Source organism: Streptomyces sp. NPDC053432, from assembly GCF_055585365.1.
Genome location: NZ_JBVJKF010000003.1, coordinates 1 through 115,343 on the forward strand (window position 1 = coordinate 1; position 115,343 = coordinate 115,343).

Annotated in this window: 90 protein-coding genes, 1 pseudogene and 1 riboswitch (1 of these 92 running past the window's edge); of the genes and pseudogenes, 41 read left to right on the forward strand and 50 right to left on the reverse strand. The window is 73.6% G+C overall.

What is annotated here, in order from left to right:
- The 11 genes from ACZ6Y1_RS06195 to ACZ6Y1_RS06245 form a co-directional block, all read right to left on the reverse strand.
- A partial coding sequence (locus tag ACZ6Y1_RS06195) for an aliphatic sulfonate ABC transporter substrate-binding protein (RefSeq protein WP_469623746.1) occupies positions 1-1,085 on the reverse strand: 1,085 nt, incomplete at its 3' end.
- Between the two features lie 215 nt (positions 1,086-1,300).
- Positions 1,301-2,650: a sulfate adenylyltransferase subunit 1 gene (locus ACZ6Y1_RS06200; RefSeq protein ID WP_469623749.1), complete on the reverse strand. Its 1,350-nt coding sequence runs from the start codon at positions 2,648-2,650 to the stop codon at positions 1,301-1,303.
- A gap of 2 nt (positions 2,651-2,652) precedes the next feature.
- Positions 2,653-3,594, reverse strand: coding sequence for a sulfate adenylyltransferase subunit CysD (gene cysD, locus ACZ6Y1_RS06205; RefSeq protein WP_469623752.1), 942 nt, complete (start codon positions 3,592-3,594; stop codon positions 2,653-2,655).
- Complete coding sequence (cysC, locus tag ACZ6Y1_RS06210) at positions 3,591-4,136, reverse strand: adenylyl-sulfate kinase (RefSeq protein ID WP_469623756.1); 546 nt, start codon at positions 4,134-4,136, stop codon at positions 3,591-3,593. Before cysC ends, cysD begins: the two co-directional genes overlap by 4 nt.
- Before the next feature lie 35 nt (positions 4,137-4,171).
- Positions 4,172-4,900: a phosphoadenylyl-sulfate reductase gene (locus tag ACZ6Y1_RS06215; RefSeq protein ID WP_469623759.1), complete on the reverse strand. Its 729-nt coding sequence runs from the start codon at positions 4,898-4,900 to the stop codon at positions 4,172-4,174.
- Positions 4,897-5,076, reverse strand: coding sequence for a hypothetical protein (locus tag ACZ6Y1_RS06220; protein WP_030155436.1), 180 nt, complete (start codon positions 5,074-5,076; stop codon positions 4,897-4,899). The genes ACZ6Y1_RS06215 and ACZ6Y1_RS06220 overlap by 4 nt, the downstream gene beginning before the upstream one ends.
- Entirely contained in the window at positions 5,073-6,782 is a 1,710-nt protein-coding gene (locus tag ACZ6Y1_RS06225) for a nitrite/sulfite reductase (RefSeq protein ID WP_469623763.1), read from the reverse strand. The genes ACZ6Y1_RS06220 and ACZ6Y1_RS06225 overlap by 4 nt, the downstream gene beginning before the upstream one ends.
- Before the next feature lie 238 nt (positions 6,783-7,020).
- A complete protein-coding gene (locus ACZ6Y1_RS06230; protein WP_312847410.1) occupies positions 7,021-7,104 on the reverse strand; it encodes a putative leader peptide in 84 nt (27 codons plus the stop codon).
- A 215-nt stretch (positions 7,105-7,319) separates the two neighbouring features.
- Entirely contained in the window at positions 7,320-7,883 is a 564-nt protein-coding gene (locus ACZ6Y1_RS06235) for a GNAT family N-acetyltransferase (RefSeq protein ID WP_469623767.1), read from the reverse strand.
- Positions 7,884-7,896: 13 nt separating this feature from the next.
- Positions 7,897-9,177 carry a helix-turn-helix domain-containing protein gene (locus ACZ6Y1_RS06240; protein WP_469624845.1) on the reverse strand — a complete coding sequence of 427 codons (1,281 nt, stop codon included), beginning with the start codon at positions 9,175-9,177 and terminating at the stop codon, positions 7,897-7,899.
- Positions 9,178-9,531: 354 nt separating this feature from the next.
- The gene (locus ACZ6Y1_RS06245; RefSeq protein WP_469623771.1) at positions 9,532-11,175 is read right to left on the reverse strand and encodes an acyl-CoA dehydrogenase family protein; all 1,644 of its coding nucleotides are present in this window, start codon (positions 11,173-11,175) and stop codon (positions 9,532-9,534) included.
- A gap of 17 nt (positions 11,176-11,192) precedes the next feature.
- Here ACZ6Y1_RS06245 and ACZ6Y1_RS06250 point away from each other — a divergent pair, with 17 nt between their 5' ends.
- Entirely contained in the window at positions 11,193-12,320 is a 1,128-nt protein-coding gene (locus tag ACZ6Y1_RS06250; protein WP_469623774.1) for a YihY/virulence factor BrkB family protein, read from the forward strand.
- Between the two features lie 57 nt (positions 12,321-12,377).
- On the opposite strand, the gene ACZ6Y1_RS06255 is transcribed toward ACZ6Y1_RS06250, so the two are convergent.
- Positions 12,378-13,277, reverse strand: a complete 900-nt coding sequence (locus ACZ6Y1_RS06255) for a hypothetical protein (RefSeq protein WP_469623777.1) — start codon at positions 13,275-13,277, stop codon at positions 12,378-12,380.
- A 398-nt stretch (positions 13,278-13,675) separates the two neighbouring features.
- Here ACZ6Y1_RS06255 and ACZ6Y1_RS06260 point away from each other — a divergent pair, with 398 nt between their 5' ends.
- Positions 13,676-13,933: a hypothetical protein gene (locus ACZ6Y1_RS06260; RefSeq protein WP_469624847.1), complete on the forward strand. Its 258-nt coding sequence runs from the start codon at positions 13,676-13,678 to the stop codon at positions 13,931-13,933.
- Here ACZ6Y1_RS06260 and ACZ6Y1_RS06265 read toward each other — a convergent pair.
- Entirely contained in the window at positions 13,867-14,265 is a 399-nt protein-coding gene (locus tag ACZ6Y1_RS06265) for a VOC family protein (protein ID WP_469623781.1), read from the reverse strand. The two genes, ACZ6Y1_RS06260 and ACZ6Y1_RS06265, sit on opposite strands and share 67 nt — an antisense overlap.
- Before the next feature lie 226 nt (positions 14,266-14,491).
- Between ACZ6Y1_RS06265 and ACZ6Y1_RS06270 the strand changes: the two genes are divergently transcribed.
- Positions 14,492-15,709 (forward strand): cytochrome P450, encoded by a 1,218-nt coding sequence (locus tag ACZ6Y1_RS06270; RefSeq protein ID WP_469623784.1) that lies wholly within the window; start codon positions 14,492-14,494, stop codon positions 15,707-15,709.
- Here the strand turns inward: ACZ6Y1_RS06270 and ACZ6Y1_RS06275 are convergent.
- Positions 15,681-16,202, reverse strand: a complete 522-nt coding sequence (locus tag ACZ6Y1_RS06275) for a hypothetical protein (protein WP_469623788.1) — start codon at positions 16,200-16,202, stop codon at positions 15,681-15,683. The two genes, ACZ6Y1_RS06270 and ACZ6Y1_RS06275, sit on opposite strands and share 29 nt — an antisense overlap.
- Positions 16,203-16,383: 181 nt before the next feature.
- Between ACZ6Y1_RS06275 and ACZ6Y1_RS06280 the strand changes: the two genes are divergently transcribed.
- From ACZ6Y1_RS06280 to rsgA, 4 genes are all read left to right on the forward strand, one after another.
- Positions 16,384-17,634, forward strand: coding sequence for a sensor histidine kinase (locus ACZ6Y1_RS06280; protein WP_469623791.1), 1,251 nt, complete (start codon positions 16,384-16,386; stop codon positions 17,632-17,634).
- On the forward strand, positions 17,622-18,278 hold the full coding sequence (locus ACZ6Y1_RS06285) for a response regulator transcription factor (protein ID WP_469623795.1): 657 nt from the start codon (positions 17,622-17,624) through the stop codon (positions 18,276-18,278). Before ACZ6Y1_RS06280 ends, ACZ6Y1_RS06285 begins: the two co-directional genes overlap by 13 nt.
- Entirely contained in the window at positions 18,275-19,126 is an 852-nt protein-coding gene (locus tag ACZ6Y1_RS06290) for a DUF4097 family beta strand repeat-containing protein (protein WP_469623798.1), read from the forward strand. Before ACZ6Y1_RS06285 ends, ACZ6Y1_RS06290 begins: the two co-directional genes overlap by 4 nt.
- 282 nt (positions 19,127-19,408) lie before the next feature.
- The gene (gene rsgA / locus ACZ6Y1_RS06295; RefSeq protein ID WP_469623801.1) at positions 19,409-20,521 is read left to right on the forward strand and encodes a ribosome small subunit-dependent GTPase A; all 1,113 of its coding nucleotides are present in this window, start codon (positions 19,409-19,411) and stop codon (positions 20,519-20,521) included.
- Positions 20,522-20,931: 410 nt separating this feature from the next.
- On the opposite strand, the gene ACZ6Y1_RS06300 is transcribed toward rsgA, so the two are convergent.
- Both ACZ6Y1_RS06300 and ACZ6Y1_RS06305 read right to left on the reverse strand, forming a co-directional pair.
- Entirely contained in the window at positions 20,932-21,303 is a 372-nt protein-coding gene (locus tag ACZ6Y1_RS06300; protein ID WP_469623807.1) for a PPOX class F420-dependent oxidoreductase, read from the reverse strand.
- A gap of 12 nt (positions 21,304-21,315) precedes the next feature.
- The gene (locus ACZ6Y1_RS06305; protein ID WP_469623817.1) at positions 21,316-21,750 is read right to left on the reverse strand and encodes a DUF4345 domain-containing protein; all 435 of its coding nucleotides are present in this window, start codon (positions 21,748-21,750) and stop codon (positions 21,316-21,318) included.
- A gap of 94 nt (positions 21,751-21,844) precedes the next feature.
- Between ACZ6Y1_RS06305 and ACZ6Y1_RS06310 the strand changes: the two genes are divergently transcribed.
- Positions 21,845-22,450 (forward strand): TetR/AcrR family transcriptional regulator, encoded by a 606-nt coding sequence (locus ACZ6Y1_RS06310; RefSeq protein ID WP_469623820.1) that lies wholly within the window; start codon positions 21,845-21,847, stop codon positions 22,448-22,450.
- 9 nt (positions 22,451-22,459) lie between these two features.
- On the opposite strand, the gene ACZ6Y1_RS06315 is transcribed toward ACZ6Y1_RS06310, so the two are convergent.
- Both ACZ6Y1_RS06315 and ACZ6Y1_RS06320 read right to left on the reverse strand, forming a co-directional pair.
- Complete coding sequence (locus ACZ6Y1_RS06315; RefSeq protein ID WP_469623822.1) at positions 22,460-22,942, reverse strand: DUF456 domain-containing protein; 483 nt, start codon at positions 22,940-22,942, stop codon at positions 22,460-22,462.
- A gap of 25 nt (positions 22,943-22,967) precedes the next feature.
- Positions 22,968-23,945, reverse strand: coding sequence for a helix-turn-helix domain-containing protein (locus ACZ6Y1_RS06320; protein ID WP_469623825.1), 978 nt, complete (start codon positions 23,943-23,945; stop codon positions 22,968-22,970).
- A gap of 196 nt (positions 23,946-24,141) precedes the next feature.
- Between ACZ6Y1_RS06320 and ACZ6Y1_RS06325 the strand changes: the two genes are divergently transcribed.
- The 4 genes from ACZ6Y1_RS06325 (at position 24,142) to ACZ6Y1_RS06340 (ending at position 32,244) form a co-directional block, all read left to right on the forward strand.
- Positions 24,142-27,918 carry a S8 family peptidase gene (locus ACZ6Y1_RS06325; protein WP_469623828.1) on the forward strand — a complete coding sequence of 1,259 codons (3,777 nt, stop codon included), beginning with the start codon at positions 24,142-24,144 and terminating at the stop codon, positions 27,916-27,918.
- 738 nt (positions 27,919-28,656) lie between these two features.
- Positions 28,657-29,769, forward strand: coding sequence for a protein phosphatase 2C domain-containing protein (locus tag ACZ6Y1_RS06330; RefSeq protein WP_469623831.1), 1,113 nt, complete (start codon positions 28,657-28,659; stop codon positions 29,767-29,769).
- Between the two features lie 138 nt (positions 29,770-29,907).
- The gene (locus tag ACZ6Y1_RS06335) at positions 29,908-31,650 is read left to right on the forward strand and encodes a pyruvate dehydrogenase (protein ID WP_469623833.1); all 1,743 of its coding nucleotides are present in this window, start codon (positions 29,908-29,910) and stop codon (positions 31,648-31,650) included.
- A 186-nt stretch (positions 31,651-31,836) separates the two neighbouring features.
- On the forward strand, positions 31,837-32,244 hold the full coding sequence (locus tag ACZ6Y1_RS06340) for an ATP-binding protein (RefSeq protein ID WP_469624849.1): 408 nt from the start codon (positions 31,837-31,839) through the stop codon (positions 32,242-32,244).
- Between the two features lie 47 nt (positions 32,245-32,291).
- Here ACZ6Y1_RS06340 and ACZ6Y1_RS06345 read toward each other — a convergent pair whose 3' ends face one another.
- Both ACZ6Y1_RS06345 and ACZ6Y1_RS06350 read right to left on the reverse strand, forming a co-directional pair.
- Entirely contained in the window at positions 32,292-33,350 is a 1,059-nt protein-coding gene (locus ACZ6Y1_RS06345; protein ID WP_469623835.1) for a DUF2637 domain-containing protein, read from the reverse strand.
- 198 nt (positions 33,351-33,548) lie between these two features.
- Complete coding sequence (locus ACZ6Y1_RS06350; RefSeq protein ID WP_469623837.1) at positions 33,549-34,394, reverse strand: (2Fe-2S)-binding protein; 846 nt, start codon at positions 34,392-34,394, stop codon at positions 33,549-33,551.
- Positions 34,395-34,520: 126 nt separating this feature from the next.
- On the opposite strand from ACZ6Y1_RS06350, the gene ACZ6Y1_RS06355 reads away from it, so the two are divergent.
- Entirely contained in the window at positions 34,521-35,198 is a 678-nt protein-coding gene (locus tag ACZ6Y1_RS06355) for a GntR family transcriptional regulator (RefSeq protein ID WP_469623838.1), read from the forward strand.
- A gap of 795 nt (positions 35,199-35,993) precedes the next feature.
- On the opposite strand, the gene ACZ6Y1_RS06360 is transcribed toward ACZ6Y1_RS06355, so the two are convergent.
- On the reverse strand, positions 35,994-36,797 hold the full coding sequence (locus ACZ6Y1_RS06360; protein WP_469623841.1) for a hypothetical protein: 804 nt from the start codon (positions 36,795-36,797) through the stop codon (positions 35,994-35,996).
- Between the two features lie 187 nt (positions 36,798-36,984).
- On the reverse strand, positions 36,985-38,664 hold the full coding sequence (locus ACZ6Y1_RS06365; protein ID WP_469623844.1) for a PucR family transcriptional regulator: 1,680 nt from the start codon (positions 38,662-38,664) through the stop codon (positions 36,985-36,987).
- A gap of 551 nt (positions 38,665-39,215) precedes the next feature.
- Here ACZ6Y1_RS06365 and ACZ6Y1_RS06370 point away from each other — a divergent pair.
- The 4 genes from ACZ6Y1_RS06370 to ACZ6Y1_RS06385 all read left to right on the forward strand — a co-directional run bounded on the left by ACZ6Y1_RS06370 (position 39,216) and on the right by ACZ6Y1_RS06385 (position 44,682).
- A complete protein-coding gene (locus ACZ6Y1_RS06370; RefSeq protein WP_469623847.1) occupies positions 39,216-40,679 on the forward strand; it encodes an NCS2 family permease in 1,464 nt (487 codons plus the stop codon).
- Between the two features lie 73 nt (positions 40,680-40,752).
- Complete coding sequence (locus ACZ6Y1_RS06375) at positions 40,753-41,946, forward strand: XdhC family protein (RefSeq protein ID WP_469623850.1); 1,194 nt, start codon at positions 40,753-40,755, stop codon at positions 41,944-41,946.
- Between the two features lie 129 nt (positions 41,947-42,075).
- Positions 42,076-43,341 carry a YncE family protein gene (locus tag ACZ6Y1_RS06380; protein ID WP_469623854.1) on the forward strand — a complete coding sequence of 422 codons (1,266 nt, stop codon included), beginning with the start codon at positions 42,076-42,078 and terminating at the stop codon, positions 43,339-43,341.
- A 102-nt stretch (positions 43,342-43,443) separates the two neighbouring features.
- Positions 43,444-44,682 carry a GNAT family N-acetyltransferase gene (locus ACZ6Y1_RS06385; RefSeq protein WP_469623857.1) on the forward strand — a complete coding sequence of 413 codons (1,239 nt, stop codon included), beginning with the start codon at positions 43,444-43,446 and terminating at the stop codon, positions 44,680-44,682.
- A 15-nt stretch (positions 44,683-44,697) separates the two neighbouring features.
- Here the strand turns inward: ACZ6Y1_RS06385 and ACZ6Y1_RS06390 are convergent, their stop codons facing one another.
- Complete coding sequence (locus ACZ6Y1_RS06390) at positions 44,698-46,914, reverse strand: terpene synthase family protein (protein WP_469623860.1); 2,217 nt, start codon at positions 46,912-46,914, stop codon at positions 44,698-44,700.
- 112 nt (positions 46,915-47,026) lie between these two features.
- Positions 47,027-49,018, reverse strand: a complete 1,992-nt coding sequence (locus tag ACZ6Y1_RS06395; RefSeq protein ID WP_469623863.1) for an ABC transporter ATP-binding protein — start codon at positions 49,016-49,018, stop codon at positions 47,027-47,029.
- Between the two features lie 374 nt (positions 49,019-49,392).
- On the opposite strand from ACZ6Y1_RS06395, the gene ACZ6Y1_RS06400 reads away from it, so the two are divergent.
- Positions 49,393-49,614 carry a hypothetical protein gene (locus ACZ6Y1_RS06400; RefSeq protein ID WP_469623866.1) on the forward strand — a complete coding sequence of 74 codons (222 nt, stop codon included), beginning with the start codon at positions 49,393-49,395 and terminating at the stop codon, positions 49,612-49,614.
- Positions 49,615-49,731: 117 nt separating this feature from the next.
- Here ACZ6Y1_RS06400 and cobN read toward each other — a convergent pair whose 3' ends face one another.
- Complete coding sequence (cobN, locus tag ACZ6Y1_RS06405; RefSeq protein WP_469623869.1) at positions 49,732-53,391, reverse strand: cobaltochelatase subunit CobN; 3,660 nt, start codon at positions 53,389-53,391, stop codon at positions 49,732-49,734.
- A 40-nt stretch (positions 53,392-53,431) separates the two neighbouring features.
- Positions 53,432-53,558, reverse strand: a riboswitch (cobalamin riboswitch).
- 425 nt (positions 53,559-53,983) lie between these two features.
- Here cobN and ACZ6Y1_RS06410 point away from each other — a divergent pair.
- From ACZ6Y1_RS06410 to ACZ6Y1_RS06420, 3 genes are read left to right on the forward strand one after another with little or no spacing between them, the layout of a single operon-like run.
- Positions 53,984-55,228 carry a cobalamin biosynthesis protein CobG gene (locus ACZ6Y1_RS06410; protein WP_469623872.1) on the forward strand — a complete coding sequence of 415 codons (1,245 nt, stop codon included), beginning with the start codon at positions 53,984-53,986 and terminating at the stop codon, positions 55,226-55,228.
- Positions 55,225-55,872: a precorrin-8X methylmutase gene (locus tag ACZ6Y1_RS06415; protein WP_384752824.1), complete on the forward strand. Its 648-nt coding sequence runs from the start codon at positions 55,225-55,227 to the stop codon at positions 55,870-55,872. The genes ACZ6Y1_RS06410 and ACZ6Y1_RS06415 overlap by 4 nt, the downstream gene beginning before the upstream one ends.
- A complete protein-coding gene (locus ACZ6Y1_RS06420) occupies positions 55,869-57,362 on the forward strand; it encodes a precorrin-2 C(20)-methyltransferase (protein ID WP_469623876.1) in 1,494 nt (497 codons plus the stop codon). Before ACZ6Y1_RS06415 ends, ACZ6Y1_RS06420 begins: the two co-directional genes overlap by 4 nt.
- 60 nt (positions 57,363-57,422) lie before the next feature.
- On the opposite strand, the gene ACZ6Y1_RS06425 is transcribed toward ACZ6Y1_RS06420, so the two are convergent.
- The 3 genes from ACZ6Y1_RS06425 to cbiE form a co-directional block, all read right to left on the reverse strand.
- Positions 57,423-58,145: a cobalt-precorrin-6A reductase gene (locus ACZ6Y1_RS06425; RefSeq protein ID WP_469624851.1), complete on the reverse strand. Its 723-nt coding sequence runs from the start codon at positions 58,143-58,145 to the stop codon at positions 57,423-57,425.
- A 421-nt stretch (positions 58,146-58,566) separates the two neighbouring features.
- Entirely contained in the window at positions 58,567-59,316 is a 750-nt protein-coding gene (gene cobM, locus ACZ6Y1_RS06430) for a precorrin-4 C(11)-methyltransferase (protein ID WP_469623879.1), read from the reverse strand.
- Positions 59,313-60,566: a precorrin-6y C5,15-methyltransferase (decarboxylating) subunit CbiE gene (gene cbiE, locus ACZ6Y1_RS06435; RefSeq protein WP_469623882.1), complete on the reverse strand. Its 1,254-nt coding sequence runs from the start codon at positions 60,564-60,566 to the stop codon at positions 59,313-59,315. Before cbiE ends, cobM begins: the two co-directional genes overlap by 4 nt.
- Before the next feature lie 212 nt (positions 60,567-60,778).
- On the opposite strand from cbiE, the gene ACZ6Y1_RS06440 reads away from it, so the two are divergent.
- Both ACZ6Y1_RS06440 and ACZ6Y1_RS06445 read left to right on the forward strand, forming a co-directional pair.
- Positions 60,779-61,711 carry an oxidoreductase gene (locus ACZ6Y1_RS06440; protein ID WP_469623884.1) on the forward strand — a complete coding sequence of 311 codons (933 nt, stop codon included), beginning with the start codon at positions 60,779-60,781 and terminating at the stop codon, positions 61,709-61,711.
- A 155-nt stretch (positions 61,712-61,866) separates the two neighbouring features.
- Complete coding sequence (locus tag ACZ6Y1_RS06445; protein WP_469623887.1) at positions 61,867-63,288, forward strand: FAD-dependent oxidoreductase; 1,422 nt, start codon at positions 61,867-61,869, stop codon at positions 63,286-63,288.
- Here ACZ6Y1_RS06445 and ACZ6Y1_RS06450 read toward each other — a convergent pair.
- Together ACZ6Y1_RS06450 and ACZ6Y1_RS06455 are read right to left on the reverse strand one after the other, a co-directional pair.
- On the reverse strand, positions 63,273-63,512 hold the full coding sequence (locus tag ACZ6Y1_RS06450) for a hypothetical protein (RefSeq protein ID WP_469623890.1): 240 nt from the start codon (positions 63,510-63,512) through the stop codon (positions 63,273-63,275). The two genes, ACZ6Y1_RS06445 and ACZ6Y1_RS06450, sit on opposite strands and share 16 nt — an antisense overlap.
- 832 nt (positions 63,513-64,344) lie before the next feature.
- On the reverse strand, positions 64,345-65,286 hold the full coding sequence (locus ACZ6Y1_RS06455; RefSeq protein ID WP_469623892.1) for a trypsin-like serine peptidase: 942 nt from the start codon (positions 65,284-65,286) through the stop codon (positions 64,345-64,347).
- A 210-nt stretch (positions 65,287-65,496) separates the two neighbouring features.
- On the opposite strand from ACZ6Y1_RS06455, the gene ACZ6Y1_RS06460 reads away from it, so the two are divergent.
- The 4 genes from ACZ6Y1_RS06460 (at position 65,497) to ACZ6Y1_RS06475 (ending at position 73,808) form a co-directional block, all read left to right on the forward strand.
- The gene (locus ACZ6Y1_RS06460; protein WP_469623895.1) at positions 65,497-66,843 is read left to right on the forward strand and encodes a hypothetical protein; all 1,347 of its coding nucleotides are present in this window, start codon (positions 65,497-65,499) and stop codon (positions 66,841-66,843) included.
- Positions 66,840-68,960, forward strand: a complete 2,121-nt coding sequence (locus tag ACZ6Y1_RS06465; protein ID WP_469623898.1) for a VMAP-C domain-containing protein — start codon at positions 66,840-66,842, stop codon at positions 68,958-68,960. The genes ACZ6Y1_RS06460 and ACZ6Y1_RS06465 overlap by 4 nt, the downstream gene beginning before the upstream one ends.
- A 103-nt stretch (positions 68,961-69,063) precedes the next feature.
- Positions 69,064-70,131: an AAA family ATPase gene (locus ACZ6Y1_RS06470; RefSeq protein WP_469623901.1), complete on the forward strand. Its 1,068-nt coding sequence runs from the start codon at positions 69,064-69,066 to the stop codon at positions 70,129-70,131.
- Entirely contained in the window at positions 70,128-73,808 is a 3,681-nt protein-coding gene (locus ACZ6Y1_RS06475) for an SAV_2336 N-terminal domain-related protein (protein ID WP_469623904.1), read from the forward strand. The genes ACZ6Y1_RS06470 and ACZ6Y1_RS06475 overlap by 4 nt, the downstream gene beginning before the upstream one ends.
- Here the strand turns inward: ACZ6Y1_RS06475 and ACZ6Y1_RS06480 are convergent.
- The 4 genes from ACZ6Y1_RS06480 to ACZ6Y1_RS06495 all read right to left on the reverse strand — a co-directional run bounded on the left by ACZ6Y1_RS06480 (position 73,791) and on the right by ACZ6Y1_RS06495 (position 77,856).
- On the reverse strand, positions 73,791-74,699 hold the full coding sequence (locus ACZ6Y1_RS06480; RefSeq protein ID WP_469623911.1) for an ion transporter: 909 nt from the start codon (positions 74,697-74,699) through the stop codon (positions 73,791-73,793). The two genes, ACZ6Y1_RS06475 and ACZ6Y1_RS06480, sit on opposite strands and share 18 nt — an antisense overlap.
- Positions 74,700-74,838: 139 nt before the next feature.
- Positions 74,839-75,678: an ABC transporter ATP-binding protein gene (locus tag ACZ6Y1_RS06485; RefSeq protein WP_469623914.1), complete on the reverse strand. Its 840-nt coding sequence runs from the start codon at positions 75,676-75,678 to the stop codon at positions 74,839-74,841.
- 1 nt (position 75,679) lies between these two features.
- The gene (locus ACZ6Y1_RS06490) at positions 75,680-76,795 is read right to left on the reverse strand and encodes a FecCD family ABC transporter permease (protein ID WP_469623917.1); all 1,116 of its coding nucleotides are present in this window, start codon (positions 76,793-76,795) and stop codon (positions 75,680-75,682) included.
- Positions 76,792-77,856, reverse strand: a complete 1,065-nt coding sequence (locus tag ACZ6Y1_RS06495; RefSeq protein WP_469623920.1) for a FecCD family ABC transporter permease — start codon at positions 77,854-77,856, stop codon at positions 76,792-76,794. Before ACZ6Y1_RS06495 ends, ACZ6Y1_RS06490 begins: the two co-directional genes overlap by 4 nt.
- 145 nt (positions 77,857-78,001) lie before the next feature.
- Here ACZ6Y1_RS06495 and ACZ6Y1_RS06500 point away from each other — a divergent pair, with 145 nt between their 5' ends.
- On the forward strand, positions 78,002-79,024 hold the full coding sequence (locus ACZ6Y1_RS06500) for an ABC transporter substrate-binding protein (RefSeq protein WP_469623924.1): 1,023 nt from the start codon (positions 78,002-78,004) through the stop codon (positions 79,022-79,024).
- 95 nt (positions 79,025-79,119) lie between these two features.
- On the opposite strand, the gene ACZ6Y1_RS06505 is transcribed toward ACZ6Y1_RS06500, so the two are convergent.
- Positions 79,120-80,064, reverse strand: coding sequence for a (2Fe-2S)-binding protein (locus ACZ6Y1_RS06505; protein ID WP_469623928.1), 945 nt, complete (start codon positions 80,062-80,064; stop codon positions 79,120-79,122).
- A 274-nt stretch (positions 80,065-80,338) separates the two neighbouring features.
- Between ACZ6Y1_RS06505 and ACZ6Y1_RS06510 the strand changes: the two genes are divergently transcribed.
- From ACZ6Y1_RS06510 to ACZ6Y1_RS06545, 8 genes are all read left to right on the forward strand, one after another.
- Positions 80,339-81,535, forward strand: coding sequence for an ATP-grasp domain-containing protein (locus ACZ6Y1_RS06510; protein ID WP_469623931.1), 1,197 nt, complete (start codon positions 80,339-80,341; stop codon positions 81,533-81,535).
- A 74-nt stretch (positions 81,536-81,609) separates the two neighbouring features.
- Positions 81,610-83,340, forward strand: coding sequence for an IucA/IucC family protein (locus tag ACZ6Y1_RS06515; RefSeq protein WP_469624853.1), 1,731 nt, complete (start codon positions 81,610-81,612; stop codon positions 83,338-83,340).
- Entirely contained in the window at positions 83,337-84,767 is a 1,431-nt protein-coding gene (locus ACZ6Y1_RS06520; protein ID WP_469623935.1) for an MFS transporter, read from the forward strand. The genes ACZ6Y1_RS06515 and ACZ6Y1_RS06520 overlap by 4 nt, the downstream gene beginning before the upstream one ends.
- On the forward strand, positions 84,767-86,677 hold the full coding sequence (locus ACZ6Y1_RS06525) for an IucA/IucC family protein (RefSeq protein WP_469623938.1): 1,911 nt from the start codon (positions 84,767-84,769) through the stop codon (positions 86,675-86,677). Before ACZ6Y1_RS06520 ends, ACZ6Y1_RS06525 begins: the two co-directional genes overlap by 1 nt.
- Complete coding sequence (locus tag ACZ6Y1_RS06530) at positions 86,674-87,933, forward strand: type III PLP-dependent enzyme (protein WP_469623941.1); 1,260 nt, start codon at positions 86,674-86,676, stop codon at positions 87,931-87,933. The genes ACZ6Y1_RS06525 and ACZ6Y1_RS06530 overlap by 4 nt, the downstream gene beginning before the upstream one ends.
- 109 nt (positions 87,934-88,042) lie before the next feature.
- The gene (metG, locus tag ACZ6Y1_RS06535; protein WP_469623944.1) at positions 88,043-89,659 is read left to right on the forward strand and encodes a methionine--tRNA ligase; all 1,617 of its coding nucleotides are present in this window, start codon (positions 88,043-88,045) and stop codon (positions 89,657-89,659) included.
- 227 nt (positions 89,660-89,886) lie between these two features.
- Positions 89,887-94,530: a HEAT repeat domain-containing protein gene (locus ACZ6Y1_RS06540; protein WP_469623947.1), complete on the forward strand. Its 4,644-nt coding sequence runs from the start codon at positions 89,887-89,889 to the stop codon at positions 94,528-94,530.
- A gap of 140 nt (positions 94,531-94,670) precedes the next feature.
- Entirely contained in the window at positions 94,671-97,517 is a 2,847-nt protein-coding gene (locus tag ACZ6Y1_RS06545; protein WP_469624856.1) for an aminotransferase, read from the forward strand.
- An 8-nt stretch (positions 97,518-97,525) separates the two neighbouring features.
- Here ACZ6Y1_RS06545 and ACZ6Y1_RS06550 read toward each other — a convergent pair whose 3' ends face one another.
- The 3 genes from ACZ6Y1_RS06550 to ACZ6Y1_RS06560 form a co-directional block, all read right to left on the reverse strand.
- Entirely contained in the window at positions 97,526-98,197 is a 672-nt protein-coding gene (locus tag ACZ6Y1_RS06550; RefSeq protein ID WP_469623950.1) for a hypothetical protein, read from the reverse strand.
- A 159-nt stretch (positions 98,198-98,356) separates the two neighbouring features.
- Positions 98,357-99,634 carry an MFS transporter gene (locus tag ACZ6Y1_RS06555; protein ID WP_469623953.1) on the reverse strand — a complete coding sequence of 426 codons (1,278 nt, stop codon included), beginning with the start codon at positions 99,632-99,634 and terminating at the stop codon, positions 98,357-98,359.
- Positions 99,631-100,902, reverse strand: coding sequence for an ATP-grasp domain-containing protein (locus ACZ6Y1_RS06560; RefSeq protein ID WP_469623956.1), 1,272 nt, complete (start codon positions 100,900-100,902; stop codon positions 99,631-99,633). Before ACZ6Y1_RS06560 ends, ACZ6Y1_RS06555 begins: the two co-directional genes overlap by 4 nt.
- Positions 100,903-101,059: 157 nt before the next feature.
- Between ACZ6Y1_RS06560 and pdxR the strand changes: the two genes are divergently transcribed.
- On the forward strand, positions 101,060-102,523 hold the full coding sequence (gene pdxR, locus ACZ6Y1_RS06565; protein WP_469623959.1) for a MocR-like pyridoxine biosynthesis transcription factor PdxR: 1,464 nt from the start codon (positions 101,060-101,062) through the stop codon (positions 102,521-102,523).
- Here the strand turns inward: pdxR and ACZ6Y1_RS06570 are convergent.
- The 3 genes from ACZ6Y1_RS06570 to ACZ6Y1_RS06580 form a co-directional block, all read right to left on the reverse strand.
- Complete coding sequence (locus ACZ6Y1_RS06570) at positions 102,477-103,823, reverse strand: hypothetical protein (RefSeq protein WP_469623961.1); 1,347 nt, start codon at positions 103,821-103,823, stop codon at positions 102,477-102,479. The genes pdxR and ACZ6Y1_RS06570 overlap by 47 nt on opposite strands.
- A gap of 72 nt (positions 103,824-103,895) precedes the next feature.
- Entirely contained in the window at positions 103,896-104,609 is a 714-nt protein-coding gene (locus ACZ6Y1_RS06575; RefSeq protein ID WP_469623964.1) for a hypothetical protein, read from the reverse strand.
- On the reverse strand, positions 104,606-105,250 hold the full coding sequence (locus tag ACZ6Y1_RS06580; RefSeq protein WP_469623969.1) for a phenylalanine--tRNA ligase beta subunit-related protein: 645 nt from the start codon (positions 105,248-105,250) through the stop codon (positions 104,606-104,608). The genes ACZ6Y1_RS06575 and ACZ6Y1_RS06580 overlap by 4 nt, the downstream gene beginning before the upstream one ends.
- A 368-nt stretch (positions 105,251-105,618) precedes the next feature.
- Between ACZ6Y1_RS06580 and ACZ6Y1_RS06585 the strand changes: the two genes are divergently transcribed.
- Positions 105,619-106,635 carry a glycoside hydrolase family 43 protein gene (locus ACZ6Y1_RS06585; protein ID WP_469623975.1) on the forward strand — a complete coding sequence of 339 codons (1,017 nt, stop codon included), beginning with the start codon at positions 105,619-105,621 and terminating at the stop codon, positions 106,633-106,635.
- A 98-nt stretch (positions 106,636-106,733) separates the two neighbouring features.
- Complete coding sequence (locus ACZ6Y1_RS06590) at positions 106,734-106,868, forward strand: hypothetical protein (RefSeq protein WP_469623978.1); 135 nt, start codon at positions 106,734-106,736, stop codon at positions 106,866-106,868.
- Positions 106,869-106,920: 52 nt separating this feature from the next.
- Here ACZ6Y1_RS06590 and ACZ6Y1_RS06595 read toward each other — a convergent pair whose 3' ends face one another.
- Together ACZ6Y1_RS06595 and ACZ6Y1_RS06600 are read right to left on the reverse strand one after the other, a co-directional pair.
- Positions 106,921-107,307, reverse strand: a complete 387-nt coding sequence (locus tag ACZ6Y1_RS06595; protein ID WP_469624858.1) for an RICIN domain-containing protein — start codon at positions 107,305-107,307, stop codon at positions 106,921-106,923.
- Positions 107,308-107,568: 261 nt separating this feature from the next.
- Positions 107,569-107,808: pseudogene (locus tag ACZ6Y1_RS06600) on the reverse strand (helix-turn-helix domain-containing protein); the annotation flags it as partial.
- A gap of 371 nt (positions 107,809-108,179) precedes the next feature.
- On the opposite strand from ACZ6Y1_RS06600, the gene ACZ6Y1_RS06605 reads away from it, so the two are divergent.
- Positions 108,180-108,815 carry an NlpC/P60 family protein gene (locus ACZ6Y1_RS06605; protein ID WP_469623981.1) on the forward strand — a complete coding sequence of 212 codons (636 nt, stop codon included), beginning with the start codon at positions 108,180-108,182 and terminating at the stop codon, positions 108,813-108,815.
- A 100-nt stretch (positions 108,816-108,915) separates the two neighbouring features.
- A complete protein-coding gene (locus ACZ6Y1_RS06610; protein ID WP_469623984.1) occupies positions 108,916-109,413 on the forward strand; it encodes an RICIN domain-containing protein in 498 nt (165 codons plus the stop codon).
- A 215-nt stretch (positions 109,414-109,628) separates the two neighbouring features.
- Here ACZ6Y1_RS06610 and ACZ6Y1_RS06615 read toward each other — a convergent pair whose 3' ends face one another.
- From ACZ6Y1_RS06615 to ACZ6Y1_RS06645, 7 genes are all read right to left on the reverse strand, one after another.
- Entirely contained in the window at positions 109,629-110,414 is a 786-nt protein-coding gene (locus ACZ6Y1_RS06615; protein WP_469623987.1) for an enoyl-CoA hydratase/isomerase family protein, read from the reverse strand.
- Positions 110,411-111,658, reverse strand: coding sequence for a cytochrome P450 (locus ACZ6Y1_RS06620; RefSeq protein WP_469623989.1), 1,248 nt, complete (start codon positions 111,656-111,658; stop codon positions 110,411-110,413). Before ACZ6Y1_RS06620 ends, ACZ6Y1_RS06615 begins: the two co-directional genes overlap by 4 nt.
- Before the next feature lie 104 nt (positions 111,659-111,762).
- Positions 111,763-113,139 (reverse strand): cytochrome P450 family protein, encoded by a 1,377-nt coding sequence (locus ACZ6Y1_RS06625; protein WP_469623992.1) that lies wholly within the window; start codon positions 113,137-113,139, stop codon positions 111,763-111,765.
- A 10-nt stretch (positions 113,140-113,149) separates the two neighbouring features.
- Positions 113,150-113,710: a GTP-binding protein gene (locus ACZ6Y1_RS06630; RefSeq protein WP_030237619.1), complete on the reverse strand. Its 561-nt coding sequence runs from the start codon at positions 113,708-113,710 to the stop codon at positions 113,150-113,152.
- A 4-nt stretch (positions 113,711-113,714) separates the two neighbouring features.
- Positions 113,715-114,110, reverse strand: a complete 396-nt coding sequence (locus tag ACZ6Y1_RS06635) for a DUF742 domain-containing protein (RefSeq protein WP_469623994.1) — start codon at positions 114,108-114,110, stop codon at positions 113,715-113,717.
- Positions 114,103-114,945: a roadblock/LC7 domain-containing protein gene (locus ACZ6Y1_RS06640; protein WP_469623996.1), complete on the reverse strand. Its 843-nt coding sequence runs from the start codon at positions 114,943-114,945 to the stop codon at positions 114,103-114,105. Before ACZ6Y1_RS06640 ends, ACZ6Y1_RS06635 begins: the two co-directional genes overlap by 8 nt.
- Positions 114,942-115,343: the final stretch of an ATP-binding protein gene (locus ACZ6Y1_RS06645; RefSeq protein WP_469624000.1), read on the reverse strand. It continues 822 nt past the right edge of the window; the window shows 402 of its 1,224 coding nt (coding positions 823-1,224); its start codon lies off the right edge, out of view; its stop codon occupies positions 114,942-114,944. Before ACZ6Y1_RS06645 ends, ACZ6Y1_RS06640 begins: the two co-directional genes overlap by 4 nt.

The window sequence follows — 115,343 nt, forward strand, 5'->3', positions numbered from 1 at the left end:
GGCTTGCCGGCGGCCTTGAGGACCTTGTTCAGGAGCGTCAGGTCGTAGATGCCGGCCAGGTCGGGCTGCTCGATCAGCTTGGCCTTGACCGCGTAATCGGCCTGCGCCTTCAGCGTCGAGGCCAGCGGGTCGTCGGTGACCACCAGGCTCTGCCAGGCCGGATCGATGATCTTCGCATCGAGCGGCTTGCCGCTGTCGGCCGCCAGCTTGGCGTTGGCCGAGGCCTTGGCCTTGTCCGGGTTGGCGTTGATCCACTCGTTGGTTTTCACCGTGCCCGAGAGGACCGCCTCGACGACGTCCGCGTGCTCCTTGAGGAACTTCTGCGACACGATGATGTTCGTGATCACGAACTTCTTGCCGGGCCACAGGTCGGCCTCGTCGAGGAGGACCTTGGCGCCCTCGGAGACGAGCTTCGAAGCGGTGGGTTCCGGGACCCAGGCGCCGTCGATGGAGCCCTGCTTGAAGGCGTCGGGGGTGACCTTGTTGTCGGTGCGGACGACGGAGACGTCGCCCTTGCCGGATTCGGGGTCGACCGACCAGCCCTTCTCCGCGATCCAGTTGAGGAACGCGACGTCCTGGGTGTTCCCCTTCTGCGGGGTGGCGATCTTCTTGCCCTTGAGGTCGTCCAGGGTCTTGATCCTGTCCGGGTTCACAACGAGCTTGACGCCGCCGGAGGCCGAGCCGGAGATGATCCGCAGGTTGGAGCCCTTGGACTTGACGTAGCCGTTGATCGAGGGCGAGGGGCCGATGAAGCCGATGTCGAGGGAGCCTCCGTTGAGGGCCTCGATCTCGGACGGGCCGGCGTTGAAGGACTGCGGCTTGATCGTGGTGCCGCCCAGCTCCTTCTGGATCAGGCCCTCCTGCAGACCGACCAGCGCGGTGGCGTGCGTCAGGTTGGGGAAGTACCCGATCCGGACCTCGGAGGCCGACAGCTTCTGGCCCCCGGGCGCAGCCGCGCCGGCCGGCTTGTCCACCGCCTGGGACCCGTAGCCGCAGGAGGCGAGGACGCCGATCAGCAGCGGCAGTGCGGCGACGGCGGCGACGCCGCGGCGCAGGGTCTTGCTGGTGTTGCGGGTGGCAGGCACGGGAGGACTTCCTCTCGTGACGCGGTCATCTCATGACGCACGTCTTCGTTCATGGAGCAGTGGCGGGTACGGCTGGTGGGGGGCGGAGGCGCGCATGCGGTGCGCGTACGTCAACGCCCACATCGCGTCACCCCTCCCTGGCCGCTGCCGAGGGCGCCGCTGCCCACGCGGCCGCCCTCCTTGGCGAAGGTGGAATAGGAATCGGCCAGCATGACCTAGAAGTCCCAGCCTTCTTCGTCCGCCACGGCCGCCTGGTCCTCGCCCCGGGCCTTGGAGGCGAAGGACTCGCCCGCCATGCCCGCCGCCAGCGTGGTGCCGTCGGCCGGGTCGATCAGCAGGAAGGACCCGGTGCGGCGCGAGTCGGCGTACGCGTCGAGCGCGAGCGGCTCGGCGGTGCGGACGACGACGCGGCCGATGTCGTTGGCCACCAGCTGCCCGGGGTTCGGGTGCTGGGACAGGTCGTCGAGGGTCAGCCGCGAGGGGATCTCCTTGACGATGGCCTTGACGGTACGGGTCGTGTGCTTGATCAGCACGCGCGCACCCACGGCCAGCGGCTGGTCCGCCACGTGGCAGACCGTCGCCTCGACGTCCTGCGTGGTGGCCGGCGCGCTCGCGGACGGCGCGATCAGGTCGCCGCGCGAGATGTCGATGTCGTCCGCCAGACGCAGCGTCACCGACTGCGGGGCCCAGGCGATGTCGACGCTCTCGCCGAGCGCGTCGATGCCCACGATGGTGCTCGTACGGCCCGAGGGCAGCACGGTCACGGCCTCGCCGACGCGCAGCACGCCGGAGGCGATCTGGCCCGCGTAGCCGCGGTAGTCGGGGTGCTCGGCGGACTGCGGACGGATCACGTACTGCACCGGGAAACGCGCCGGGCAGGCGGTGAGGTCGTGGCTGACGGGCACGGTCTCCAGGTGCTCCAGCACCGTCGGGCCGCCGTACCAGTCCATGTTCGCGGACGGGTCCACCACGTTGTCACCGGCCAGGGCCGAGATCGGGATCGCGGTGATCTCCGGGACGCCCAGGTCCGAGGCGTACGCCGTGAACTCCTCGGCGATGGCCGCGAAGACGGACTCCTCGTAGCCGACGAGGTCCATCTTGTTGACGGCCAGGACCACGTGCGGGACGCGCAGCAGCGCCGCGACGGCGGCGTGCCGGCGGGTCTGCTCGATCACGCCGTTGCGGGCGTCGACCAGCACCACGGCCAGGTCGGCGGTGGAGGCGCCGGTGACCATGTTCCGGGTGTACTGCACGTGCCCCGGGGTGTCCGCGAGGATGAACCGGCGGCGCGCGGTGGCGAAGTAGCGGTACGCGACGTCGATGGTGATGCCCTGCTCGCGCTCGGCCCGCAGGCCGTCGGTGAGCAGCGCGAGGTCGGGTGCCTCCTGGCCGCGGGCCTGGGAGACCGCCTCGACGGCCTCCATCTGGTCCGTCAGGACCGACTTGGAGTCGTGCAGCAGCCGGCCCACCAGGGTGGACTTGCCGTCGTCGACGGAACCGGCGGTCGCGAAGCGCAGCAGGGTGGTCGCCGACACATCGGCGAACTGCTCGGTCGTGCTGGTCATGACTAGAAGTACCCTTCGCGCTTGCGGTCTTCCATCGCGGCCTCGGACATCTTGTCGTCGGCGCGGGTCGCGCCCCGCTCGGTGAGGCGCGAGACGGCGATTTCGGCGATCACGGCGTCCAGCGTGGCGGCGTCGGAGTCGACGGCGCCGGTGCAGGACATGTCACCGACGGTGCGGTAACGGATGAGACGCGTCTCGGGCGTCTCGCCCTCCTTCGGGCCGCCCCACTCGCCGGCTGTCAGCCACATGCCGTTGCGCAGGAAGACCTCGCGCTCGTGGGCGAAGTAGATCTCGGGCAGCTCGATGCCCTCACGGGCGATGTACTGCCAGACGTCCAGCTCGGTCCAGTTCGAGAGCGGGAAGACGCGCACGTGCTCGCCGGGAGCGTGGCGGCCGTTGTAGAGCTGCCACAGCTCGGGGCGCTGGCGGCGCGGGTCCCACTGGGAGAACTCGTCGCGCAGGGAGAAGACGCGCTCCTTGGCGCGGGCCTTCTCCTCGTCGCGGCGGCCGCCGCCGAAGACGGCGTCGAACTTCAGCTGCTGGATCGCCTCGGTCAGCGGGACGGTCTGCAGCGGGTTGCGGGTGCCGTCCGGGCGCTCGCGCAGCTTGCCCGCGTCGATGTAGTCCTGGACGGACGCCACGTGCAGGCGCAGGCCGTGCTCGGCGACCGTGCGGTCGCGGTACTCGATGACCTCGGGGAAGTTGTGCCCGGTGTCGACGTGGAGCAGCGCGAAGGGCACCGGCGCCGGCGCGAACGCCTTCAGCGCCAGGTGCAGCATGACGATGGAGTCCTTGCCGCCGGAGAACAGGATCACCGGCTTCTCGAACTCGCCCGCCACCTCGCGGAAGATGTGCACGGCCTCCGACTCGAGGGCGTCGAGGTGCGACAGCGCGTAGGGCGCGTCGGCGTCGGACTCGGTGTGCACGTGTGCGGCGGTGGTCATGCCAGACCCCTCTCGGTGAGCAGCGCGTGCAGGGCCGAGGCCGACTCCTGCACGGTCTGCGTGTGCGACTCGATACGGAGGTCCGGGGAAGCCGGCGCCTCGTACGGGTCGTCGACCCCGGTCAGACCGGAGATCTCGCCCGCCGCCTGCTTGGCGTACAGACCCTTCACGTCACGCTCGGAGCACACCTCGACCGGGGTGGCCACGTGCACTTCGAGGTAGTTCGTCTCGGCGGCGGCGTGCCGCTCGCGGACGGCGTCACGGCTGTCCGCGAACGGCGCGATCACCGGCACCAGCGCCTTGACGCCGTTGCTCGCGAGCAGTTCGGCGACGAAGCCGATCCGCTGCACGTTGGTGTGCCGGTCCTCGCGGCTGAAGCCCAGTCCGGCGGAGAGGAACTCGCGGATCTCGTCCCCGTCGAGTACCTCCACGCGGTGGCCCTCGGCGCGCAGCCGCTCGGCCAGCGCGTAGGCGATGGTGGTCTTGCCCGCGCTCGGCAGCCCGGTCAGCCACACGGTGGCGCCCTGGTCGCTCACGCTCATCTGCTCTGTCTCCGTAAGTTCTTCGCTGGTCGTCATCAGCCGTGCAGTCCGCACTCGGTCTTGCCCCGCCCGGCCCAGCGGCCGGCCCGCGCGTCCTCGCCCTCCGCCACGCGGCGGGTGCAGGGGGCGCAGCCGACGGAGGCGTAACCGTCCATCAGCAGCGGGTTGGTGAGCACGCCGTGCTCGGCGACGTACGCGTCCACGTCGTCCTGGGTCCAGCGGGCGATCGGCGAGATCTTGACCTTCTGCCGCTTCTCGTCCCAGCCGACCACCGGGGTGTTCGCCCGGGTCGGGGACTCGTCGCGGCGCAGGCCCGTCGCCCACGCGGTGTACGCGGTCAGGCCCTCTTCGAGCGGCTTGACCTTGCGCAGCGCGCAGCACAGGTCGGGGTCGCGGTCGTGCAGCCTGGGGCCGTACTCCGCGTCCTGCTCGGCGACCGTCTGACGCGGGGTGAGCGTGATGACGTTGACGTCCATCACGGCCTCGACCGCGTCACGCGTGCCGATGGTCTCCTCGAAGTGGTAGCCGGTGTCGAGGAAGACCACGTCCACGCCGGGCATCGCCCGGGAGGCCAGGTGGGCGACGACCGCGTCCTCCATGGAGGAGGTCACGGCGAACTTCTTGCCGAAGGTCTCGGCCGCCCAGGTGAGGATCTCCAGCGCGGAGGCGTCCTCGAGGTCCCGGCCCGCCCGCTCGGCCAGCGCCTTCAGTTCCGCGGTCGTGAATCCGTCCGCCTTGAGATCTGCGTCTTGAGCCGTGGTCATATCTCGTCCCCTCCAGCGGTGTCGGACCGAACGCCCCGGGCCAGCAGCCCGAGGTACTTCAGCTGGAAGGCCCGGTTGCAGGCCCTGCATTCCCAGGCGCCGTGGCCCGTCTCGTTCGGAAACAGGTCCTCGTCGCCGCAGTACGGGCAGTAGAACGGTGCGGCGCGCTCGCTCACGAGAGGTCCTCGTCCTTCGCACGGGTCACCCAGGCGGCGAAGCGCTCGCCGTCCTCACGCTGCTCCGAGAAGCGCGTGACGACCCGCTCTACGTAGTCCGGCAGACCGGCCGAGGTGACCTTGAGGCCGCGGACCTTACGGCCGAAGCCGGCCTCCAGGCCGAGGGCGCCGCCCAGGTGGACCTGGTAGCCCTCCACCTGGTTGCCGTCGTCGTCCAGGACCAGCTGGCCCTTGAGACCGATGTCCGCGACCTGGATACGGGCGCAGGCGTTCGGGCAGCCGTTGATGTTGATGGTGAGCGGCTCGGCGAAGTCCGGCAGGCGGCGCTCCAGCTCGTCGATCAGCGAGGCGCCACGGCCCTTGGTCTCGACGATGGCCAGCTTGCAGAACTCGATGCCGGTGCAGGCCATCGTGCCGCGGCGGAACGGGGACGGCTTGACCCGCAGGTCCAGCGCCTCCAGCGCCCCGACGACCGAGTCGACCCTGTCGGCCTCGATGTCGAGGACGATCATCTTCTGCTCGGCGGTGGTGCGCAGGCGGCCGGAGCCGTGCTGCTCGGCGATGTCCGCGATCTTCGTCAGGGTGGCGCCGTCGACGCGGCCGACGCGGGGTGCGAAGCCGACGTAGAACTTGCCGTCGTTCTGCTGGTGCACGCCGACGTGGTCGCGCCACTGGCCGCTGGGCTGCTCGGGCGCGGGGCCGTCGGTCAGCTTGCGCTTCAGGTACTCGTCCTCCAGGACCTGGCGGAACTTGGCCGGGCCCCAGTCGGCGACGAGGAACTTCAGGCGGGCGCGGGTGCGCAGGCGCCGGTAGCCGTAGTCGCGGAAGATCGAGATGACGCCCTCGTACACGTCCGGGACCTCGTCGAGCGAGACCCAGGTGCCGAGGCGCACGCCCAGCTTGGGGTTGGTGGAGAGACCGCCGCCGACCCAGACGTCGAAGCCGGGGCCGTGCTCGGGGTGGTTCACGCCCACGAACGCGATGTCGTTGATCTCGTGCGCCACGTCGAGCAGCGGCGAGCCGGAGACCGCGGACTTGAACTTGCGGGGCAGGTTCGAGAAGTCCTTGTTGCCGACGATGCGGCGGTAGATCTCGTCGATGGCGGGGGTGCCGTCGATGATCTCGTCCTGGGCGATGCCGGCCACGGGCGAACCGAGGATGACGCGGGGCGTGTCACCGCAGGCCTCGGTGGTGGACAGGCCGACGGCCTCCAGGCGGCGCCAGATCTCGGGGACGTCCTCGATCCGGATCCAGTGGTACTGCACGTTCTGGCGGTCGGTGAGGTCGGCGGTACCGCGCGCGAACTCCTCCGAGATCTCGCCGATGACGCGGAGCTGCTCGGTGGTCAGCCGGCCGCCGTCGATGCGGACGCGCAGCATGAAGTACTTGTCGTCCAGCTCCTCCGGCTCCAGGATCGCGGTCTTGCCGCCGTCGATCCCGGGCTTGCGCTGGGTGTAGAGGCCCCACCAGCGCATACGGCCGCGCAGGTCGTTGGGGTCGATCGAGTCGAAGCCGGCCTTGGAGTAGATGTTCTCGATGCGCGTCCGCACATTGAGACCGTCGTCGTCCTTCTTGAACTGCTCGTTGCCGTTGAGGGGGGTGTGGTGTCCGACGGCCCACTGGCCCTCACCGCGGTGACGACCGGGCTTGCGGCGCGCGGCGGCTGCGGGAGCTGCGGCTGCGGGCGTTTCGGGGGTGGCGGCCATGGCGGTACGTCCTTCTTCGGCGGCTCAGGGCGGAGGGCAGGAGAGCAGGGGGTGGTGATGGAGTGGCCCCGGCACAGACTCTGACGACGCTGAGCGGGTGCGGCCGGTCGCCGCGCCTTCGCCGGGGTGGCCGGCGGGCAGGGCGGGGCGGTGTTCGGCCTTCAGGGGGCGGCGTTGACCGGCGCTTCCACGGCGACGATGCCGGGATTGCGGCGATGTGCGGCGGTTGCTGGTTCCGTCAGCGCGCCGGACAGATGGCGCTGGACATGCGGCCGAGGTCGACGTGCCGCCGACTCACCAAGGCAATTCCAGCTCCATTCATGACGGAAGCGTGTCATGTGCCTCTTGGAGGAGTCCACTAGTGTCCATTATTCGGACGAACTCGTCCCGAAGTGTGGGACGAGTGACGGGGGTCACTCCCCGGGTCCCGGCGGAGCCGGGGTCGCGGAGTGACCCCCGGAGCGGTCAGGCGCCGGCTCGGGCGCCGCCTCAGGGGCCGGCTCAGGGGCCGGCTCAGGGGCCGGCTCAGGGGCCGGCTCAGGCGCCCGGCCAGGGGCCCGGAGTCGGGGTCTCCTCCTTGGGCTCCGTCTCCGTTCTGAAGACCTTGAAGCCGCGGCGCTCGTAGTTGGCCATCGCCGTCGGACCGTCCTGGCTGCACGTGTGCACCCAGACCCGGCGGGTCGGGGTCCGCCCCGGCCAGCGCTCCGCGAGGTCCCACGCCCGGGCGACGCCCACCGACAGCAGGTGCCCGCCTATCCGGCGGCCCCGGAAGTCCGGGAGCAGCCCGAAGTACATGATCTCCACCACCCCGTCGTCCTGCGGGTCGAGCTCGACGTACCCCGCCGGGGTGCCCCGGTCGTACGCCACCCACGTCTCCACCCCCGGCCGCCCGAGGTACTCCACCCACTGCGCGCGGGTCAGGCCCAGCCGGTCCGTCCAGTGGATGTCGCCGCCCACGGAGGCGTAGAGGAAGCGGCTGAACTCCGGGGAGGGGACCTCCGAGCGTGAGACGGTGATCTCGGGACCCGGGACGGCCGCCGCGACCAGATCGTCCGGCGAGTTCATTTCGAGGGACCAGGTGGTGAGGGTGATGGTGCTCATGCACCTCAGGGAATCACATGCCCCAGCCGCCGACGGAGGGTCCTTCGGCTCCCTTCCCTCCCAGCCGGGCCCGGATCACCGACGGCGCCGTGGAGTGCGGGAGCAGCGCGGCCGGGTCCGGCGGACGGATCAGCTCCACCTCGACGTCCGGCGCGAAGCGGTACGGCCGGTGGGTCAGCACGCCCGCCAGGTGACGGCGTACGCGCGACAGCTCCGCCCGCACCGTCACCGTACGGGTCGGGTCCCCGAACAGCTCCGCCGCCAGCTCCGCCGCCGAGCACCCGCGCGGGTTCTCCGCCAGCAGGAACAGCAGCTCCGCGTGGCGCGGGCTCAGCTCATGCACCCAGCTCCCGGCGGCCCCGTACACCGTCGCCGAGCAGGCTCCCGACCGGCCGAGGTCGAGGACGACCCGGGTCACGGCCGTGCCCGTGCGCTCCCCGGCGATCCGCAGCAGCCAGCCGCCCGGCAGCGGCTCCACCGCGCACTCGCCCAGCTGCGCCACCCACACCCGGCCCGGCCCGAAGCCCTTCGGCAGCGGGATCCGCTCCGGGGGCACCATGCCCGTGACGGCCGCCGTCCAGCCGTTCGGGTCGACGGCGAGCGCCCTTCCCGGAAGCCGGGCCAGCAGCGGGGCGGCCACCGCCCGCAGCCGCTCCAGCGACTCCAGGTGACGCACCCGCAGCTCCCGCTCGGCGAGCCGGGCCACCGAGCTCACCCACGCCAGGGTCGCCGGGTGCATGGTGGCCAGCGGACCGCTGACGTCGACGACGCCCAGCAGGCGCCCGTCGCGCGGGTCCCGTACGGGCGCGCCCGCGCAGGTCCAGTCGTGGTGGCTGGAGACGAAGTGCTCCGCCGAGAACACCTGGACGGGCCGCCGGGCCACGAGCGCCGTCCCCACCCCGTTGGTGCCGACCACGGCCTCGTCCCAGTCGGCCCCCACCGCGAAGCCGAGCCGGTCCGCCTTGCGCAGGATGGAGGAGTGGCCCTCCCGCCACAGCAGCCGCCCGTCCGCGTCGGCGACGACCATGATGTGCAGGGCCTCGTCCAGGGCCGGCAGCAGCCCCTCGCGGAGCACCGGCAGGATCTCCCGCAGCGGCGAGCCGTGCCGCCGCTCCTCGGTCTCGGCGGCCGAGAGCACCCGCGAGCGCTGGTCCCGGTCCGGGTGCACGCCGCCGGCCATCATCCGGCGCCAGGACGCCGCGATCTCCGGTCTCGGCGGGGCCGGCGGCCGGGACCCGGCCAGTGCGGCCTCCCGTACCCCCTTGAGCAGGCGTGCGGCCTCCCGCGCGTCCATGGCCGAGATGCGTGCCGCGTCGACCGCGCCGCCTGTGGCGTTCACCACCGGAACCTCCCCGTCGAACAGGTCGTGCCGAGCGAGCCGCCCGTGGTCCTCGGCCGCCGTTCCCCCGGCACCCGCAGGGCGACTGTCGCACCAAGGGTTGCAACCCCATGCAACTCTCGCCAAGTCCCGGTCGGCCGACCGAAACTGTGCGGACGCCGCAAGGCGGCGTGACAGCTCCTCCTCGGGGCTCTTCCGGACCAGAGGTGGTGCCGAGTCGGCGCGGCGCCACCTCTGGCCCGGTCAACGGGCCCGGATCCCGGCTCGGAACGGTTTGGGGACCGTACACGGGAGCCCGGCGGCTCCCTCCTAGCCCGCGATCCGCGCCCGTTCCACCACCGCACCGAGGTCCAGGCTGTGCGGGAGCGTGCCGAAGGCCGTACCCCAGTCGCCGCCCAGCCGGGAGGCGCAGAACGCGTCGGCCACCTCGGGCGGAGCCCACCTCACCAGCAGCGACCCCTGGAGCACGAGCGCCATGCGCTCCACCACCCGGCGGGCCCGGGCCTCGATGCCCTCCAGGTCGGCGAGCTCGGTGAGCAGGTCCTTGACGGCCGAATCCAGCCGGTGGTCGGCGCCCCGGGCCAGGCCGATCTCCTGGAGGAAGGCGCCGAGGGCCTGCGGCTCGCGCTGCAGGGCGCGGAGCACGTCGAGGGCCTGGACGTTGCCCGAACCCTCCCAGATGGAGTTCAGCGGGGACTCGCGCAGCAGCCGCGGGAGCCCGGACTCCTCCACGTAGCCGTTGCCGCCCAGGCACTCCAGGGCCTCCGCCACCATCGGCGTGCAGCGCTTGGTCACCCAGTACTTCGCGACGGGCACCGCGAGGCGCAGGAAGGCCTTCTCCTGCTCGGTGCCGGCGTCGTAGGCGGCCGCGAGGCGCAGGGTGAGGGTGGTGGCCGCCTCCGACTCCAGGGCGAGGTCCGCGAGCACGTTGCGCATCAGCGGCTGCTTGATGAGCGGCGCTCCGAAAGCGGAGCGGTGCTCTGCGTGGTGAACGGCCTGCGTCAGCGCCTGGCGCATCAGCGAGGCAGAGCCGATCACGCAGTCCAGCCGGGTCGCCGCGACCATCTCGATGATGGTCCGCACCCCCCGGCCCTCCTCACCCACCCGCCGTGCCCAGGTCCCGTCGAACTCCACCTCGCTCGACGCGTTCGACTTGTTGCCCAGCTTGTCCTTCAGCCGCTGGATCGCGAACACGTTGCGCGTGCCGTCCGGCAGCACCCGCGGCACCAGGAAGCAGCTCAGCCCGCCCGGAGCCTGCCCCAGGACCAGGAATCCGTCGCTCATCGGCGCCGAGCAGAACCACTTGTGCCCCGTCAGCAGGTACTCGCCGGACGCGTCCAGCGCCTTTGCCCTCGTCGTGTTCGCCCGTACGTCGCTGCCGCCCTGCTTCTCCGTCATTCCCATGCCGAAGAGCACCCCGCCCTTCCCGGCGGCCGGCCGCAGCCCCTCCTCGTACACGTGCGAGGTCAGCCGGGGCTCCCACTCGGCCGCGAGCTCGGGGTCCGTCCGCAGCGCCGGCACGGCGGCGTGCGTCATCGAGACCGGGCAGCCGTGCCCCGCCTCGGCCTGCGACCACACGAAGAACCCGGCCGCGCGGCGCAGGTGCCCGGCCGGGCGGCCCCAGGCGTCGGTGAGCCCGGAGGTCACGGCGTGCCCGAGCAGCCGGTGCCAGGCCGGGTGGAACTCCACCTCGTCGATCCGGTTGCCGTACCGGTCGTGCGTGCGGAGCTTCGGCGGGTTCTCGTTCGCCTGCGCACCCCACTCCTGGGCCTGCGCCGAGCCGGCGGCCCGCCCGAGCGAGGTGAGTTCCTCCCGTACCTCGCCGAGGAGTTCGGGCTCCGCGGAGGCGAGGTGGCGCTCGACGCCCTCGGTGAGCGCCCGGTCGCCCCCGTAGACGTCGTGGCCCACGAGCGGCGGGGCCTGGTTCGTGACTGTGTGGGTGGTGGCTGCCATGCGGATACCGTAAGGACGTGCAGCCAGCAAAGGAAAGCTCCGAGCGGATCCCGGGACGCCCGGGACGGCTCCACCGGGCCCGCGCCCTCTACCGCAACGTGTCGAAGCGGAAGATGGGCTGGCTGCTGCTGAAGGACACCGTCAATTCGTGCATCGAGTACCGGATCCTCGGGCTCGCGGCGGAGGCGGCCTTCTTCACGCTCCTCTCGCTGCCGCCGCTCTTCCTGGGCCTGCTGGGCCTGCTCGGCTACGTGGACGGCTGGACGAACACCCAGTCCGTGCAGAGCATCGAGGAGAACATCCTGAACGCGGTCGGCACCGTCCTCTCCGACCGGGGCGTCAACGAGATCGCCAGACCGATGCTGGACGACGTCACCAGGAGCGGCCGCCCGGACCTGATCTCCCTCGGCTTCGCCATCGCCCTCTGGTCGGGCTCGCGCGCCGTCAACGTCTTCATCGACACCATCACCGTCATGTACGGCCTCGACGGGCAGCGCGGCATCGTCAAGACCCGGCTGCTGGCCTTCCTGCTGTACGTGGTCGCGCTGCTGATCGGGGCCATCGTGCTGCCGCTGATGGTGGTCGGGCCCGACGCGGTGGTGAGGCTGGTGCCCTGGGGCACGAACGTGATCGCGGTCCTGTACTGGCCGACGGTCACCCTGCTGTCCATCGTCTTCCTGACGACGCTCTACCACGTGTCCGTGCCGGTGCGCTCGCCGTGGATCGAGGACGTGCCGGGCGCGCTGGTCGCCCTGGCGATGTGGGTACTGGGCTCGTTCCTGCTGCGGATCTACCTCACCAACACGGTGGAGGGCCCGACGATCTACGGCTCCCTGGCCGCCCCCGTGGCCGTGCTTCTGTGGATCGGCATCTCGGCCTTCGCGGTGCTGGTGGGCGCCGCGGTGAACGCCGCCATCGACCGTGTCTGGCCCTCGGTGGCGACGGCGGCGGCGCGCGAGGCGAACGAGCGGGCCCGGGAAGCGGAAGCCGCCCAGCTGATCGCGCGGGCCGCCGCGTGGCGGGCCCTGGCCGAGGGCGAATCGGAGGACGACGAGGACGGTGGCGCCATGCCGTCGGAGTTCCCCGAACGCTGGTCGAAGTTCCTGCCGCCGGAGGACTACTCCTCGCGGCTGCGCAAGCACTGAACGGCCCCGGCCGGTGCCCCGGGGCGGTTCCGTGCTCCTTCCGTGCTCCTTCCGTGCTCAGTCCTTGGACCAGACGACGAGCCGGCCGCTCACCGTCGGGCTGTACTCCTTGCTGCTCTCGTCGATGAGGGCCATGGCCACGGAGCCCCGGTCGGTGACGGAACACACCGCGGCGCCCTTCACGAGGCCGCGTCCCTGGGCGTCGGAGCCGCCGAGCTGCACGGGGCCGAAGCCGGTGCCCGCGGCCGCCCGGCAGCTCTCGAAGGTCTGGGGCTGTCCCGCGCGCAGCACCCCCACCTGCCGGCCGGTGGTCGACATCAGCTTCACGTACGCCGGTGCGTCGCCGGAGTTCCCGCACCCGAGGCTCTCCGGCCGGTACTCCAGCTCGATGGCGGCGGTCTGCTCCGCGGCCGGTCCCTGACCGGCGTACTTCACCGTCACTGACGTGGACACCCCGGCGTCGAGGTCGACGAGCTGCGTCTCGCCGCACGGCGGAGGGGCGATGCCCCACCTGCCCTGCTGGGTCCGGAAACCGGCGGGGGCCGTCAGGTCCGGACCGCTGCCCGACGGACCGGGGGAGGCCGAGGACGGGGCGGGCAGGGGCGCGACCTTCGCCCCGGACGCCGACGGCGAGGGCGAGGAGGGCGAGGAGGACGATGCCGAGGGCTGGGGCGACGCCGGGCCGGCCGTCGCGGGAGCCGCCCCGCTCGCGGCGGGCGGCGACGCGGTGTCGTTCTTCGCCGAGGTGGCGAACAGCGTCGCCACCGTCCCCACCACCGGGACGACGATCCCGATGACCCACCAGGCCCAGCGCGGCGGGTGGCCGGACGGCGCGGCGGGCGGCGCGGGGGCCGCGTACGGCCCTGCGTACGGCCCCGCGTACGGCTGTACGTGCGGCGGCTCGGTCGGCCTCGGCGGAACCCTCCCCGGATCGGGCTGTCCGACTGTGTCCGTCACTTCTCAACTCCCCCTGATGTCAACGGATGCGGTGACTTTACCGCCCGCTGATCTTCGGGGATGGCTTGGTTTGCCGGGGTGCACGAGGAAGCGCCGTCGCACGTGGTTTCCGGGGCCGTGGTGTGGCGGGCCGCGGGCCGTGGCCCGCCGGCGGGGCGTGCTGCCCGACGGCCGGCACCGCGCCCGCGCTGCCCGGCGTACCGGCGCACGTGCTGCGGGACCGGCGCGCCGAGCTCGCCGACCTGTGGCCGCGGCGGGAGGTCCGGCGGCGGTGGCCGCCGGGCGCGCGGCCGGAGCCGGGCCGCCCGACGGCTTCGCCTCCGAGGTGACGGCCCGGCTCCGCGCGGGGGAGACCGTGTCCGGGATCGCGGCCGTCGCTGGGGATCGGGGAACGGCGGCTGCACCGGCGCTTCCTCGACGCCTTCGGGTACGGACCCCGCGCCCTCGGCCGGATCCTGCGGCTGCGGCGCACCCTGGTCCTGGCCCGCGCGGGGACGGCGTACGCGGAGGTCGCCCACACCGGGGGCCACGTCGACCAGGCGCACCTCGCCCAGGAGGTCCGCGCGCCGGCCGGGACGACGCTGAGCGCCTACGCGGGGCCGGCCGGCGCGAAGAGGGAGACCTCGCAGCCGTCCGGGTCGAGGACCACGTCGTAGCGCCGGCGCCAGAAGGCGTCCCAGGGCTGGAGGTGCCCGGTGTGGCCGGCGCCGGTCAACTCGGCGTACGCCGCGTCCACCTCGGCGGGGGAGTCGCACGGGAAAGCGAGACCCGCGCGGCCGTCGCCGTCCGGGCGGGTCCACGACGGGTCGAAGGAGCGCATGGTCGCCTCGGTGTCCCAGCCGATCCGCAGCCCGCCGGGGCCGGCGGCCTCGACGTACGGCTGCCCGTCGGCCTCGGCGGGGATCTCCGGGCCGAGGGGGCGGTAGAAGCCGAGCGAGGCGGCCATGTCGGAGACGACGATGCCGATCATGTCGAGTCGGGGGGTCATGGGGCCAGGCCGGGCACGGCCCGGCGGGGGAGTCCTGAACGAATCGGACACGGCCGCCGCCATGTATTGACGGTCCGTCAGTTCCGGGTGCAGCTTGTACCCGGAGGCCGATGTCAGTCCCGGGAGGGTCCGTGCCGCCCCCGGCCGCCGCGGCCCGGTCCCGCACCGGGCCCCGCCGGGCCGCCCTCGTGGAGGCCCTCGGAGCACTGTGGAAGGGACCCCACGCATGATCCCCACCGGCGAAGTCGACCTGCTCGAGGACACCTGGTCCCGCGAGGTCCCGCACGAGCAGTTCACCCGGCTGCGCCGGGAGGACCCCGTGCACTGGCACGAGATCCCCGGCCCCCACGAGGGCTTCTACGCCGTCACCCGGCATGCCGACGTCAAGGCGATCAGCCGCGACCCGGAGCTCTGGTCCACGGAACTCGGCTCCTTCATGGTCCGCGACCAGAGCCCCGAGTCCCTGGAGTCCCTGCGCCTGGTCCTCCTCGGCATGGACGCCCCGCGCCACTCCCGCTACCGCGCGCTGGTCAGCGCGGGATTCACCCCCCGGGTCGTGCGCCGCCTCGCCGACCGGATCGGCGAACGGGCGGCCTCGCTGGTGGAGACGGCCGTCACCCCCGGCCGGGCCATGGACTTCGTGGACGAGGTGGCCGCGTGGCTGCCGATCCAGACGATCTGCGAGATGGTCGGCGTACCGACCGGCGACGAACGCCTGGTCTTCGACTGGAGCAACCGGATGGCCGGCGGCCAGGACCCGGAGCTCTCGGCGGGCAAGCACGACAGCGACCTCGCGGCCGCCGAGATCTACGCCTACTGCGACGCCCTCACCGCCGAACGGCGGGCGCACCCGCGCGAGGACATCCTCTCGACCCTGGTCCATGCCGAGGTGGACGGCGACCGGCTCACGCAGCACGAGATCAACATGTTCTTCGTACTGCTCTGCGTCGCGGGCAACGAGACCACGCGCAACCTGCTGTCCCACACCGTGCTCGCCCTCGCCGGACACCCCGCCGCCCGCGCCGAGCTCGCCGCGTCCCCGCAGGACGAGGCGCTGTGGAACTCGGCCACCGAGGAGTTCCTCCGGTGGGGCGGATCGATCCACAACTTCCGGCGCACCGCCACCCGCGACACCGTCCTGCGCGGCCGCGCCATCCGCGCCGGCCAGAAGGTCGTCACGTACTACACCTCCGCCAACCGGGACGAGGACGTCTTCGAGGACCCCTTCACCTTCGACATCCGCCGCACTCCGAACGAGCACCTCGCCTTCGGCGGTGGAGGCCCCCACTTCTGCCTCGGCGCCGGCCTGGCCCGTACGCAGATCAAGGCGCTCATCCGGGAACTGCTGCGGCGGCACCCCGACTTCGGCCTGGCCGGTGAGGTCCGCCGGCTGCGCTCGGACTTCATCAACGGCATCAAGTACCTTCCGCTGCGCTTCGGTTGACCCGCCCGTCCGCCCGTCCGCCCGCCGCCCGTCCGTCCGCCGCCCGGCGTGCGGCCACCACGGCGCACGCGGCCGCCAGCGGCAGCTCCGCCGCCAGCGCCATCAGCAGGGCCGTCCCCTGCCCGGAGGTCCCGGCCGAGGTCGTCACGTCGAACCAGGCGTCCATCGCCAGCAGCGCGGCCGTCGCGGCGGCCACGGGGGAGGCCCGGGGATCCCGTTTGCGCAGCAGGGTCCCCGTGCCGGTCAGCCCGGCGGCCAGCATCAGGTCCAGGCCGATCCACGCGGTGGACCAGTTGGACACCTCGGTGGTCTGCGGCAGGGTCTTCGCCAGGACGAGCATCCACGGCACCAGCGCCACCCCCGCCCCGGTGAGCACCGTGGCGAGCCGGGGCGCACGCAGACGGCCGGGGAACGGTCGGGTGCCGGGCTGCCGGATGCGGAACTGCCGGGCGCGGAACTGCCGGGCGCGGAACTGCGGGGCGACGAGCGTCATGGCTTCCGGGTCTCCTCACGGCGGCCCGCCGGTCCGTCCGCCGGGCACGCCCTCAGCCTCGTCCGCCGGACCGCCGGGATCAGTAGCCCCACCGTCCGAACCGGGGGTGGTGCCAGGTACACCCCCGCCCTGGCACCAGCGTGATGGCACCCCTCCGACCAGTGCGATTACCGTACGGGGCATGGCACTTCGCGGCGCGCTGAGGCGTACGTACACATGGACCGCGGCGCACGCACCGTGGTCGGTGTGGGCCCGGCGCAACACCGCCTTCACCGCGGCCGCGATCCCGGTGGCGCTGCCCGCCGCCCTCGCCCTGGCGTACGCGGTCGTACCGCCCGGCCACAGCCCCGTCGCGGTCCTCCTGCTGTTCGTCCTCAGCCCGCTGCTCACCACCCTCCAGCGCGGCCGTTTCTGGGCCCTGCTCGACCTCGACGTGCCCGAGGTCGTGCACACCGAGCGCTGGTGGCGGCCGCGCGGAATCCTCGAACGGGTGCGCTCCGAGGCGACCTGGCGCCAGTACGGCTACCACCTCGTCGTCAGCCCGCTCGTCGCCGGGGCCGGTGCGCTGGTGGTGCTCGCGTGGGGCGCGGGCGCCGCGGGCTCCACCGTGTACGCGTGGGACTGGGCCCTGCCACACCCCGACCGGAGCCCCGACCCCGACCTGATGACCGCGGCCGGGGTCCTGCTCCTGCTGTGCGCGCCCTGGCTGGCCGCGCTCGCCACCCGCGTCGACGCCTTCGCGGCGGCCGCCCTCCTCGGCCCCAACCGCTCCCGCGAACTGGAGCGCCGCGTCGAGGACCTCGCCGAGAGCCGGGCAGGCGTGCTGGACGCCGCAGACCTCGAACGCCGCCGCATCGAACGGGACCTGCACGACGGGGCCCAGCAGCGCCTCGTCGCGCTCGCCATGAACCTCGGCATCGCCCGCGCCACCCTGACCGAGCTGCCGCCCGAGGCCAGGGCCGTCATCGACGAGGCCCACCGCGAGGCCAAGGAGGCCATCGAGGAGCTGAGCAACCTGGTACGTGGCCTGCACCCGGCCGTACTGGAGGACCGCGGGCTCGACGCGGCGCTCTCCGGCATCGCGGCCCGGGCCCCGTTCCCCGTCGACCTGACCGTGGACATGGCCGCCCGGCCCGGCCCCACGGTGGAGGCCGTCGCGTACTTCGTGGTCTCCGAGGCCCTCGCCAACGTCGCCAAGCACGCCCGGGCCGGGCGCTGCTCTGTACGCGTCGAGAGCACCGGGGGAGGCCGTACGGGCGAGCGGCTGCGTGTCACCGTCACCGACGACGGGGTCGGCGGAGCCGATCCGGCACGCGGCACCGGCCTGGTGGGCCTGCGCAAGCGCGTAGGGTCGGTCGACGGAACCATCAAGATCACCAGTCCCCTCGGGGGACCGACCGACATCACCGTGGAGCTGCCGTGCGCGCCGTGATCGCCGAGGACTCCGTCCTGCTGCGCGTGGGCCTCGTCAAAGTCCTCGACATGGCCGGGTTCGACGTGGCCGCCGAGACCGGCGACGCCGAGGCGCTGCTCGCCGCCGTCGAGGAACACCGACCCCAACTCGCCCTGGTCGACGTGCGGATGCCGCCCGGCTTCACCGACGAGGGAGTGCGGGCGGCGCTGATGATCCGCCGTCAGTACCCCGACACGGCCGTGCTGCTGCTCTCCCAGTACGTGGAGGAACGCTACGCCGCCGATCTGCTGGCCACCCGCAGCGGAGCGGGAATCGGCTACCTGCTCAAGCAACGGGTGGCCGACGTGGAGGAGTTCGTGGACGCGCTGCGCCGCGTCGCCGCCGGCGGCACCGCGCTCGACCCCCAGGTCGTCGCCCAGCTCATGCTGCGCCGGGGCGGCGGACCGGACCCCCTGGAGCGGCTCACCCCGCGCGAGCGGGAGGTCCTCGCCCTGATGGCGGAGGGCCGCTCCAACGCGGGCATCGCCACCGAACTCGTCGTCAGCGAAAGCGCGGTGGCCAAACACATCAACAGCATCTTCACCAAGCTCGACCTGCCGCCGGCCGACGGAGACCACCGCCGGGTCCTCGCGGTCCTGCGCTTCCTGGACGGCACGCCGTGAAGGCCCCCGCCGCACCGGCTCCGGCCGCACCGGCCCCCGCCGGGCGGCCTTCCGGCCGGTCGCGGCGCGCGCACCGCGGGGCCTGGGTCGCGGCGGCGCTGCTCGGCGCGCTCCTGGTCCTGCTGCCGGCGGCCTGGCAGGCCTGGTCGCTCGGGGCCGTGCGGGACGGAGTCATCCAGGGAGGCGGCGACGGCCGCCCGGTGAGCGCGCTGGAGATCGTGGGCGGCGACGCGGACATCACCGTCACCCCCCGCGGGGACCGGCAGGTCGGCTACCGGGCCGAGGTCAGCTGGTCGCTCACGGCGCCCTCCGTCGAGACCAGCCGGCTCGGTGACGCCCTGCGGCTGACCGCGCGCTGCCCCGGCGCCGACTCCTGGCGGGTCGTCGCGGCCGGCTGCTCGGTGAAGCTGGCGGTGACCGTGCCCGCGGGGATCCCGGTGAAGGTGACGGCCCGCTCCGGCCGGGTGTCCCTGACCGGCCTCGGCGGCACCGTCGACGCGGAGGTCGACTCCGGCCGGCTGGAGATCAGCGGGCTGCGCGGAGCCCTGCGGGCCAAGGTGGACTCCGGCAGCCTCCACGCCGCCGACCTCACCTCCCCCCAGACCGACGTACGGGTCGGCTCCGGCCGCGCCGCGATGTCCTTCCTCGCCCCGCCGGAGCAGGTCGTCGGGAGGGTCGGCTCCGGCCGCCTGGCCGTCTTCGTACCCGTGGCCACCACCTTCCGCACCACCTGCGAGGCCGGCAGCGGCCGTTGCGAGGTCCCGGACGGCCTGCGCGACGCCGCCGCACCGAGGACCCTGGACATGGCGGCGGGCTCGGGCCGCGCACAGGTCCTCTACGGGCCGTGACCTGCTCCCCGTGGTCGGCCGGAAAAAGAATTGGCGGGGGAGCGAAGGCACTTGTTACGGTGTGGACGTTCCCGCCGAGGACTGGCAGGGAGCAGCCAGCACGCGATTGATCCGGAGGTGAGTTCATTGATGACTGTCGTCACGCAGGGCGCTGCCCGCACTCAGAAGGCCATCAATGTCACTTCCGTGGTCTCCGGCTGACCTCACACCTCTTCCCACGCACCACGCCGCCTGCGAGCGGGCGGGTGCGCGCTGCCGGGGCCACCCTGTGAAGGGTTCCCCTTGTCTCTCTCTTCTTCGTCCTCCTCTGCCTCCTCCCACGCGCACGCTCTCGCCCCCCTCGGCTGGGACGACGCCTGGGCGGCCGAGTTCACCCCCTACGCCGAGCAGGGCCTCCTGCCCGGCCGGGTCGTACGCGTCGACCGCGGCCAGTGCGACCTCATGACCGCGGACGGCATCGTCCGCGCCGACACCGCCTTCGTCACCCCGCACGACCCGCTCCGGGTCATCTGCACCGGTGACTGGGCCGCGGTGGAGGCGGGCGGCAACCCGCGCTACGTGAAGGCGTACCTGCCGCGCCGGACCGCCTTCGTACGCTCCACCTCCTCGCAGCGGTCCGAGGGGCAGATCCTCGCCGCCAACGTCGACCACGCGATCATCGCCGTCTCGCTGGCCGTGGAACTCGACCTCGGGCGCATCGAACGCTTCCTGGCACTGGCCTGGGAGTCGGGAGCGCAGCCGCTGGTCGTTCTCACGAAGGCGGACCTGGTCCCGGACCCGGTGACCCTCGGGCACCTGGTCCAGGACGTGGAATCCACCGCGCCCGGGGTCCAGGTGCTGACCGTCTCCTCCCTCACCGGGGAGGGCACGGACGTCCTCGCGGCGGTGGTCGGCAGCGGTACGAGCGTGCTGCTGGGCATCTCGGGCGCCGGAAAGTCCACGCTGGCCAACGCGCTGCTCGGCGAGGAGGTCATGGAGGTCCAGGCGGCCCGCGAGGTCGACGGCAAGGGCCGCCACACGACCACCACCCGCAACCTCCTCGCCCTGCCGGGCGGCGGCGTGCTGATCGACACCCCCGGGCTGAGGGGGGTCGGGCTGTGGGACGCCGAGGCGGGCGTCGGCCAGGTCTTCTCGGAGATCGAGGAGTACGCGGAACGCTGCCGCTTCCAGGACTGCGCGCACGAGTCGGAGCCGGGGTGCGAGGTGCTGGCCGCGGTGGACGCGGGTGCGCTGCCGGAACGCCGGCTGGAGAGCTACCGCAAGCTGCTGCGGGAGAACCAGCGGATCGTGGCGAAGACGGACGCGCGGCTGCGGGCGGAGCTCCGCCGTGACTGGCGGCTCAGGTCGGCGGAGGGCCGGGCGAACTATGCCGCGAAGCGGGGCGGCCGGGGCTGACCTTCGCGGGGTGCCGGGTGCCGGGTGCGGGGTGCCGTGGCCGAAGCCGCTGCGCGGAGCCGGTCCCCTACCCGCCCTTCCACCGTTACCCGGGCCTCCGCCCCGGACCCCGCGCCTCAAACGCCGGCGGGGCTGGATAGGGGGCTCCGCCCCGGGTCCCGCGCCTGGAACGCCGGCGGGGCTGGAGGGCGGGGGTTCCGCCCCGGGTCCCGCGCCTGGAACGCCGGCGGGGCTGGATGTGCCGGCCGTCCAGCGTCCGGGGACCAGGTCCGGGCGGAGCCCGGGATCTTTCCAGCCCGTCCGGCGTTTGAGGACCGGGTCCGGGCCGCGCCCGGGGAACGGTGGAAGGGCGGGGAGGGGCGGCTCCGCGCAGCGGCACCCCGCTTCCACCCCGGGCAGGGGCAAGGGCATCACAGGCCCCACGTGTGCACCCGCTCCGGGTGGATGCGGATCACCTCCGGGCTGAAGTGGGGCCCGAGGCCGTGCGGGCCCACCTCCAGCTCCGCACGCCCCCGGATCTCGATGCCGCGCACCCGCCACGGACTGGTGCTCACCAGGTCGTCGACCACCAGCGCCAGCCGCGGGTTCCCCCGCAGGTTGCGCCATTTCTTCGACGCGCCCATCGCCATTCCGCCGACCAGGATCGTCCCGTCCTGCTGCGGGAAGAAGCCCACCGGGTTCACCTGCGGCTGCCCCGCCGCGTCCACCGTGGCCAGCCGGCCCAGGTGCTGCGAGCGCAAGTACGCCTGTTCCGCTTCGCTGAAACCGTCGAATTCCCTCATGCCGCGAGCCTCTCAGGCGCGACCGCCTCCCGCATCGGGCCGCAGCCCTACGTCCGCGGTCCCGGCCGCCTTCTCGTCGGCGTCCGCCAGCCAGAAGTACACCGGCGCCAGCACCAGCTCGACGACCATCAGCGCCACCTGGAACCCGTGCGGCCACCCGTGCACGGCGAGGGACAGCAGCCGCCCCGCCGCGCCCAGCAGGAACACCGCGGCCAACCAGCGGACCACGCCCGCCGGGACCGGCGACCGGCGGCCCGCCCAGAGCCAGGCCAGCCCGTAGCCCGCGAACGTCGCGCCCAGGAACCGGCCCAGGCTGTCGACCGTGGCACCGGCCCCGGTCGCCCCCGGCACCGCCGCGTTCCCCAGGAGCACGTGCGCGAGCCCGATCGCCACGCACGCGGCGCCCATCGTCCGTACGAGCCATTTCAGAGCCCTGGCCTTGGTCATGGTCCGACCCCACCCCTCGCTGGTAGACGCACGTCAACTAACGCTGCCACCAGTACGCGCGCACTAGTAGACATATGTCAAGTAGCATCGCCCCGTGCCTCCCCGTCAGCGCCTCACCCCCACCGAGCGCCGCGCCCGCCTCCTCGCCGTCGGCGCGCAGCTCTTCGCCCAGCACCCCTACGAGGACGTGCTGATGGAAGACGTCGCCGAGCGGGCCGGCGTCTCCCGCGCGCTGCTCTACCGCCACTTCGCCGGCAAGCAGGACCTGTTCGCCGCCGTCTTCCGGCAGGCGTCCGACCGGCTGCTGGAGCAGGTCCCGCTCGACCGGCCCGGCGACCTGCTGGGCCAGCTCGTCGAGGGGCTCGACGTCCACCTCGACTACTTCGTGGCCCACCGCAACACCGTCCTCGCGGCGAACCGCGTCCTGGCCGGCGACCCCGTGGTCCAGACGATCATCGACGGTGAGCTGGACGCCCTGCGCACCCGGCTCCTCGGCGTCCTCCCGCTCGCGGACGACTCCGTACGGGACGCCGTGGCCGCGGTCCTGAAGAGCTGGCTGGTGTTCGTCCGGGTGCTCTGCCTCGACTGGCTGACCACCGAGACGTGCACGCGCACGGAACTTCGCGACACCTGCGTCGGAGCCCTGCTCGGAGCTCTGCGCCCGTTCCTGCGCGAGGACCTCGCCGGGCGGCCGGCCTGAGCGCGCCGCCTACTGCGCCAGCACCGCCCCCACCCACGCCCCCACGACCAGCAGGCACGCGAAGAGTTCCACCAGCACGCTCGTCCCCACCGCACGCATCACCGTCCGCACCGAGGCCCACGCCTCCCCGTGCGTGCCGAGGCGCAGCCGCTCGCAGAGGTAGACACCGCCCACGAAGCCGGGGACGGATCCGATCACGGGGACCAGTACGAAACCCAGCAGCGCGCCCGCGCCCGCGAACACCGCCATCCGCCGGGTGACCCCCAGCCCGCGCAGCCTGCGCGGCGGGAGCTGCCACTTCACCACCTGGATCACCAGCAGCAGCGCCGTCGCCGCGACCAGCAGCGACCAGGCCGGCGCCGAGCGCTCGTGCAGCGCCCACCACATCACCCCCGCCCACACCAGCAGGGTCCCCGGGACGCCGGGCACCATCACCCCGACCACCCCGAGGAGCAGCACCAGCCCCACCAGGAGCAGCTGAGGCAGATCCATGCTGCTCAGCCTGACCGACCAGGGGCTATCGGGCCACCCAGCCCCGCTCGTAGGCGTGCCAGCCGAGCTGCATCCGCGTCGTGACCCCCGCCAGTTCCATGAGCCCCTTCACCCGGCGCTGCACCGTCCGCAGGCCCAGCTCCAGGTGCTTCGCCACGCTCGCGTCCGTCAGACCCGCCAGCAGCAGCGAGAGGATCTCCAGGTCGGTGGCGTCGGGCGAGCCGCCGCCCTCCTCCGCCGTGCCCGACGCGCCCAGCCGCAGCGGCAGCGACTCCCGCCAGACCGCCTCGAACAGGCCCATCAGCGATTCCAGCAGCCCCGACGCGTGGACGACGAGCGCCGCCGGTTCCGAACCCCGCGAGGTCAACGGCACCATCGCCAGGCTGCGGTCCGCGATCACCAGCTTCGTCGGGACCTGCCCCGTCACCCGGATCCGCTCGCCACGGGCCAGGGCCGTCGACGCCTCCCGGATGCCGCGCGGCAGGGTCAGCACCTCCCGTTCGATGACCACCCGGTAGTCGACCCCGCGCACGGAGGCCCGTTCCTCGGACTCGTTCTCCGTACCCGTCACCACCTGGGGCCGGCCGCTGACCAGCGCGCACACCTCCTCCGCCGCGCCCAGCTGGAGCTGGTGGAAACGGTGCGCCACCGCGCTCGCGCCCTGCACCACCTCCACCAGGTCGTGCACCGCGGGCTCCGCCGCCTCCGCCCGGTACTCCTCCGCCAGCAGCGCCGCGGCCAGCTCGGCCTGTTCCAGCTCGTGCCGCTGCTGCGTGAGCAGGGCCCCCAGGGCGACCCCCGGCGGGGCCGCCACCCAGCGGCCCGGGCGGGCCGAGGACTGCGCGGCCAGGCCGTGGCGCTCCAGATGGCGCAGCGTCCGCTCCGTCTGCGACACCGGCAGGGTCAGCCGGTGCGCGAGATCGGGGGCCTCGGCCGCGCCCATCGCCACCAGGGCGCGGTACGCCGACTCCTGGCCCTCGTCCAGGCCTATGGCACCCAGCAACCCGCCCACCCCTCTCGACACAGCGCCTGGCGGGAAGCGGCCACGGCGCAAACCCGCCGCGGACATCATCGCCGCACCACCCGCCCCTCTGTAAAGGTCGTGCCACCGCAGCACCGACATCCGCCGGCCGTAAGCCACTTGAGCGGCAGCTTTGCCGTGCGAGCAGCAGTTGGCCGGAATTGACCTGGGGAGAGCGATGCGCCCGATATCGCGTACGGCACTGGGAGCGGCCACCGCTGCCGTCCTGGCCGTCACCGCAGTCGGCCCGTCCACGGCACAGCCGAGCGACGGGGCGCCTGGAACGGGGAACAGACCACTCGTCGGCAGCGAGGCGGCCGGAAAGCAGCCCGCCGCCCCCGTCACCGTCACGCTCGTCACGGGTGACCGGATCCTGGTCTCCACCGACGCCGCCGGCCGCACGGCCGCCACCGCGATGCCGCGCGAGGACGGCTCGCAGCCGCTCGTCCAGACCCGGCAGTCGGGCAAGGACCTGTACGTCTACCCCGAGGGCGCGGTCAAGGCGCTCGCGGCGGGCACGGTCGACCACGAACTCTTCAACGTCACCGGCCTCGTCCGGCAGGGCTACGACGACGCGCACACCGAGAAGCTCCCCCTCATCGCCGTCTACGACAGCTCCGTGAACGTGGCGCGCAGCGCCCCGCCGACCCCGCGCGGCGCCGACCGCTCCCTCGTCCTCGGCTCCATCGGCGCCGTAGCGCTCGCCGCCGACAAGGGCCGGGCCGCCGCCTTCTGGGCCGACGTCACCGCCGGTGCCACCGCCGACGGCCGCTCCCGCGCGGCGGGCGGCGGACTTAAGAAGCTGTGGCTCGACGGCAAGGTGCGGGCGAACCTGGAGCGGTCGACGAAGCAGGTGAACGCCACGGCGGCCTGGGCGGCCGGGTACGACGGCAAGGGCACCAGGGTCGCCGTCCTCGACACCGGCACCGACCTCGGACACCCCGACCTGGCGGGCCGCGTCGCCGCCTCCAAGAACTTCACCGACTCCGACACCGACGCCGACCGGCAGGGCCACGGCACCCACACCATCTCCACCGTCGGCGGCTCCGGAGCCGCCGGCGGCGGAGCCAAGAGGGGCGTCGCCCCCGGCGCCGGACTGCTCAGCGGCAAGGTCCTCAACGACTCCGGCTACGGCCTCGACTCGTGGATCATCGCCGGCATGGAGTGGGCCGTCGACTCCGAGGCCGACGTGGTCTCCATGAGTCTGGGCGACCCCTCCCGGACCGCCTGTGACGACCCGCTCGCCGCAGCCGCGGAGGAACTCTCCCAGCGGGGAACCCTGTTCGTGATCGCCGCCGGCAACTCCGGACCCGGCAACAACACGGTCTCCTCGCCGGGTTGCGCCGCCAGTGTGCTGACCGTCGGCGCCGTCGACCGCGACGACACCACGGCCCCCTTCTCCAGCCGGGGCCCCGCCGGGCTCGCGCACACCCTCAAGCCCGAGATCGCCGCCCCCGGCGTGGCCATCTCCGCCGCCGCCATGGGAGGCCGCGGGGTGTACGCGTACCAGTCCATGTCCGGCACCTCGATGGCCACCCCGCACGTCGCGGGCGCCGCCGCCGTCGTCAAGCAGCGCCACCCGGACTGGACCGGGCAGCAGATCAAGGCCGCCCTCGTCGGATCCGCCGACACCGCGATCCCCGGGGACGTGCGCGAGACCGGCGGCGGCCGCCTCGACGTCAAGGCCGCCGTCGACACCACGGTCACCGGCGCCCCCGCCGTCCAGGGCGGCGCCCACAACTGGCCGCAGGACGCGAGCGACCGCCGCACCGTGGAGGTCCCGTACACCAACCTCGGCAAGAGCCCCGTCACCCTGGACCTCGCCGTGGAGAAGGTCACCGGCAACGACGGCTCGACGGTCCGCAGCCGGATCGCCCGCCTCGGCCTGCGCACCGTGACCGTGCCCGCCGGCGCCACCGTCAAGGTGCCCCTCGCGCTCGACCCGGCCGCGAAGCTGGAACGCTCCCAGTACGGGGACGTCACCGGCCGCGTCGTCGCCACGGCCGACGGCGTGCACGTCTCCACCCCGTTCGCCCTGTACGTGGAGCCGCAGACGGTCACCCTGCGGGTCAAGCTCGTCGACCGCGCGGGCAAGCCGGCCGCCGGACCGTCCTCCCTGGACGTGATCGGCACCGACGACGCCACGGGCGAACGCCGCTTCAACGACGGCTCCGTGGACCAGGTCTACCGGGTCCGCCCGGGCGCGTACTTCCTCTCCGCCTTCGTCGCCACCCCCGACGCGGGCGAGGGCGCCACGCTGACCGACTCCCTCACGTACCTCGGCCGCCCGCAGGTCGAGGTGAAGAAGGACACGACCGTCGTGCTCGACGCCCGCAAGGCCGGGCGCCTCGACATCGCGGCCGACAAGCCGGTCGAGAGCCGTAACGCCACCCTCGCCTTCGCCCGCAGCTGGGACGACGCCTGGCTGCACGCGGGCACGGCGGCCGGCGGCCGCACCATCCGCGGCTTCTACGCCTCGGTCGAGGGCCGCGCCACGGACGGCGGGTTCGAGTTCGGCAGCTACTGGCGCGCGGGCGCGCCGATCCTCTCCGAACTGAAGGCCGTCGGCGGTCCGGTACTGCACCCGATCACCGCGACCACGGGCAGCGACAACCTCGACGGAACCGGCAGCGCCCCGCTCGTCGACGCGGGCACCTGCACCCCGCAGGAGCTCGCCGCGGCGGGCGCCAAGGACGCGGTCGTGCTGGTCAGGACCGTGGACGGGGCGCTGTACGAGGAGGCCCGGGACGCGAAGGCCGCGGGCGCCAAGGCCGTGCTCGCCTACCGCGAGGCACCGGGCCGGTGGGTCGGCTCGACCGGTTTCACGGGAGTGCTGCCCACCCTGTCCGTCGAGGCCGCCGAAGGGCGGGCGCTGCTCGACAGGCTGAAGGCGGGCAAGGTCACACTCGCCTGGAAGGGCACGGCGAGGAGCCCGTACGCCTACTCCCTCGCCTTCCCCGAGAAGGGCCAGGTCCAGGGCGGCCACACCTACCGGGTGCGCGACCGCGACCTCGGGCGGGTGGACTCCGCCTACAACTCCATGGGCATGGCTGGTGACTTCATCGACCTGTCGGGCGCGTACCGGCCGATCGGCACGGCGGTGTACTTCGGCTCGGTCGAGACCGTCGCGGTGCCGGGCACGCGGACCGAGTACTACTCGGCCGGCGACACCGCCTGGGACCAGACGCTCTCCAGCAGCTTCCCGTGGGGCGAGTTCATGGTCGGCGAGCAGCGCGCATACACCAAGGGCGAACGCCGGGCGGCGACTTGGTACGACGGCATCACCGGCCCGGTCGCCCCGCGCGACCGCGCGGGCAAGGAGACCCTCGCCGCCGAGCGGCAGGGCGGGCTGATCGGCTTCGCCCCCGCCATGTGGGGCGACGGCGCCCACGCCGCGCAGCCGGGTTCCTTCGGGGACATCGGCGGGCTCCAGCTCAAGCGGAACGGCGAGGTCATCGGGGACAGCTGGTTCCCGTTCGGGGTGTTCGAGGTCCCGGCCGAGGAGGGCCGCTACGAACTGACCCAGTCCATCGGGAAGATCGGCGCGCCGGCCCGTGTCTGGCAGCGGTCCACGGCGGTGACGACCACCTGGGGCTTCACCTCGAAGCTCGACCCCGCCGCGTACTCGCAGGGCCTGCCGGTCCTCTTCCCGAGGTACGCGGCCCCGCTGGACGGGCTGAAGACGGTCGCGGCGGCGAACGGCCAGCGCATCGGGCTGAGCGCCACCGGGCACGCGGGGTACGCGCCGGGCGCGCTGACGTCGGCGAAGCTGTCGTACTCGTACGACGGTGAGCACTGGACGGAGGCGGAGGTGAGCGAGCGCGGTGGCGTGTGGACCGCGGTCGTGGACCACGGCGGGGCCTCCGGCAAGCAGGTGTCGCTGAAGGCCGAACTGACCGACGCGAAGGGTGCCTCGGTGACCCAGACGGTCGTGCGGGCGTACGACGTCCGCTGACCGGTACGGGTGAGGGGGGAGGGGTCCACCGGGCGGCGGCCCGGTGGACCCTTTTCGCGCATTCGGCGTTTTCCGCCGGTGCGGTGGGCCGAGAATGAGGGCATGAGTCAGCAGGGCGCGGGCGCGGACGACTGGTGGCAGAAACTGTACGAGGACCCGGACGCGGTCCCGGACCCCGACCCCGGGGACACCCTGGACACCCGCTTCCACACGGCCTCCTCCCTGACCACACCCCCCTCACCACCCCCTGGCCCCCCACCAACCTCCCCACCCCCACCGCCCCCTTCGGCCCCGACGGCTCCGCATCCCCGTAAAACCCCTGCGGCCCCGCCGGCCACGTCGCCCCCTTCTGCCCTGCATCCTGAGACCTCTGGGACCGCCGGGACCGCTGGGACCGCCGGGACCTCTGGGGCCGCTGGGGCCGCTGGGACCCCTGCGGCCTCCGGGACCTCTGGGACTCCCCGGCCACCTGCGGCCCCCGCGGCGGCTCCGGCCGCGCCCGGCTCTGCGGCCCCCGCGGCCGCTCCGGCCGCGCCCGGCTCTGGGGCTCCGCCGCCTCCGGCGACCCCGTGGCCTCCTGTGGCCCCGCGGCCCTCTTCGGCCGCTTCGGTCCCGCCTGGCCCTGCCGCCCCCCTGTCCCCGGGGACCCCTGCGGTCCCCTCGGCCGCCCCGGCGGCCGTCGTCCCGCCGGTGCCGGCGGCCCGGGCGGACAAGGCGGCTCCGCCCGAGGCTCAGCCGTTGCCCTGGGAAGTGGCCACTCCGGCGGCCGTGCCGCCGCCGGGGGAGGCCGGGCTGCCCGTCCGGCCGGTCGTGCCCGGGCCGCGCCCGGACCCCGAGCCGCTGGACGGGGCGGCCGGCGCGGCGCCCCCGTCCCCGCCCCCACCCCCTCAGGACCCGCGGGCCGGCGGGGTCACCGGGTACGCCCTGGGGAACGTGGACGTGCCCGCCTGGACGGCGCCGGAGGAGCGGACCGTGCAGGTGACCGTCGGCCCCGGGCACGACGAGCGGCCCGAGGTGCGCCACCTCGGCGACCGCGCGCCCACCTACGCGGCGGAGCCCGGCGCGCTGCCGGCCGCCGACCCGGCCGCCCTCGACGACCTCACCCCCGACACCGTCCTGGAGGGCGCGCGCTACGGCACGTACACCCTGCGCGCCGCCTCCCTGCGCGGGGACTCCGCCCGCTACCGGGGCGAGGCCCGCCGCGACCACCTGCTCACCGCCCGCTTCGGCACCGGCGACGACGCCCTGGTGATGGTGGTTCTCGCCGGAGGCGACCGCGCCGCGCCCGGCGCCCCCGCGGCCGCCGCCGAGCTCTGCCGCACCGTCGCCGCGGCCGTCGGCCGGAGCCAGGAGCGGCTCGCCGAGGACATCCGGGCCGGCCGCCGCGACGCACTGCGCTCCGGCCTCCAGCGGCTCACCGACCGCGGCTACGGCCGTCTCCGCGCCCACGCCGCCGAGCTCGGCCTCGCCGAGGAGGCCTACACCGCCGGGCTGCGCGCCCTGCTGCTCCCCGTCGACCCGCAGTGCCGGACCCGGGTGTGCTTCGGCTCCGGCGCGGGCGGGCTGTTCCGGCTCCGCTCGGGCCGCTGGCAGGACCTGGAGCCCGGCGAAGCCGCCTCGGAAGGGGACTTCCGCTTCCGGGCCTCCGTGGCCCGGCCGGGTGACACCCTGCTCGTCTGCTCGGGCGGCCTGGCCGGCCCCATGCGGGAGGAGGCCCTGCTCGCCGCCGAGCTCGCCGCGCGCTGGTCCGAGCCGGAACCCCCCGGCCTGGCGGCCTTCCTCGCGGACACCCAGCTCCGCATCAAGGGTTACGCCGACGACCGGACGGCCGCCGCGGTCTGGGAGGCGTAACGGCCCGACAGGCGCAACGGCCCGACGGGCGTAACGGGTCCAAAAGGCCTAACGGGCCCGACAGGCGGGCCACGGACAAACGTGCATGGATGGAAGGCGCACCCGGCAGCAGCCGAACCGGAGAGGGGCGCCCCATCCATGGCCCGACAGAACGTGGCGGAGCAGTTCGTGGACATCCTCGTGCGCGCGGGCGTGCGCAGGATGTACGGAGTCGTCGGCGACAGCCTCAACCCGATCGTCGACGCGATCCGCCGAACCGGCGACATCGAGTGGATCCAGGTCCGCCACGAGGAAACGGCGGCCTTCGCGGCCGGCGCCGAGGCCCAGATCACCGGCCGCCTCGCCGCCTGCGCGGGCTCCTGCGGCCCGGGAAACCTGCACCTGATCAACGGGCTGTACGACGCGCACCGCTCGATGGCCCCGGTCCTCGCGCTCGCCTCGCACATCCCCTCCAGCGAGATCGGCCTCGGATACTTCCAGGAGACCCATCCCGACCAGCTCTTCCGAGAGTGCAGCCACTACAGCGAACTGATCTCCAACCCGCGGCAGATGCCCCGCCTGCTGCAGACGGCCGTCCAGCACGCCGTCGGCCGCAGCGGCGTCAGCGTCGTCGCCCTGCCCGGGGACGTCGCGTCCCTGCCCGCCCCCGAGAAGGCGGTGGAGCACGCCCTCGTCACCGCCCGGCCTACCGTGCGCCCCGGTGACGGCGAGATCGAGAAACTGGTCCGGCTGGTCGACGAGGCGGACAAGGTCACCCTCTTCTGCGGCAGCGGCACCGCCGGGGCGCACGCCGAGGTGATGGAGTTCGCCGGCCGGATCAAGGCGCCGGTCGGCCACGCCCTGCGCGGCAAGGAATGGATCCAATACCAGAATCCCTACGACGTCGGCATGAGCGGACTCCTGGGCTACGGCGCCGCCTACGAGGCCACCCACGAGTGCGATCTGCTGGTCCTGCTCGGCACGGACTTCCCGTACAACGCCTTCCTCCCCGACGACGTGAAGATCGTCCAGGTGGACATCCGGCCCGAACACCTGGGCCGCCGCTCCCAACTGGACCTCGCCGTCTGGGGTGACGTACGGGAGACCCTGCGCGTACTGAACACCAGGGTGAAGCCCAAGACGGACCGCCGCTTCCTGGACCGCATGCTGAAGAAGCACGCGGACGCACTGGAGGGCGTGGTCAAGGCCTACACGCGCAAGGTGGAGAAGCACACCCCGATCCACCCCGAGTACGTGGCCTCCGTCCTCGACGAACTGGCCGACGACGACGCCGTCTTCACCGTCGACACCGGCATGTGCAACGTATGGGCCGCGCGCTATCTTTCCCCGAACGGCAGGCGCCGCATCATCGGCTCCTTCAGCCACGGCTCCATGGCGAACGCCCTGCCGCAGGCCATCGGCGCACAGTTCACCGACCGCACCCGTCAAGTGGTGTCGATGTCGGGTGACGGCGGTTTCTCCATGCTGATGGGAGATTTCCTCACCCTCGTGCAGTACGACCTGCCCGTCAAAGTGGTGCTGTTCAACAACTCATCACTCGGCATGGTCGAGTTGGAGATGCTCGTTTCCGGCCTCCCGTCGTACGGAACTACGAACAGGAATCCCGACTTCGCGGCCATCGCCCGCGCGGCGGGGGCGTACGGGGTCCGCGTGGTGAAGCCCAAGCAGCTCACAGGGGCTTTGAAGGACGCCTTCCGGCACCCGGGACCGGCCCTCGTGGACGTGGTGACCGACCCCAACGCGTTGTCCATTCCGCCCAGGATCAGTGCCGAGATGGTGACCGGATTTGCACTTTCCGCCAGCAAGATCGTGCTCGACGGAGGGGTCGGCAGGATGATCCAGATGGCTCGATCCAACCTCCGCAACGTGCCCCGCCCGTAAGCCCGCAGGAGTGCGGACCGGCCCGGGGGGCATGCATCCCGTAGACCAGTTCGACAAGCTGCTCAATTGGGGACACACGACGAGGGAGGGGACATCGCCGTGCGGGTGGGGGCGAAGACCGGGAAGCCGTGGCGCAGAGGCAGGCCGGTGCCGCGCGAGCCGTCCGGTCCGGACGGGGCGGGCGCGATGGAGGGGCCGGCGATCAACCGGAGCGTGCGCCGGGCCGACTTGAAAGCGGTGGGGGAAGTCCGGCGGGCGCTGCGGGAGCTGATGCGCCACCGGTGCGCGGCCGACGCCGCCGAGGTGGCCGAGCTGCTCATCACCGAGCTCGTCACCAACGCCCTCGTCCACACCGACCAGGGGGCGGAGGTCTCCGCGAGCCTCGGATCCGGCCGCTTACGGGTGGAAGTCCGGGACTACGCCAACCGCAGGCCCCGGCCGTACGTACCGACCGCCGACGACGGTACGCACGGCAGGGGACTGGTGCTGGTGCAGGCGCTCGCCGACGCCTGGGGCGTGGACGCCCCGGACCTCGGCGGCGGCAAGGTGGTGTGGTTCGAGCTGGAGCGGGGATACGACGCGGGGCCCGCCTGACCGGCGGACCCCACGTGACCGGCACGACCGTACGAGAGAACCCGCGGTCAGCCGAACTGCTGCTCCAGGTCCTTCAGTTTGCGCTCCAGGGAGTCGAGCCGGGGGATGGTCTGGGTGTCGTCCTCGGCGGTGAGATCCACCGTCCGGGGGCCGGTCACCTCAACCGACCCGGTCCGGCTGACGGACTGCAGGGAGGGGCGGCGTCGCAGGGGCAGTTGTCCCGCTTCCGATATGGCCGGCTCCGCGCCGACCGGCGCGGAGCCAGCTCCCTGCGTGAGTTCCGGGAGTTCGACCTGGCGGCCGCGTGACCGCCCGAACGCCCTGTTCTGCCGGCCCAGCGCCTTGATGCGCGCCCGGTCGAGCCGGTTCTGGTCGCGCCTGCGGTGCCGGTCCTGCTCCCTCTCGCGCTTGTCCTCGCGCACCTCCTCCACGGCCTCGTCGAGGGTGCGCACCCCCTCCAGCAGCATGAGCGACCACGCGCCGAAGGTCTCGCGGGGTGCCCGCAGCCAGCGGACCATCCGGATCTGCGGCAACGGGCGCGGGATCAGGCCCTGTTCGCGCAGGGCCGCGCGGCGGGTCTGCTTCAGGGCCCGGTCGAAGAGGACGGCCGCCGAGAGCGACATCCCGGCGAAGAACTGCGGAGCGCCGTCGTGGCCCAGGCCGCGCGGGGCGTGCACCCAGTTGAACCAGGCGGCCGCGCCGGCGAACAGCCAGACGAGCATGCGCGAGCCGAGGGCCGCGTCGCCGTGGCTCGCCTCGCGGACGGCGAGCACCGAGCAGAACATGGCGGCGCCGTCGAGGCCGAACGGGACCAGGTACTCCCAGCCGCCGGAGAGGTTGAGGTTCTGCCGGCCGAAGCCGACCAGTCCGTGGAAGGAGAGCGCGGCGGCGACCGCCGCGCAGCAGAAGAGCAGGACGTAGGAGGCGGTCCCGTAGACGGCTTCCTTGCGCCGCCGCCGTTCCTCGCTGCGCTCCCAGCTGTCGTCGGCCGCGGCCTTCTCGCTCTCGCGCCTGCCCCGGGCCAGTACCGCAACCGCCGCAAGCACGCCCAGGATCAGCAGGCTGCCGGGCAGCAGCCAGTCCAGCGATATGTCGGTCAGTCTCATGCGGATGTCCTTGCCTCGCGTCTGCGGCCGTGCGGCTTTCCGGGCGCCATAGTGGCGCAGGGGATCCGCTGCGCACGTGGGTTTCGGGGCAAGTGGACGCCAACGGGGGGCGGGGCCCGCCGGATAGGGTGTTGTGACTCGAACTGGCGCTCTTAGTAACAGAGTTGAGTTCGAATACGGTCAGTCGTACGGGTGGGTTCAGGCGGCGGCCGCCGTGAGCCGGGCGACCCGGTCGGCGTCACAGGTGCGCGGGCAGGTGACACAGGTGTCGCCCGGGCGGATGGTGTAGAAGAAACAGCACCCGGCCCGGTCCCGGGTCGGCAGCTCCTCCCCGGCGGGTCCGGCCAGCACGCGGAAGCGCGCGCCCCCGGGGAACGGGGCGGCGGCGCCGGGCAGGAGCGCCTCCAGCTCGGCGATGGCGCGCCGCTCCTCGCCGGGCCCGAGCAGGCTCGCGACGTACCACAGGCTCTCGACGACCTCGTCGGTGACCAGGCCCCACAGGGCGCGGGGCCCGCGCCGCATGCGCGGGCCGAAACCTTCCAGCAGCGGGCCGAGGTGCTCGGCCACCGCGGCCCGCACCTCGGCGCGCAGCGCCTCTTCGCCGGGTACGACCCGTGCCCCGGGGAGGGTGGCCGCCGGGTCGTCCGGGAGGCAGGCGAACGTCTCGACGCGTACGGCCATCCGGGCGTCGGCGCGGTGGAACGCCACCCGGTCGGCGGGCAGCCGGGGGACGCGCCGGTGCAGGAACCACGGCAGGGTGATCAGCAGGCAGGCCGGCCACGCGTAACGGTGCAGCCCGAAGCCCGCCACCACGTCCGGGCGGGCCCGGCGGCCGTGATCCCGGGCGATCTGGGCCTCGTCCCAGGAGAGGAAGGCGTCCAGTGCCGCCCCGCCCGCCGCGAGCTCGTCGGCGCCGACCCATCCCGCGCCGCGGGGCGCCGGGTCGGGGGCGGACAGCTCGGTGACGCGGAGGCCGGCGTAGGCCGCGGTCAGCCGGGCGTAGGCGTCCGTCATGGGGGAGCCGGCCGGGGTCGTGACGGTCATGGGGGCCACCGAATCGCACGATCGTTAATAGGTAAGCCTTACCTTACCTGCCGTCGGCGGCCGTATCACCTTGTGGGACGTCGCATATTCTCGGAGCAGGTCGAGACCAGTGAGGAGGGCCGCCGTATGCAGCCGACGCCGTCGATCCCGTCGATCCCGTCGCTCCCGGAGCAGAAGACCGCCGGGAAGGTGCTGCGCCATTCGGTGCGCGGCCAGATCCTCGACGCCCTGCGTGCGGCGCTGGTCGAGGGGGAGCTGGCGCCGGGGGAGATCTACTCGGGCCCGGCCCTGGGGGAGCGCTTCGGCGTCTCCGCGACCCCGGTGCGCGAGGCGATGCAGCAGCTGGCCCTGGAAGGGGCGGTGGAATGCCTCCCGAACCGGGGCTTCCGGGTCCTGACGCGGACCCCGCGCGATCTCGCCGAGCTGGCGGAGGTACGGGGGCTGCTGGAGATCCCGGTCATGCTGCGGCTCGCCCGGTCCGTGCCCGCCGAGGAGTGGGAGGCCCTGCGCCCGGCCGCGGCCGCCACGGCGGAGGCGGCGGCCGGGGGCGACCTGCCGGCGTACGCGGAGGCGGACCGCGCCTTCCACCGGGAGGTGCTCTCCCTGGCGGGCAACGCCCAGCTCGTGGCGGTGGCGGAGGCGCTCCACCGGCGCGCCCAGTGGCCCCTCCCGGGAGCCCCCCGCGTCCGCCGCGCCGCCCTCGTCGCCGACGCGGCCGAACACTGGGCGCTCCTGGAGTCCCTGACGGCGGGGGACCTCCCAGCGGTGGAATCCCTGGTCCGCCGACACTTCGCCGGCTCCTGAGCCCACCTCCGCCTCCACCGCCGGTGCTCCGCGCCTCAACCCCGGCGGGCCTGCATACGGCCGCCGCCGACCCGCACCCGCGCGCAGCGCCACTCGCCCCCGGGCGGTCCAGAGCGCGCCTCCGGCTCCACCGCCGGCGGGGCTGGATGCGGCCGCCGTCGGCCCGCCCCCGCGTGCGGCGCCACTCGCCCCAGGCATTCCTGAGCCCACCTCCGCCTCCACCGCCGGGGCCCCGCGCCTCAAACGCCGGCGGGGCTGGATGCGGCCGCCGCCGGCCCGTACCCGCGTGCGGCGCCGCTTGCCCCCGGGTGTTCCTGAGCGCGCCTCCGGCTCCACCGCCGGGCTCCGCGCCTCAAACGCCGGCGGGGCTGGATGTGGCCGCTGTCGGCCAGTACCCGCGCGCAGCGCCACTTGCCCCGGGCGTTCCTGAGCCCACCTCCGGCTCCGCCCAGGGCCCTCGCGGTGGGGCTGGATACAGCGGGCGTCGGCACGCGCCCCGCGCGCGAATTCCAGCCCCGCCGGCGTTTGAGGCGCGGGGGCCCGGGGGCGGAGCCCCCGCAACGGCGCCGCGCCTGACGGGGACAGGACCCCGCAGGGGACCCCAACCCGGACCACGCGAGCCGCCCCGCAGGGGGCTGCCCAACTGACGCCCCCGTAGCTACCCCGCAGGGGAGCCCGCGCCTGGCTGTCCGAGCCGCCCCGCAGAGGTGGCCGGCCCGGCTGTCCGAGCCAGCCCGCAGGGGGGCCGCCCGGCTGTCCGAGCTACCCCGCAGGGGGGCCGTCCGGCTGTCCGAGCTACCCCGCAGGGGAGCCGGCAGGGGACGGTGTCGGGGACAGCTGGTCCGCCAGCCAGGTCGGGATGCCGCCCAGCAGGTGGAACAGCCGCCGCGCCTCCGCGCGCAGCCGCGTCGCCTCCGGCTCCGGCTCGGCCTCCGCCAGGGCGGCCAGCGCCGGGGCCGTGCCGACCAGGAAGCCCAGTTCCTCCCGGATGCGGAGGGACTCCAGGAAGCCCTTGCGGGCCTCCGCCACCTCCCCGTCCCGCAGGGCCAGCGCCGCGAGGTGCCGCCACGTGAAGGACAGCAGCAGTACGTCCCCGTGCGCCTCGGCCCCCGCGTGGGCCCGCCGGTACGCCGGCCGGGCCGACTGCGGGGCGTCCGCCAGGTGCTCGGCGACCAGCCCCCGGCGGAAGTCCAGCAGCGGGCGCGTCCGGGACCCCGGGGACAGCAGGGCGGCCGCCCGGCCCAGCGCGGAACGGGCCTCGTCGGCCCGGTCGCGTACGCCCAGCACGGTCGCCGCGTAGGCCAGCTGGCCGCGCTCGCAGGCCGCCGCACCCCGGTCGTCGTCGTCCTGCGCAACCGCCTCGGCGACCCGCAGCGCGTCCTCGGCCTCGGCCCAGCCCTGCCCCGTGAACAGGCACCTCTCGACCAGCAGCGCGGTCCGCTGGACGGCGGCCCCCGCGTCCGCGGTCCCGCCCGCGCGGGGCGTCAGCAGCGCCGCCGCGTCGGTCCAACAGCCGCGCGAACGCAGTCGCCATATCGCCCGCTGGAGGGGGTCTTCTCCCCCCGTGGATCCGGCACCGGACATGGCGGTCTCCGCCACATTGCCCTCCCCAAAGCAATCAAGCAGCACGTCGTCGAGCCCTGGGGCGAAATGAGAGCACGGATCGGCGGCTCCGGCCAAGGGGTCGGGTGAACTCTTTCACAAAGTCCGGACACCTCGTCAGCCGCCCCCGGTCGGCGGACCGGGCGGGGCGGATCGGATACGGCCTGGCCACGGCCGGGATCGCTCAGCTCATGCGCAGCGCCAGGAAGAAGTCCAGCTTGTCCTCCAGCCGCGACAGGTCGCGCGCCGTCAACTGCTCGATTCGCCCGACCCGGTAGCGCAGGGTGTTGACGTGCAGGTGCAGCCGCGTCGCGCAGCGGGTCCAGGAACCGTCGCAGTCCAGGAACGCCTCCAGCGTCGGGATGAGCTCCGCCCGGTGGCGCCGGTCGTAGTCCCGCAGCGGGTCCAGCAGCCGCGCCGTGAACGCGCGCCGCACGTCGTCCGGCACGAACGGCAGCAGCAGCACGTGCGAGGCCAGCTCGTGGTGGCCGGCCGCGCAGACCCGGCCCGGGCGGGCCGCGGCGACCCGGCGGGCGTGCCGGGCCTCCTCCAGCGCCCCGCGCAGTCCCTCGGCGGAGTGCACGGCCGCGCTGACGCCCAGGGTGAGCCGGCCGTCGTCCGCCAGGCCGGCCTGCAGCGGCTCCCGTACGGCCGCGAGCAGCTCGTCGGCGTGCAGGGCCGTGTCCGGGCCCCGGTCCTCGGAGGTGTCCCCGGGCAGCGAGGGCAGCGGCACCAGGGCGATGGCCTCGTCACCCGCATGGGCCACCGCGATCCGGTCCGAGGGCTCCGGCCCCGACACGGACGGGTCGACGAGGATCTCCTCCAGCAGTGACTGGGCCACCGGGCCGCCGGGGATGTCCCCGCCGTCCCAGTCCACCCGGGCCACCACGACCTGCCAGTGCGGCGCGCCGCCCACGCCGGGCAGCAGCACCGGGGCCGCCACCCGCAGGCGGGCGGCGATCTCGGCGGGCGGGGCGCCCGTCTGGACCAGTTCGAGGACCTCCTGAGCGAGGCGGCGGCGCACCGTGCGCGCCGCGTCCCGCCGGTCCCGCTCGACGGCGATCAGCTGGGTGACGCCCTGGAGCAGGTCGAGGCGCTCGGCGGGCCAGTCGCCCGCGTCCGCCTCCACGGCCAGCAGCCAGTCCGACAGCACGCTCTCGCGCACGTCCTTCGGGGCGGGACCGGCGGGGCCGCGCCCCGCTCCCCTGATCGGGAAGAGCGAGTAGGTAATACCCTGGATGGAGATCCGGTGCGGTCCCCTGCGGCCCGTCCGGACCGCCGCGAGGTGCTCGCTCGCCAGTGCGGCGCACACTCCCGGCGCCAGCGGTTCGCCGGCCCCGGCGATCTGCCGGCCCGTGGGGGACAGCACCCAGGCCCGGAGATCGAGGTCCGTGGTGAGCAGATCCAGCACCACATCGGGCCCGCCGCCCGCGGGACCCGAGGTCATCAGCCGGCGGTGCCGGTCGACCACGGCCGCGAGGTCCCCGGCGCGCTCCCCCGAGACCTGCCGCACGACGTATTCCGTGATCGTGGCGAATGCAACGTCCTCGTTCACCGCGAACAGGGGCAGGCGGTTGCGGACGCAGGCCGAAACCAGATCGTCCGGGATGTCTCCCAGCTCGGCCTCGCCCGCCGCGAGCCCCGCTACACCCGCGCTCGCGAGCAGGCGCACGAACGGCTCGGAATCGGCCGAATTTCGTCTCCATGCCAGGCCGGTGAGGACGAGCTCACCTCCGGACAGGTATCGGCTGGGATCGCGCAGGTCGGTCGTCATGACCCCGCGGACGGTACGGTCGAGCTCTTCCTCGCCGCCCAGCAGCCGCAGCCCCAGCGCCTCGGTTTCCAGCAGTGCGCGCAGCCGCATGATGTCGCCGCCGATCTGTCTCGTTGTTGCCGTTGAAAATCGGGCAGGGTGTCGCGTCCTGCCTTTCATACGAATCTACAAGACGAGGGAGCCCCTCAGCCAACTCCTTCATGGTTTCGGTGACTGCACCCGGGGGACGCGCGGCTTGTGTACTGGCTCCACACCGCATTAACAACACGTGAACGACCGGTCCAGAGGCGTCGGCTTCCTGGCTTGAAGTGAACGACCCGGAGCGGCCCGGCGGCCGAAAGGCCACCAGGGCCCCCACAAGACTTCCGGGCGGTGTGACACGGGAACGTCACACTTGCCAGCCGCACCGCCCGGAGCAATACGAGGTGCCGCACCGCTCGCGGTCCCTTCACCTGGCAGTACCCCTGCAAAAAAACACACGTAGTACCAGCGGGTCACCCCCGCACTACCCGCAGTACACGCAATGAAATCTCGCGTCGCCTCGGGCCGTCACCCCGGGTCGTGCAGCCAACGCAGTTTCCCAAATCCCGCGTCTTCAATCTTCTTGCGGGTGCCCCTATGAACCTTGGGAGTCAGGCACCATGACCCAGTCGTCAGTGGAGCCCAAGACCAGTGCGGAAGAGGCCGGCGACGGCTCTCTGAACCCCGCCGGCCGTTCTTGGCTCGACCGGTACTTTCACATAACCCACAGAGGGTCCAACATCGGCAATGAGGTTCGTGGCGGTATCACGACCTTCATGGCGATGGCGTACATCCTCCTGCTCAACCCGCTCATCCTCTCCGGCAAGGACGTCGCCGGAGACACCATGAGCCAGAAGGCCCTGATCACGGCCACGGCTTTCGCCGCCGCCCTGACCACGCTCCTCATGGGCTTCGTCGGCAAGGTGCCGCTCGCGCTCGCCGCCGGACTCTCCGTGTCCGGTGTGCTGTCCTCGCAGGTCGCTCCGCAGATGACCTGGCCGCAGGCCATGGGCATGTGCGTGATGTACGGCGTCGTCATCTGTCTCCTGGTCGTCACCGGCCTCCGCGAGATGATCATGAACGCCATCCCGCTCGCGCTCAAGCACGCCATCACGATGGGCATCGGCCTCTTCGTGGCGCTGATCGGCCTGGTCAAGGCCGGCTTCGTCGGCAACGGCGGGGAGTTCGCTCCCCCCGTCACGCTGGGTGCGGCCGGTGAGCTCGCGGGCTGGCCCGTGTTCCTCTTCTGCGTCACCCTGCTGACGATCTTCATGCTGCAGGCCCGCAAGGTCCGTGGCGCGATCCTGATCGGCATCATCGGCGGCACCGTGCTCGCCGCGATCCTCAACGCCGTCGTCGACATCGACGCGAAGGCCTGGAGGAACGGTCCCCCGACCCTCTCCGGCTCCGCCGTCTCGATGCCCGACTTCTCGCTGTTCGGCAAGGTCGAGTTCGGTGGCTGGGGCGACGTCGGCGTCATGACGGTCGGCATGATCGTCTTCACCCTCGTCCTCGCCGGCTTCTTCGACGCGATGGCCACCATCATCGGTGTCGGTACCGAGGCCAAGCTCGCCGACGAGCAGGGCCGCATGCCGGGTCTGTCCAAGGCGCTCTTCATCGACGGTGCCGGTGGCGCCATCGGTGGCATCGCGGGTGGTTCCGGCCAGACGGTCTTCGTCGAGTCCGCCACCGGCGTCGGTGAGGGAGCCCGCACAGGCCTCGCCTCCGTCGTCACCGGCCTCTTCTTCGCCGCCTGCCTCTTCTTCACCCCGATCACCCAGCTGGTCCCGGGTGAGGTCGCCTCCGCGGCCCTGGTCGTCATCGGTGCGATGATGATGCAGAACGCCCGCCACGTGGACTGGGCCGACAGCGCGACCGCGATCCCGGTCTTCCTGACCGTCGTGATCATGCCGTTCACCTACCAGATCACCGCTGGTGTCGCCGCCGGTGTCATCTCCTACGTCGCCATCAAGGTCGCGCAGGGCAAGGCCCGCGAGGTCGGCGCCTTCATGTGGGTGCTCACCGGTATCTTCCTGGTCTACTTCGCCCTGCACCCGATCGAGGGCTGGCTCGGCGTCAAGTAAGCCGGGGGAGTGATCACCACCTGACCCTCCGCGCATCCGACACCGGATCCGAGACACCTCCCAGGAGGCCGCCGTGCTGGACATCGCCGAGGAACTGAACCGGTGGGTCCAGCAGGGGCGCGAGTTCGCCGTCGCCACGGTCGTGGCGGTCGGCGGAAGCGCCCCGAGGCAGCCCGGGGCCGCCCTCGCCGTCGACGGCGGGGGGACGGCGATCGGCTCGGTCTCCGGTGGATGCGTGGAGGGCGCGGTGTACGACCTGTGCCTGCAGGCGCTGGAGGACGGCGAGACCGTCCTGGAGCGCTTCGGTTACAGCGACGACGACGCCTTCGCCGTGGGGCTGACCTGCGGAGGAACCGTCGACATCCTCGTCACGGCGGTCCGTGTGGGTTCTCCCGCGCGGGCCGTTCTCGCGTCCGCGGTGGCTGCCGTGTCGCGCGGCGAGGCCGTGGCCGTGGCGCGGGTCGCCGAGGGCCCCGCCGGCCTGATGGGCGGAGCGGTCCTGGTCCGTGCGGACGGTTCGTACGAGGGCACGCTCGCCGCCCTGCCGCATCCCGGCGCCGCCCCCGGCGGGCACCCCGGGCTGGACCGCGCCGTCGTCGACGAGGCCCGCGCCATGCTCGACGCGGGCGCGACCGGCGTCCTGGAGATCGGCGCGGACGGCCGGCTCTGCGGAGAGCCGCTCAAGGTGCTGGTCGAGTCCGGCGTCACGCCCCCGCGGATGATCGTCTTCGGCGCCATCGACTTCGCCTGCGCCCTGGTGCGGATCGGAAAGTTCCTCGGCTACCGCGTGACCGTGTGCGACGCCCGGCCGGTGTTCGCGACCAGGACCCGCTTCCCCGAGGCGGACGAGATCGTCGTCGACTGGCCGCACCGCTACCTGGAGGCGCAGTCGGCGGCCGGCGGTCTGGACGGCCGAAGCGTCCTGTGCGTGCTCACCCACGACGCCAAGTTCGACGTGCCGCTCCTCGAAACGGCCCTCCGGCTTCCCGTCGCGTACGTCGGCGCCATGGGCTCCCGCCGCACCCACGAGGACCGCAACAGGCGGCTGCGCGAGGCGGGCGTCACGGAGCCGGAGCTGGCCCGGCTGCGCTCCCCGATAGGCCTGGACCTCGGCGGCCGCACCCCGGAGGAGACCGCGCTGTCCATCGCCGCGGAGATCGTCGCCAACCGGCGCGGCGGCAGCGGCGTGTCCCTGGCGGGCGCGCACACCCCGATCCACCCCGACCCGGAGAAGAAGGTGACCGGCCGGATGGGTTCGGTCGCCTGACGGACCCGTTCTCGCGGACGGCAGGGCGCAACTCCGAAGGGGTTGCGCCCTTTTGACGTTCCGTCTATTTTACCGGCCGGTAACAGGAGGCACTCTCTCCATCCCTTCCCCCACATCGGAGCCGAGCGGATGACACGTACCCTGCGAACCCTGGGCATGCTGGCCGCGGCCGGCCTCCTCGCCGCCGCTGCTCCGGCCGCCGCCGCTCCGGCGGCCTCGGCTCCGGCGGCCTCGGCTGCGGGCGACGGACTGCGGGAGGTGCTCTTCGTCGGGAACAACTGGGAGGGCACCGCCGACGTCCTCGCCTCCACCGGAGACCTCGGGAAGATCGGCCGGATCGACGTGATCCCCGACAAGGCGGAGCGGCTGCGGGAGATCTACCTCAACCCCGTCAAGCTCGCCTTCTTCCTCGGGGTGCGGCAGACCGCCGGCGAGGGCCACGACCAGTTCGTGGACGACATGTACACCACCCCCGACGGCACGGCCGTGGTCGCCTCCCGGCCCAGTTTCGCCGACGTCGTCTCCATCGACGTCCGCACCGGCCGGGTGAACTGGCGGTTCCCCGTGGCCGGCTACCGCGCCGACCACATGGCGGTCTCGCCCGACGGGACGAAGGTCGCGGTCTCCGCCTCCACCGCCAACACCGTGCACGTCCTCGACATCGCCACCGGCCGGCAGGTCGGCTCCTTCGCCACCGGGGACAAGCCGCACGAGAACGTCTTCAGCCGCGACGGCCGCTTCCTGTGGAACAGTGCCATCGGGGACGTGACCTCCGCGCTCGACGCACCCTGGCTGGACTGGACGAAGGGCGACCGGAAGATCACGGTCGTCGACGCGCAGACCTTCCGCACGGTCCGGGTGATCGACATGCGGGAGCGGCTGGACGCCTTCGGCCGCCCGGACCTCTCCGACGCCGTACGCCCCGTCTCCTTCAGCCCCGACGAGTCGAAGTTCTACTTCCAGGTGTCGTTCCTCAACGGATTCCTGGAGTACGACGTCGCCTCCGACCGGATCACCCGCCTCAAGATGCTCCCCGCGAACCCCGCCACCGCCACCGACCGCACCAAGTGGGTCAATGACTCCCGCCACCACGGCATGTCCATGAGCCCGGACGGATCCAAGCTCTGCATCGCGGGCACCATGGACGACTACGCGACCGTCGTGGACCGGGCCACCCTCACCGAGGGGCCGCTCGTGCCCGCCGACAAGCCCTACTGGGCCACCGTCGACGGCGACGGCACCTCCTGCGTGATCTCCGAGAGCGGTGCCGACCGGATCACCGCCATCGACTTCGCCACCGGAACCAAGCGGGTGTCCGTCCCGGTGGGCGACCACCCGCAGCGCGTCCGCCTCGGCCACGTCCCGGCCGGCTGGACCGGCCCGACGAGCGGCTGAAGCCGCCGGCGGGCCGTCGGCCGAGGTGCTCGAACTGGCCAAACGTACACATCAGGCCATTTTGGTGTGACCGGTCCGGGATGACCGATTAGTCTCGCGATCATGGTGGACATCCGTGAGGTACCCGAGGCAGACATCGACCGTGCTCTGGAGCTCGCGTACCTGGTCTTCCACGACCGCCCCGGGAAGGAGGCACGGGAGCGGCACCACGACCTGCTGGCGCGTTGCCGCCGGACCGGTGCCTACGACGGGGACGCCCTCGTCGGGTTCATGGCCGCGCACGACTTCCGGCTCTCCGTGCCCGGGGCGGACCTTCCCTGCCCCGGGCTCACCTTCGTCTCCGTCGCCCCCACCCACCGCCGCCGCGGCGTGCTCACCGGGCTGATGGCGGAGACGCTGGAGTACGCCACGGCGACGGGCAGCCCGATCGCCGCGCTCTGGGCATCGGAGGCCGCCATCTACGGCCGTTTCGGCTTCGGAAGCGCCACCACCGGAGTCACCGTGGAGATCGACTCCACCCGCCCGCTGGCCCTGCGCCTGGCCCCGGACCCGCGCCCGCTGCGGCTCGTGGACCCGGCCGGGGCCCTCGCGGAGATCGCCCCCTTCCACGAGGCCGCCCGCGCCGTACGGGCCGGCCGCCCGACCCGCAGCCCGGCCCGCTGGCGCGAGGAGTGGCTGTGCGAACAGGCCGAGGAGGACGACGAGCTGAGCCCGCCCCGGATCATCGTCCTCGGGGACCCGGGCGAGCCGATCGCCGGCTACGTGGTCTACCGCACCAAGGCCGAGGACGTCCACCGGCCCGTCCGCGCGCCCGGGCTGGTCCGCGTGGAGGAGCTGGAGGCCGAGACCCCGGCGGTGGCCGCCGCCCTGTGGGAGTGCATGGCCGCCCTCGACCTCACCGGCAAGGTGACCGCCTGGGGCCGGCCGGTGGACGACCCGCTGCTGCACTTCGCCGCCGACCGGGACCAGGTCCGGGTCACCGCGCAGTTCCCCGCGCTCTGGCTGCGCCTGGTCGACGTGGGGGCGGCGCTGGCCGCGCGGTCCTGGGCCGCGCCCGTGGAACTCGTACTGGAGGTGCACGACGTACGGCTGCCCGCCAACGCAGGGCGGTTCCGGCTGAAGGCGGGGCCGGGCGGGGCGGCGTACGAGCACGCGGACACCGCCCCCGACCTGGCCCTGGACGTACGTGACCTGGCCGCCTGCTACCTGGGCGGGACCCGCGTCGTCGAACTCGTCGCGGCCGGGCTCGTACGGGAGCACACGCCCGGCGCCGCGGCGGCGCTGGACGCGGCCCTCGTGCCGGGGAACGGACTGCTGCCGCACACCGCCGACGCGTTCTGACCGGATCCGGCGGGGCTACGCGGGCAGGGAGATCCGGGCGGCCGACATGCCGAAGCCGGGCGTCCGGAGCCGGACGGACAGCGCGTCGGGCATCGGGTGGAGGTCCTCGGGCCGGTAACGACGGGCGTTGCGATGCCAGTTGAGGATTCCGGCGTGCCAGTCCTCCAGCTCGCCCACGTACGCGTCCAGGGCGGCCCGGGCGCCGGCGTCGAGCTTCCAGTCGTCGTACAGGACCGGCAACTGGGTCGCCACGATGTGCTCGAACTCCTCCGTGCGCTGCGTCATCAGCGCGTGGCAGATGTCCAGGGCCTGCGGATAGCCGATGTCGAAGAAGTTGCGGGTCACCAGGATGTAGTTGTGCAGCTCGCCCTCGACCTCCACCTCCTTCTGGTAGGAGAAGACGTCGTTGATCAGGCACGCGGCGTCCGAGACGGCGTTCTCCAGCGAACGGATGGTCCCCGAGGCGTAGATCTCCTCGGGGATGCCCCGGTCCTGGTACCCCAGTCGGCACAGGTACATGGTGAGGCGCGATCCGAAGGTGAGGCGGCGCATCTCGGCGTAGTCCACCGGGTCCGGGACCCGGTTGTGGACCTGGTTGTCCACCTCCCACACCCAGCTCTCCAGCATCCCCACCAGCGTCTCGCGGAACTCCGCGCGCCGGCCGGGGGACATGCCGGTCGTGGTGCGGATCCACAGATCGCGCAGCCCCCGCTCCATCGCCGTCACCGGCGCGGGCTGCCGGGCGTGGTCCACGGGCACCATCGCGATCAGGCGCGCCGTGGCCGCCTTGGCCGCCGCGAGGTCCCTGCTCCGCCCGAAGACCAGCGGATAGTAGTCGTCCGCGTACGTCCCCCAGCTCAGCCAGCAGGCGTTCAGGACCAGCTCCTCGGGCGAGGCGTCCGGGTCGATGCCCGCCGAGCACAGTGCGAAGTCGTAGCCGCGCAGCTTCTGTTCGTCCCAGACGACGGAACCGGGATCGCCGGGCTGCGGCTCCAGCAGGCCCATCCCCCGGCACCAGGCCACCGACTCCTCGCGGGCGCGGGCCAGGTGCGGGCTGAGCCTGAGCTCGTGCGGCATGTAGATCTCGGGGACGACCGAGGGCCCGGTCCGCTCGTGGGGGACGTGGGTGAAGGAGCGGTGGCGCAGCTCCATCGAGCGCTTCGTGAAGACGGACCGCAGGTCGAGGGCGCTGGTGCCGAGGCCGCTCGGGAGGAAGGGCAGGGTGACGGGGGCGGTGCGCCTGGCCCCCTCGTTCATGTAGCGGCTGGAGACCATGTGCCATTCGTGGCCGCCGGACTGCCAGTCCTGCAGCCCCTTGACGTATCCGAGGACGGCCGCGATCTCGGCGGGGTCCATGGCGTGGTCGGCGAAGAGCTGGGGCAGCTCGGTGAACACCGTCTGCTCGAACTGGTGGAGGCGGGAGGTCAGCAGGTCGTTCGCGGCCTCGGCGGCCTCCTGGGTGCCGCAGCGCAGGAAGGTCTCCAGGACCAGGACGGCGTTGGACAGTTCACCTTCCTCGGTCACCTCCCGCTGGTAGGAGAACAGGTCGTTCCTGATGTGCACGGCGTCGGAGAAGGCGTCGCGCAGCACCCCGAGGGCCCGCGCGCGTGCGACGCGCGCCGGTACCTCGGCGGACACGTACTCGATCAGTCCGGCCGACCAGGGCGCGCCGCCCACCTTGCGGCGCATCTCGATGTATTCGAGGGGGTTCGCCACGCGCCCGATGTCGATGTTGGCGAGCTCCCACATCGACTCGTCCAGGAGGTTCCTCGTCGACTCGGAGAACCGGTCCCTCCAGTCCGCCGACATCGCGGGCACGGTCCGCGCCCACAGGTCGGCGAGCCCCGCCTCGACGGGATTCGTCGGCTCGGGGAAGCCCTGCGCGAGATCCATCGGCATGAAGGCGGCGAGCCGGTCGAGGTACTCCCTGGCGCCCGCACGGTCCTTTGTCCGCTTGAACGTCTCCAGGAAGTGGTCGTCGAAGAAGAACACCCACACGTACCAGTCGGTGACGAGTGACAGCGCGTCGCCGTCGCAGTCGGGGTGGGTGTGGGCGCACAGCAGCGCGTAGTCGTGCGCGTCGAGGTCGGACTCCTCCCAGACGCCGGAACCCTCCAGCATCCCGAAGTCGCGCGCCCACCGCTTGGTGTGGACCCTCGCGGCCTCGTAGTGGGGGTTCATTCGTGCCGGATGGGGCACGTAGAAATCCGGCAGTTGGAACGGCTGCGTCACAGCGGGCGGGCCCTTTCGCTCACGGGTGCGGGGGCCGGTTCGCTCCGGCCCCCGCACGAGATCAGCAGTGCCCTACCCCTGGTGCCGCCGCGCCAAGGGGAAATTCACTTCATCAGGTGATGGGTGTGCTCTTCCGCGGTGCGTGCGCCTGCGGGGGGACAGACGGCTGCCCGCCGAACTGCTCCGCCTGCATCCGGTACATCGAGGCGTACCGGCCGCCGAGCGCCAACAGTTCCTCGTGACCGCCCTGTTCGACGAGCCGGCCCTCGTGCAGTACGTGGATGACGTCGGCGTACCGCACCCCCGACATCCGGTGCGTCACGAGGACCACGGCCCGCTGCGGCCCCGCCAGGCCGCGGATGGACTCGAAGGCGGCGATCTCCGCCTCCGGGTCCAGCGCCGAGGTGGGTTCGTCCACGACGACGACGCGGGCGTCGCGGAAGCGCGTACGGGCCAGGCCGAACTTCTGCCACTGGCCGCCGGAGAGTTCGGAGGCGCCCCGGAACACGCGGGCGAGCAGGGTCTCGTAGCCGTGCGGCAGCTTCTCGACGATCCGGTCGGCCCCCGCGTACCGTGCCGCGGCCACCAGCTTCGCGGCCTGCTCCACGGCCCGGTCCGGGTCCTCCTCGGGCCTGCCGATGGCGATGTTCGTACGGGCGGTCACCGGCCAGCGCTCGAAGTCCTGGGTGAGGAGGGCGATCCGGTCGAAGACCGCCTCCCGGTCGGCCTCCCGCACGTCCACCCCGTCCCAGCTCAGCGACCCGGAGTCGGGCAGGTGCAGGCCGGCGAGGAGTTTGACGAGGGTGCTCTTCCCCGACCCGTTCTCCCCGACGAGGGCGACGACGGTGCCCGCCTCGATGGTGAGGGAGACGTCCGACAGCGCGGGTTCGTCCCGGTCCGGATAGCGGAAGCAGACCCCGTCGAGGCGTACGGCGGAGAGCCGCTCGGGCAGCGCCAGCCCGCCGGCCGGAATGGCCCTGCGCCCCGCCTCGGCGACGAACCGTTCCAGGTCCCGTACGTACAGGGACTCCTCGTGCAGGGTGTTGGTGGTGGCGACGAGCGCGCCCAGACTCGCCGACCCGGTGCGCACCGCGATCACCGCGGTACCGGCGACGGCGAGATCCATCCGCCCGGTGACGATGAGCGCCCCCATCGCCCCGTACGTGACCAGCGCGGCCGCCCCGGACAGGGCGGCGGCGAGCAGCTCGGTGGCGGCCTTGTCCTTGGCGAGGCGGGTGGCCTCGCCCTCGGCGTGCTCGCCCATGTTGCGGTAGTGGCCGAGCAGATGACGGCCGACGCCGTGCACCCGTACCTCGGGGGCGGACGTACGGGAGATCAGCAGCTGGCCGAGCAGCCGCGCGGCCCGGGCGTGTTCCGCCCACGTGATCACGGACAGGTACCGGCGCTGCGCCACCCGCATCGCACCCCAGCCGCGCGGGGCGGCGATCAGCACCAGCATCGGCAGCAGCAGCGGGTGCAGCACGGTCAGCACCCCGCCGGTGGCCACCAGCGAGACGACTCCGCCCAGCGTCGCCACGCACGCCCCCACCGTCCGGCGGGCCGAGGGAGGACCCCACTGCGCGCTGTCGAGCAGCCGCCGGAACTCCCCGTCCTCGATGGCCTCCAGCTCCACCTCGACGGCGGCCTTCAGGTACTGCTCGTGCGCGGCCCGCTCCACCTTGGGCTCCAGCCGTCCGGCCGCCGCCGTCGACCGCGAGGCCAGCACGGCCCCGAGTACGGCGACCACCGCCCCGGCCGCGAGCGCGGGCCCGGCCGCGTGCAACCGGACGCCGGGACTCCCGGCGCCGAGCAGCGTCCGCAGCACGTCGCTCAGTACGAGCAGCCCTACGGCGGCGGTCACCCCCTGCCCGGCCTCGGCGACGGCGACGGTGAGCAGGGCCCGGCGGTCGCACTCCCAGGCCAGCCGCAGGGTCCCGCGGACCATGCGGGGCATGGCCCGCAGCGTACTGATCAGCCGGCTCTCCAGCTGGGCGTACTCGTGTTCGGCCCACCCGGCGTCGTACCGCAACGGCCCGCCGAAGAGCCGCCGCTCGCTCTCGGAGACGGCGGGCTGAACCCTCTCGGGCCTACGGAGCAGCCTCATGCGCGGCCACCTCCGCCCGGTGCCGGGTCGAACACCACATGTACGTGCACGGATCGCAAGATTCCTCCCGAGCTGCCACGGCCACGAACTGACGCCGCAAGAACGTGGCTGCTCAGAGCGGCGTCACGGCTCCCGGGGAACGAACGCCCGCACACACGTCCGCACCGGCGGCCGACCCCAAGCGGCGCCCGGGCAGCGCTCCGTGACGCGGCGTTCGAACCACCCGGAGGTGGAGATGACCCCCTTGGAGGGATTGCGCCCGTCTCGGAGGGGGTGGCGCCCGGGCATGTCCCGGGGTGTCGGGGCATGGGGTGATTGTCGGATTAGGTTAGTTTGTCCGTGTTGTGGTTCCGGCGTTCCGGGAGGGAACACTCATGGCTATCGATCTGGACAAGGTGCTCGACAAGGCGTGGGCCGAGAAGCCCCTCTCCGAGGTGCTTTCGGCTCCCGTGTCCGCACTCAAGGGCGTCACCGACAAGGACGGCGAGCTGCTCGCCCAGGCCTTCGGGGTGCGGACCGTCGCCGATTTCGGGCAGCTGAAGTACGCGCGGTGGGCGCAGGCGCTCGTGGCGCTGAACCAGACCGTCAAGGTCTAGTCGGCCGGGCGCAGTCCACGTACTCGGGGTCCGTGGACATGGCAGTGAGAAGACCGTCCTCCTCACCCTTCCAGGGGGTGGGGAGGACGGTCTGCGTGGCGGAGACCCGGCGCGGTGTTACTCCGCCTCGGCCTCGAGGTTGCCCTCCGTGTCCAGGTAGACCTGGCGCAGGGCTTCGAGGACCTGCGGGTCCGGCTTCTCCCACATCCCGCGGGACTCGGCCTCCAGCAGGCGTTCCGCGATGCCGTGGAGCGCCCAGGGGTTGGCCTCCTCCAGGAACGCGCGGTTGGCGGGGTCGAGGACGTAGGTCTCGGTGAGCTTGTCGTACATCCAGTCCGCGATGACGCCGGTCGTGGCGTCGTAGCCGAAGAGGTAGTCGACCGTCGCGGCGAGCTCGAAGGCGCCCTTGTAGCCGTGGCGGCGCATCGCCTCGATCCACTTGGGGTTGACCACGCGGGCGCGGAAGACGCGGCTCGTCTCCTCGACCAGGGTGCGGGTCTTCACCGTCTCGGGGCGGGTGGAGTCCCCGATGTAGGCCTCGGGGGCCGTGCCGCGCAGGGCGCGGACGGTGGCCACCATGCCGCCGTGGTACTGGAAGTAGTCGTCCGAGTCCGCGATGTCGTGCTCGCGCGTGTCCGTGTTCTTGGCGGCGACCGTGATCCGCTTGTACGCCGTCTCCATCTCCTCGCGGGCCGGGCGGCCTTCGAGGCCGCGGCCGTACGCGTAGCCGCCCCAGACCGTGTAGACCTCGGCCAGGTCGGCGTCCGTACGCCAGTCGCGGGAGTCGATGAGCTGGAGGATGCCCGCGCCGTAGGTGCCCGGGCGGGAGCCGAAGATACGGGTCGTCGCGCGGCGTTCGTCGCCGTGGACGGCCAGGTCCGCCTGGGCGTGCGCCCGTACGAAGTTCTCCGCGGCCGGCTCGTCCAGGGAGGCCGCCAGCCGGACCGCGTCGTCCAGGAGGGCGATGACGTGCGGGAACGCGTCGCGGAAGAAGCCCGAGATGCGCAGGGTCACATCGATGCGGGGGCGGCCCAGTTCGGCGAGCGGGACGGCTTCAAGGCCGGTCACGCGGCGGGAGGCCTCGTCCCAGACCGGGCGGACGCCCAGGAGGGCGAGTGCCTCGGCCACGTCGTCGCCCGCCGTGCGCATCGCACTCGTACCCCACAGGGACAGGCCGACGGAGGCGGGCCACTCGTCGTCGTGGTCCGCGCGGTAGCGGGCGAGGAGGGAGTCCGCGAGGGCCTGGCCCGTCTCCCAGGCGAGGCGGGAGGGGACGGCCTTCGGGTCGACCGAGTAGAAGTTGCGGCCCGTCGGCAGGACGTTGACCAGGCCGCGCAGGGGCGAACCGGAGGGGCCCGCCGGGACGAACTCGCCGTCCAGGGCCGAGACCACGTGGGCGATCTCGTCCGTGGTGCCGGCCAGGCGGGGGACCACCTCGCGGGCGGCGAAGGACAGGACGTCGGCGACCGCCTGGGGGTGGCCCGCGGCCACGGCGGGTACGGCCTCCAGGGACCAGTCCGCGTCCTCCATGGCCCGGACCAGGGCGCGGGCCTGCTCCTCGACGGTGTCCGCCGAGGTGCGGGTGGCCGCGGACTCGTCCAGGCCGAGGGCCTCGCGCAGGCCCGGGAGGGCCGTCGTGCCGCCCCAGATCTGGCGGGCGCGCAGGATCGCGAGGACCAGGTTGACGCGGGACTCGCCGGCCGGGGCGCCGCCGAGGACGTGCAGACCGTCGCGGATCTGGGCGTCCTTGACCTCGCACAGCCAGCCGTCGACGTGCAGGAGGAAGTCGTCGAAGCCGTCGTCGTCCGGGCGCTCGTCCAGGCCCAGGTCGTGGTCGAGCTTCGCGGCCTGGATCAGGGTCCAGATCTGCGCGCGGATGGCCGGGAGCTTGGCCGGGTCCATGGCGCTGATCTGCGCGTACTCGTCCAGGTGCTGCTCCAGGCGGGCGATGTCGCCGTACGACTCGGCGCGCGCCATCGGCGGGACGAGGTGGTCGATGAGGGTCGCGTGGACGCGGCGCTTGGCCTGGGTGCCCTCGCCCGGGTCGTTGACCAGGAACGGGTAGATGAGGGGCAGGTCGCCGAGGGCCGCGTCGGGGGCGCAGGAGGCGGACAGGCCGGCGTTCTTGCCCGGGAGCCACTCCAGGTTGCCGTGCTTGCCCAGGTGGATCATCGCGTCGGCACCGAAGCCGCCGTCGGCCGCCGCCGCCTGGATCCAGCGGTACGCCGCCAGGTAGTGGTGCGACGGCGGCAGGTCCGGGTCGTGGTAGATCGCGATCGGGTTCTCGCCGAAGCCGCGCGGCGGCTGGATCAGGATCAGGAGGTTGCCGCGGCGCAGGGCGGCCAGGACGATGTCGCCCTCCGGGTTGGCGGAGCGGTCGACGAACATGTTTCCCGGCGCCTCGCCCCAGTGCTCCTCGACGCTCTCGCGCAGGTCGGCGGGCAGCTCGGAGTACCAGCGCTTGTAGTCCGCCGCCGGGATGCGGACGGGGTTGCGCGCCAACTGCTCCTCGGTCAGCCAGTCCTGGTCGTGGCCGCCGGCCTCGATGAGCGCGCGGATCAGCTCGTCGCCGTCGCCGGAGACCAGGCCGGGGATCTCGGCGGCCGGACCGAAGTCGTAGCCGTGGGAGATGAGGGTGCGCAGCAGCTCCACGGCGCTGGCCGGGGTGTCCAGGCCGACCGCGTTGCCGATGCGGGAGTGCTTGGTCGGGTACGCGGAGAGGACCAGCGCGATCCGCTTGTCACGGCGGTCGGTGTGGCGCAGGCGGGCGTGGCGCACCGCGATGCCGGCGACGCGGGCGGCGCGTTCGGGGTCGGCGACGTAGGCGGGCAGACCGTCCTCGTCGAGCTCCTTGAAGGAGAACGGGACCGTGATCAGGCGGCCGTCGAACTCGGGTACGGCGACCTGGGTGGCGGCGTCGAGGGGGGACAGGCCCTCGTCGTTCTCCTCCCAGGCGGAACGGGAGCCGGTCAGGCACAGGGCCTGGAGGATCGGCACGCCGAGGGCGGCGAGGGCGCCGGCGTCCCAGGACTCGTCGTCTCCGCCCGCGGAGGCGGTGGCGGGCTTGGTGCCGCCGGCGGCGAGGACGGTGGTGACGATCGCGTCCGCGGACTCCAGGGCCTGGAGGAGCTCCGGCTCCGGGGTGCGCAGGGAGGAGACGTACAGGGGGAGCGGCCGGGCGCCCTGGGCCTCGATCGCGTCGCAGAGGGCGTGCACGAAGGCGGTGTTGCCGGACATCTGGTGGGCGCGGTAGTAGAGCACCGCGATGGCGGGGCCGGTGGTCTGCGTGGAGGTGCGCTCCAGGGAGCCCCAGGTGGGGGCGGCGGCCGGGGGCTCGAAGCCGTGGCCGGTGAGGAGGACGGTGTCCGAGAGGAAGCGGGCCAGCTGCCCGAGGTTGGCCGGGCCGCCGTGCGCGAGGTAGGCGTGCGCCTCGGCCGCGATGCCGATGGGGACCGTGGAGGCCTCCATCAGCTGGGCGTCGGGAGCCTGTTCGCCGGTCAGGACGACGACCGGGCGGGTCTGGCCCGGGGCGAGGAGGACGTCGAGGCCGTCCTGCCAGGCGCGCAGGCCGCCGAGGAGGCGTACGACGACCAGGTCGACCCCGTCGAGGAGCGCGGGGAGGTCGTCGAGGGGCAGCCGGGAGGGGTTCGCGAACCGGTACGGGACGGCGGTGTCGCCGGTGGCGGCGGTGTCCGCGGTGGCGGCGGTGTTCGCGGCCAGGTTCGCGGCGCGGGCGCTGAGCAGATCGGTGTCGGACGTCGACAGCAGCAGGATCATGCGGCGGCAGGCCTTCCTCGGGGTTTCCGCGCCCCGGGCAGTGAGGACAGCGGGAGTTCCTGACTCACCCCGCGGGTCGCTCCGCGGGATTCACAGTGGCGGGACCGCGCCGGAATCGCACCGGGCTTCCTCCCATGTCGCCGTCCTCGGCGATGGCGGACCGTGTGGCGCCGCCGGGGGTCATCCTAGGGGGGCTTTGCCCTGGCCGGGCGAGGTGGGGGGTGGGGGCGGTTGCCGGGGCTCTGCCGTTGTGCTGCGCCGGCGGGGCGGTTCGGGTGCGGGGCCGTTGCCGGGGCTCTGCCGTTGTGCTGCGCCGGCTGGGGCGTTCGGGTGCGGGTCCGTTGCCGGGGCTCTGCCCCGGACCCCGCGCCTCAAACGCCGGCGGGGCTGGATTGGCCGGGCGGGGGCTGGATTGGCCGGGCGGGGGCTGGATTGGCTGGGCCGGGGGTGGATTGGCCGGGCGGGCCTGGATTGGCTGGGCCGGGGGTGGGTTGGCTGGGCGGGCCTGGATTGGCTGGGCGGGGGTGGGTTGGTGACGGTGTGGGTGCTCAGGGTGGCGACGGACACAGGTCGGGGGAGCGGAAACGTAGGTATGCTCGCCGCCATGCCCCAGCCCCCTGTCGCCGCATCGCGGGACGAACCCGTCATACGGGACCGCGGTGACGCCTGCCCCGGCGCGCTGCGGCTGCACGCCGCGGACGACGGGTTCCTCGCGCGGGTGCGGATCCCCGGCGGGCTGCTGACCGCGTCGCAGGCCGCCGCGCTGGCGGTCGCCGCCGACCGGTTCGGGGACGGGCACCTGGAGCTCACCTCGCGCGGGAACGTACAGCTGCGCGGCCTCGCCGACGGGTGCGGGGGCGGGCTCGCCGAGTTGCTCGACGCGGCCGGGCTGCTGCCCGCCCCGGCCCACGAGCGGGTGCGCAACATCGTCGCCTCCCCGCTCGCCGACCCCGGCCCGGCGACGGCGCTCGACGCACTGCTCTGCGCCGACGCCCGCGTCACCGCCCTGTCCGGGCGGTTCCTGTTCGCCGTCGACGACGGCCGTGGGGACGTCGCCGCCCTCGACCCCGACATCACCCTCCTCGGCCCCGACGCCGACGGCCGTACGCTGCTGCGCCTCGGCGCGGCCCGCGACGCCGTCGAGGTCCGGGCCGAGGACGCGCCCCGGGCCGCCCTGCTGGCCGCCCACCACCTCCTCGACGCCGTCGCGGAGGCCGGGACCCGGGCCTGGCGCGTGGCCGAGCTGACCGGCGAACACGCCCTGGACACCGGTGAGTTCGGCCGGGTGCTGGACGGTTTCGGGATCCCCGCCCGGTACGTTGCCGACGCGGCCGGGCCGTGCGCGCCGCCGCCCGCCCCCGGGGCCCACGGGGACGCGCTCTGCGTGCTGGTCCCGCTCGGCCGGCTCACCACCGCCCAGTGGCGGACGCTGCCGGGAGACCTGCGGATCACGCCCTGGCGCAGCATCGTCGTCACGGGCGGCGCCCCGGCGGCCGTCGACCCCGGGCTCGTCACCGACCCCGGCAGTCCCTGGCGGTCCGTCACCGCCTGTACCGGGCGGCCCGGTTGCGCGAAGTCCCTCGCGGACGTGCGTGCCGACGCGCGTGCCCTCGTACGGGTGGCGACGGGCGAGCTGCCCGTGCACTGGTCCGGCTGCGAGCGCAGGTGCGGGCACCCGCGGGGGACGCAATGGGTGGACGCCCTCGCCACGGGGGACGGATACCGGTTGTCCGTGCACGGGCGGGAAGTGTCCCGCGAGCCGGCAGACCTGGCGGCCGCGCTGTCGGCCGCGCGCCACGCGAACCCCTCAGATTCCGAAGCCGCAGTGAAGAAATGAGCGAGTACACCGTGTTCGAGTACGAGAAGGACGGCGCCGCGATCTACCGCCAGTCCTTTGCCACGATCCGCGCCGAGGCGGATCTCTCCGGGCTGCCCGCCTCGGTCGCCCAGGTCGCGGTGCGCATGATTCACGCCTGCGGGATGACCGACCTGCCCCGCGACCTGGGGTACACGCCCGAGGTGGTGCTGCGGGCCCGCGCCGCGCTGGAGGCCGGCGCGCCGATCCTGTGCGACGTGCAGATGGTCGCCAGCGGGGTCACCCGCAAGCGGCTGCCCGCCGACAACGACGTGATCTGCACCCTCTCCGACCCGGCCGTGCCGGAGCTCGCCGCGAAGATGGGCACCACGCGCAGCGCCGCCGCCCTCGAAGTCTGGCGTGACCGGGGCCTGTTGGAGGGATCCGTCATCGCCGTCGGCAACGCGCCCACCGCGCTCTTCCGGCTGCTGGAGATGATGGAGGAGGGCGCCCCGCGTCCCGCCGCCGTCATCGGCGTGCCCGTCGGCTTCATCGGCGCGGCCGAATCCAAGGACGCCCTCGCCGCGCACCCCTCCGGGCTCGACCACCTGATCGTGCGCGGGCGGCGCGGCGGCAGCGCCATCGCCGCCGCCGCCCTCAACGCCATTGCGAGCGTGGCCGAATGAGCGGCGGCAAGGGACGGCTGTACGGGGTCGGGCTCGGGCCCGGCGATCCGAACCTGATGACCCTGCGGGCCGTCGAGGTGATCGGCGAGGCGGACGTCGTCGCGTACCACAGCGCGCGCCACGGGCGGTCCATCGCCCGCTCGATCGCCGCGAAGCACCTGCGCGAGAGCCACATCGAGGAGCCGCTGGTCTACCCGGTGACGACCGAGACCACCGACCACCCCGGCGGGTACCAGGGCGCGATGGAGGAGTTCTACGAGGCCGCCGCGGCCCGGCTCGCCGCGCACCTGGACGCCGGCCGGACCGTCGCCGTGCTCGCCGAGGGCGACCCGCTCTTCTACAGCTCGTACATGCACATGCACAAGCGGCTCGCGGACCGCTACGAGACCGAGGTGATCCCCGGCGTCACCTCGGTGAGCGCCGCCGCCGCCCGGCTCGGCACCCCGCTCGTCGAGGGCGAGGAGGTGCTGACGATCCTCCCCGGCACCCTGCCCGAGGAGGAGCTCACCGCCCGGCTCGCCGCCACCGACTCGGCCGTCGTGATGAAGCTCGGCCGGACCTTCCCCGCCGTGCGCGGCGCGATGGAGACCAGCGGCCGGCTCGCCGAGGCGCGCTACGTCGAGCGCGCCACCATGGAGGGCGAGCGGACCGGGCTGCTCGCCGAGACGGACGCCCAGAGCGTGCCGTACTTCGCCGTCGCCGTAGTGCCCAGCCGGATCGGCAACCCGGGCAGCGTGCCCTCGGGGCCCGGCGAGGTCGTGGTCGTCGGCACCGGACCGGCCGGGCCGCTGTGGCTGACCCCGCAGACCCGGCGGGCGCTCGCCGACGCCGAGGTGCTCGTCGGGTACACGACGTACCTGGACCGGGTGCCCGTCAAGCCGGGCCAGGTCAGGCACGGTTCGGACAACAAGGTGGAGTCGGAGCGCGCCGAGTTCGCGCTCGACCTCGCCCGGCGCGGCAAGCGGGTGGCCGTGGTCTCCGGCGGCGACCCCGGGGTCTTCGCCATGGCCACGGCGGTCCTGGAGGTCGCGGGCCAGGACGGCTACAAGGACGTGCCCGTACGGGTCCTGCCGGGCGTGACGGCGGCCAACGCGGCGGCCGCCGCGGCCGGGGCGCCGCTCGGCCACGACTACGCGACCGTGTCGCTGTCGGACCGGCTCAAGCCGTGGGAGGTCATCGCGGAACGGCTGCGCGCCGCGGCCACCGCCGACCTGGTGCTCGCCCTGTACAACCCCGGTTCGCGCAGCCGGACCTGGCAGGTGGCGCAGGCCCGGGAGCTGCTGCTGGAGCTGCGCGCGCCGCAGACCCCGGTGGTCGTCGCACGCGACGTGGGTGGGCCGGAGCAGTCGGTGCGGATCGTCACGCTCGCCGAACTGGAGCCGTCCGAGGTGGACATGAGGACGATCCTGCTGATCGGTTCCTCGCAGACGCAGATCACCGAGCGGGCCGACGGGTCGCGGATCACGTGGACCCCGCGCCGGTACCCGTGACCGGGGTGGAGTGACGGGCGTCGGGCCCGGGGTGCCTGCTTCACCCCGGGCCCGGCGTGTTCACGCCCGCTGCCGCAGCCAGTCCAGGGCCGCTGCCACCGAAGCCGCCTCAGCCACGCCCTCCGGGACGGCCGGGCGGCGTACGACGAGGACCGGGACGCCCGCCTCACGGGCCGCGGTGAGCTTGGGGGCGGTGGCCGAACCGCCGCTGTCCTTGGTGACCAGGACGTCGATCCGGTGGCGGGCCAGCAGCGCCCGCTCGTCGTCCAGGGTGAAGGGGCCTCGGGCCAGTACGACTTCCAGGCGCGGCGGCACCGGCGCGTCCGGCGGGTCCACCGAACGCACCAGGAACCACGTCTCGGTGAGGTGCGCGAAGGTGTGCAGGCCCATCCGGCCGGTGGTGAGGAAGGCGCGGCCGCCGAGGGAGGGCAGCAGGGCCGCCGCTTCGGCGAGCGAGTCCGCGAAGGTCCAGGCGTCGCCGGGCTCCGGGGTCCAGCCGGGGCGGCGCAGCGCCAGCAGCGGGACGCCCGAAAGCGCCGCCGCGCGCGCCGCGTTGAAGCTCATCCGCTCCGCGAAGGGGTGGGTGGCGTCCACGAGGTGGGTGACCCCGTGGGCGGCGATCCACGCGGCCAGCCCGGCGGGCCCGCCGAAGCCGCCGATCCGGGTCTCGCCGGGCGGCAGCACGGGCGCGGCGACCCGGCCCGCGAGCGACGTGGTCACCCGGTAGGGCGCGGCCGGCGGCCCGGCGGCGGCCGCCGCGCCGGGGCGGCCGTTGCCGCGCAGCGAGTCCGGCGAGGAACCCCACCCCACTCCGACTCCCGGGGCCGCGCCGGCTCCCTGCCCCAGGCCGGCTCCCTGCCCCCGGCCGGCTCCCTGCCCCAGGCCGGCTGCCGGGCCCAGGTCGGCTCTCGGGCCCACGCCGGCCTCCGGGCCCGGGCCGGCTCCTGGGCCCAGGTCTACTCCCGGGCCCACGCCGGCTCCTGGGCCCACACCGGCTCCCCGCCCCACGGCGGCTCCCGGGGCCGTGCCGGCGTCCGGGCGCGCGTCGGCGTCCGGGCCGGTGCCGGCTTCCGGGCCCGGGCCCGGGCCGGCTTCCGGTCCGGTGTGTGCGAGCAGGTGCCCTCCCCCGTCGGCCAGCGCAGCGGCAAGGCGGCGGGCTTCCGTCGTGCCGCCCAGGATCAGGACGTGGCGTCCGGAGGCCGTCTCAGCAGACATGCCGGTCGCGTTCGGGGGAGTACAGGTGGCTGTCGCGGAATTGCTCCGCGCCCAGCGTGCGGCCCACCACGATGACGGCGGTGCGGACCAGCCCGTGCTCCTTCACCTGCGCGGCGATGTCGGCCAGGGTGCCCCGAAGGATCAGCTCGTCGGGGCGGCTGGCCATCGCCACCACCGCCACCGGGCACTCGGCCCCGTAGTGCGGCAGCAGTTCGTCGACGACCCGGTCCACGTACCGGGTGGCCAGGTGCAGGACCAGCAGGGCGCCGCTGCGGCCCAGCGTCGCCAGGTCCTCGCCCGGCGGCATGGGGGTGGCCTGCTGGGCGATCCGGGTGAGGATCACGGTCTGCCCGACGGTGGGGACGGTGAGCTCCCGCTTCAGCGCCGCCGCGGCCGCCGCGAAGGCCGGCACGCCCGGGACGACCTCGTACGGGATGCCGGCCGCGTCGAGCCGCCGCATCTGCTCCGCGACCGCGCTGAAGATGGACGGGTCGCCGGAGTGCAGCCGGGCGACGTCCTGACCCGCCTCGTGGGCCCGTACGCACTCGGCGACGATCTCGTCCAGGTTCAGCTGCGAGGTGTCGACCAGGCGGGCGTCCGGCGGGCACTCGGCGAGCAGTTCGCGCGGGACGAGGCTGCCCGCGTACAGGCAGACCGGGGCGGCGGCCAGGGTCCGCGCACCGCGCACCGTGATCAGATCGGCGGCGCCGGGGCCGGCACCGATGAAGTACACGGTCATGTCTGGTCCTGATCCTTTTCCTTGGTGACTGACCACTGGGTCACGGGCATCGCCTGTCGCCAGCCCGTGAATCCGCCCACCGGGACGGCGTGCGCGACGGCGAGCTTCACCAGTTCGCCGCCGTGCCGGCGGTAGCGCTCGGTGAGGACCGCCTCCGATTCCAGGGTGACGGTGTTGACGACGAGCCGGCCGCCGGGCGCCAGCGCCGCCCAGGCCGCGTCGAGGAGGCCCGGCGCGGTCAGCCCGCCGCCGATGAACACCGCGTCGGGGGCGGGCAGTCCGGACAGCGCGTCCGGGGCCGCGCCGACGACCACGCGCAGGCCGGGTACGCCCATCGCCGCCGCGTTACGGGTGATCCGCGCGGCCCGCTCCGGGACCCGCTCCACCGCCACGGCCCGGCAGGAGGGATGCGTCCGCATCCACTCGATGCCGATGGAGCCGGAGCCGCCGCCGATGTCCCACAGCAGCTCGCCGGGGGCCGGGGCGAGCGCGCACAGGGTCGCCGCACGGACGTGGCGCTTGGTCAGCTGGCCGTCGTGCTCGTAGGCGGCGTCCGGCAGGCCTGGGGTCGCGCCGAGGCGCGGGGCGGGGTGGGCCGGGTCGCGGCGGCAGTCCACGGCGACCACGTTCAGGGGGTCGCCGGGCGGGTGGTCCCAGCTGTCCGCACGGCCCTCGTACGTGTCCTCGCGCTCGGAGCCGAGCTGCTCCAGGACCCGCATCCGGCTCGGGCCGAAGCCCCGCTCACGGAGCAGAGCGGCGATCTCGTCCGGGGTCGCCGCCCCGGCGCTGAGCACCAGCACCCGGCGCCCCTCGTACAGGGCGGCCGCCAGCCGGGCCACCGGGCGGCCGACCACCGTGACGACCTCGGTGTCCTCCACCGGCCAGCCCAGGCGCGCGCAGGCGTACGAGACGGAGGACGGGTGCGGGTGGACGAGGAGCCCCCGCGGCCCGAGTTCCTCGGACAGGGCGCGGCCGATCCCGTAGAACATCGGGTCGCCGCTGGCCAGTACCGCGATCCGGCGCCCGGCGTGCTCGGCCATCAGCCTCGGCACGGCCGGCCGCAGCGGGCTCGGCCAGGCCACCCGCAGCCCGGCGCACTCGGCGGCCGGCAGCAGGTCGAGCTGGCGCGGCCCCCCGATCAGCACCTCGGCACGGGACAGCGCGGACCGCGCGGGGCCGGTGAGCCCGGCCCAGCCGTCGGCGCCGAGGCCGACGACCGTCACGGGTATGGGGGGCGGTGCGGAGCTCACTGCGCGGTACCTCGGGGACGGGGAGGGGACGGGCGGACGGGGAGGAGCGACGGGGCAACGGGCGGGCGGACGGCCGCGCGGGCGCACGACTGCGGAACCGCAGCCTACTGGCCTGCGGATTCCGGGGAGGAACCTGCCCTGGCTCCCGGACCGGGACCCACGCGGGCTACCCTCGGTAACCCATGTTTCGCGAGGGAGCTGAGGGAGTTGCCATGCCCGGCTGGAACACCACGGACATCCCCGACCAGCGCGGCCGCACCGCGGTCGTCACAGGGGCCAACAGCGGGATCGGCTACATCACCGCCCGCGAGCTCGCCCGGCGCGGCGCCACCGTGGTGCTGGCCTGCCGCAGCGCGGCGCGCGGCCGGGCGGCCGTGGTCAAGCTGCGCACGGAAGTCCCCGCGGCCGAGGTCGAGTTCGCCGAGCTCGACCTGGCCGAGCTGGCGTCCGTACGGGAGTTCGCCACGGCCTTCGGGAAACGCCACGCGTCGCTCGACCTGCTGGTCAACAACGCCGGAGTGATGGCCCTGCCGTTCGGGCGCACCACCGACGGCTTCGAGACGCAGTTCGGGGTCAACCACCTCGGCCACTTCGCCCTCACCGGACTGCTGCTGCCCAAGCTGCGGGCCGCGCCGCCCGGCGCCCGCATCGTGAACGTCTCCAGCGGCTTCCACGCCCTCTCCGACATCGACCTCGACGACCTGGGCGACGAACACGGCTACCGCCGCTGGGTCGCATACGGCCGCTCCAAGACCGCCAACCTGCTCTTCACCCACGAACTGGCCCGGCGTTTCTCCGCCGCGGGCTCCACGATCACCGCCGCCGCCTCCCACCCCGGCTACGCCTCCAGCAACCTGCACTCCGGCGCCGCGAAGGTGGAGGGCCCCAGCCTCGTCTCGCGGATGTCCGCCGTCGGCAACGCCGTCCTCGCGCAGCCCACCGCCTCCGGGGCGCTCCCCACCCTCTACGCTGCCACCGCCCCCGGGGTGCGCTCCGACGACTTCATCGGTCCGCGCTTCGGCTGGCGCGGAGCACCCGTCCGGTCCTGGCGGGCGAAGTGGACCCTCGACGACGCGTCCGGCGAAGCGCTCTGGACCGCCTCCGAGAGGCTCACGGGAGTCTCGTACGCCTCCCTGCCGCGCTGACACCCTCCGGAGCCCCGCGCGCGGACCCCGCGCACCGGCGGCCGGGCGGCCGGCGCGCGGGCGCCCCGCCGTGAGCCCGTCCGCCCCCGGGGCGCATCCGGGCGCCCCGGACCGCCCCTGACCTGCCCACCGCCCTCCCCGGGAGACTCGGCGACATGAGCGACGACGACATGGACAACCACCCAGGAGCCCCCGACCACGCGGTGGTCCTCGGGGCGGGCATCGCCGGGCTGCTGGCGGCGCGGGTCCTCGCGGACCGGTTCGCGCGGGTGACCCTGGTCGAGAAGGACGAACTGGCCGAGGCCGCACCGTCCTTCCGGCCCGGCATCCCGCAGTCCCGGCACGTGCACGTGCTGTGGTCCCGGGGCGTCCGGCTGATCGAGGAACTGCTGCCCGGGGTCACGGAGAAGCTGCGCGCCCGCGGGGCGGCCCTGCTGAACAGTCCGCGGGACTTCCTCTGGCTGAGCCCCGCCGACTGGTTCCACGAGGTCGACGGCTCGGACATCCTCCTGGCGAGCCGCGAGCTGCTCGACTGGACGTTACGCCGCGAGGTGCTGCGCGACGAACGGATCCGGCTGCGCGCCGGCAGCCAGGCCACCGGGCTCGTCGCCGGGCCTGACGGCCGCTCGGTGACCGGCGTGGAGCTCCGCGACGGTGACCCGCTGGCCGCGCGGTTCGTGGTCGACGCGACGGGACGCACCTCCAGAGCCCCCGCCTGGCTGGCCGCACTCGGCTTCCCGACGCCGGAGACCACCCGCTACGACTCCCACCTCGGCTACTCCAGCCGGTACTACGAGATCCCGGCCGACCCGGAACGGCGCTGGCGGGGCCTCTACGTCCAGGGCCGCCCCGACCTCCCGCGAGGGGCCGTCCTCATCCCGCAGGACGGCGAGGACCGGTGGCTGGTGACCCTCATCGGCAACGGCGAGCACGCCCCGCCCACGAAGGACGAGGAGTTCCTCGACTTCGCCCGCAGTCTGCGCAGCCCGGTGCTCCACGACGCCCTGCGCGACGCGAAGCCGCTGTCCCCGGCGACCGCGTTCCGCTCCACCGCGAACGAATGGCGCCACTACGAACGGCTGGACCGCTGGCCGGCCGGATTCGTCGTACTCGGCGACGCGGCCTGCCGGTTCAACCCCGTCTACGGGCACGGGATGACGGTGGCGGCGCTGGTCGCCGACGCCCTGCGCAAGGAGATCGCCCCCCTGGGCGCGCAGGACATCCCGGCGGCCGCCCGCCGGATCCAGCGCCGTGCGGTGGCCGAGGCGGAGACGGCCTGGCAGATCGCCACCAGCGAGGACATGCGCTACCCGGGCACGGAGGGCCCGGCACCGGACCGGGCCACGAAGGTCCTGCAGGGCTACATGTCGCGGGTGATGGCCGGCGCCAACTCCGACCAGGTCATCGCCGACCGCTTCTTCGGGGTGCTGTCCCTGTCGGCCCCGCCGACGACCCTGCTCAGCCCGGGCACGGTGGTCCGGGTCCTCTCCAAGTGGCGCCTGCCGACCACCCCGACGGCCCCCGCTTACCCGCCGCACCACGCCCCGCCGGGGAGCCCGCGTCACGGTGAGCAATAGGCGATGGCGGACGCGTTGCGGTCGTTGTCGGCCGGGTCGACGTTCTGAAAGGCCACGTACCAGGTGTCACCCGGGGTGACGGTGCTGGTCTGGAAGGAGGCAACCGGGAAGATGTAGACGCTGCCGCGGAAACCGCCGGAGATCGCCTTCTGGCCGGGTGGACAGGTCGCGATGTCAAAAGCGACCGGGCCGTTCGCGACGACTGTGGTTCCTGGTCCTTCCACGGGCGTGACGTCACTGGTCCCGGCTGCGCCCGTCGCACCCGTCGCACCCGTCGCACCCGTCGCACCCGTCGGTCCGGTCGCACCCGTCGGTCCGGTCGCGCCCGTCGGTCCGGTCGCGCCCGTCGGTCCGGTGGCCCCGGTGGGGCCCGTGGCACCGGCCGCACCATCCGTTCCCGGGGGTCCGGCCGGCCCCGTGGCGCCTGCAGGGCCCGTCGGACCGGTCGCCCCGGGGGCTCCACCGCCGGGACCGGTCGGCCCCGTCGCCCCGGTCGGACCCGGCTCGCCGGGTACGCCCTGAGGGCCGGTGGCACCCGTGGGACCGGTCGCCCCCGTATCGCCCCGAGGACCCGTCGGACCCGTCGGCCCCGTCGGCCCAGTCGGCCCCGTCGGGCCTGCCGAGCCGCCCCCGTCGGCGCATTCGTCCCACCACGGCTTGCAGTGGTCGGGCCCGGGGTCTGCCTGGATGCTCGCCGCCTGCCGGTACTGAGTGGTCGCGAGGGCGGGGCCGGCGAAGCCCAGCAATAGCAGGGCGAGCGATGCCATCGCGCCCCCTGCGACCCATGCGGTCCTTCCGGGGAGTGGACCGAGCGTGGTCGACCGGTTGTCGTGGTCAGCGCTCATGCGCGGCTCCTTGAGAACCCGAAACGAGTGATGTCGCGAACGGGAATCCCATTCCCCGGCAGCATCGGTCTGCGGATTCGCCGCCTTGAGCGCCCCGCCGGACGATCAGCCCATTGGAGCAGAACACCTGCGCGGCACGGGCCCGCGAGGAGCGGGCCGAGGCGCTTCACGATGCAGCAGGCGGTCCCGGAGGGAGCCTGCTGCGCCCGCCCTAGTGTTTGGCGGCGCGCTCGTACAGCTGCCGGATCCCGTCGCCGAAGTAGCTGCTGTACGAGGTCTCCTCGTCGCCGCCCCCGTCACGCCCGCCGATCACCCCGATGAGGGTGCTGCCGTCGGTCAGGATCGGGCCCCCGCTGGTGCCGTTGGGTACGTCCGCGCAGTCCAGCCGCAGTTGCGCCGGCCCCGCCGACACCGCCGTGTTGCGGCAGTCCAGCGGCTCCTCGGTGTCGTTCGGATAGCCCACGACCCGTGCGGGGACGGGGAGTTCGGGGCGGAACGCGATGGTCTCGGCCCCGGTGACGTCCTCCAGCCGCTGCCCGGGGTAGCCGGGGCGGCGCAGCCGGATGAAGGCGACGTCGTGGTCCGGATCCTGGTCGTCGGTCCAGCGCGGGTCCACGTCGATGCGCGTCGGCACCCAGATGCCGTACGGTGCCACGCCGTCGCGGTAGCCGGGGGCGAAGGCCAGGTTGGTGCGGAAACCGCGGCTGTACACGCAGTGGGCGGCGGTGACGATCAGGTCGCCGGCGGGGGAGTGGACCACCGCGGCCGAGCAGTGGTGGTCGGGATCGGCGTCCTGGCCGGGGGAGAACAGCGCCCCGATCGCGGGCTCGGCGGCGGCCGGCCGGGCCTGCAGCGGCTCGGAGGGCTTCCACCCCCCGGACCGCCAGTTCACCCGCGCGTCGCCCCCGAAGGCCTTGCCGTCCATCGGCGGTTCCGCGACCTCCCGGACGATGCCGTCGAGCACCTCGGAGGCCGTCTTGTCGGCCCGCTCCGGGTCCTGCTGGTACACGCCCCGCTCCGGATCCCCGTCCGCGAGGTGGGCGGCGATGGCGCGCAGCTCCCAGACGTACCAGCCGCCCGCGAGGACCAGCGCGCACAGGACGGCGAGGAGCACCGAGCCCCTCACGACGCGCGCCTCAACCCTGCCGACCATCCGGTGCTCCCACCCCAACAGACATCAACGACCTCTCATCAGATGGGCCGGGGGGCGGGGTGGGTTCCGGGTCCGGGACGTGTTCGTGCTCACAGTCGGGGCGGAGGCCGCGGTGTGCGTTTTCCGAACTCGCACATCCCTGACGCCGGTTGGCGGCTCGGCGCTATCGTGCCGGGCGGGGGCGAGTGACGGTGCGAGGGGGCGGGTGGGATGCGGTTTCTCTTTGTCCACGGTACGGGGGTGCGGCGGGAGCGGCACGACGCACTGTTCACGCTGGTGCGGGAGCGGCTGGCCGCGCGCTTCCCCGGGGCGGACGTCGACTCCTGCTACTGGGGTGACCGCTTCGGCGCGGACCTCGGCGCGGGCGGCCGGTCCGTGCCGGGCCTGCGGCCGGGGCCGGACGCGGAGGAGGCCGATGCCGAGACGGCCGCCTGGGCACTCCTGATCGCCGACCCGCTGTGCGAGGTGCGGGTGCTGGCGGAGGCCGGCTGGGAGGGCGGCGAGGACGACGACGGCTTCGCCATGCCGGGCGTCCGATCGGAGGGCGCCAGGGTGCTGGACCTGCTGTCGGCCCTGCGGGACGGGTACCCCCCGGCGGGGGCGTCCGCCGGGGCCGGTGCGGGCCTCGCGGCCGGTGCCGTCCATGCGGCCGACGGATCCCCCGAGGCGGGCGCGGTCGGCGTGGCCCGCATGGCCGGCGCGGCGGGCGGTGGCGGTGAGCTCGGCGGGCTGTTGCGCGGGACCGGGCTCGGGATGCACCTGCCCGGGGCGGTGGACCTCGTCGCCCGCTCCGCCGAGGCCGCGCGGGCCGGGGAGCGGGCCGGGGAGGCGGCGCACGCGGCGGAGCTCGCCACCGTCCTCGCGCGGGCCGTGACCGCCGCCGCGCTCGCCTCCGCGGGGGCCGAAGCCGACTGCACCGGAGCCGAACGCGACCGCCTCGTCGAGCTGCTCACCACCCGCCTCGGCGGCGACGCCCGGGTGCCCGGCGCCCGCGCCGCCGCCGTCCTGGGCCGGCTCGCGCTGCGCGTCACCACGCAGCCCCTGCTCAACGCCTGGCGAGGCTCCCTCACCGTCGGGGCCGCCCCCGCGCTCGGCGACATCCTGCGCTACCAGGCCCGCGGCCACGCCCTGCGCGCCTTCCTCCACGCCGGGATCACCTCCCGGCCGGGGCCGGCCGTACTCATCGGCCACAGCCTCGGCGGCATCGCCCTCGTCGACCTCCTCGCCCTCGCCGCCGCCCGCGGGGAGCCCGTACCCGGCGTGGAACTCCTCGTCACCGTCGGCTCCCAGGCGCCCTTCCTGTACGAACTCGGCGCGCTGACCGCGCTGGAGCCCGGCGAGAGTCTTCCGTACGGCTTCCCGCGCTGGCTCAACGTGTACGACCGCCAGGACGTGCTCGCCTACCTCGCGGGCCCCGTCTTCCCCGGCGACCCGCGCATCAGCGACCACGAGGTGGGCAGCCGCCAGCCCTTCCCCGCCTGCCACAGCGCGTATTGGAAGCAGGACACCCTCTACGAGCGCATCGGGCGGGCGGTGACCGAGGCGGGGATCGGGTGACCGCGGACCTGGGCCTCCTGCCGCCGGCCCTCGGCCCCGGGCGGACCTTCGCGCTGGTCGCCGGGGTCGAGCGGTACGCCGTCAGCCCCCGCTGGAACCTGCGCGGCCCGGCCCGCGACGCCCTCCGCTTCACACGCTGGCTGACCGGGCCCGGCCAGGTGCCGCCCGGCAACGTCCGGCTGCTGCTGTCCCCGATCGACGACCCCGACACCCTCGACTGGTCGGGCTCCCCGGCCATGGCCGCCCTGCGGACGGCACACCGGCCGGCCACCGAGGGCAACGTGAAATCGGCGCTGCTCGACGAACTTCCGCAGTGCGACGGCGACCTGCTCTGGATCTTCTGGGCCGGACACGGCTACCTCGGCCCCCGCGACGAGCTGATGCTGCCCTGTTCCGACGCCCACCCCGGGCAGATCCGCCACCTCAACCTCGACTCCGCGCTGCGCTGGTGGCGCACCGACCTCGTGGGGCGCCGCAGGTTCCCCCTCCAGGCCGCACTCGTCGACGCCTGCCGGGTCGACGCACCCCGCGACACCCGGTGGAACTTCGGCACCAACGACTACGGGGGCGGTAGTTCGGTGCCCGGCCGGCGCCAGTTCCGGCTCTACGCCTCCCGCGAGGGCGAGGCGGCGCAGAACGACGCCGAACGGGGCGCGGGCCGCTTCACCGAGGCCCTGCTCGCGGAGCTCGGCGAGTGTTCCGTCCGCGAGGGAGTCACCGGACTCGCCGCCTCCGCCCGCACCATCCACCGCGCCTTCCGGGAGCAGCGCGACCGCGGCGAGGGCTGGCAGCTGCCGCAGTTCCTCGTCGACCGGGACTGGGACGCCTGCTCCTTCCTCGACGAGGACCTCCCCGGCGGCACCGACCGGCCCCGGCACGCACCGCCCCGGGCCACCCGGCTCGACCAGGCCGCCTGGGACGGGCTCGGTGTGCTCTTCGCCGGCCGGGCCCTGCCGCGCCACGCCCACGAGGCCTACGCGTGGGCGTTCAAGGCGGCCGGCTGCACCACCCCGACGGCCGGCGGCCTGCCCGGCGACAGCCTGCTCGACGTGGTCCAGGACCTGGACGAGCGCCAGGGCGGCAGCACCAGCGGCACCGGCAGCACCGGCATGCCGCTGGCGGTGCCGTTCGTGCGGTTCCTCGCGGACCGGGCCGCGGCGACCGACGCGGCATGGGCGGCCCGGCTGCTGGAATGGGTACGCGAGACCCGCGCACGGCTGGACCTGCCCGTGCTGCCGCCGCCCCCGGGGCCGGCGCCCCGGACCGCCCTGGACGTCCGGCTGGACGTGCCGCCGGGCGGCGAGGACGGCTTCCTGGTCCGGATGTGGCTGCGCGGCGACGGGACGCGGCAGGTGTGGGAGTCGGAGGGCGCGCCGCTGACGCTGGAGGCCGTACGCGAGGAACTGCTGCGGCAGCTCGCGCTGATCGGCGGGGGCGCGGCGCGGGACGGCGGCCCCGCGCCCGGGGCGCCGCACGCGGTGGTGGACCGGATCGAGTTCCACGTCCCCTACGAGCTGCTGGACACCGACTTTGACCAGTGGCCGGTGCCGCGCGGACCGGCGGGGCGCCGCCGGGCCCTCGGCCTGCTCTACCAGGTCGTGGTGCGCTGCCCGGAGGAACGGGCCGACACCCGGGCCGAGTGGCACACCAAATGGCGGTGGCTGTGCATCCGCGGCGGCCGCCACCCCGAAGCCGTCCGGGTGGTGTGGGACGCCGAGACCACGGACACCCTCGGGATGGAGCTGGCCGCGGGACCCGCCCCCGCCTGCGTCGTGGCGCACACCACCACCGCCCCCCACGAAGGGCTGCTGGAGGCCGTGCTCGAAGGGGGCGTCCCGGTGGCGGTGTGGCGGCGCGGCGGCGGCACCCCGGAGCCCGCACTCCTCGACCTGCTCGCCCCCGCCGGGCCCGACGGCCGCCCCGACCCCGGGGCGCTCGACGTGCTCGACCTGCCGGCGCGGGTACGGGAAGTGCGCCGGGCGGCCGCCGGAGTGCCCCCGCGCGGAGCCGCGCGCCCCCTGCAACCGCCGCCGGGGGCAGACCAGTTGGTGCTGTTGTGGGACGATCCCGACGACGTGCCCGGCCTCCGGCCCCTGGCCTGCCCCCCTGATCCGTGACCCGCCGCCCCCGATCTCCGAACCCCGATCCGCGATCCCTTCTCACCGATCCCGATCCCGATCCCGATCCCGACCCCGACCACGGACAACGGCGACACCGACGATGGAGGCACAGGCAGTGGCGAAGGACTGGTGGCTGTACCACGGGACCGGTGAGGGCACGGAGCGGCGTGCCCGCCTGGAGGCCGGCCCGCCGCCGCCCTGGCGCAGGTTCAACGGCGTCCCGGACCCGGAGTACCGGCCACCGGGCTGCGAGGGGAAGGCCTGGGAGCAGACCGTGGAGCGCGGGGAGGGCTACGTACCCGACGAGCCGGAGAAGGACGTGGTCAACACGGCGCTGCACCTGCGCAGGCCGCTCCTCATCACCGGCAAGCCGGGTGTCGGCAAGTCCACGCTCGCCTACAGCATCGCGACGGACCTCGGTCTGGGGCCCGTACTGCACTGGCCGATCACCAGCCGGACGGTCCTGCGTGACGGGCTGTACCTCTACGACGCCGTCGGCCGCCTCCAGGAGGCCGGGCTGGAACAGCTGCGTCCGCCCGGCGCCGTGCCCGCCGGGCCGGCCGCGTCCCCCGACGCCCCCTCCATCTCCCGCTACCTGAGCCTGGGCCCGCTCGGCACCGCCCTCCTGCCGCAGGACCGGCCCCGCGTGCTCCTCGTCGACGAGATCGACAAGAGCGACATCGACCTCCCCGGCGACCTCCTCACCGTCTTCGAGGACGGCGGTTTCGTCATCCCCGAACTCGCCCGTCTCGCCCAGCAGAGCCGCACCGTCCCCGTCGGCACGGCGGACGGTCTCGACGCCGCCGTGCGCATCGAGGAGGGCCGCGTCCAGTGCCGGTACTTCCCCGTGGTCGTGCTCACCAGCAACGGCGAACGCGACTTCCCGCCCGCCTTCCTGCGCCGCTGCGTCCGCCTCCACCTGGACGCCCCCGGACCGGACAAGCTCGCCCGCATCGTGCGCCGCCGCCTCGGCGTCGACATCGAGACCGACGAGGAGTACCGGGAACTCGTACGATCCTTCCTCGACCGCGCCGAGGACGGCGACCTGGCCACCGACCAGCTCCTCAACGCCATCCAGCTCCGGCTCGCCGGCGCCTGGTCGGCTCCCGGCGACCGCGACCGCTTCCTCGACACCGTCATGCAGCACCTGACCGGGCCGACGGCGTGATCGAGGAACTGCTCGCCGCCTTCGCCGACGGCGCCGGGGACGGCGGCCCGCGCCCCGGCGTGGGGGTCGAGGAGATCGCCGACATCCTGTGGCTGGCGGCCCGGGTGGACCCGGCCGGCGCCCGCCCGCCCGGGACTCCGCAGGCCGCGCCCGGGGCGGAGCCGCCGCCGGCCGCCGAACCCGCGGCACCCGAGCCGGCCCGCGGCCACGGCGGCGGGCGGGACGCCGCGGAACCGGACGTACGGCTGTACCCGGCCGCCGTGCCCGTCCGCGACCCCGAGGGGAAACCGGCAGCGGCCACCGACGGCACACCGGCCGGCGCCGCCGGGTACCGCCGCGGCACGACCCTGCGGCTGCCCCGTGCCGGTTCCCTCGACGATCCGCTCGGCCTGATGCGCTCCCTGCGCCCCGTCGGCCGGCGCTCCATCGGTGGGCCGGGGGAGGAACTGGACGAGCAGCTCACCGTGGAACGCAGCATCGAACGGATGGTGCCCACCCCGGTCCTGCGGCCCGCCGAGAGCCGCTGGCTCGACCTGGCCCTGGTCGTCGACACCCACCACTCGATGCTGCTCTGGGCCGACCTCGTGGACGAGCTCCGCAAGGTCCTGACCCGCAGCGGGGTCTTCCGCGACGTGCGCACCTGGCAGCTGACCGGCACCGCCTCCGGAGCCACCCCCATGGTCACGCACCGCCGCGGCGGGCCGCCCCGCAACCCCCTCGAACTGGCCGACCCGGCGGGCCGCCGGCTGCTGCTCGTACTGTCCGACACGGTGGCCGGCGGCTGGCGCGAGGCCCCGCTCCAGGGCGTACTGCGGCACTGGAGCGCGCACAACGCCGTGGCCGTGCTGAACGTGCTGCCCGAACGGCTGTGGACGCGCGGCGCCGTCCGGCCCGTCCCGTTCTCCGTCCGCGCGGACCGCCCTGCCGTCGCCACCCGCTCCTGGCAGCGGTTCCCCGGCGGGCGCGCCACCCGGAACCGGGCCACCCCGCGCCGCCGACGCCCGGCCGACGGCGTCGCTCCCGCCGCCGTCGTCCCCGTCGTGGGGACCGCCCCGGCGAGCCTGGCCCGGCTGCTGCGCGTGGTCTCCGGCGACGGCCGCCGACACCGTCTGGCCTGCCTGCGCCTCGACGCGCGACCCGGGTCCGCGGCGCCGCAGGCCCCTCCCGGTCCGCCCGTGGCCGCCACCGCCCTGGAGGTCGTGGAACGCTTCCGCGCGAACGCCTCCCCGACCGCCCAGCGGCTCGCCGCGCACCTGGCCGCCGTACCGCTGACCCTCCCCGTGATGACCCTCGTACGGCGCTCACTGCTGCGCGAATCCGAGCACGGGCACCTGGCGGAGGTCGCCCTCGGCGGGCTCTTCGCGCCCTGGGGCCCCGAACAGGACGCGGACGACATCGAGTTCGAGTTCCTGCCGGGCGTACGGGAAGCGCTGCTCGGCTCGCAGCTGCGCGGCGAGGTGGCCGCCGTACGGGAACTCGTACGCCGCCGCGTCTGGGAGTACGTGGCCCGCAACCGGGGCCCCGGACCGGACTTCTCCGCGATCCGCGTCACGACCGGGCGCGACGGCCGCCGCCTCGTGCCGCCGGACGCCCAGCCGTTCGCGGCCCGCCCCCGGCCTGAGCCCGGCCTGGCCGACCGCGTGGTCCGCGTCCGCTACGACACCGCGGCGGAGCCCCTGGACGTCGGCACCCTGCTGACGCCGCGCCTGGTGCTCACCGTCGGGGACGACCTCCCCGTCACCGGCGTGCCCACCTGGATCAGGGCGGGGGGCCGGGAGATCGCCTGCCGGCCCGTGTGGTGGGACGAGGCCCTGCCCCGCGTCGTCCTGCTGCGCGCCGACGAGGACCTGGCCGACCCGGCCGTCCTCACGGAGCCCCTGCGGTGGTCCGACGAGGTGGCGGGACAGGGGCCGGGCCGGGTGGACGGCTTCACCGACCAGGGGGAGCGCATCGCGCTGACGGGCGAGGTGCTCCCCTACAACGGCGCCCGCAACGGCGAGCTCGTACGGCTCTCCGCCGAACCGGAGGACTGGACGCACTACCGCGGCGGCCCGGTCTCCCGCGACGGCGCCCTGATCGGCGTCGTCCACGGCGTCTGGCCGGACCGGATGGTGTTCCTGTCGGGCCGGGCCCTGCTGGACCAGTCGGGGTTCGAGGAGGGCCTGACCGCCCCGGGAGGGCGGCCACCGGCGCTTCTCACCGTGGCGGCCCGGCTCGTGGAGCCCACCGCCGGGCACGAGGGCTCGAACGGGGACGGGGTGCGCAACCCGGCCGGGGCCCACCTCGGCACGTTCCTCCGGGACCTCGTGCGCGACACGGGGGTCACGGCCGAGGTCAGGCCCTACGGGGACGCGCGGTTCCTCGTGGTCGACGGGCCGGACGCACTCGGCCGGGCCGGCCGGATCCTGTCCGAACTGACCGTGCGGGCACGCCGGTTCGTCGAAGAGCACCCGCCGTGGGTGGCGGGCGTGTCCGTGGTGGTGAGCACGGGACGGAACGTCTCCGCCGAGGTCTTCGGGCAGGTTCAGGAACTGGGACGGCGGGCGTCGGCGCAGCCGCTCCTCGTGCTGCTGTCCCATCCCCTGCTGGAAGAGCTCGGCGTGCTCCTGGGGACCGCGGGACTCCGCACGCTCGCCGTGGCCGGGGACGGCCCCCCGGGCTGGGTGTCCATCGGTGACCCCGCCGAACTGGGCCAGGCCCTGGTGGACGCCGAGCAGCTCCTGGACGAGGCGGTGGACTGGCCCGTCTGCGGCGACCGGACCACGCGCCCACGGGGCTGCATCGGCATCAGGCTGCCGGGGTACGACCGCTGCCTGACCCATCTGGACGGCTCCGAACGGGGCGCCTACCTCAGGACCCTCGGGCCGGGGTCACCCCTGGACTTCAGGGGAACCACCTTCGGGCCCGGACTGCTCGGCCTGGTGCTGCGGCGGCTGGAGGAGCCGGGGACGGCCACGGGGACGGTACCGGCAACTGGAGTGGCGCCGGGGCCGGCGGAACGGGTGAGGCTGGGCCCGGTCGCCTTCGACCGGGCACGCTTCACGGAGCCCTGGGTCACCACGGGCGCCGAGTTCATGGACCGCGCCTCCTTTCATCGCGCGGTGTTCGAGGGGCGCGCCCTGTTCGGCTGGTCCGTCTTCGCAGGACGGGTCTCCTTCGACGGCGCGGTGTTCCGGGGCGACGCGGAGTTCGGGCAGGGCCGGTTCCGCCAGGGGGCCTCGTTCCGTCGAACCCTCTTCATCGGTTCCGCGGGGTTCTCGTATTGCACCTGCGACGGGGAAGTCTCCTTCGAGCGCGCGGTGTTGGAGGCGCCGTCCGACATGAACGGGATCCGGGTCCGCGGCTCCGCCGACTTCAGCCGCGCTGTCTTCCGCGACATGACGGGGCTGCACGGTGCCCTCTTCGAGGGGCCGGTGTCCTACGCCCGTACGGCGTGGGAGCGCGGCCTGCTGTCGACCGGAGCCGTCTTCAAGGCCCCGGTGGCCTTCGACTTCGCGGACTTCCGGGGCCGCGTCCACTTCGAGAGGGCGAGCTTCGAAGCGAACGCGGGGCACGCCCTGCCGTCCTCCGGTGCGCCGGACCGCTGGATCGTGGAGCAGGAATCCGACGGCACCTGGGCCATGCACTTGCGAGACCCCGATTCCGGGGAGGGGGCCGGCTCAGGATCCGGAGTGTGAGACCTTCAGCCGCCGCTCGGCCCGCCCCTCCGCCGGCGTGGCGGCCAGGCTCGCCTCGATCTCGTCGAGCGCCCGCCGCGCCGTGGCGATCCGTTCGCGGACGTCCGCCTCCGGGCCGGCCTGCGCGGGAACGCGGCTGTTCTCCTCCTCGATCTCCCGTGCTTCGTCGAGGGAGTTGAGGACCACACCGATCAGCACGTTCACCAGCACGAAGGAGGCCAGCAGCGCGTACGACGCGTAGAAGACGATGCTGAGCCGGGAGATCTGCAGCCCCGCCCGCACCGCGTCCGTCAGCCCGTCGAGCGTGGTCAGCAGGAACAGGGTGAGCCCGGCCCGGCCCACCGAGCCGTAGTGCTCGGGGTCGGCCTCGGCGAAGCAGACCCAGCCGATCATGGCGTACACGTACACCACCAGCGCCCCCACGAACAGGAAGCTGGCGGTGCCCGGCAGGCTGCGGCCCACCGCGATCAGCAGGATCCGCAGGTGCGGCAGGAAGCGCGCCGTGCGCAGGACGCGGGCCAGGCGCAGCAGCCGCAGGATGGTGGTGTTCTCCCGGACGAACGGCAGGAAGGCGGAGGCCACGACCGCGAGGTCGAAGAGGTTCCACGGGTCGCGGAAGAATGCTTTCGGCTGGTCGGCCTGGGCGCCGATGCGCAGCAGGATCTCCAGCGTGAACAGGGCCAGGCAGCAGTTCTCCGCGGCCCCCAGCACCAGCCGGTACTCCCCGGCGAGACCGCTGTACGTCTCCAGGCCCATCAGCGCCGCGTTGAACAGGATCGCGCAGAAGACGACGATCCCGAAGGCGGGGGCTTCGGTGACGAGCCGGCAGCGGGCCGCCAGCTTCATCCGGCCGCGTCCGGCCGGCTTCGGGTTCGTCGTCGCGCTGGTCATCGTGCTCCTCGTACGGTCGACTGCGTCGCAGGCGGGCGGGCAGGCGCTCGGTCGGCGCCGTGCCCCATGCCTCTAACGCGTTACAGCCGATCGGGTTTCACACCCGTCGCACCCGTACCAGGAAACACTTCCGGTCCCGTCAGGCGATTTCCGTGCGGCGGCCGCCCCTCGGGATGACGAGGGGGGTCCCGGCGACCGGGCACTCGATGACCGCGGCCCGCAGCCCGAAGACCTCGTGGACCAGGTCCGGGGTGACGATCTCCGACGGAGGACCGGCCGCGACGACCCGGCCGTCGCGCATCGCGACGAGGTGCCCGGCGTACCGGCAGGCGAGGTTGAGCTCGTGCAGCACCATCACCACCGTGCGGCCCTCCGTGCGGTTGAGGTCGGCGACCAGTTCGAGGACGTCCACCTGGTGGGCGAGGTCGAGGTACGTCGTCGGCTCGTCCAGCAGCAGCACCGGCGTGTGCTGGGCCAGGGCCATCGCGATCCACACGCGCTGGCGCTGGCCGCCCGACAGCTCGTCGATGGAGCGGGCCGCCAGCTCCGCGGCGCCCGTCGCGGCCAGAGCCGCGTCCACCGCGGCCTCGTCGGAGGAGGACCACTGGCGCCACCACCGCTGGTGGGGGGTGCGGCCCCGGGCCACCAGGTCGCGTACGGAGATGCCGTCCGGCGCGGAGGGAGTCTGCGGCAGCAGGGCCAGGCGCAGTGCGAACTCCCGTGCGGACAGGCCCGCGATGTCCTCTCCGTCCAGGTGGACGGCGCCGCCGACGGGCTTGAGCAGCCGGGCCAGTGCCCGCAGCGCGGTGGACTTCCCGCACGCGTTCGGGCCGACCAGCGCCGTCACCCGCCCGGCGGGGATGTCGAGGTCGAGCTGCTCGGAGACGATGCGGTCGCCGTACCCCAGACGCAGCGCGGAGGTGGCCAGCGCGGCGGGGGCGATGCCCGTGGACGGGGTCTCGGTCAGCGGGGCGGTCATGTCAGCCTCCCTTTCCGGCCCGGTTGGTACGGGCGAGGAGCAGCAGCAGGTACGGGGCGCCCACGGCGCCGGTGAGGACGCCGACGGGCAGTTCGGTCGGGGCGAGGACGAGGCGGGCGGCCAGGTCGGAGAGGATCAGCAGGACCGCCCCGGTCAGCGCGCTGGTGACCAGGGGGATGCCCGCGCTGCCGGTGACGCGGCGCGCGATCTGCGGGGCGCCGAGGGCGATGAAGGCGATCGGCCCGGCCGCGGAGGTGGCCAGTGCGGTGAGGCAGGTGGCGAGGACCAGCAGGGCGATCCGGGCGTGCCGCAGCGGGACGCCGAGGCTGCGCGCGGTGTCGTCGTCGTACTGGAGCAGCTGGTAGGGGCGGGCGAGCGCCAGGGTCAGCGGTACGAGCACGGCCAGTGCCAGCCCGGCCCATCGCACGTGCTCGTAGCCGCGCCCGTTGAGGCTGCCGGTCAGCCACACCATGGCGCGGGAGGCCTGGTCGATGTCGGCGCGGGCCAGCAGCCAGCGGGTGAGCGCGATCAGCGCGCCGTTCGCGGCGAGGCCGACGAGCACGAAGCGGTAGCCGGTGATGGTGCCGTCGCGGTAGGCCAGCAGGTAGATGGCGAGCGAGGTCAGCAGGGCGCCGGCGAGGGCCCCGAACGGGACGGCCCCGAAGGTGCCGGCGCCCGCCGCCGTGACTCCGCCGATGAGGATCGAGCCCACCGCGCCGGCCCCGGCACCGGCCGCGATGCCGATCAGGTCCGGGCTGGCGAGCGGGTTGCGGGTGACGGCCTGGAACACGGCGCCCGCCAGCCCGAACGCCGCGCCCACCAGCAGCGCGGTCAGGGCGCGGGGCAGCCGCAGCTGGTGGACGATCAGGTCGGCCGCGCCGGAACCGGTGCCCAGCACCGCGCCCAGCACGTCGCCGACCGGGATGGCGAAGGTGCCCAGCGACACGGAGGCGATCAGCCCCGCGAAGCCGGTCAGGACGAGTCCGAGCACCGCGAGCGCGGCCCGGGGGCGCACGGCGAAGCCGACGGGCCCGAGCTCGAACCGCAGCCGGGGCAGCGCCTTCTGGCGGCCCGTCGTACGCGTGGCGGGAGGAGCCGCCGTACCGGTCGTGCTCATCGGGTGTGCTCCTTGAGCTTGCCGCGCTTGACCAGCAGCGCGAGGAACGGCGCGCCCAGCAGCGCGGTCACCACGCCCGCCTCCAGCTCGCCCGGCCGGGCCACCATCCGGCCCACGACGTCGGCCGCGAGCATCAGGGAGGCCCCGCCCAGCGCCGAACACGGCACCAGCCAGCGGGCGTCCGGCCCGGTGAAGGCCCGTACGACGTGCGGGACGACCAGCCCGATGAAGGTCACGGGACCGGCGGCGGCGACGGCCGTGCCGGTCAGCAGGACCACGGCGAGGGCACCCAGGGCCCGGGTGGACCTGACCGGGGTGCCCAGCGAGCTGGCGAGGTCGTCACCGAGGGCGAGCGCGTTGAGACGGCCGCTGAGCCCGATGGCGAGGACGAGCCCCACGGCGACGAACGGCAGCAGCTGCACGCCCAGTCCGGGGTCCCGCCCCGCCAGGGAGCCCACCGCCCAGAAGCGGTACTGGTCCAGGGTGCGCACGTCGAGCAGCACCAGGGTGTTGGTGCCCGCGTCGAGCAGTACGGTCACGGCCGCGCCCGCGAGGGCGAGTTTGGCGGGGGTGGCACCGCCGTAGCCGGTGCCGCCGACGGCGTAGGCGACGAGCCCGGCCAGCGCTCCGCCGAGGAAGGCGAACCAGATGTACTGGTACGAACTGGTCAGCCCCAGCATGCCGATGCTCGCCGCGACGGCGAACGAGCCGCCGGCGCTGATGCCGATCAGGCCGGGGTCGCCGAGCGGATTGCGGGTGATGTCCTGGGCGACCGCGCCCGCGGCGCCCAGCGAGAGTCCGACGAGCAGGCCCAGGAAGGTGCGGGGCATGCGGAGTTCGCGGATGACGACCGCGTCACCGGCGTCGCTGCCGGATATCGCGGCGAGGACGTCGGAGAGCGGCACGGCCTTGGTGCCGATCGCGAGGGAGGCGCAGGCCATGGCCGCCACGATGACGACCAGCGCCGTGAGGACCAGGGACCGGGAGGCAACTCTGCGGGGTGGCGGGACGGTTGGGGCGCTGGCCGCGTCGGCGGACGCGGTGACGGGCTTCAGAGACACTCACACAAGGTAAGGGATGCCTAACCGAATTTGTTCCATGGTTCCGTCTGGATTTTGACCACGAAGAGCAGCTAGTCTTCACAACGCGTTCACTCAGGCAAGCCTTACCTAAGCATAAATGTTCCCTCTGGAGAACCGAGAACCGATGAACACCTCCACTCAGCGCCGCCGGCCGGGCCGGATCGCCGCTGCCGTCCTCACAGCGGCCCTCGCCCTCTCGCTGGCCGCCTGCGGCGGCAGTGGCGACGACACGAAGGCGGGCGCCGAGTCGTCGAAGCCGACGACCGCCGAGTCGGCCGGCTTCCCGCGCACGATCACCCACGACAAGGGCAGGACCGAGCTCAAGGCCAAGCCGAAGCGCGTGGTGGCGCTGGACAACAGCCTGGTCGAGGCGGTCGTCGCGCTCGACGCACCGCTGGTCGGCGGGATCGGATCGTACCGGGACCAGAAGGGCTTCCCGCCCTACCTCGGCGCCGCGGTGAAGGACACCAAGGACGTCGGCCCGCTCGACAGCCCCAACCTGGAGGCGATCGCGGCCCTGAAGCCCGACCTGATCGTCTCGGCGACGGTCCGTCACGCCGACTTCTACGACCGGCTGAGCCAGATCGCGCCGACCGTCTTCGTGAAGACCACCGGCCCGATCTGGAAGGAGAACATCACCTTCCTCGGCCAGGCACTGGGTCAGGAGGAGAAGGCCGCCGCCAAGCTGGCGGCGTACCAGACGCGCGCCAAGAAGATCGGCGACGCCATCAACGCCAAGGGCGGCGGCTCGGCGCCCGACGGCAAGCCGACCTTCTCGGTCGTCCGCTTCGTCGACGGTCCCACGCGCATCTACCTGCCCAAGACCTTCAGCGGCATCATCCTCACCGACATGGGTCTCACGCGTCCCGAGAACCAGCGCGACGAGGCGAAGTTCAACATCGAGATCAGCGAGGAGCAGATCCAGCAGGCCGACGCGGACCACATCTTCATGACCAGCTTCTCGGGCGGCGAGGAGCGCAAGAAGAAGTTCCTCGCCAACCCGCTGTGGCAGCGCCTGAACGCGGTCCAGAAGAACCAGGTCCACGAGGTCGACGACGCCACCTGGATGACCTCGGTCTCCCTCCAGGGCGCCGACGTGGTCCTCGACGACCTGGCCAAGGCCTTCCAGGTGGACCCCGCCAAGTAGGCGGCGCGGCTCACCGGAGCGAGGGGCCGGCCTCCGCCCCGTATCCCATGGGTACGCGGCGCGGGACCGGCCCCTCGGCGTGCGCGGAGCCGTGTTCAGCTCTGCTCCTCGATCCGGCGCAGCCGTTCCGCGTCGCACGTACGGGGGCAGGTGGCGCAGGCGCGGGCCGCGTCCAGCGTGTAGTACATGCAGCAGCCGAGCCGGGTGCGGGTCGGGTGCGGCCGCCCGGCGCGGTCCGCGAGCCGCCGGAAGCCGGCGCCGCCGGGAAAGGGGGCCATGGCCGTCGGGAGCAGCTCGGTCGCCTCGCGCACCGCCCGCTCCTCCTCGCCCAGGGCGCGGCCGAGGTACCAGATCCCGGAGACGAGGTCGTCGGTGACCATGCCCCACAGGGCCCGGTCCCGGCGGCGGACCCGCGGCCCGATGGCGGCCAGCAGCGGACGCATGTGATCCGCGACGGCCGCGCGCAGCTCGGCGCGCAGGGCCTCCTCGTCCGCGACCACCCTGGCCCCCGGCAGGTGCGCCGCCGGATCGCCGGGCAGGCAGGCGAACCCGGCCCCGGGGGTGATCTCGAACGCGCCCGTGGAGAGGTCGACGCGCACGTCGCGCGGCCGGACGCGGGGCACGCGCCGCTCCAGGTACCAGGCGCCGCTCATCAGCAGGCTGACGGACCAGAGGTAGTCGTGGAGCGCGCGCGAGGCGGCGACATCGGGGCGCGGGTCGTGCCCGTGCCCCGCCCGGATGCGTTCGGCCTCGGCGGCGACGAAGGTGTCCAGCGCCCACGGGCCGTGAACCGGTTCCGCCCGCCCCGCGGGCTCCGGCCGATGCGCCAGCTCCGCGCCGCCGACCCACCGCCGGGGCTGCGTGGACGGCTGTGCGAAGGAGCGCGCGGAGGAGGGCCCGGAGGAGGGCGTACCGGTGGCCGCCACCCGGACGTCCAGGGCCTCGCAGACCGCCGCGAGGTGCCCGTAGGTGTGTGCCAGCGCGGCGGTGCAGTCCCGGGCGGGACGTGGGGGAGAGGCGATGCGCGGGGCCGCGGTCATCGGTTCCCGATCATGTGCGACACGAGGACTCCATACGAGGGAGTAGGTAAGGCTTACCTTAACGCAATGATCTATGATCAAGGTTGCCGCGCCACCCCGCGTGTCTCGAACGGGAGTTGAGACTAAGGGTTGGCTAACCTAAGCTGCCTGTGCCGGCGGGTGCGGAACCCGGTGCGGACATCCGTCGGCGCCGAGGCGTGCCGGAAAGCGGTCACCCGCTCACCCGGTCACCCGCTCACCCCCCAGCCCAGGACTCGGAAGGGGCCCCCAGCCCATGCGGTTGTACCTGCTCGCACTCAACCCGACCGACTCGGTGACCGAGGGGTTCCTCCCCGCCGCGGCCCGGCTCGGCCTCCAGGTCACCGTCCTCACCGACCAGCCCGACGCGCACCGCCGCTCGGCGCCGGACGTCGAGGTCCTGGAGTGCGACGTACGCGACTTCCGCGCGGTCGTCGCCCGGATCGCGGCCCACCACGCACCCGACGCGGTCTTCACCAACAGCGACCACCTCCAGACCCAGGCGGCCCTGGCCGCCGACTACTTCGGCCTCCCCGCCAAGGACTGGCGGGCCGCGCTGCGCGTCAAGGACAAGGCCCAGATGCGGCGCCACCTCGCCGCGAGCGGACTCGACGCCGTATGGGCGACGGAGCTCGCCGCCGGTCAGGACCCGGCCGCCCTCACCGCCCTCGACGTGCCCTACCCCTGCGTGGTCAAGCCGCGGGAAGGAGTGGCCAGCGAGGACGTGGTGCTGGTGGAGGGGCCCGAGGAACTCGCCCTGCGGTGCAAGGAGATCCAGCAACGCCGGCCGTCGGCCGCCCTCGTGATCGAGGAGTACCTCGCCGGCGAGCTGTACACCATCGAGACGCTCGGCGACGGCACGGTCCGCCACGTGCTCGGCGGATTCCACACCCGGCTGTCCCCGCCTCCCTGCTTCATCGAGGAGCGCTCCACCTTCGTCGGCGCCCACCCCGAACCGGTCACCCGGCAGGTCCTCGCCCAACTCGACGCCCTCGGGGTCGGATTCGGCATCTGTCACACCGAGTTCGTCGTGCACGAGGGCCGCGCCCGCATCATCGAGGTCAACTACCGCGCCATCGGCGACCAGATCGACCTGATGCTCGCCCGGCTGCTGGACATCCCGCTCTTCGAGCACGTCCTGCGCACCCACCTGGGCGTGCCGCTCCCCGCCGACCTCGGCGCCCGCACGGACGGTGCCGCCCTCGTCCACTACCCCTGCGCCCGGAACTCCGGCACCCTCACGGCCGCGCCCGGGGCCGCCGACCTCGGCGTCGACGGCGTCGAACTGACCTACCGGCCGCTGCGCGCGCTGGGGGAGCGGCACGAGGTCTACGGCACCAACCGCGACTACCTGGGCGTACTGCGCGCGGTCGGCCACGGCGCGGACCAGCGGACCGTCGACCGCGTCGCCGCCGAACACCTCGCGGCCCAGCGCTGGGAGATCACCCCGTGACCACGACCGCCCCGGCCTCCGTGGCCTCCGTGCCCGTCCCGGCCGTCCTCGCGGACGCCACCGAGGCCGAGCTGATGCTCCGCGTCCTCGGTGCCCTCCTGCGCGAGGACGTCGTCGGCCTGCGCACCCGCACCACCCCCGTCGACCGCGCCGACGGCCGCTGGCTGCGGATACCCGCCCCCGAAGACGGCGACGCGCTGCTCCTGCCGGTCGCCCCGGACGGCTACCAGGGCGAGTACGGCGCTCGGCTGCCGCTGCTGGCCCGGGAGTCGGACGGCCGCGAACTGACCACCCACGACGAGGTCCTGGGCGCCCTCCGCGCCCTCGCCGACCCCGCCGACCGCGCCGGCTTCGACGCCTTCGCCGAGGAATGCCGCCAGACCCTCGCGACCATGCGCCTGCACGCCCGCACCCGCGACGAGGTCGCCACCGCCCTCACCGCCGCGCACGGGGAAGACCCGGCCCACTGGACCGGGCCCGCGGCCGGACTGGCGTACGACACCCTCGCCGCGCGCCTGGACCATCCGGTGTACCCCACCGCGCGCGGCCGCTCCGGCCTCGACGAGGACCAGCTGCGGTCCCACGCACCCGAGTTCCACCCGCACTTCGCACTGCGCTGGATCGTCGTGCCCGAGCGGGACCTCACCGTGGCGGGCGGCCCCGCCGCGCTGCCCGCCGCCTGGCCCACCCCGGCCGCGCTCGGCCTGCCCGGACTCGACGGCAGCCACCTCGCCCTCCCCGTCCACCCGCTCACCGTCGGCGCGCCGCTGCGCGAGGCCCTGAGCGCCGCCGGCCTCGCGGACCGGGCCGTGCTCGCGCAACGCCCGTACCTCGACGTCGTCCCGACACTGTCCATGCGCACGGTCGCCGTCACCGCCGACCCCACCCTGCACATCAAGGTCCCCATGGCCACCGCCACCCTGGGCCTGCGCAACCGCCGGATCATCCGCCCCGGCTTCCTCGCCGACGGGGTCGCCGGCCAGCGGCTGCTGGAGAGCGTCATCGCCCGCGAACCACGCTTCCAGGGCGTGGTCCTGCACGCCGACGAGACCGTCCACGCCCACGCCGGACACGAGCTCCTCGCCGCGCTCTGCCGCCGCCTGCCGGCCGGACTCGACGACGCCGTCGTCACCCCGCTCGCCGCGCTGCTCGCCGAGGCCCCCGGCGGGCGGCCGCTGATCGACCACCTCGCCGACCGGTTCTACGGCGGCGACCCGATCGCCCTGCTCGACGCCTACCTGCGGCTGCTCTTCGACTGGCAGACCACCCTGTTCGGCCACGGCATCGCCCTGGAGTCGCACCAGCAGAACATCTCCCTCGTACTCGACCACGGCCCGGCGGGGGACACCCGCATGCGGCTGCTGCTCAAGGACGACGACAGCCCGCGCGTCCACGCGGACCGCGCACGGGCGAGCCTCGGCGCCGACGTCCCCCTCGGCTTCGACGACCCCCGCATCCTCTGCGAGGACGACCGGGCGCTCACCGACATGTTCACCACCATCACCCTGCACCTGTGCGCGGGCTCGTACGCCTTCGGGCTCGCCCGGCACGGCCGCGCCGGGGCGGGGGCCCTGCTGGACCTCGTACGCGACCGGCTCGCCGAGGCGGTGGAACGGCTCGGCACCGGGGCGGGGGAGCCGGGAGCCGTGCTGCGCGCCCGGGTCCTCGACGCGCCGGAGCTGCCCGTCAAGGCGATGGTCAGCGCCGGAACCCTGCTCAGCAAGGAGCGTTCGGGCGCGGCCGACATCAACAAGCACTACACCACCGGCCCCAACTACCTCCTGGCCGCCGGGGGCGCGCGATGAGCGCCGCGGCGCCCCCGGAGCTGCGCGACGCCTCGGCCGCGGACGCCCCCGAGCCCCGCCCCGTCCTCGGCCGCAGGCAGGTCCACGCCGTCGCCGGCTGCTACTTCGTGGCCTCCTTCGCGGCGCTCGGCCTCCCGCCCTTCCTCACCGAGATCCTCCCGGAGCTCGGCGACCGCGACGCCAGCTGGGCCGGCGTGCTATACATCGTCCCCACCGTCTTCGCGGCCGTCGGCGCCCCGCTGTGGGGCCGGCTCGCCGACCGGTTCGGCCGCAAACGGCTGCTGCTGCGCGCCCAGCTGGGGCTGGCGGTGTCCTTCCTGCTGGCGGGCTGGGCCGAGTCCATCCCCGCCTTCACCGTGGCCCTGGTGCTCCAGGGCGTCCTCGGGGGCACCTTCGCGGCCTCCAACTGCTACCTGGGCGCCGCGCTGGAGGGGCCGGAGCTGTCCAGGGCCCTCACCCTGATGCAGGGCGCCGCCCGCGCGGCCCTGGTCCTGGCACCGATCGTGGTGGGCGGCCTCTCTCCGTGGCTGTCCCCGCACCGGCAGTACGCCCTGCTGGCCGTACTCCCGCTGACGGCGGCCGCCCTGATCTCCGCCCTGCCCGAATCCCGCACCCCCCGCCGGACCTCCGACACGCCGGCCGCCGTTCCCCCGCCCGGGGCGACCCCTGAGGTCCCGTCGGACGGGGCGGTCCCTTCGGCTCCGGCGGGCGGGGGACAGGGCGCCCCGGCGGGCGGGGCGGCTCCCACCGGTCCTGCGGCCCCCGCTCCCGCTCCCGCGTCCTCGGCGGCCACCGGGGCGCCCGCCCCGCCGGCCGCCGCCGGAGGGGCCCGGCGGGTGACCTCGCTGCGCGGGCTGTACGCCCTGGAGTTCGCCTTCGTCTTCTCCACCGTGATCTCCTTCCCGTACCTGATCTCCCTCATCGAGGAGCGGATCCCCGGCACCTCCCCGGCCGTCTCCGGAGTCCTGTTCGCCCTGCCCCACCTGTGCTACCTCGCCGCGGCGATGTGGGTGCACTCCACGTTCCACCACCGCCCCCGCCTCGGCCTCGCCATCGGCTTCGCGTGCATAGCCCTCGGCCTCGCCGGGCACGGGCCCGCCCACTCGTTGGCCACCCTCGTCGCCGTCCGGCTGCTGCTCGGCGCCGGACTGACCCTCGGACTCGTCTGCCTGGCCGTGATGGCCTCCGACTGCGCCAAGGGCCGCGCCCCCGGCGGCCTGTTCGGCTCGATCGAGTTCTTCTCCAAGGCCGGCGCGGTCGCAGCCGGACTGGCCGCCGCCGCGGGCAACGGCCTGTACGGACCCACCGCGCCCGTGCTGACCGGCACCGCCGTGGCACTGGTCACCGTCCTCGCCACCGCCCTCCCGGCCCTCCGGACCCTCCCGGCCCCGAACCTCCGCTCTCTCCGCACCCGCTGGAGCCGTTGATGTCCCTGACCGATGCGATCGGCACCGCCGCCGTCCTCCCCTCCGCCGCGGCCGCAGCCGCAGCCTCCGCGTCCGCGTCCGCCTCCGCCGTTCCGGCCGGGCTGCCCACGGCCGACGAGGCCGTCGTCCACACCCTCCTGAACTGCCTGCTGCGCGAGCTGTCCGGCCCCGAACACCAGACCGCCGTCGCGGACGGCCACCTGCTGCTGTGGCTGCCCCGCCGAGGGGTACTGCTGCGCGCCGCCCTGCGCCGTACGTCCCTGCTGGGCGCACACCGCTTCAGCGGACCCGTACGCGAGCAGCGGGACGGCGGCTGGGCCGAGATCGGCTGGCGCCGCCTCGCGGAGTACGCCCACGACGAGCTGGCCCTGCGCACCGACGTGCGCAACGAGGAGTTCCTGGAGCAGATCGCCTCCAGCCACCAGGCCGTGTCGGCCGCCCTCGCCGTACGCGCCGGTCGACCCGCCGGCGGCCCCGGCCCCGGGGACGGGGACGGCGACGGGCTCTCCGCCTACCTGGAGTCCGAGCAGTCCCTCGTCTTCGGCCACCGCTTCCACCCCACCCCCAAGGCCCGCACCGGCGACACCGCCTCCTGGCTGGCCTACGCCCCCGAGACCGGCGCCTCCTTCCGGCTGCGCCACCTCGCCGTCCGCGAGCACCTGATCGCCGAGGAGACCGCCGCCGAAGGAGCCGCGGGCCCCCTCGACCGGCTCCGCTCGGACGTGCCCGAGGGCTACCGGCTGCTCCCCGCGCACCCGTGGCAGTACGACATGCTGCGCGAACACCCGTTCCTCCAGGCCGCGTTCGACCGCGGGGACGTCCTGGACCTGGGCGAAGCCGGCCGCCCCTTCGCCGCCACCGCCTCCGTCCGCACCCTGTACGACGGAGCCGCCTTCCTGAAGTTCAGCCTCAATATCCGCATCACCAACTGCCTGCGCAAGAACGCCAGTTACGAACTCTCCGGCGCGGTCGCCCTGACCCGCCTGCTGGCCCCCGTCCTCGCCGACCTGGAGGCCCGCTTCCCCGGCGCCGCCATGCTCCGCGAGCCCGCCTACCGCAGCATCGCCCTGCCCGGTCCCGACGGCACCCCGGACCGCTCCCTCCTCGAAGGCTTCGGCGTGATCGTCCGCGAGGGGCTGCTCGCCCGGCTGATGCCCGGCACCACCCCGCTGCTCGCCGCCGCCGTCGCGGACGAGTACCCCACCGGCGCCGCGCACGTCTCCCGCCTGCTGGCCGACGCGTCCGCGCAGACCGCCCTCGACTGGTGGACGGCGTACCTCGAACTCCTCGTCCCGCCGGTCCTGGCCGCGTACTTCGACCACGGACTGGTCCTCGAACCGCACCTGCAGAACGTCGTCGTCTGCGTCGACGAGGAGGGCATGCCGGCCCAGGTCCTCTTCCGCGACCTGGAGGGCACCAAGCTGGTCCCCGAGCAGCACGCCGACCTCCTCGCCGCACTCCCGGCCGACGTCGCGGGCCCGATGACGTACGACGCCCAGCGCGGCTGGGACCGGGTCGTGTACTGCCTGCTCGTCAACCACGTCGCCGAGATGCTCGCCGCCCTCGCCGACCTGCATCCGCACACCGAGGCCGCCCTGTGGGCCGAGGTCCGCGCCACCCTCCAGGCCTACGCCGACCGGCACGGCTGCTTGCCGCGCCTCGCCGCCCTGCTCGCCGGGGTGCCGCTGCCCGCCAAGGCCAACCTGCTCACCCGCTGGGAGCGCAAGGCCGACCGCGACGCCGGGTACGTCCGGCTCGCCTCCCCGCTCGCGGAGGACGTTTTGTCCCAAGGACTGCAACTCCACGCCGAGGGCGACGCCGACACCGACGCCGCTGCCGACGCCCACGCCGCCACCGCCGCCCCCGCCCCCGCCCCCGCCCTTGCCCGTGACATCCGGAGCGTCCGATGACCGCCCCCACGCCCGCGGTGCGCAGCCGCCTCGCCACGCTCGACGGCACGGAACTGCCCGCGTACCTCTACGACCTGACCGCCCTGGCCGAGCACGCCGCGGCCGTCCGGGCCGCCCTCCCGGAGCGGGTCGAGCTGTACTACGCGGCCAAGGCCAACCCCGAGCCGGAGATCCTGGACGCCCTCGGTCCGTACGTCGACGGCTACGAGGTCTCCTCCGGCGGCGAGCTCGCCCACGTCGCCAAGGCGGTGCCGGGCCGCGCCCTCGCCTTCAGCGGCCCGGGCAAGACCCCCGCCGAGCTCGTGGCCGCCCTCGAACTGGGCGTGGAGCGCTTCCACGTCGAGAGCCTGCACGAACTGCGCGTACTGGCCGCCCTCGCCGCGCGCACCAGCGCCGACACCACCGCCGACGCCGTCGGCCGTGGCGCGGCCGGGGCCGTCCCCGGGGTGCTGCTCCGCTTCAACCTGCCCCTGGCGGCCGACTCCCTCGAAGGCAGCTCGCTCGCCATGGGCGGCCGCCCCACCCCCTTCGGCCTCGACCCGGCCGAGGCCGCCGAGGCCGTCCGGCTGCTCACCGACGGCACCTGCCCGCAACTGCGGCTGCTCGGCGTCCACGCCCACCTCGCGAGCGGCCTCGACGCCCCCGAGCAGCTCGCGGTCGCCCGATCGGTCGTCACCTGGGCCGTGGACCTCGCCGCCCGCCACGGCGTCCGCCTGGCCGAGGTCAACATCGGCGGCGGCATGAGCGTCGACTACGCCGCCCCCGCAACCCGCTTCGACTGGACCTCGTACGGCGCCGGCCTCGCCCGCCTCGCGGACGCCCACCCCGGCCTCACCCTGCGGATCGAGCCGGGCCGGGCGCTCACCGCGTACTGCGGCTGGTACGCCACCGAGGTGCTGGACGTGAAGCACAGCCAGGGCGAGGAGTTCGCCGTGGTCCGCGGCGGCACCCACCACATGCGCACCCCGGCCACCAAGGGCCACGACCAGCCCTGCACCGTGATCCCGGTGTCCGACTGGCCCCACCCCTGGCCGCGCCCCGCCGCGGCCGGGCAGCGGATCACCCTCACCGGCCAGCTCTGCACCCCGAAGGACCTGCTCTCCCGCGACGTGCCCGCCCCGGGCCTGCGGGCCGGCGACCGGGTGGCCTTCGGCCTGGCCGGGGCCTACGCGTGGAACATCTCGCACCACGACTTCCTGATGCACCCGCGGCCCGGTTTCCACTTCGTCACTTCGGGCGACCGCACCATCCCCTGAACCGGCCCGGAGCCGCCCCCCTTCGCGGCTCCGGCCCCGGTCAACAGCGTTGCTGCGCAAGCCTGTTCTAAAAAACGCAGCCCGAGGAGATCGACTAGACTCGCCAGCCATGAATCCCAATGGACCCGAGTCTGCCGGGGCGAAGGCCTTCTACGTCAGTACCCCCATCTACTACGTCAACGATGCGCCGCACTTGGGCCACGCCTACACCACGGTCGCGGCCGACGTGCTCGCCCGCTGGCACCGGCAGCGCGGTGAGCGCGTCTGGTTCCTGACCGGGACCGACGAGCACGGCCAGAAGATCATGCGCACGGCCGAGGCGAACGGTGTGACCCCGCAGGAGTGGTGCGACAAGCTCGTGAGCGAGTCGTGGGAGCCGCTCTGGGAACACCTGGACATGTCGAACGACGACTTCATCCGGACGACGCAGAAGCGGCACACGGACCGCGTCCAGGAGTTCGTGCAGGACCTGTACGACAAGGGCGACATCTACAAGGGCGGATACGAAGGCCCGTACTGCGTGGGCTGCGAGGAGTACAAGCTGGCCGGCGAACTCCTCGACGGCGAGGGCGAGTACGCCGGACAGAAGCTGTGCCCGGTCCACAAGCGGCCGGTGGAGACGATCAGCGAGGAGAACTACTTCTTCAAGCTGAGCGCGTACGGCGACCGGCTCCTCGCCCACTACGAGGCCGACCCGGGCTTCATCCAGCCCGAGTCCGCGCGCAACGAGGTCCTGAACTTCGTACGCCAGGGACTGCAGGACCTGTCGATCTCCCGGTCGACCTTCGACTGGGGCATCCCGATCCCGTGGGACCCCAAGCACGTCATCTACGTCTGGGTCGACGCACTGCTGAACTACGCCACGGCGGTCGGCTACAACGAGAACCCTGAGAAGTTCGGGGCGACCTTCCCCGCCGACGTCCACCTGGTCGGCAAGGACATCCTCCGGTTCCACGCGGTCATCTGGCCGGCCATGCTGATGGCCCAGGGCCTGCCGCTGCCCCGGAAGGTCGCCGCGAACGGCTGGCTGATGGTCGGCGGCGAGAAGATGTCGAAGTCGAACCTGACCGGCATCAAGCCCCAGGACCTGACCTCGCACTTCGGCGTGGACGCCTACCGCTGGTACTTCCTGCGCGCCATCTCCTTCGGCCAGGACGGCTCCTTCTCGTGGGAGGACCTCTCCGCCCGGTACACCAGCGAACTGGCCAACGACTACGGCAACCTCGCGTCCCGTGTCGCGGCCATGGTCGGCAAGTACTACGGCGGCACGCTTCCCGAGGCCACGGCCGACGGCGACGCGGAGCGGGCCGTCCAGGACGGACTCGCGAAGGCGGTCGCGGAGGCGGACCGGCGCATCGGCGACGAACTCGACTTCCAGGGCGGCATCCTGGCCGTCTTCGAGTTCATCAAGCAGGTCAACGGCTACATCACGGAGCAGGAGCCGTGGAAGGTGGCCAAGGACGACTCGGACGAGGGCCGTGCCCGCCGCGCCACGATCCTCTACACGGCGGCCGAGTCGCTGCGCGCCGTCGCCGTCCTGCTCAACCCGGTCATGCCGGGGACCTCGCAGAAGCTGTGGGACTCCCTGGGCGCCGAGGCGTCCCTGGGCGCCCTGGCGGACCAGAGGGTCCAGGACGCCGGCGAGTGGGGCGGGCTCCGGGCCGGCGCGACGGTGACCAAGGGCGCGGTCCTCTTCCCGCGGCCCGAAGAGCCGGCCACGGTCTGAGACGGGCCACCCTAGGGCGTCCGACCGTCCTCCTTCGACCGCCTGCCTCCGACCGTCTCCCTCCGGCCGCGTTCCGGCGGTCTTCGGCTCTTCCGGCGGCGGACATCCAGGGCCACCGGACGATCGGCGCGTCCGGCGCATCCGGCGGACCGACGAGTGCGGGCAGGTGGGGCGCACGGGGTGAAACCCGCTCGTCGGGCCCGGAAGGCCGCCGTTAGCATCCGAAGGTGACCACGCCGCCGGACGACCCCTCCACCTGCCCGCCGTCCGACCTCGGGCGTCTCGTCCGGCACCGGGACCCCCGCGTACGGCACCGGGCACTGCTCCTCCTCACCGAGCGGGTCGCGGCGGTCCGGCCGTACGACGAGCCCGCAACGGCGGAACTGGCGGCGCTGCTGCCGCCGACGGTGGAGGGGCCGCCGGAGGCCGCCCTCGTCCACGCGCGGCTCCACGAACGGCTCGGGCCGTACCTGCGCGGGCGGCCCCGGCCGTCGTGGCGCACGGCCGGCCTGCCGGCCCGCGTCCAGATCGCTTGGCTGCGCGCCGAGTTGCTCACCGAGCCGACGGTCGTGCGGACGGAGCCGCCGGGCGAACTGCTGTACCAGGCCGTACGGGAGGCGGCCGCGGCCGACGCGCACCGCCCCGAGCACCTCGTGCGCGAACTCGCGGACAGCGGCGACCCGGTGCTGCAGTCCGCGGGACTGCGGCTGGCCCGGCAGGGACTGCACGCCGGTCTGCTGGCACCCGCCGCGGTCCGCGCGCACCTGGTCGACCTGCTCGCCGCCGCGCACACGGACGTCGTCGTCGGCGCGCTGCGTGAACTCGCCGAGCCGTGGGCCGCGTCGGCCCCCCTGCCGGCTGCGCGGCTGTCGCCCTTCCTCACCGCCGACTCGGTGCGGACACGGCCCGAGGCGGCCGACGCCGCACTCGGCGCCGCCGCCCGGCACGGGCACGGCGGTCTGCTGCGGCAGGCCGTCGACGATCCGCGACTGCCACCGGGCCTTCGCCGACGCGGCGTGGAACTGCTCGGCGACCTGGCGGACCGCGGCGACATCGGCGCACTGACCGCGCTCGCCGCACACGACCCGCTGCTGCTGGGCGGTCCGGTACTGACGTGCCTGCGCGGGCTCCACCGGCGCGGGCACTTCCCCGACGGTGCCCACGTCCCGGCGGTCGTCGGCCTGGCGCTGGCCGACCACTCCATTCCGCCGCACGAGGTCGCGACGGTCCTGTTCACCTGCCGGCAGGAGACGTTCCGCGTACTGCTGGACGCGCCCGCCGGGGATCCGAGCTGGCCGCGGCGGCTCGCGCTGCTCGTCGCCCTGGCCGCACAGGGGGCCGGGGAGCTCCCGATCGGGGACGCGATCACCCGCCTCCTTCCCTCCGCCCCGGCGGCGGGCCCGTTCCTCGACGCGATCCGCGCACTGCGCCACACGGACGCCGAGGACGCCGTGATCGCCCTCCTGCCCTCGGCCCCCGACGCCGCCCTGGACGCCCTGGAGGCCATCGGCGGCCACCGGACGGCGACCGCCCTGTGGGAAGGACTGGGCCTCGCGACGCCGGGCGCCGCCACGCGGGAGACCGGCACGGCGCATGCCGCCACGCGGGAGACCGGCACCCTGGATGCCGCCACGCGGGAGACCGGCACCCCGGATGCCGCCACGGCGGAGCCCCCGGGCACGATCGCACCGCACCTGCGCGCCGCACGCGGCCGCGCCCTTGAGGTGCTGTGGCACCTGACCGACGACCCGGCACAGCGCCGGGCCCTCCTCGTACGCCTCGATCCCACCGATCTGCCGCCCCGGGTCGCGGCGGACCTCGGCGGCTCGGACGAGCGTGAACTGGCCTTCCTCGCTTCCCACCTGGACCCGGCCGAACCCGTGGCCGCCCTGTGCCGACTGGCCGCCCACGGCAGTGCCGGCACGCTGCCGGTCATCGCGGACCTCCTGCTGCGGATCGTCGGCGAACTCGCGGCGACGGCCGGGGAGCCGGGCGGTGCCACCGCCGCAGGACGGCCCGTGGTCCCGCAGGAGGTGCTCGACGCCGTACACGGCCTGGGCCGCCGCCTCCACGAGCGGCAGCGGATCAGGCCGTCCTGCCTGCTCGACGCGGCGACCGCGGCGGAGGCCGGGGACGCGCTCGTCGCGACCACGGCACTGGACCTGCTGGACCGGCCCGGACTGTCGGCCGCAGAGCAGGCGATCCTGCTCGAACTCCTCCTCCGGGCCCCCTACGCAGGCACCCGCGCGCGGGTGCACCGGCTGCTGCGCCACCGCGACCGGCACGTACGCAAACACGTGATCGCGCTCCTCGCCCGCGACGCCACGGGGGACGACGCGCAGGCGCTGTCGGCGACCCTGATCGCCCTGACCACCGCCCCGGACATCCAGACCGTGCGGCAGGCGCTGCTCGCCCTCGGCCACGCACGCGCGCACTGGGCCGCCGGCGCGATCGCCGCCTGTCTCGACCACCCGAACATGAACATCAAGAAGACCGCCGCCGCGGTCCTGGTGCGCACGGGCACGCCCGCGGCGGTGCCGGCGCTGCTCTCCTGGCTGGGCCGCCACGACAATCCCGGCCTGCGCGGCGCCCTCGTCGAGGCGTTGCGCGCCGTCCTCGGCGACGCGTACCCGGCGACGGTCCTCGCCGCCGCCGAACGCAGCGAGGACGGCCGGACCCGCGCCCTGCTGCTGGAAGGACTCGACGGCACTCTCACGGCACGCTCGGTCCTCGCCCTGGCCGCCCAGTCGGCGGGCGTGGCACCCGCCCTGCTCACCCTGGCCGCGACCGGCCGGATCCGCCTCGCCGCAGGCACGCCGGCAGACCTGTCGACGGCCATGGCCCAGCACGGGATCACCCCGCCGGCGCCGTCCGGCACCGCGCCGGACCTCGACGTCGACTTCCTGACGTCGCACGGCTGGAACCCGTCCGTCGCCCGGCGCCTGGCCGAACGACAGCACGACCTGCCGCACCCCGGCCGCCTCCGGGCGCTGCGCCCCCTGCTGGCGGACTGGCTCCGGCTGGCCGCCGACTCCGAACCGGCCGTACGGGACCGCGTCCTGCGCCTCACCCTGCGCCTCTGCCCCGCACCGTGGACCCAGGAGGAGCTGGCGGTCTTCGCCCGCTCCACCAGTACCCTCCTGGCCCACCTCGCCACGGCCCCCGCGGAGGACCGCCGCGATCTCGGCGCGGTACTCGCAGCGGTGGCGCCCACCCTCCCCGCGGCCCGGAAACCGGCTGTCGCCGACGCGGTACGGGCCCTGCCGCCCACCCCGGGGGAAAGCGGCTCGACGCTTCCCCTGCTCCGCGGTTTGGACGCCGTACTGGTCCGCGCCGACCTCGACCGCGCACTGGCCTCGGCCCGCCTGAGCCCCGATCCGCTGCAGGCGGAGACGGCCGTACTGCGGGACGCGTTCGCCGTCGGGGCCCCCTCACCGGCCGAGCCGGAGACCTGGCGGGCCGCACTGTCCGCCGCGGCGCGCAACCCCGCCGCGCTCCAGCGGTTCCGCCGCCGGCAGGACGGGGCCGAGGGCGTCCCGGACTCCCGCGACCGCCTGTCCGCACTGATCGACGTCCACGCCTCCCGCGCCGCCGCCGGTGACGAGGTCCGCGCCGCCCTCGTGGACTGGATGACCGACCTCCAGCCCCTGGACGCACCCCTCTGGACCATCGCCGAGGCCGCCCAGGCGCCGCCGCCACGCGCGCGCCGCGTACACGCCGACGACCTCGACCAGCCACGCTCGGCCGCCCTGCGGGAGCGCCTGCTGGCCATGCTGGGGGCACCCGCCGAAGACCGCCGGCACCTCGCGGCCCAGGCCCTCCTGCAATGGCCCGAGCCCGAGGCGGTGCTCCCCGTCCTCCGCGCCCACCTGCGGGGCCACGTCGACGTACCCCCGGAGCACCTGGCACTCACGTCCACGCTCACACCCGCCCTGACGGCGGCCCTCATGGCGGAACTCCGCGCAGACGACGTCCTCCACGACCGGGCGGCGGTGCTGGCGGGCCGCCTCGCCCCACGAGACCTGGCACCACTGCTCCCGCTCCTCCTGGACTGGTGGGAGAACGGCCCCCCGTCCACCGCCTCCGCGGCCGCCCTGGCCCTGCGCCAGGCCCCCGCCGACGAACTGGCGCGGCACCTCGAACCCCGCCTGGCCGCCGGCGCCCGGGGCTTCCTCGACCTCCTCCGGGGCCGCCCCCTGCTCCGCACCCCCGCCCTGACCGGCACCGCGCTCCGCCTGCGCGCCGAAGGCCGCCACGACCTCGCGGACGGGCTGCTCGTCGTGGACGGCCCCCTCCGCCACCCGGACGCCGCGCGACAGGACGCCACCGCCCTGGCCGCCCTCCGCGACCGCGCCCCGGCGGCGACGCCCCGACCCCCCACCCGCGAGGCCCTGCTGGACCTGGCCCGCACCGGCGACCCGGTACGGATCCGCCAGGCCCTCACCCGCCTGACGGACCAGCACACGGGCCCCACCCCGGACCGGGACCCGGCCCTGCGCACCCTCCTCGGCGAGCTCCTGCACCATCCCAAGCCCGGTGTCCGCCTGCACGCCCACCGCACGGCGCGGACGATGCTGGACCGCGCGACGTACCTGCACCACACGGCCGCGCTGCTGAACGACCCCCAGCCGGACGTGGTCCGCCTGGCCATCCGCACCCTCGGCCACGCGGCGTGGTCCCCGGCGGTCCCTGCGATCACCACTCAGCTGGAGCACCCGCACCCCACCGTCCGTCAGGCCGCCACCGAAGCCCTCATCGGCCTGGGCCCCTCGGCACTCCCCGCCCTCAGACACGCGGCGTCCCACGCCCGCCCCGACAAACGCTCCCTCTACACGGAGCTCCTGGCACAGATCACGGAATCCGAGAACTGATCAGCGGATTCAGCAGCAGAGTCCCATGACGGTGTCGTCGAAGTCGGGGAACTCCCGGGCCGCCGACTCGATCACAGCGGCGGCCGACCGGCGCTGATGGGGCGCGAAGGCCTCGGCGACGGCCGTCAACTGCCAACTTCCTGCTGACCCGCCACGACGGAGCACCCGCGGCCGTACTGAAGATCGCCAACCCGGCCTTCACCGCGTCCGAGACAGCCGCCCAGGACACCGCCGCCGACCTGCTCGCCGACGCGCAGCCAGCCCTGCGGGTGGCGACCGTCCTGCGTGACGCCGACGGCAACCGCATGGCGGCCACCGTGGACACCGACGCCGGTCCCGTCACCGCCCGCCTGCTCCGGCACCTGCCCGGCGGGACCCTGTCGGGCCCGCGCCACCTGCCGCCCCGGACGGTCGCCGCCATGGGCCGTATCGCCGGCCAGGTCAGCGCCACCCTGCGCGGCTTCCGGCACCCGGGCCTGGACCGCGTACTGCAGTGGGACCCGCGCCACGCCGACCGTGTCGTCGAGCAGCTCCTGGAGCACGTCACCGAGGCGGACCGGCGTACCGCCGTACGGTCAGCGACCGCGGACGCGTGGGCCGCCCTGCTGGAGGTCGCCGACCGGCTGCCGCGCCAGGCCGTGCACCTGGACCTGACCGACGACAACCTCGTACGCACCCCGGAGAGCCCGCTGCCGCCGGCGTTGTCGCTGCCCGACGGGATCATCGACTTCGGCGACCTGACGGACACCTGGGCGGTCTGCGAGCTCGCGGTACCGCTGTCCTCGATGCTCCACCACGACGGCATGGAGCCGCACCACCTCATCCCCGCGGTCCGCGCGTTCCACGAGGTCCGCCCGCTGTCCTGCGACGAGGCCGCTGCCGTGTGGCCGCTGGTCGTCCTGCGTGCCGCCACCCTGGTGGTCAGTGGCCGCCACCAGGCAGCCGTCGACGGTGACAACGCCTACGTCAACGCCGCCCTCGACCGCGAATGGCGCATCTTCGAGCAGGCCACCGCGGTCCCGGTCGCGGTCATGACCCGCCTGATCACGGACGCCCTCGGCGCGGAATCGGCGAAGTCGGCCGAGTCGGCGGAGTCCCCCGCCCCCACCCACCCCCTGGTGGTCGGCCTCGACCCCACCCGCACCGCCGTCCTCGACCTGTCCGCCGAGGCCGACGCCATGGACCACGGCACCTGGCTGGCGGAGGGAGCCGAGGACCGTCTGGCGGCCGCCCTCCTCGACGAAGGCGCCACGGCCGTCGTCACCCGGTACGGCCAGGCGAGGCTCACCGCCGCCCAGGCCCTGTCCGCCGACTCACCGGCGACCGTCGCCACCGGCATCGACGTATGGCTGGGCGAACCCGCGCCACTGCACGCACCCCACGACGGCCGGGTACTGGCGGCGGCCCCCCGCCACCTGGCCGTCACCGGCACCCCGTACGTCTGGCACCTCACTTTTCCCGACCCCGTCCAGCCGGCCCTGGCCGCCGGGGCGTCCGTCCGCGCCGGCGACCGCCTGGCGGCCCTCCCGGCGGGCACGCGGTTCCACGTCTCGCTCCAGCACCAGGCGCTCGCCGAGGTCCCGCCGCTGGTCCGGCCCGAGTACGCACCCGGCTGGCTCGCCCTCACGGCCGACCCCGCCCCGCTGCTCGGCCTGCCCGCAACCACAACCGCAACCGCCGCCGCGTCGCGGCCGGACCTCCTCGCCCGCCGCGAGGCCGCCTTCGCCCCCGTCCAGGGGTACTACTACGACAACCCGCCCCGCATGGAACGCGGTTGGCGGCACCACATGATCTCCGCCGAGGGCCGGTCGTACCTGGACATGGTCAACAACGTCACCCCCCTCGGCCACGCCCACCCGCGCGTCGAGCAGGCCGTGTCCCGCCAGCTCCGCCGCCTCAACACCAACTCCCGCTTCCACTACTCCGCGGTCGTGGAGTTCACGGAACGCCTCGCCGCCCTCCTGCCCGACCCCCTCGACACGGTCTTCCTGGTCAACTCCGGCTCCGAGGCGGTCGACCTGGGCATCCGCCTCGCCATCGGCGCCACCGGGCAGCACGACGTCGTCGCGCTGCGCGAGGCGTACCACGGCTGGACGTACGCCTCCGACGCCGTCTCCACCTCCCTCCAGGACAACCCCAACGCGCTCGCCACCCGCCCCGCCTGGGTGCACACGGTCGACTCGCCCAACTCGTACCGCGGCCGGCACCGCGGCGAACAGGCCGCCCGGTACGCCCCGGAGGCCGTCCGTGCCATCGACGACCTGGCCGCCTCCGGCCGCCCCGCAGGCGCTTTCATAGGCGAGTCCTACTACGGCAACGCGGGGGGCGTCGCCCTCCCCGACGGCTACCTCCAGCAGGTGTACGCCGCCGTGCGCCGGCACGGGGGCCTGGCCATCGCTGACGAGATCCAGGTCGGGTACGGCCGCCTGGGCCACTGGTTCTGGGGCTTCGAACAGCAGCGAGCGGTGCCCGACATCGTCTGCGTGGCCAAGGCCATGGGCAACGGCCACCCGCTCGGAGCCGTCATCACCAGCCGCGCCGTCGCCGACCGCTACCGGGACCAGGGCTACTTCTTCTCCTCCACGGGCGGCAGCCCCGTCTCCAGCATCGCCGGCCTCACGGTCCTGGACACACTGCGGGACGAAGACCTCCAAGCGAACGCCACCCGCACCGGAGCCCACCTCAAGGCGGCCCTGGCCTCCCTGGCCGCCGACCACCCCGTCATCGGCGCCGTCCACGGCTCCGGCCTGTACCTCGGCCTGGAACTCGTCCGCGACCGCACCACCCTGGAACCCGCGACCGAGGAGACCGCCGAACTCTGCGACCGCATGCTGGACCTCGGCGTCATCGTCCAGCCCACCGGGGACCACCTCAACATCCTCAAGATCAAGCCTCCGCTGTGCATCGACCCCGCGGCGGCCGACTTCTTCACCCGCACCCTCGCCCGGGCCCTGACCGAACTCGGCCACGGACTCCCGCGCCGGTAGACCGCGGCCTATTTCCTGCCCGGCGTCCACTTCATGCCGAGCCGGTAGGCCCGGGAGATCACGTCCTGGACGCCGGGCCCGTCCTGCGGGGTGAACCAGCGCACCTCGCGCCCGACGACGAGCTCGCCCTTCTGCCGCTTGATCAGGGCGATGCCGCAGGCGTGCGCCTGCGGCGGGCAGTCGTCGAGGCGGACCTGGAAGCGGTCACCACGGTCGGAGGTGAGGGTCACCACGGCGTCGAGCCCGCGGAAGTCACCGGAACCGTCGTAGATGTAGACGAAGAGCAGGAGCTTCTGGAACTCGGCCTGGTGGTCCAGGTTGATGACGAGGTTCTCTCCCGCCGCACTCGCCCCGGTCCGGTCGTCGGAGTCGAGGGCGACGTAGGGGAACCGGTCCACGGCACCGAAGGCGTTCCCCAGGGCCTGGACCACGGTCTTGGTGCCGTCGGTGCACCGGATCATGCACCCCAGGTCGAGATCCACGTCCTTGGCCGCGGCAGCCCGCCATGAGGCCCGTATCCGCCCGAACAGACCCCGGGCCTCCCGGGCGGAGCGCTCGGCCGTCGCCTGCGGTGACGTCCAGTTCAGATTGACCTTGATCAGCCCCGAGGTCACCCCGTGCTTGTCCAGCGAGACGGTGGGCGACGCCTTGGTCAGACTCACCGTGGTGGGCTGCGCCATGTGGCACCTTTCTGAGGGGTCCCGTGCTCGTACAGCGGCACATCCGGTCCGCCCGAACAGCGAAGCCCCTCTGCCGGAACCGGGCGCCGGTTTCCCCCGAGCCGAGACCGATTCGTCACATCCGAGCGGTGGCCTGCCTGCCGCCATGACGCCCGCAGGTCACGCTCGCCCGCCAGCGGCCGGCGGGGCCGGCATGCCGATGAAGGCGGCGAGGGCGGCGAGGGCGGCGAGGGCGCCGCATGCCGGCCATACCGAGTCGCCCATCAGGGCCCACGCGGCGACGCCCGCCGCGGGTCCCACGGCGGAGCCCACCCCGAACATGGCCTGGGAGGCGCCGAGGTACCGGCTCCGGTTCTCGGGCGCCGCGGCCAGTGCCGGGTAGGCGGTCATGGTCGGCGAGCCGATGATCTCGCCGACCGACCACACCACCGTGGCGGCCACGAGACCGGCGACGCCCCAGGGCAGCGCGTACGCGGCGAGGCCGCAGCCGACGGCCAGGATTCCGGTGATGGTGGCGATCCTGGCCGGCCACCGCTGCACCTTCCGGGTCACCACCAGCTCGCACAGGATGACGATCAGGCCGTTGACGGCGACGAGGACGCCGTAGACGAAGATGTCGAGTCCGCGCTCCCGCACCGCGAGCGGGAGCGTCGACAGGTACTGGGTGTAGACCGCGGAGAAGCCGAGGATGGCGAGCAGGAACAGCACGAAGCCGCGGTCGGCCAGCACCGCCCGGTAGCCGCCCGGACCCGCCGCCTCCGCCACCGCCCCCGCCTCCGCCTCGGTCTCGGTCTCCTGGGCCGCCTGGCCGGCGGCCGTGGCCCCGGGCCGGTCGCGCGGCAGGAGCCGGAGGCCCAGTACGGCGACGCCCAGGGCGGCGGCCGCCTCCGCCCAGAACAGCAGCGTGTACGAGTGGGCGACCAGGGCCGCGCCGATGAGCGGCGCCGCGGTGGTCCCGATGTTGGTGGCGAGGCGGTACATCGCGAAGACCATGACGCGGCGCTGCTCGCCGGTGAGGCGGCTGACCAGCTCCGCCGAGGCGGGCCGGTAGACCTGGCTCGCCGCGCCGGTGCCGGCCGCGAGCAGCAGCATCACCGGGTACGACGCGGCGTACAGGAAGGCCGCCGTGAGGGCCGCGTTGGCCGTCATCGAGGCGACGATCGAGGCCCGGACGCCGATCCGCCCGACGAGCCAGCCGCCGAGGAGGATCCCCGCCACCGCGCCCGCTCCGTGCGCGGCGAGCGCGAACCCCGCCTGCACCTCGGGGTATCCGCCGGCGACCATGTAGAGCACGAGGAACACCTGGAGGAAGCCGCCGAGCCGGTTCACCATGATCCCGGCGATCACCGCCTTCACCGGCAGGGGTGCCTCGCGCCAGGTGAGTACGACGCCGGCCGCCTCGGCTTCGCCGGCACGGGTCGCCCCGTCCACGCTCATCGCGGGGCCGGGACCGGTGCGGCCGCTTCGAGGCGCACCGCGTCCTCGGCGGCGTCGAGCGTCGCCCGGCATTCCCCGGCGGTGGCGGCGGAGGCCACGAGCATGGCGTACCGGCCGGTGTGCGAGGCGGGCGGGAGTTCCAGGAGGTGGCCGGGCTGCGCCACCACGCGGGCGATCTCGATGCCGGCGGGCAGCCGGTCGCGGTCGATGGTCACGCGGCCGACGACGGTCTCCACCTCGGGGTAGAGGAAGCGTACGGCGGCGGCCCCGGCGTGCGCGGTGCCCTGTTCGGGGCGCTGGCCGAGCGCCAGGCGGGCGGCCGCCAGGCCCGCGTCCCAGCCCGTGGCCAGCAGTCCGAGGTGCGAGATGAAGTCGCCGCCGCTGCGGGCGTTGACCTCGACCAGGGCGGGGCCGCGCGTGGTGAGGCGCCACTCCGAGTGCGTCCAGCCGCGGGTGATGCCGACCGCGGCGTGAACCGTGGTCAGGGCGCGCAGCAGCTCCGGGTCGGACAGCAGCGGGTCGGCGGCGTCGACGACGTGCCCCACTTCCTCGAAGTTGGGCGGCGGGCTCAGTTCCTTGCGGGCGACGAAGAGCGGGGTCACCTCGCCGTCCCAGATCAGGGCGTCGACGCTGATCTCCGGACCGTCCAGGTACTCCTCGATGAGCACGGGCCGTTCGAAACGCTCGCGCACCTCGACCATGGTCGTCCCGCGGATGGCGGGGAAGATGCCGGCCAGCTCCTCGGGGGTGCGGGCCATGCGCGTGCCCGTACTGCCCACCAGGGCCCGGGGCTTGACCACGACCGGGTAGCCCGTCTCCGCGGCGGCCTCGTACGCCTCGGCGAGGGTGGACACCGCGGTGGAGCGGGCCTGCGGGCCGCCCGCCCCGGCCACCGCGAGGCGGGTGAGGTGCTTGTCCCGGCAGGTCAGTACGGCTTCCGGGGTCAGCCCCGGAAGCCCCAGGGCTTCGGCCACCTTGGCCGCCGGAAGGATGCGGGTCTCGTCCCAGCACAGGATCGCGTCCGGTGCCAGGGGCCGGGCCGCCTCGATCATGCCGTCGGCGTCCAGAGTGTCGACGCGCGTGTGCCCGGTGATGAACGGCGCCTCCCAGCCGACCTCGCGGTCCGAGAAGAGCCGGATCCGGTACTCCCGTGCCACGGACTCCAGCAGGTGACCACGGGTCTCCTGGTCCATGGGGCTGATCAGGACCAGCAGCGGGGACGAGGACAGGGACGAGGGCCGGGACGCGGACGGGGACGAGGAGGGCATGGCACGTGAACCTTTCGGCCGGGGCGTATCGGCTGGTCAGTCTGGTGACCGGGAAACGTGCACGCCAGGCCAGTTGACCGGCTCACCACCGGACCAATCCCGGTCCGGCTGTAAATTCGTGACGACCGCTACAAACAGTCAAATTTGGGGGGACAACATGACGTGGCACGTCATACTGGAGGTACGACGCGACACCCCGGAGCCACTCGGCTCCCAGATCGCCGACCAACTGCGCAGACAGGTGGAGCAGGGACGGCTGACGCCGCGCTCCCGGCTCCCGTCCAGCCGCCAGCTCGCCCAGGACCTGAAGGTCTCGCGCAGCGTCGTGGTGGAGGTGTACGAAAAGCTCACCGGGGAGGGCCTGTTGGAGTCGGTCCGCGGCTCCGGTACGCGGGTGGCGGCCCACGCCGACACCCGCATCAGGAAGCCCGTGGTGCTGGTCGACCGGGCGATCCCGTCGGTCCGGTTCAACCTGCTGCCGGGCACGCCCAACGCGGCCACCTTCCCGCACCGCGAATGGACGGCTTCCTACCAGCGGGCCGTGAGCACCGCCCGGTACCAGGGACTCGGCTATCCGCCGCTGCTCGGCGTCGAACAGCTGCGTACGGAGCTCGTCACGTACCTCGGCCGGGTCCGCGGTGTGCTGGGCCATCCGGACAACACCATGGTGACGGGCGGGTTCGCGCACGGTCTGGGCCTGATCTGCGCGACCCTGAGCGAGCTGGGCATCGACAGTCTGGCGGTCGAGGACCCCAGCCATGACCGTCAGCGCCAGTTCGTCGAGGAGAACGGGATCCGGACGCTGGCCGTGCCGGTGGGGCGGGAGGGGGTGGAGATCGAGCAGCTCTACGCCAGCGGGGTGCGGGCCGTCCTGGTCACGCCCTCGCACCAGTTCCCGCTCGGCGTGCCCATGTCGCCCAAACGCCGCCAGGAGCTGGTGCGCTGGGCACGGGACACCGACGGCTGGATCATCGAGGACGACTACGACGGCGGGCTGTGGCTGGAGCACCGGGGCCGCCACCTGGCGCTCCAGCCCGCCGATCCCGAGCGGGTGATCTACGCGGGCACGGCGAGCAAACTCCTCGCTCCCGGCCTGCGGTTGGGCTGGCTGGTGCTGCCGCCGGCGCTGACCTCGATGATGGAGGCGATCCGGGTCAGGCGCGACCTGGGCGGTGACGGCCTGATGCAGCTGGCGTTCGCGGACTTCCTGCGCAGCGGCCTCCTCGACGGGCACCTGCGCAAGATGCGCACGCGCTACCGGGCCCAGCACGGCATGCTGACACAGGCCCTGGAGCAGTACCTGCCGGCCGCGACCCTGGTCGGCCCCGTCGCCGGACTGCACGTCGTCGCCGCCCTGCCGCCCGGTACGGACGAGGAGCGCCTGGTCGCGGAGGCGCTGCAGCGGTCCGTCCTGGTCAAGGGCAGCAGGACGTACTACGACGACCCGGCGACGGCCCGGCCCGGGCTGGTGCTGGGGTACACGGCCCTGGGCCGGTCGGGCATCTCCGAGGCGATCCGGCGCATCGGGGAGGTGTACGCCCAGCAGTCCGACGGGACGCGGCCGACGGACCCCTTCAGTTGGAGGGGGAGAGCGCCGGACGGGATCGGATCCAGGGGCTGAGGACGGTGCTCTGCACGAAGCGGTGCTGCGGGAGCAGTGACCGGTCCGCGTCGAACAGCCGGTCCTGGTAGAAGCTGCGCAGGTACGGGGCTCCCGAGGTGCCGCCCGAGCCCGTGGTCTGCGTGGGCAGGTAGCGCAGCGCGACCCCGTAGTGGATCTTCCGCCAGGCGAACAGCTCCTGGTCGAGGCGGTGGGCCGCATCCAGCACCCGCCGCCCCGCCTTCTCCGCCGGCACCCGGCGCAGCAGCTCCCGCAGTGGTTCGAAGTCCGGGTTCTGGTGCATCAGGACGTAGGCGTTCTCCGTGGCTTCGGCGAGCGCCTCGGTCTTCTCCGGGTGGACCCCGAGCAGGTGGATGTGCAGCAGCTGGGTGGGGAACGCCTGGACGGCGCTGGCGTCGCCCGTCGCCTCCCGGAACCCCTGGAAGTGCTCCACCGGCATCGTCCTGCGCATGACAAGCAGGGCCTCGGTCTGGGCCGCGGCCAGGTCCGCCGCGCGCCCCAGGCACTCGGCGGCGTACTCCCACCGCCCGCAGCGCAGCCACTCCGCGGCGGACATCACCCGGGCGAGCACCCCCCAGGTGGTGGCCTCGACGAGGTGGATCACCCGCAGGAACGTGACCTCGTCGTGCTGCGTGGTCTGGGGCAGCACGGCCAGGTGCTCCAGGACGTTGGCGGGGCCGTGCGGCGAGAGGACGTAGTCCCGCCAGTGGCGCGGCGGTTCGGGCGCGGCGGGTCGCAGAGCGGGCGCGCGGCCGGTGCTCAGGCGGACCAGCGACCCGAGCCGGGCGATGCGCTCCGTCAGCTGCCCGTCGGCGGGCAGGGCGTCCTGCGCCCACTTCTCCGTGCCGTCGATGGTGCGCTGTTCGTAGGCCCGCCAGCTCTCGGCGGTGGTGCGGATCGTCTGCCAGCAGGCCCGCTCGACGGCCCCGTCCGGGGCGTGGCTGCGGGTGCCGAGCACGTGGTTGAGGAGCCGTACGTTGCCATAGGGCTGGTAGCGCTTGCCGCGCCGGTCCAGCGGCCCGCCGCCGCGCGAGGCGACCTCCTGGGGCGCCTCGCCCTCGGGGAGGGCCAGTTTCCACTCGGCCTGGAAGACGAGTTCGGCGAAGCGGAGCATCGTGTACTCGCTGCGGCTGAGCCGGTCCCGGTCGAGGGCGAGGAGGACGACCGTGTCCTCGTACGCCTCGGCCATCCAGGCGCGCAACGCGGGGTCGAGCAGATCGCGCCCCACGGCGCGGGCGTTGCTGATGTAGTCGGCCAGGTCGAAATCGAGCATGGCGCGCAGAGTTGAAGTGGTGCGCATCGCGCAGTTCCCCCCAGATCGCTTGTGGCGCTCATGAGTTACGTGGTGCGGCGGGCCGGCGGGGCCGCCGGGTCATTCGGAGAGGGCCGCCGCCGGACACGGAACGGTCTCTCCGCGCACCGGGAGGCGGCCCAGGACCTCCAGGCGGCTCTCGGTCTCGGCAGCCAGCGCCCTCGCCGTGTCGGCGAAGTGGTCTTCCAGCTCGTCCGGGGTGAAGCCCGTCCGGCTGCCCTGACCCTCGTGCGCGTGCGGTCCCCCGGCCGCACGCGACACCCCCTCGGCCGTCGTCACCATGGGTAGTGCCAGCCAGGCCTCGCCGAGCCGGTCGTTGACGTAAGAGGCCGCGGCCCGCGCGGCGGCCATGTACCGCTGCGGGTACGGTCCGACGACGTCGGTAGCGCCGACCATCAGCAGCTCCGCGACCCGCAGGGGCCCGAACTCGCCCTCACCGCACAGGCCTTCGGCGGAGAGGTCTTCGAGCTGCCGGGCCAGCGACGCCAGTGCCCGGACATCCTCCGGCCGGTAGAAATGGGTGGCCTGCAGGGTGCACCCCGCGGCGGTGAACCGGGCCACGACCGCCCGCTGCTGCTCGGGGGTGCCCGAGAGGCGGACGTAGACGCCGCCGACGTACTGGCGCTGCCAGCGCGCCGTGGCCGCGTACACGTCCGGCCGGCCGCCCGCGTGCCCGCCCGCGTGCCCGCCCGCCTCCGGCTCGCCGACGCAGATCAGGATGCGCCGCTGATGCCGGCTGGGCAGAGGCCCGTCCGAGAGCTCCTCGCCGGTCACAGTCTCACCTCCAGCACGTCGGGGACGGCTCCGGCGTCCTTGAGGAGATCGCGCAGCAGCCGTACGGCGCCGTCGAAGTCCTCGGCACTCAGACCGGGCGCGTCGTACACGGTGAAGACCAGGTGCCGGGAGCTCTTGGTGACGCTGGTCCGGCGGTCGGGACCCTGGAGGACGGAGGCGACGATCGCGGTGCCGTCCCGGACGACGGGCTCGTCCTGGGCACAGGTGACGGTGGAGCGGAAACCGGCGAAGGTCTCGCCCTGCGCCGCCCAGCCGAAGTGCAGGTCACCGTCGATGGCGTCGGCGTCCTGGACGCCCATCAGTACGCCGCTGGTCAGCTCCGCGTACAGCAGGGCGTCGACGGCAGGCCCGATCACGGGCAGTCCTTTGCGGCGGGCCGTGGCGATCTGGCCGGGCAGCGGACAGCTCACGCCGTGGGCGCCGAACCACCGGGCATAGACCTCGGCGACCTCCGACGCGCGCTCGAACACATCATCGGACCGCGACGCCAGGTCCTGGCGCCGCAGTTCGAGCAGGGCGCTGAGAGCCGCGGTGTCCACCGCCGCCACGACGGCGGCGAAACGGGTCAGCTCGGCCGCTCCGGACGGCTTCTCTCCTGCGCTCAGTGCTGGGGCTTTCAAAGGGGTTCTCCCGGTTCACTTGCTGGGCGCATCTCGCTGATCATTCCAACAGCCGGACGCGGTCCCCCCAAGTCCACCGGAGCCCGTACGGTCCGGACCAGTCCCACTATGTGGACGGATGCCACCGCGAATCACCCACCGCAGCGGCCCGACTCCCCGGCTTCCGCAACCGGTAGCGGTTCAAGGCGTTGGACCACGGGAACGGACGGCGCAGCCTCCTGATATGCGACTCCCCGGGCTCAAGGAGAAGACAGGTGTTCCTCACAGCCGCACCCCGGTTCTGGAGGTCGGTCGCCGTGACGGCCACCGGATTGCTCGCCGCATGCCTACTCGCTGCGCCGCCCGCCGGAGCCGGCCCGGCGGAGCCGGTGCTGGGCCGGAACTTCCCCGATCCGGATGTCGTGAAGGTGGGCCGCACCTACCACGCCTACGCGACCAACGGTGAGGCGGCGAACATCCAGCACGCCACCTCCACGGACCTGGTCCACTGGTCCCCGGTCGGGACCGACGCCCTGCCCCGCCTCGGGAACTGGGCGGAGCCGACGCGTTCGCTCGTGTGGGCGCCGGAGGTGTTCGCCAACGGACGTGGATTCACCATGCACTACACCGCTCGCGACCGGGCCAGCGGCAAGCAGTGCATCGGTGTCGCCCTCTCGTCCTCACCCGACGGCCCGTTCCAGCCCACCGGCGAGGGACCGCTGGTCTGCCCGGCCGAGCAGGGGGGCGCCATCGACGCCGCGAGCCATACGGAGGACGGCCGGCGGTACCTGCTCTGGAAGAACGACGGGAACTGCTGCGAGCTGGCCACCCGGATCCACCTGCAGCCCGTCTCCTGGGACGGCACCCGTACGACGGGAGAGCCCGTCGCTCTGATCGGGCAGGACCGCGAGTGGGAGGGGAAACTGGTCGAGGCCCCGACCCTCGTGCGCCGTGACGGCCGCTACGTGCTGTTCTACTCGGCCGACTTCTACGGCGACCACCACTACAAGACGAGCTACGCGGTGGCCACTCGGCTGACCGGCCCCTATACCAAGGCGACGGCGCCGCTGATGTCCACCGAGTCCTTCGGCGGCGCGATCCGCGGCCCCGGAGGGCAGGACGTCGTGACCGGTCCGGACGGGCAGGACCGGATCCTCTTTCACGGCTGGAGTCATGACGGCACCGAGCGACGCTTCCTGTACACGGCCGACCTCGGCTTCGCGGACGGCCGTCCGGTCGTCCGCGGCAGCAAGGTACTCCATCAGGCGGAGACCGCACGGGTGCACCGGGCGGTCGTCCGTGAGGCGGCAGAGGCCCTCGACGGTCGGGCGGTCGGCGGAATCGACCACCCCGACAGCTTCGTCGAGTTCTCCGTCTTCGCCGCCTCGGGGGACCGCACACGCTGACGGTCCGTTACGGCAACGGTTCCCGGGACGGCGACGACAGGCCGGTACCGGCCTCCCACAGCCTCACCGTCAACGGGAAGGCAGCGGCCGGCGGGCGGGTGGACTACCCGTACACCGGATGGGACAACTGGCAGCAGGCGAGCGTGCCTGTCTCCCTGCGCCGGGGCTGGAACACCGTACGCCTGACCAAGGGCGACTACTACGCGGAACTCGACTCCGTGGAAGTGGCCTGAGCCTGCCCCAGCTGGTGCGGGTGAGGGGACCGCGGCGGACCCTCCACGGCGATCAGCCCCACTTCTGGTGGTTCGAGCCGTCGCAGGGCACGGCCCGCAGCCCCTGGTCGCCGTCGTCCAGACAGGCTCCCGTGGTCCGGCTCCTGATCTCTACCGAGGCGTCGGTCAAGGCCGTGACCACCCACTTCTGTGTGGGGGCCTTGCTGCAGGACGCGCCCTGCAGCCCGGAGCCGCCGCTGTCCAGGCAGGCGCCGGTGGCGTGGTTGCGCAGTTCGCTGGTGCCGTCGGGATACGGGTGGACCGTCCACCTCTGGTAACTCAGTCCGTTGGGCTCGAAGGAACGCAGGCCCTTGTCGAGGCTGTGGTCCAGACAGTCGCCCGTGACCCGGTTGACGAAGATCCGGCTGTAGTCGTCGAGCCGCGGTCCGGCCTTTCCCACCGCTTCGGGGGACGCCGCCTGCCGGCCCGGTGCGTCTTGCCCGAGTGAGGAACCCGCCGGCCAAGGACCGAACAACGCCAGAGCGCAGCCGCCCAACAGGCCCGCGCACGCACCGCACGCGGCCCACACCCAGCGGTGCGATGCCCACAGCCCGGCCGTACGCCGCCAACGGCGCCACCAACCCTCCGTAGCGGCGGGCGGACCGGCGTCCGCGGGAGGTTTCGGCTGGCACCGGTCCGCCGCCTCCCACAGGGCGCGGTACTCGGAGGGGTCCGCGCCCAAGGCCCGGCACAGGTCGCGGACGGTCGACCACGGCGGGACCGTGCTGCCCCGCAAGTAGCGCGACAGTGACGAATCACTGATCATCACCTCGGATTCCAGTGAACGCAGCGTGCGACCCGATCGCCGCTGCAGAGCCTTCAGCGCACTCCCCAGCTGCTGCGCCGCACTGCCGTTCAGTCCATCGAGGCCTGTCACGTTCGCCCCTTCCGACGGCCGCACACTGGTGCTCCGTCGGCCGCTTCGTGTCCCGGGACAGTCATGTCCCAGCAGGTCAGAACCTTAGGGATCCCGACATCGGTGAAGCAAACGGGACAGCCTTGCACCGGCCGCATCGCCGCCCGCAGACTCCTTCTCGTCCGGCCCCCGCAAGCCGTGCAAGCGCCGCATGGCGGCCTCGCATCTCCGGCACGGGTGTCACCGAGGGCGACCGAACCGTCCCTCCCCCCCCCCCAGACTCCAGGGCTTCGCAGCCTTCACCGCCACGGCCTGAACCGGCCCGTATCGGCATGGAGTCCTGACGCCCTTGCCCGGCCGCGTGGACCGGCGCCTCCGTCCGCCACGAGCGAGAACACAGAAACAGGAGAATCCACATGTCCGAGAAGACCACCCGCCGTTGGGGCATGGCAGCGTTGACAGCAGTCCTGTGCGCCGGGTCCCTCGCGCTGACTGCGCCGTCCGCCCCCGCGGCTCCTTCCGTATCCGCCGCGTCCGCGGCGTGGGCGACCGCCGAGGTGGGCGGTGCCCCCGCGCCCTGGGCCGAGCAGGCCGAACCGGCCGGCGCGGTCCAGGCGGCTCCCCGTATCACCCGCGCCCAGGTGCTGGCACGGGCGAAGACCTGGCTGACCGCGAACAACGGCCGCCCCGTCCCCTACAGCCAGAACAAGCGGTGGAAGGACGGATACCGGCAGGACTGCTCCGGTTACGTCTCCATGGCGCTGGGACTGTCGAAGCCCGGCCCCAACACCGTCTCGCTGAAGAACGACGGGTACACGCGCCGGATCGCGATGAAGGACCTGGCCCCCGGCGACCTGGTCATCAAGGCCAACAGCAACAACCCCGACAACCGCCACGTCGTCATCTTCGACGGCTGGGCCAACAACGCCCACACCGCCTACAAGTCCTACGAGCAGGCGGGCGGGGTCGGTACCCGCTGGAAGCAGCACTCCTACGGGGTGAACGGCCGCGACGGCTACCACGCCTACCGACCCGTCAACATCGTGGGCTGACCCGTCCCTCCGTCCGTCCGCGCGGTGCGGGGTGGTTCCCCGCCCCGCACCGGCGCGCAGTCATCCGCAGAACCCCTCCCAATCGACCGAGGAGAGAGTCATGAACACCGTTCCGACGACCACGAAGAGGCTCCGGGCAACCGTCGCGTGCGTGCTGCTCGCCGCGGGCCTGGCTACGGCCACCGCCACGCACGAGGCCGACGCGGCCCCGACGAGCGCGCTCGACAGCGTCCAGAGCTTCCGCAACGACGCCACGTCGGCCTGCCTGGACGACAGCGAGCACGGGATCCGTACGTACACCTGCCTGGGCAACGACCACCAGAAGTGGAACGTCCACCGGTGGGCCGACGGCACCCGTGAACTGCGGAACATCAACACGGGCAGGTGCCTGACCGACGGCCCCGGGGGCAAGGTCACGCCGTATCCGTGCGACAAGGCCAAGGACCAGAGCTGGATCGTGCACCGCTACCCCGACGGGGCCGTCGAGTTGAAGAACCAGCAGACCGGCCTGTGCCTGGACGACAGCCCCGCCCATCACCTCCGTACCTTCCCGTGCGGGACCCACAGCCAGAAGAGCCCGTACCAGACCTGGCGCTGAACGGGTAGGCGGCAGCGATCCCGGCGGCGGTGGCGCCGCCGGCCGGACCGACGTAGGCCGGCCTTGGTGGCCAGGACCGCGGACGCGAAGCGATCGCGAGTGGTCAGGCACCTCGCCGCGGGGACTGTGCCCGTCGTACGGCGCCCAGGCGCCCGGCCGTCCCCCGTCTCGGCGGGTCCGTGGCGGGCGGGGCGCCCGCATCCGGCCGGGAGGGGTCAGCCCCTTGCGTGCTGGTGGAGAGCCGCTGTCAGGAGATGGGAGTCGAGCAGGGTGACGTCTGCCGTCCTGTCCGCCCGTGCGTAGCCGGCCAGCATCCGTTTGGTCAGGACGAGTGCTTCGGGCGAGCGTCGGACGAGGGGCCCGGTCCAGGAGCCGATCACCTTGTCCAGCTGGTCGAGCGGGGCGGTCCGGTGGAGCAGACCGATACGGTGGGCCGTGCCGGCGTCGAAGACGTCGCAGGTGAGCATGAGCTCGCGAATCCTGGAGGCGCCGGCCTCGGAGACCAGGCGTCCCATCGCCCCGCCCCACGCCGGTGGCAGCCCTATGCCGACCTCGGGCATGCGGAAGCGGCAGTCGTCGGCCCCCGCGCGCAGATCGCAGAAGGCGGCGAGGGCGAGGCCCGCGCCGATGACCCGTCCGTGCAGCCGGGCGATGGTGACCGCGTGGGTGCTCTCCAGGGCCTGGCACAGGCGGTGCGCCTTGTCGGCGATGCGCCGCAGGGCTGCCCCCGACGGATCGTCGGCCAGCGCCTCCCGGTACTCGTCACGGTCGGCACCCAGGCAGAAGTCCGGACCCAGCGACGACAGCACCAGGATCCGGACGTCGGGTCTCTCGTGGAGGTCGTCGAGGAGGGTGATCAAGTCGTCGAGGACCGCGGTGTCCAGCGTGTCGTCCTGCCCCCAGGGGTTGAGGCGGACGTGCAGGACGGGGCCGTCCTGCTCGGCACGGATCGCCTTGGGCGCGGTCCGGGTGCGCACGGGGGAGGGGGTGCGTTCGGTCATGCGACTGCCACGTCCAGGTTCAGGAGGCGCCGGAACGCCACACGGGGCGCCATCGACGGGGGGCGTACGAGGGTGAGGCGGGGAAGGCGCCGGATCAGCTGGCGGAGCAGGGTCTGGGCTTCGAGGCGGGCCAGCGGCGCGCCGAGGCAGTAGTGGACGCCGCCGCTGAAGGCGAGGTGGCCGGGCACGCGTGCGGGGTCGAACCGGTCCGGGTCGCCGTGCCTGGCCGGGTCCCGGTGCGCCGCGGCGACCATGAGGTGGACCATCTCGTCGCGGCGGATCTCGAAGCCTCCCATCACGGTGTCCTGCGAGGCGACCCTGCTGATCACGTGGGTGGGCGGGTCGTGGCGAAGCGTTTCTTCAACGAACCCGGGTACGAGATCCGGGTTGTCCGCGACCATGTCCCAGCGCTCGGGGCTCTCGACGAGCCGCAACGTCATCGTCGAAAGGAGGGTCGCGGTGGTCTCCAGGGCGGCCAGCAGGACGAACAGCACCAGGAAGTAGACCGCCTCGTCGGCCTTGTCCCGGTCGGGCTCGATCGCGTCCCACGCCCGGATCCACCCGGTGACGGGGTCGTTCCCGGGACGGGAGCGCCGGTCGCGCACCAGCTCCATGAAATAGGCCCGGAGTTCGGCGGTGGCCGTGTCCGACAGGGCCAGCTGGCTGGCGGACGGCAGCAGCTCCTGGGTGAAGACCTGATCGTGCGTCAACTGGCGGAGGGTGGACCAGTCGGCCCGCGGCAGCCCGAGCCAGTCACCTATGGTGGCGACGGGCAGCTCCTCGCAGACGAGCTCCGAGAAGTCCGCCTCCCCGGCGCGTATTCGCTCGGTGAAGGCGTCGAGGAGGCGGCCCGCGGTTCGTTCCACGTTGTGGCCGATGCGCTCCACGGTGGACCGGTCGAAGGTGCCCGCCGCCCGGCGGACCCTGGTGTGGTCCGGGGCGTTGAGCGCGGCGAGCGTGTTGCTCATCTCGCGCGAGGAGGGCGCGTTCCAGCGGGTCCCGGGCCCCTGGCGCTCCCGCCACGCCCTGTCGGGCTCCAGCCATTGACGGCTGCGCAGCACCTGGTCGCAGGCGGCGAAGCCGGTCACGGCGAAGCCGCCCCAGGGGGCGGGGACCACCTCACCCCGCGAGAGGAGCTCGGCGTATATCGGGAAGGGGTCGGCCTGCCCTCTTGCCGTCCGCAGACGGGAGAAGAGGGAGGCGGACGCCCGGCGGTCGTACGACGGAGTTGTGGCAACCCCCATGATGGCGGCTCCTTTCTGAGAACCAGCCGCCATGCCTACCCACGTGATCGTTAGCGCATCCACTGTCACTGAGTACTCAGGAGGTTACTAGAATCACACTCGGCTCACTCGCCCCTGGTCCAGGCCAGGAAACGGCTGAACAGGCCGCCCTTGGGCTGCTGCGCGGCTCCGGTGCTCCTGCGCGAGGGGCCTTCGGCGGGTGAGGAGACCGCCGCCTGCTGCTGCGAGGCCTGGCCCGCGTTCGATCCGGCCGGCGTGGACACCTGGGGGGCGGCCTTCGGGGTGAAGCGGATCGGGAGGGTGACCAGGGTGCGGCTCCACGGGCTCGGAGCCCAGGTGAGCGCCTTGAACGGGACGCGCATCTCCACGTCGAGGAGCTGGTTGAGGAGCGTCTCCACGGCCGTCACGGTGATCATGAAAGCCGGGTCCTTGGCGGGACAGGCGTGCGGGCCCGCCCCGAACGCCAGGTGTGCCTTGGCGCTGAGCTGTTCGCGGTGTTCGGTCAGCTTGGGGTCCGTGTTGGCCGCGGCGAACGAGATGAGGATCGGGTCGTTGGCCCGGACCACCCTGTTGCCGAGCTCGACGTCGTGCGTCGGGTAGTGGGCCGCGTAGTTGGCGATCGGCGCGTAGTTCCAGAGCGTCTGGGAGACCGCGTCCTCGACCGGGAGGCCGACCGGCCAGTCCTCCCCGAGGTACAGGGCGCTGCTGGTGCCGATGGCCGCCGCCAGCGGCGCGGTGCCGCCGGAGAGCAGGGTGACCAACTGGTGCAGGACCTCCTCGTCGCTCAGCTGGGCCGGGTGCTCCATCAGACGCGTCGTCAGGTCGCTCTTCGGTCGGCGCCGCTTGAGGGCGATCAGCTCCGTGAGCGCCCCGCCGAGCACCTCGTCGGCGCCGGGGGTCCCCTCGAAGATGCCGCTGATCCCGGCGATCACGCGGTCGCCGATCTCGGGCGGGCAGCCGAACAGTTCGCTGAAGACCAGCAGGGGCAGCGGCTGGGCGTACTCGGCCATCAGCTCCGCCTGGCCGCGGATGTCGGTACTGAACTGGCTGATCAGGTAGTAGGCGGACTGCTGCGTCTGCCGGATGAGCTGGTGCTCGTTGACGGTCGCGAGACTGTCGGTCACCGCCCCGCGCAGCCGGGCGTGGGCCGCGCCGTCGCTGAAGAGGGCGTTGGGACGGTAGCCCAGCATGGGAAGTGCCGGGCTGTCGGCCGGGACGCGCCCTTCGTTGAGGGCGTTCCAGCGGCGGGAGTCGCGTACGAAGGAGGCGGGGTTCTGCAGGACGTACAGGGCGGCGTCGTAGCTGGTGACGAGCTCCGCCTGGACGTCGGGAGCGATGTCCACGGGCGCACTGGGTCCGAAGTGACGCAGCTGCGCGTAGTGGCTGTCGGGGTCGGCTCCGAACGCAGGGCCGTACATCTGGAGGTTCCCGTGCGCGGGGCAGCCGGGAGGTATCTCCATGGGTTCACGTGGCTGTTGCATTCCTGCGCTCCTAGCCGAGTTGGGACATGAGGTGTTTCACGAGGGTGATGAGGGCCTGCGCCGAGGAGTTCTCGTCCCGTACGTCGCACTCCACGACAGGGGTCTCGTCGGTGAGGTTCAGCGCTTCGCGCACCTCGTCGAGCGGGTAGTGCGTGGTGCCCTCGAAGTGGTTCACGGCGATGGCGTACGTCAGGCCGAAGCGCTCGACGAGGTCCAGGACGGGGAAGGACTCGTGCAGCCGCTCCGGGTCGACCAGGACGAGCGCGCCCAGCGCGCCCCGGGAGAGCTCCTCCCACATCTCCTTGAAGCGCTCCTGGCCGGGCGTACCGAAGAGGTAGAGCACCAGGGTGTCGCTGAGGGTCAGCCGGCCGAAGTCCATGGCGACGGTGGTGGTCGTCTTGTCGGGCGTGCCCGACAGGTCATCGAAGCCCACGCTGGCCTCGGTGATCTCTTCCTCGGTCCGCAGGGGCTCGATCTCGGAGAGGCTGCCGATGCAGGTGGTCTTGCCGACCCCGAAGTGCCCCACAATGAGGATCTTCACCGCGTGGGAGACATCTGGATCCAGGTACACGCGTTTACGCTCCGAATCGATTCTTCAGGCCTTCGAGCACGGCGCTGACCAGTTCTCTGTCGACACGTTCGGCGCGCGGTATCGGTGTCCTCGTGAGGATGAGGCTGTCCTCCTCCAACTGCGCCAGCAGGATGCGGACGACGCCCAGGGGCAGGTGCGTGTGCCCCGCCACCTCGGCCACGGACAGGAATCCGTCCGCGACCAGGTCCATCACCTGCCCCGCTTCCGGGGACAGCGTGCGCGCCGCGACGTGTCCGTTCTCCGCCCCCGTCGCCGTCACGAGCGTCGTGTGCTCGTACTCGTGGTCCGGGGGCAGCGCCCGCCCGTTCGTGATCACGAACAGGGGGACTAACGGAGACGTCAGTTCCAGCTCTTCGTCCTGTCCGGGCCCGTCAGACATGTCCTGTCCCCTTCGCCGGTGTCGTCGCCGCGGTCAGTCTGGGAACCACCGAGTGCAGCCGGGTGGTGAACTCCTCGATGTCACAGGCCTGTTCGGCGGCGGCGGCCAGGAAGGCGTCGGGTCCGGCGGCCAGCAGGAAGATCCAGCCGTGCTCGAACTCGATGACCGTCTGACGCCATTCCGCGTCCTCGGCGACCCCCGCGAACTGGGAGGTGACCCGGCTGTAGGCGTGAATGCCCGTCATGGCCGCGGAGATCGTGTCCGCCAGGTCGCGGCTCATCCCGGTGGTCGCCCCGCGGGGAAGGCCGTCCGATCCCAGCAGCACCGCGTGCCGGGCACCCTTGACCTCGGACACCACCCGGTCGAGCTCGCCGAGGACGAACTTCGCGTCACCGGGGTTCTGCTGCCGGGGCTCGTTCCCCCGCGCGCCTCCGGCGTCCTCGTGGCCCACGCGCGGCGGCGAGGTGAGGTTGTTGCCCAGCCGGGCCACGAGCCGGTGCATGCGGAAGGAGATCTGCTGCATGTCCACGTCGGGCGCGGCCGCGGCGGCGAGGTACGAGCCCTGCCCCGCCCCGATCAGGAAGTTCCAGCCGTGCGAGAACTCGATGATGGTCTGGTTCCACTGCCGGTCCTTCTCCGGTCCGGCGAAGTGGGCCGTCGCCCGGCTGAGCGACTGCATTCCGGCCATGGCGGCGGAGATGGTGCGCACATCGTTCTCGGCCAGGCCTTCCGTCGCACCGCGAGGGAGGCCGTCCGCGGACAGCAGGACGGCGTGACGTGCGCGGGGCACGTTGTGCACGATGTCCTCTAGCATCCACGACAGGTCTGCGGTCATGCCTCTTCGGGCCCTTCGAACGAGGTGGCGTCAAGGTTGCGGCCGGAGAGCGTGCCGCGCTGGAAGGCCCCCAGGCTGCGCCCGGAAGCGCGGCCCGTCTCTTCCGGGCTCCGTGGCGCCGCCCAGGTGGTGTCGGGACGAGGGCCGGGATCGGGGACGCTGGCGATGGGTGCCTGGCGCGCGCCGCGCTTGGGCAGACCGTGCATCGTGCGCGACGGAGCGCTCTGGGGCGCGCTCGGCGGGGCACTGTGGGGCCGGCTCTCGGGGGCGCGCCGGATGTTGCTGACCGGAGCCTCCTGGACGGGCGGTATCTCCTCCATGGTCCACAGCTCCTCGGGCAAGAGGACGACGGCCCTGACGCCGCCGTACCGGGAGACTCCGGTGACGTCCACCTTGAA

Coding starts and splice junctions, on each gene's coding strand:
- ACZ6Y1_RS06200 (WP_469623749.1), bottom strand. CDS start 2,650: ATGACCAGCACGACCGAGCAGTTCGCCGATGTGTCGGCGACCACCCTG.
- cysD (WP_469623752.1), bottom strand. CDS start 3,594: ATGACCACCGCCGCACACGTGCACACCGAGTCCGACGCCGACGCGCCC.
- cysC (WP_469623756.1), bottom strand. CDS start 4,136: ATGAGCGTGAGCGACCAGGGCGCCACCGTGTGGCTGACCGGGCTGCCG.
- ACZ6Y1_RS06215 (WP_469623759.1), bottom strand. CDS start 4,900: ATGACCACGGCTCAAGACGCAGATCTCAAGGCGGACGGATTCACGACC.
- ACZ6Y1_RS06225 (WP_469623763.1), bottom strand. CDS start 6,782: ATGGCCGCCACCCCCGAAACGCCCGCAGCCGCAGCTCCCGCAGCCGCC.
- ACZ6Y1_RS06230 (WP_312847410.1), bottom strand. CDS start 7,104: ATGAATGGAGCTGGAATTGCCTTGGTGAGTCGGCGGCACGTCGACCTC.
- ACZ6Y1_RS06235 (WP_469623767.1), bottom strand. CDS start 7,883: ATGAGCACCATCACCCTCACCACCTGGTCCCTCGAAATGAACTCGCCG.
- ACZ6Y1_RS06240 (WP_469624845.1), bottom strand. CDS start 9,177: ATGGACGCGCGGGAGGCCGCACGCCTGCTCAAGGGGGTACGGGAGGCC.
- ACZ6Y1_RS06245 (WP_469623771.1), bottom strand. CDS start 11,175: ATGGCAGCCACCACCCACACAGTCACGAACCAGGCCCCGCCGCTCGTG.
- ACZ6Y1_RS06265 (WP_469623781.1), bottom strand. CDS start 14,265: ATGACCCCCCGACTCGACATGATCGGCATCGTCGTCTCCGACATGGCC.
- ACZ6Y1_RS06270 (WP_469623784.1), top strand. CDS start 14,492: ATGATCCCCACCGGCGAAGTCGACCTGCTCGAGGACACCTGGTCCCGC.
- ACZ6Y1_RS06275 (WP_469623788.1), bottom strand. CDS start 16,202: ATGACGCTCGTCGCCCCGCAGTTCCGCGCCCGGCAGTTCCGCGCCCGG.
- ACZ6Y1_RS06280 (WP_469623791.1), top strand. CDS start 16,384: ATGGCACTTCGCGGCGCGCTGAGGCGTACGTACACATGGACCGCGGCG.
- ACZ6Y1_RS06300 (WP_469623807.1), bottom strand. CDS start 21,303: ATGAGGGAATTCGACGGTTTCAGCGAAGCGGAACAGGCGTACTTGCGC.
- ACZ6Y1_RS06305 (WP_469623817.1), bottom strand. CDS start 21,750: ATGACCAAGGCCAGGGCTCTGAAATGGCTCGTACGGACGATGGGCGCC.
- ACZ6Y1_RS06315 (WP_469623822.1), bottom strand. CDS start 22,942: ATGGATCTGCCTCAGCTGCTCCTGGTGGGGCTGGTGCTGCTCCTCGGG.
- ACZ6Y1_RS06325 (WP_469623828.1), top strand. CDS start 24,142: ATGCGCCCGATATCGCGTACGGCACTGGGAGCGGCCACCGCTGCCGTC.
- ACZ6Y1_RS06335 (WP_469623833.1), top strand. CDS start 29,908: ATGGCCCGACAGAACGTGGCGGAGCAGTTCGTGGACATCCTCGTGCGC.
- ACZ6Y1_RS06340 (WP_469624849.1), top strand. CDS start 31,837: ATGGAGGGGCCGGCGATCAACCGGAGCGTGCGCCGGGCCGACTTGAAA.
- ACZ6Y1_RS06345 (WP_469623835.1), bottom strand. CDS start 33,350: ATGAGACTGACCGACATATCGCTGGACTGGCTGCTGCCCGGCAGCCTG.
- ACZ6Y1_RS06350 (WP_469623837.1), bottom strand. CDS start 34,394: ATGACCGTCACGACCCCGGCCGGCTCCCCCATGACGGACGCCTACGCC.
- ACZ6Y1_RS06355 (WP_469623838.1), top strand. CDS start 34,521: ATGCAGCCGACGCCGTCGATCCCGTCGATCCCGTCGCTCCCGGAGCAG.
- ACZ6Y1_RS06365 (WP_469623844.1), bottom strand. CDS start 38,664: ATGCGGCTGCGCGCACTGCTGGAAACCGAGGCGCTGGGGCTGCGGCTG.
- ACZ6Y1_RS06370 (WP_469623847.1), top strand. CDS start 39,216: ATGACCCAGTCGTCAGTGGAGCCCAAGACCAGTGCGGAAGAGGCCGGC.
- ACZ6Y1_RS06380 (WP_469623854.1), top strand. CDS start 42,076: ATGACACGTACCCTGCGAACCCTGGGCATGCTGGCCGCGGCCGGCCTC.
- ACZ6Y1_RS06385 (WP_469623857.1), top strand. CDS start 43,444: ATGGTGGACATCCGTGAGGTACCCGAGGCAGACATCGACCGTGCTCTG.
- ACZ6Y1_RS06395 (WP_469623863.1), bottom strand. CDS start 49,018: ATGAGGCTGCTCCGTAGGCCCGAGAGGGTTCAGCCCGCCGTCTCCGAG.
- ACZ6Y1_RS06400 (WP_469623866.1), top strand. CDS start 49,393: ATGGCTATCGATCTGGACAAGGTGCTCGACAAGGCGTGGGCCGAGAAG.
- cobN (WP_469623869.1), bottom strand. CDS start 53,391: ATGATCCTGCTGCTGTCGACGTCCGACACCGATCTGCTCAGCGCCCGC.
- ACZ6Y1_RS06410 (WP_469623872.1), top strand. CDS start 53,984: ATGCTCGCCGCCATGCCCCAGCCCCCTGTCGCCGCATCGCGGGACGAA.
- ACZ6Y1_RS06415 (WP_384752824.1), top strand. CDS start 55,225: ATGAGCGAGTACACCGTGTTCGAGTACGAGAAGGACGGCGCCGCGATC.
- ACZ6Y1_RS06420 (WP_469623876.1), top strand. CDS start 55,869: ATGAGCGGCGGCAAGGGACGGCTGTACGGGGTCGGGCTCGGGCCCGGC.
- cobM (WP_469623879.1), bottom strand. CDS start 59,316: ATGACCGTGTACTTCATCGGTGCCGGCCCCGGCGCCGCCGATCTGATC.
- ACZ6Y1_RS06440 (WP_469623884.1), top strand. CDS start 60,779: ATGCCCGGCTGGAACACCACGGACATCCCCGACCAGCGCGGCCGCACC.
- ACZ6Y1_RS06445 (WP_469623887.1), top strand. CDS start 61,867: ATGAGCGACGACGACATGGACAACCACCCAGGAGCCCCCGACCACGCG.
- ACZ6Y1_RS06455 (WP_469623892.1), bottom strand. CDS start 65,286: ATGGTCGGCAGGGTTGAGGCGCGCGTCGTGAGGGGCTCGGTGCTCCTC.
- ACZ6Y1_RS06460 (WP_469623895.1), top strand. CDS start 65,497: ATGCGGTTTCTCTTTGTCCACGGTACGGGGGTGCGGCGGGAGCGGCAC.
- ACZ6Y1_RS06470 (WP_469623901.1), top strand. CDS start 69,064: ATGGAGGCACAGGCAGTGGCGAAGGACTGGTGGCTGTACCACGGGACC.
- ACZ6Y1_RS06480 (WP_469623911.1), bottom strand. CDS start 74,699: ATGACCAGCGCGACGACGAACCCGAAGCCGGCCGGACGCGGCCGGATG.
- ACZ6Y1_RS06485 (WP_469623914.1), bottom strand. CDS start 75,678: ATGACCGCCCCGCTGACCGAGACCCCGTCCACGGGCATCGCCCCCGCC.
- ACZ6Y1_RS06490 (WP_469623917.1), bottom strand. CDS start 76,795: ATGAGCACGACCGGTACGGCGGCTCCTCCCGCCACGCGTACGACGGGC.
- ACZ6Y1_RS06500 (WP_469623924.1), top strand. CDS start 78,002: ATGAACACCTCCACTCAGCGCCGCCGGCCGGGCCGGATCGCCGCTGCC.
- ACZ6Y1_RS06505 (WP_469623928.1), bottom strand. CDS start 80,064: ATGACCGCGGCCCCGCGCATCGCCTCTCCCCCACGTCCCGCCCGGGAC.
- ACZ6Y1_RS06510 (WP_469623931.1), top strand. CDS start 80,339: ATGCGGTTGTACCTGCTCGCACTCAACCCGACCGACTCGGTGACCGAG.
- ACZ6Y1_RS06515 (WP_469624853.1), top strand. CDS start 81,610: ATGCTCCGCGTCCTCGGTGCCCTCCTGCGCGAGGACGTCGTCGGCCTG.
- ACZ6Y1_RS06520 (WP_469623935.1), top strand. CDS start 83,337: ATGAGCGCCGCGGCGCCCCCGGAGCTGCGCGACGCCTCGGCCGCGGAC.
- ACZ6Y1_RS06525 (WP_469623938.1), top strand. CDS start 84,767: ATGTCCCTGACCGATGCGATCGGCACCGCCGCCGTCCTCCCCTCCGCC.
- ACZ6Y1_RS06530 (WP_469623941.1), top strand. CDS start 86,674: ATGACCGCCCCCACGCCCGCGGTGCGCAGCCGCCTCGCCACGCTCGAC.
- metG (WP_469623944.1), top strand. CDS start 88,043: ATGAATCCCAATGGACCCGAGTCTGCCGGGGCGAAGGCCTTCTACGTC.
- ACZ6Y1_RS06550 (WP_469623950.1), bottom strand. CDS start 98,197: ATGGCGCAGCCCACCACGGTGAGTCTGACCAAGGCGTCGCCCACCGTC.
- ACZ6Y1_RS06555 (WP_469623953.1), bottom strand. CDS start 99,634: ATGAGCGTGGACGGGGCGACCCGTGCCGGCGAAGCCGAGGCGGCCGGC.
- ACZ6Y1_RS06560 (WP_469623956.1), bottom strand. CDS start 100,902: ATGCCCTCCTCGTCCCCGTCCGCGTCCCGGCCCTCGTCCCTGTCCTCG.
- pdxR (WP_469623959.1), top strand. CDS start 101,060: ATGACGTGGCACGTCATACTGGAGGTACGACGCGACACCCCGGAGCCA.
- ACZ6Y1_RS06570 (WP_469623961.1), bottom strand. CDS start 103,823: ATGCGCACCACTTCAACTCTGCGCGCCATGCTCGATTTCGACCTGGCC.
- ACZ6Y1_RS06605 (WP_469623981.1), top strand. CDS start 108,180: ATGTCCGAGAAGACCACCCGCCGTTGGGGCATGGCAGCGTTGACAGCA.
- ACZ6Y1_RS06610 (WP_469623984.1), top strand. CDS start 108,916: ATGAACACCGTTCCGACGACCACGAAGAGGCTCCGGGCAACCGTCGCG.
- ACZ6Y1_RS06615 (WP_469623987.1), bottom strand. CDS start 110,414: ATGACCGAACGCACCCCCTCCCCCGTGCGCACCCGGACCGCGCCCAAG.
- ACZ6Y1_RS06620 (WP_469623989.1), bottom strand. CDS start 111,658: ATGGGGGTTGCCACAACTCCGTCGTACGACCGCCGGGCGTCCGCCTCC.
- ACZ6Y1_RS06625 (WP_469623992.1), bottom strand. CDS start 113,139: ATGCAACAGCCACGTGAACCCATGGAGATACCTCCCGGCTGCCCCGCG.
- ACZ6Y1_RS06635 (WP_469623994.1), bottom strand. CDS start 114,110: ATGTCTGACGGGCCCGGACAGGACGAAGAGCTGGAACTGACGTCTCCG.
- ACZ6Y1_RS06640 (WP_469623996.1), bottom strand. CDS start 114,945: ATGACCGCAGACCTGTCGTGGATGCTAGAGGACATCGTGCACAACGTG.